Raw genomic sequence first — 115,343 nt, 5'->3', positions numbered from 1 at the left:
ATTTTCTTCATGAAATCAGTACATTTTATGAATATTGTAAAAGTATGTAATAGTCTCATTGAATGTGGACAATACGTACATTTTCAAAATCAATTTTTTTACGATAGAAGAAGGAACCCACACTGATAGGTTCCAACCGCTAAATATCCTCTTTAAAACCAACGACACGAATCCTTTTATAATCTGCTATCCAATGTTCCTCTTGATATAACGTTTCTTTCAAGTTTTTTTCGACACCAACAATCATTTTCTCTTTCACATTTTCAGATTGGCCTTCAAACAAACTACTAGCGAACATTTCAATCCAATTTCTTAAACCTGAATTCGCATCTAATGCTGTTGGTCGATCAAAGTGTTGTGCAAACGTCACTCTAAATCCCACTTCTTCCATAATCGTTGTATATTCAGCTATACTCGGAAAATACCACGGAAAACGACTTACTTCTATTTCCAGTCCTAACTCCCTATATTGATTGAAAATTTCATTGGTTATTTGTTGTACATTCCCCTTACCACCAAATTCCGCAACAAATCTCCCTCCTGTTTTTAAGCTTTTGTATATACAATTTAAAGCCTGTTTCGGAGTTTTCACCCAATGAAGTGTCGCGTTAGAAAAAATAGCATCAAATTCGCTCGTGTATTTCAGATCAACTGCATCCTTAACTAGAAAGGTTATCTGTGGGTATTTATTCTTTGCTTGTTGCACCATATTTTCGGATTTATCAATCCCAATTACTTTTACTTGCTGCTCTTGTAATTCATTCGCCAAATCGCCTGTTCCACAACCAATGTCAAGAATTTGTTCTCCTTGTTTCGGTGCTAGCATGTCCAATAAGTCATTACCCAACATAGAAACAAACGAGTGTTTTCCATCATATAAATTTGCATCCCACATATCTTTCATTCTCGCCCTCCATTCCCCTTCCACTAACTATAAGGAAGATATTTACTATATTACTGCTTTTAGGCATTAAACTCTATAAATATATCTGGCTTCTATTAAAGTATTCTACCGCTTTATATAGATTTATTTCGCAACCACTGATAAAATATTACAAGGAATGTTCTCAAAATTTTACGAATATATCTTTTTCTCTCCTTACTTCTGTAATAATCGTATTGATTAGCAGTTAGATAGAGTTACGCATGTCTCTGAAAACAGGCTATGTAAGAACAATATTTCAGAAAAACTTGGCTTATCGCCAAGTCCTCATGGCGAAAGCCTTACTTTATCTTATACTTTAATCCTTTAGCTAAGTTAAACATTCTTAAAGTAAAAAAATATTTACAACATAGAAAAAGGTGAAAAAACATGGTTTATAAAATAGTTGTTTTTACAATGTACTGGATCACGCATTTACGTTTTCGTTTGAAAGTTCAAGGAGTCAAAAATATACCAGAAGGTGGCGTCATTATCGCCATGAACCATCGTAGTAACTGGGATTCCCTAGTAGTTGGCACGCACACACCTAGAAAATTGTACATAATGGCTAAAGAAAGTCTCTTCCAAAAAAGATGGTTAGCGTGGTTAATAACTGAAATGGGTGCCTTCCCAGTTAATCGAGAAAAAGCCGATATAAAGTCGTTAAGACATTCCTTGAAACTTTTAAAAGACGGTCAAATCTTTTCGATATTTATTGAAGGCAGCCGAAGTCAGACCGACGATATGCAAGAACCAAAAAAAGGGATTGGTTTTATTGTCTCTAAAAGTGGTGCTCCTGTCATCCCTGCATACATTGATGGAACAACAAATAAGAAGTGGTTTAGTAAGGCGACTGTCACATTCGGAAAACCGATCTATTTTGATGGGGAAAAAGACTACGAACTGATTAGTCAAACGATTGCAGACAAATTAAGTGCTTTGAAAAAGTAAATATTATCAATCAAAACGGAGTATGAAGCCACTTGTCTTTAAGTGCTTTCATACTCCGTTTATATATATGCTTCTTCTTATTTATTTTGAAACGGAAGCAAGAGAACCGTCCCTGCGCTTCCTTTTGCTTGTTTTCCGACTTGCGGTTGGCTTCGTTCCAGTGTCATATTCACGTTTATTTAGCCATAAGCAAAAGATAGTAACAATCACAAGCAAAACAAAACCAATGCTGTATGCTCCGGTTTGGTCTTTAATAATCCCCAACATAATCGGTGGAAAAAAACCACCAAGACCTCCTGCAGCTCCAACAATTCCTGTCACAGCTCCAGTAGATTTTGGAAACATACTTGGGACCATCTTAAAAACTGTTCCACAGCCTACACCTGTTACAATCGCCAACAGTAAACAAGCTAGAGTCATTATTATGAGATTTTCTATTGCCACTGATAGCAACAGGCCACAAGCAATAATTCCGATAAACACAACAGTTAACATCTTCCCAGGATCAAACCTATCCGCGATATAACCACCGACTGGCCTGGCGAGTGTTGCCAGAACAACAAAGCCTGCCGCTCTCATGCCTGCGTCAACTGCGGATAATTCGAATAAATTTATCAGTAACGTTGGTAAGTAAATCCCTAGAGCAACAAAGATACCGAACGTTACAAAATAAAACAAAGAAAGAATCCAAGTATCTTTAAATCTCAATATAGTTAATTCTTCTCTTACCGTACGGTTCGCTTTCGATTTTGGTGTTTCAGGCGTGTAAAACCAGATGACAGCTGCCATGATCACGACCGGTATAATTAAGCTCCAAAAAACCCATTCGACACCCCATAACAAAGCAATCGATGGAAGCGTAAATGTAGCCACCGCTGTTCCTACATTCCCTATCGCGTTTATTCCTAATGCCGTTCCCTGCTTTTCTTTCGGAGTCCATTTCGAAACAAATGTCATCGAGATGGCGAAAGCCGTCCCTGCCATCCCGAGAAATAACGCACACACCAAAAGCATCAAATACGATTGAGCAAAACCTGACGCTAATAATGGCAGAACTAGAAACAACATAAGAGCTGTATACATTTTCCGACCGCCATATTTTTCGGTTAATATTCCAAACGGAACCCTCATAATTGATCCTAATAAAACTGGAATAGCTACCAACATACTTTGTTGTGTTGCTGAAAGATGATACATTTCTCCAAAGTGATTAATTAACGGTGAAAAAGCAGCCCATGCTGTAAACGCAATAATCATTCCTATCGTAGTAATCGCTAAAAATCGTTTGTTAACTCTTTCTTGCCCCAATGTCTTTTACCCTCCATACATGCTCGTTTACAAGAACATACTAAGTGTTATCAATAGATATTTTCGTGAATACATCACTTTTTAACTCATCATTTTCACAAGTACACAAGTCATAGATTGCCACAAAATAGCTAATTTGTATGGAATATAGATAGATTATCTTACAATGTTTTGTATGTATATTTAGAGAAAACCCTTCTTAATCACCAGTCTGAAGAGGTATCTGGTCACCATATGTTACGTCTAACTCACGTACAAAAAAAGGAAACAGAAAAAAATCTGCTTCCTTTCATCATTGTTCCATTTTAAGTGCGACTTCTGTCTTTAGTCTTCTAAATCATCGATCTTATTAACTAACTTTTCTTCAAAAACATCAAACTATCCTTTTGTTTTTGATATTCTCTTCATCTCACACTCCCTCATTTCCAAATGGCACCCTATTCAGTTTATGAATTTTTCAATAATTATAAATTATACTTGGTTAGACACTATTGATTCTTCTAATAATAGAAATTAGAAAGCCTTAGTTTATTTTATACTTTAATCCTTTAGCGAAGTTAAACATTCTTAAAGTACAAAATAGGAGCTCTCACATTTTTTCATGAGAACTCCTTTAGGCTATGTGCAAGGCTATAGTTTCGAGAATTCGTCGACCAATTCTGCGAAGAGGCTGAGTGCATCTTCAATCGGTTCTGGACTCGTTAAATCGACCCCTGTTTTCTTCAATAATTCAATCGGATAATCCGAACTACCGCTCTTCAAAAATTCCTGGTAGTTTGCAAGTACTTCTTCATCACCATTCAATATCTTGTTAGCAATGGCGATGGCAGCGGCGAAACCTGTTGCATATTGATAGACGTAAAATGGCCGATAAAAATGGGGAATTCTTGCCCAACCATATTTCGTTTGTTCCTCTAACACGAGTGAATCTCCGTTATACTCTTGAAATAACGCTTCATACAATTCGCTGAAAGATTCTGCATTTAAAGACTCTTGCTTTTCAGCACGTTCATGCGTCTTCTTTTCAAACTCTGCAAACATCACTTGTGTAAAAAATGTTCCCTTAAATTGATCAATAAAGTGATTTAATAAATACTTTCGATATTCTTCATTTTTCGCATTTTTCAATAAGAAGTTAATTAACAACACTTCATTTACCGTAGACGCCACTTCTGCAACAAAAATCGTATATCCGGCTGTAATTTGTGGCTGGTGTGTATTTGAATAGTGACTATGCATCGCGTGCCCCATTTCATGCGCCAACGTAAATAAGCTATTCAAGTCATCCTGATGATTCAATAATACAAACGGATGAATCCCATAAAGCCCTAAGTTATAAGCACCTGAACTTTTTCCTGGAGTTTCACGGACATCAATATACCTCTCACTTTTCATTTCTTGCAATACATTAATATAGTCACTTCCAAGAGGAGATAATGCATCTAACATCATTTGGTAAGCATCATCGAAAGAAATGTCTTCTTTCACTCCATTTACCAAAGGAACAGCTAAATCATATTGTCTTAATTCGTTTACACCTAACGTCTTTTTTCGTAATTCGGTATAGCGATACATCGATTGAAGGTTATCTTTTGTCGTTTGAATCAAATTTTCATAAACCTCTTTTGGAACCTTATTAGCAAATAAAGATTTTTCTAGTGCAGAAGGATAACTTCTTACTTTCGACAGTGTCACATTATTTTTTATCGCAGCGGACAATGTTGAAGCAATTGAATTCTTCAGCTGTACATAAGGTTTGTAATAAGCGTTGTAAGCTTCTTCACGCTTCGAACGATCATCCTCTTCCATTAATTTCGAGTACATTCCTCGAGTAAGCTCCACTTTGTTTCCATCATCATCGGTTACTTCGCCAAATTTGATGTCGGCATTGTTTATCATTCCGAAGGTCCTACTTGGTGAAGAAAGGGATTCCCCTAATTGAGATAATAGTTCTTCTTTTTCTTTACTTAATACGTGCTTTTTATATCGATAAGCATCGTACAAATCGTCTTTAAAATAATCTAAGCGAGAATCTTCCTCGATATATTTATCTAATGTGCTTTTTTCTAACCCTAAAAGAAAAGGCGTAAAGAAGGACGTAGCCGAATTCAGCTTCACACCAAGTTGACTCGCCTTTTCTAATAACGATTGAGGTAGTGTTTCTCTTGTATCAAGATCACCACTTAGCTTTGCGTATACAAAGACGTTCTTAAACAATGTTTCAACGAGTTCTTCTTTATGCAAAAAGTTATAAAGCGTTTTGCCATCATTAATTTTCCCATCAAAAGTTTGCAGTTCAGCTACATTTTTTTCTATTTTTTGATAATCCCTTTCCCACTCCTCGAGTGACACATAGATATCATTTAAATCCCACTTTTCTGTTTCTGGAACCTCTTCTCTCGACTTATAGGTTTTCATACAAAAACTCCTCTCGACTGATATATATTTACCATACCAAAAAACAATGATAATTATAAACTTTTACGCTAAAATAAGACGATCAACGTTATATTACTAACACTGACCCACTAATTATGTACCAAAGATTATTTTGTCTGAATCTCTCTATCGGAACGTTCCACTTTTAATATTGATATTCAAACCGGAAACTGAAATTCTTGTTTCATTGAAGTATTTGCTTGTTGTACTAATATTGATATAATAAAAATAGTTGTAGAAATTTTGTTACTAAGGGGGAGTTCAGTTGAAAAATGTAGTTAAACCAAATACACCATTAGTAAATCATATTTATACTGCAGACCCATCTGCTCATGTTTTTGAAGGTAAAATTTATATATATCCTTCTCACGACCTTGATCATGATGGACCTTCTAATGATAATGGTGATCAATATGCTATGGAAGATTATCATGTTTTATCGATGAATGATTTTAATTCTGAATGTGTAGACCATGGAGAAGTTCTTCACGCAAAAGATATTCCATGGGTAAAGAAACAACTATGGGCTCCAGATGCTGCTTTTAAAAACAATACGTACTATTTATTTTTTCCTGCAAAAGATAAAGATGATATTTTTCGAATCGGCGTCGCAACAAGCTCCTCTCCTGCTGGTCCATTCACGCCTCAAGCAAACTACATTCAAGGTAGTTTCAGTATTGATCCGGCCGTATTTGTGGATGACGACAACAAGGCATACCTGTATGCTGGAGGTCTTTGGGGAGGCCAATTAGAAAAATGGCAAACTGGTTCGTTTAATCTCAACGCGGATGACCCTGATAAAGGTGGACCTGCATTAGGACCTGTTATAGCCGAATTAAGCGAAGATATGACCAGCTTTAAAGAAGCTCCTAAGGAAATATCCATTATTGATGAAAATGGCAATCCTATTCTTGCAGGCGATGAAGATAAACGTTTCTTCGAGGGAGCATGGGTACATAAATACAATGACAATTATTATTTATCCTATTCTACGGGCACAACTCATTATATCGTTTATGCAATGAGCAAAAATCCATACGGACCTTTTGTTTACAAAGGTAGAATACTTGAGCCTGTTGAAGGATGGACTACCCACCATTCGATTGTAGAGTTTGAGGAAAAATGGTATCTATTTTATCATGATTGCTCTTTATCAGGAGGAGTAGACCATAAACGCAGTGTAAAGTATAGCGAACTAAAATATAATGATGATGGTACCATTCAAACCATTGATCCAACTAAATAACAGTTATTATCCGTCAAACAAAAACAACGTCTACATCTTGTATCGAGATGTGGACGCTGTTTATTTACAAGTAAGTAAAATAGGTTTTATAAATGGTTAAATGGTATGATATTTACATTACTTTATTTAAACGATCAATATCTTGATCTCGAATCGTTGAATATTCGATATTATGAGCGTCTGCTACTTCTTTAAATGTCACTCTGCCATTCATAACGTTGACACCTTTCAGTAACGCTTCATCCTCAGTACATGCTCTTTCAAAACCTTTGTTAGCTATCTGTAACGCATATGGCATCGTCACATTTGTTAAAGCGATCGTTGATGTTCGAGGTACAGCACCAGGCATGTTACCGACTGCATAATGCACGACTCCGTGCTTTACATAGGTTGGATTATCATGGGTTGTCACTCGATCAACAGTTTCTACAATACCGCCTTGATCTATTGCAACGTCAACGATGACACTTCCTTCACTCATATTGGATACCATTTCCTCCGTAACAAGTTGAGGTGCTTTAGCTCCAGGAATTAATACAGCACCAATGAGCAAGTCTGATTCAGCCGACGCCTCACTAATGTTCAGCGGGTTAGAAATTAATGTATTAATCGAGTTGGAAAAAATATCATCTAACTGACGAAGTCGTTCTGGATTTAAGTCAATAATTGTTACTTCAGCTCCTAACCCTATGGCAATTTTTGCGGCATTTGTACCAACAATTCCACCTCCAATTATCGTTACCTTTCCACGTTTCACACCAGGAACCCCTCCTAATAGAATTCCTTTTCCTCCTTCTGTTTTCTCAAGATAATGAGCTCCCATTTGCGTTGCCATCCGTCCAGCTACTTCACTCATCGGTGTTAATAAAGGAAGACTGTTATCTGGCAATTGAACGGTTTCATAAGAAATAGCTACAACATTTTTTTGGGCAAGCGCTTCAGTTAAAGGTTTGTCTGCTGCTAGATGGAGATAAGTGAACAATATTAATCCATCATAAAAATACGAATATTCTTCTGCTATCGGTTCTTTTACCTTCATCACCATTTCTTGAGCCCATGCATCTGCTGCTGATGCAACAATAGTAGCTCCTACTTGTTTATAATCGTCGTTTATAAAACCAGAATTTACACCTGCATTGTTTTCTATAAAAACTTTATGATTCGCTTGAATCAGGTTTAATACCCCAGCAGGTGTAATCGCAACGCGGTTTTCATTGTTTTTTATTTCTTTTGGTACACCAATTCGCATGACAAAACCTCCTTATTTCACTTAAGACAAAGCTGATTTCGTAGAGAAATTCTTTTGAAAACTACTTTATATTCTCTAATCCCTTTACTAATGTATCCACTATTAGTAAAAGATCCTCTTCTGCAATATTTAATGGTGGTGAGAGAGTTAATACATTGTTATATCCTTCGACAGTGACACCGTTTTTGCCAATGATTACTCCCTGTTGTTTACAATAAAAAATAACAGCATCTACTTTTTTTACGTCTAATGGTTCTTTTGTTTGCTTATCTTTTACTAGCTCAATACCAATAAGCAATCCTTTTCCCCGAACATCTCCAACATAAGGATGGTCTTGAAGATTATTTTTTAATTGGAAACGTGTTTGCTCTCCTAATTCTCTCGAACGATCAAACAACTTTTCATTTTCGATTATTTCTAAATTCTTTAATGCTACCGCACACGCTGCTGGATTTCCGCCGAAAGTATTAATATGACGAAAAAACTGATACCCATCATCTCCTTTAAACTCCTCATATATCTCCCTTTTAACAGCTGTTGCTGAGAGTGGTAAATAAGCACTTGTCAATCCTTTCGCCATTGTAATAATGTCTGGTTTCACATCATAGTTCATGAATCCAAAAGCTTTTCCCGTTCGTCCAAAACCACAAATCACTTCATCTGCAATAAGTAAAGCACCATGGCGCTCGCACGCCGCTTTTGCTTCGACCATGTATTTATCAGGAGGAACTAGGATACCGCCACCCGTAATAATCGGTTCCATAATTACCCCAGCTATGGTGTCGCTAAATTCCCATGTCATCACGTCATCAAGATTTTTAGCTCCCCAGCGATCATTCTCTCCGTGATCATTTCGATAATTATCAGGCGGAGAAACGTGCAAAAATCCTGGACTGAGTGGTTCATATTTAAATTTACGTTGCGCCTGCCCAGTCGCTGCTAGTGCAGCTGCTGTGTTACCATGATACGATCGATACCTTGAAATGAACTTATACCTGTGGTAATCGTCCTTTTGCTGATGATATTGCCTGGCAATTTTGAACGCTACCTCATTTGCCTCTGAACCGCTATTTGAAAAGAAAATCACATAGTCATCATCAAGCATACTATTAATTTTTTCCGCTAGGTGAATTGCGGGAAGATGACTTTGTACTAAAGGAGTATATGCGAGCTCTTTCATTTGCTGATAAGCTGCTTCTGCCAACTCAATTCTGCCGTAACCAACATTAACACACCATAAACCTGCCATTGCATCTAAATATCTTTTTCCATTTATATCTGTTACCCACGATCCCTCTGCTTTTTTTGCAATCATTGTAGCTTCTGGATTGTACGGCTTCATAGAATGCCATAGATACTTCTCATCTTTTGCAAGCATCTCTTCTCTCTTATCTGCTTTTATCATATGAAACCCTCCATCCTAGTAATCTACTTTAGATGTAATCATTTTCTTACGAGTATAAAAATTAACACCGTCGGATCCATTTGCATGGAGGTCTCCATAAAATGATTCTTTCCACCCTGAGAAAGGAAAAAAGGCCATTGGTGCTGGAACTCCAACATTAACGCCTAACATCCCAGCATCTGCTTCCTCTCGAAACTTTCGAATCGCTTGGGCATTATTGGAATAAATCGTCGCTCCGTTACCAAATTTAGATTTCCTTATATGTTCCAATCCTTCTTCCAAATTCCCCGCTCGAAATACACTCAATACTGGAGCAAACATCTCTTCCTTAGCAATCGTCATTTCAGGCGTAACAAAGTCAAAGATTGTTGGACCAATGAAATTGCCTTCAGTGAATTTATCCATTTCATTCCGTCCATCTCTCACTAGTTGTGCGCCTTCTTCTATTCCCTTCTTAACATATTCCAACGTTTTCGTCAGTTGTGTTTCTTTGATAATCGGAGTTAATAAAACGTCCTCATCTAAACCTGAACCCATGTTGATGTTATCTGATTTCTCTTGCAAAAGTTTCATAAACTCCTCACCACCGCCTACTAAAACAACAGCGCTACACGCCATACATCTTTGCCCAGCACTTCCGAATGTCGACATAATAATCTGGTTTACTGCCATGTCATTGTCAGCATCTGGCATAACGAGATGGTGGTTTTTTGCACCTGCTAAAGCTTGAACTCGTTTACCGTTTGCCGCTGCTGTTTCATAAACATATTTTGCTACTGGTTGGGAACCAACAAATGAAATTGCCTTTACCTCTTGATGTTCTAACAATCTATTCACAACATCATGTGCGCCATGAACGACATTTAAGACACCGTTTGGTAAACCTGCTTCTGTAAATAATTCAGCTAACTTATTCGATAATAGCGGTGTTTGTTCAGAAGGCTTTAATACGAACGTATTGCCGCACGCAATCGCTAATGGGAACATCCATAGTGGGACCATAGCTGGAAAGTTAAAAGGAGTTATTCCTGCAACAACGCCAAGGGGATACCTGAACATCTCAGAATCGATGCCATCAGCAATCGTCGATAATGATTCCCCTTTCATCCATGAAGGTGCACCCGTTGCAAATTCAACACATTCAATCCCTCGCAAAACTTCGCCAAACGCTTCTTTATAACTTTTCCCATTTTCTTCAACGATTAATTTGGCCAATTCAACTTGGTTAGCCATTAATAGCGAATGATATTTAAATAGAATTCTTGCTCGTTTTGGAACAGGAACCTTACTCCATGTTGCGAATGTCGTTTCCGCATTTTTTACAGCATGATCGACATCGGTTTTATTCGAAAGCGGGACTGTCGCAATGACTTTGTTTGTCGCTGGATTTGTGACATTTAAATATTGCTTGCTGTTAGAGTAAAGCTTTTCACCATTCACGTAATTATAGATAGCTTCTACTTCCGTTTGTATTTTTGTCATTATGGTTTCCCACCCTTTTTATTGTATTTTTCTGAAAGTTTAGATTACTTGTTGTAATTATCTCTTATTCACTGATTCAATTCATTAGACATATTGTAAAAAATCCTTGAATGAAAACTCATCGATTGTAAAAAGAATGCTAGTGTGAGGATCAGAGATTGATAAAGATAACTATTAGAAAAACTTGACTTGTCGCCAAGTCTTTCATGGCGAAAGCCTTAGTTTATCTTATACTTTAATCCTTTAGCGAAGTTACACATTCTTAAAGTACTAAAAGGGATCGAACTTGAAAAAATCAAGTTCGATCCCTTAATATTTTCTTCATTGATTTACAGACGCTAAATACTCCCTAGCTAACATACAAAATTCTAAAACTTGTCGTTTTTCAGAGGTCATAAAATCATCCCCTAAAATATTTTCTAACTTCTCGATGCGATGATATAATGTTTGCCTAACAACAAAGATCCTTGTCGCCGTTTCCTTTTTAGAACCGTTGCACTCAAGATAAACTTTTAGCGTTTCCATTAAGTTTGTATTGTATTTCAGATCATAATTTACCAGCGGCTCAAGGTATTCATTTACAAATCCATTTAAATCACTATGTTTATCAACTAAAGAAATAAGTCTATACATATGAAGGTCGTCATAGAAATATTTTCTATTTTCAACTAGCATTTTCCCTTGGAGATGCAATGTTTCTTTTGCTGCTGAATAACTATTATTAATGTCACTTAATTTATTGACATATTGGCCAACAGCTAAGTCAATTTTTGAAATATTGGGGAAATCATTACTGAGTAATTTTGCAACCCCATCTCCCACTCTACTTTTCCACTCTTCCGTATTTTCCTTATTAATTAGGATACATATAATATGATTTCTTTTTTCAATAGTTAATGCAAAGAAATTTTTTTCATCAAAAATAGTTTGAATCATGATCTTTAAGAATGTGAAATCCGAAGTGATATAGTTATTTACATCATCACTACTAAGCTTGAAAATACATACGACTGCGCCATTTAAGTTTTTTGTATTTTTGTAATAAGAGAGATGTTCTTTCACCACCTCATCACTATGTACGCCTTGCAACCATTCTTGTATCCACTCTGTTTCATTGGCTTTTCTTTTTTCCTCTGTATATAATACTCGAAGCAAATGTTGCGCTAATGCCGTTGCGGTTCTGTCGAGAATTAGTGATTCAAATTCACCTAAGACCCTATCCTTGGCAACGAGGAAAATTTCAGCATAGTCATTTTCTAATATAGGTACTTTTTTACTTGAAACATGCGGATCATCTTTAGCGTGATAGTTATTTAACTTATCAAGTAACCCAATTTTCTGATTTTCGTTGATTTCTGGAATGCATTGGAATTCGTTGTTATGTGTTAAGTAAATAACTTGTAAATTTAAATACCTCTGAAGAAATAATAATATTTCATATTCATTATTTATCGAGAGAACTTTTTTATTTAGACTATCAGAATACCTTTCAAGGTTCGAAATCATTTCATATTGTTGATTAATTAAATAGGAATGGATGTCCTGGGTAATCTCAACAAACGGAACTTCCGTCTGAAAAAGCATAATTGGAAAACTGTGATAATCTGCTAAGTCTTTTGCTTTATCTGGAATCCCTTTCACATACTTTCCTAACTCTATGCACAACCCCGCTGCCTTGCAGTTGATTAGTTCTACTAATAACGAATACAATATTTCTTCGTTTTCTACCCAACCAAATCCAGTAGAAAGAATTAATTCATCCCCATTTAAAAGATCGCCTACTTCCGTTACTTCAAACACATGAACCCACTTCACGTTTCTTGCTAATCCATTTTTACCAGCTGCTAAGTGACAATTTTCAAAGTGCTTTCGAGTTAAAATGTCTGCTACTGTTAACGGGAAGTGATTTTTCAAATAATCCACCTCTTAATTTTTGTAATATTTGTTCTATTCAGTATTATACTACTATATATTCATTATATAATCTAGCAATTACTAACAGTGACGTCAGTGATTGTGCGTAACAATTTTCAGTATTTTGTACGTTTCGTTTATGGTGTGGATTTGCTCCTGCTTCTGGACACTTGGTCCAGTTCCAATCAATAAAAGACTCTCTCCCCACGGAGAAAGTCTTCATTAATTATATCCCTTGTTTCTGTTGATCAATTATAATCATTGAGAAGTACTTCCGTGCATCCGCATTTAAAATTTGTAATGTTTCTATTTGATTTTTTTGTGGATCCGTCCCACGGTATTCAAATTCTAAAAACGCACCACTTAAATTCTCTGTTACACCTTTAATTATATAATCTTGCTCGACTAAGAAATCTATTTTTTCTCTCTCTGCAACATAATTAACATACGTTGACATTATATTATCCCCCTTGCTATATATCTCTTAAATGTCATTTTTCCCAATCGCGGTCAATCATTACCTAACAAATCCCAAACATCACTAGTCTATTATTCTCCTGCAGCTACAGTTCCACCTTTCGCCTTTCTAATTAGTGCTTTTTCTTCATATTCATCTCCTATAATCCAATCTCTTCCAACCGTAATCCCTAAGTACTTCTCATCATCAGGATCTTTTATTTCTGCTTGTTGGAAGGATTTGAAATACCAACTTTTAGCAAGGAAGTAATAAAGCACACCACCTACGATAAATCCGACAAAGAAAGAGTATGTTGGGAAGAAAATAGCGATACCTCCGCCAATAGCCCATGCAATAATACCTGCTAGATTAACCCCTTTATGATACTTATATTGACCTTCATTTTCATAAAGGTCATTCACGTTCAATCTTCTTTTTCTTAATACATAGTAATCAGCAACGACGATACCAGCAATCGCTGATAATACAGCTCCAATAACTGTTAAGAAAGTAAGTAGTGCCTCAAAGAGATTCCAAGGTTGGAATAACGTTCCGATAATTCCTGCTGCAAAGACGCCTAACCAAAATGGCATTTTTGGACCACCAGCATTTGAAAAAATCGTTGCAGCTGGAACAATGTTTGCAGATATATTCGTAGACCACTGGGAAAGAACAATCATTAAAAGTAAAACACCTAAAACGATACCTGAAGCCGCTTCTTGAAGAGCAACAACGGGGTCATAGTTAAACACAGCAATATATGAAACGGCACCTAATACAATTATAAATGTTTGTGTAATCGGAAGGGCAATGACGCTACCAACCAACGTTCCTTTATTACGCTTAAACCAGTTACGTTCGAATTTCGGTGCTTTTACGAACCTTGAAATTGACGATATATCGCACGCTAGGGTTGACCAAAATCCCATCGTACCTGCGATAACGAGCATAAATGCAGTGAATGCTGCCATTCCAGTAACTGGACTTTCCACCCAAGTCCAAAGATGCCGTCCTTCGGCTAGTGCCTGGTCTGATAAAGTGAAAAACATCCAAACACCGATCAGAATAATGATTGGTGCCGCAAGATCTGCAAAACGTTCCACAGCTTTGATTCCTAAAGCAGTATTAAAGAGTTGAATAAAAGCAAAGATAATATAACAGACGAACCAATTATCAAATCCAACTAAGACATTAAGAATCGCATTCATGGCAGTCGATCCAAAAAATGTATTAATACCAAACCACATCGACGCAGTTACGCCTCGTAATATAGAAGGTAAATGCGTTCCAATTGTCCCAAAAGGTGCCCTCATATAAACGGGGAAGGATACTCCGTGTTCTACTCCTATATCGCCATTCACTGTAATTATTAATCCGATTAGCAAGTTTCCGATTAGTGATGCAAGGATAACCATTGGTAGTGAAAGGGATTCAATTCCAGCACCACCAATAGCAAAAGCAGCTAAAACTACTGCCATCCCTACCCAAAGAACAGCAAAACCTAATGTGCTTATTTTTTTCTTGTTATGCGGAATAGGTAATAAATCTGGCGACCTTAAGTGATTTGAGTTACTCATACATGATACCCCCTATACTTTTTTTGGAGGTACTGAAAAAGAATGATGTCCGTACAAAACACCTTCCGCTTTCACGACACGAACATCAGCTTAGCGCATTGGTGGCGCTGTTGTTTTCTTCGATATAGGCAACTTTTTGGGTTTTGCACGGACGTTTCTGTACAAATCTTTTTCAGTTCCCTCTTATTTCTTACTATCTGCCAGATTCGATCCCTAGTTGTCACTTTTTTCTTCTATTCTACTAATGCCGCTTCATCCGTATCTGAGGTTAATTTCCCGTAGCGAGCACGTTTCAAATACTCACCACTGCCAACCTCTCCAACAAACTGTTTATCTTTAATGACAAATTCTCCGCGTGATAGAACAGAGATTGGCTCACCTGTAACTTTCATTCCTTCAAACGCGTTGTAATCAACTGCCATATGGTGCGTCTCAACAGAAATTGTTCTTTCAACATTTGGGTCAAAGATGACGATATCGGCATCGGTCCCAACGGAGATAGTGCCTTTTTTAGGATATAAACCAAACAATTTAGCTGAACGAGTGGAGGTCATATCAACAAATTGATTAAGTGTAATTCTTCCCTTTTTCACACCTTCAGAAAAGAGGATACTTACTCGGTCTTCAATCATCGGACCACCATTCGGAATTTTAGTGAAATCACCTTTCCCTAAATCCTTTTGCCCCTCGAAATCAAACGAACATTGATCGGAACCGATTGTTTGAAGTTCTCCAGTTTTTAATGCGTTCCACAGTTTTTCTTGGTTCCACTTCTCTCTAAGAGGTGGAGACCAAACATATTTAGCTCCTTCAAAGTTTGGTTGATCCATATAGCTTTGATCTAACGCTAAATATTGTGGACATGTCTCTCCCCAAACGTCATATCCTTTTTTTCTAGCTTCAGCAATTTTGTTTGCTGATTCCTCACAGGAAACATGGACAACGTACAATTGTGAATCTGCTAACCCCGTTAATTGCGCTGCACGTCCGGTTGCTTCGCCTTCTGCCTCAGGTGGACGAGTTAACGCATGATAAATAGGATCTGTATTTCCTTTCGCTAATGCTTTATTAACTAAATGATCAATCACGTCACCATTTTCGGCATGAACCATTACTAATCCACCGAGTTCTTTCGCTGTTTCAAGCGTTTTAAACAATGTTCCATCATCTGCTTGGAAGACATTTTTGTAGGCCATAAATACTTTAAACGATGTGATTCCTTCTTGATCCATCACTTTTGGAAGTTCATTTAAGACATCTTCATTCATTTCACTTATCATTAAGTGAAAACCATAATCGATAACTGCTTTATCTTTTGATTTCGCATGCCATTGATCAATCGAGTTTTGCAGTGGTTTCCCTTTATTCGTTATACAAAAATCAATGACAGTTGTAGTCCCGCCAAACGCAGCAGCTTTTGTCCCCGTTTCGAAATCATCTTTACTCACGGTACCGCCAAATGGCATTTCTAAGTGAGTATGAGGATCTACCCCTCCTGGAAAAACATACTTTCCTTCCGCATCTACCACTTCCGCAGAGCTATCAGTGATGTTTTTACTGATCGTAGCAATAACTCCGTTTTCTACTAAAATATCAGCTTTGTACGTATCAGAAGCAGTAACAATCGTTCCATTTTTAATTATTTTTTTCATAATTAGCACCCTCCTAAAGTCATTTCTCTATTTCACTAAATCAACATCACAGGAAGCTACCGAACCAATCGCTGCTTGTCTTTCATTCCATGTCATTGGCGGTTTGCCATTTTTGAATTCGATCATATCAATCGCTCCATCAACAGGACAGACAATTGAACAAAGATTACAGCCGACACAGTCTTCTTCACGTACTCGTAAAATATCATTTCCGTGATTATCTTTTAACATGTCAATGCATTGGTGGGAAGCGTCCTCACAGGCAATGTGACACTTATTACAGTTAATACAGATATCGTTATTAATTTGTGCAACGACTTGATGATTCAGGTCTAAGTTGCCCCATTCAGAGAAACTACTAACAGATTTCCCAACAAGCTCGGATACAGATGCAATCTGTTTATCATCAAGATAATTATTTAACCCATCAATCATATCTTCGACGATACTAAAACCATGATGCATAACCGCTGTACAAACTTGCACGCCTGTTGCACCCATTAACATAAATTCAACTGCATCTTGCCAGTTGGAGATACCTCCTATTCCAGATATCGGAACATTGATCCGGTCATTTTTGGCACATTCTGCAACCATATTTAACGCAATTGGTTTCACTGCCGGTCCACAATAACCTCCATGTGCCCCCTTCCCAGCTACATTCGGGATAGTTTGCCACGTATCAATGTCAACTCCTGCTAAACTATTAATTGTATTAATCATACTGACACTGTCTGCACCGCCCCTTACTGCTGCTTCAGCTGTATGAGTGATATCCGTGATATTTGGGGTTAACTTGACAATGACAGGGGTTGTTGCTACTTCCTTGGCCCATCTCGTTTGTTTTTCAACAAGTTCAGGAACTTGCCCTGATGCTGATCCCATTCCTCGCTCTGCCATCCCGTGTGGACAACCAAAATTTAACTCCAAGCCATCAACACCAACAGCTTCTACTTTTTGAACAATTTCATGCCATTTTTCTTGCGTAGGTTCAACCATAAGTGAAGCAATAATTACATGATCCGGATAGAGTTGCTTTGTTTCATAAATTTCTTTTAAATTTTCTTCCAATGGTCTATCAGTAATCAACTCAATGTTGTTAAATCCAGCAACTTTTTTACCATTAAAGTCTACGGCCGCAAAACGAGACGTCGTGTTAATGATAGGTTCTCCTAATGTCTTCCAAACAGCACCGCCCCATCCAGCTTTGAATGCTCGCTGTACTTGATATCCTGTATTCGTCGGAGGAGCAGAAGCAAGCCAAAAAGGATTCGGTGATATAATTCCTGCAAAATTAATACTTAAATCAGCCATGATGTTTCCCCCTCTAAAATTTGTCTCCCTACGCTGTTGCAGCTGTTTTGGAAACGAGTTGATGAATGGCAAAAGCAGCTTCTTTTCCTTGCTGTGCTGCTGTCACAACCATGGCCTCTCCTTGACCATTACCAAACGTCACATCTCCAATTGCAAAAACGTTAGGATTGGATGTTTGACGAGTTTCAGGGTCTATTTTTACAACTCCACCATCATGCTCTAATCTGAATTTTTCAATAATATCAACATACCGTGTTTGACCGATCGCTTTAATCACTGCATCTACTTCCATCGTAAACTCTGAACCTTCTATCGGCACGGGTTTACGTCTGCCATCCTCACTTTCTTCAGCTAACTCCATACGAACGCATTGTAAATGAGTAACCATCCCATGTTTATCACCAATGATTTTAATAGGTTGTGTTAACCAATTAAATTCAACCCTTTCTTGCTTTGCAAACTCATATTCAAAATCATAAGCTGTCATTTCATTTTCCGTTCGACGGTAAACAATTTTCACACTTTCTGCCCCCTTACGAATCGAGCATGTTGCACCATCAATTGCTGTATTACCTGCACCGATAACAACAACTTTTTTCCCAGCTAATTCATCTGTGATTTCACCTGATTTTGTACTCTTTACAAACTCTATCGCGTCATGGACACCAATTAACTCTTCCCCTTCTATTCCGACGTTCGGTACACTGCCCATCCCAATCGCAAAAACAATGAAGTCGAAATTTTTCGATAATTCATCTTGTGAAATATCTTCGCCTACTTTGGTATTCGTTTTAATTTCTACACCTAGCTTTTCAACTTGCTCCACTTCCCATAACGAAATATTTTGCGGTAAACGGAACGAAACAATCCCATACGTATTAAGGCCACCCGCTTTCTTTTCTGCTTCATAAATCGTAACGTCAAAGCCGAAACGAGCGAGTTCTCGGGCGGCAGATAATCCTGCTGGGCCACCACCAACAATGGCAACTGACTTGCCATTTTTCTCGCCTGCTTTAAAGAGAAGTTGTTCATTTTTCATTGCCCAATCTGTCGCATAACGCTGTAAATCACCAATCATAATTGGTTTCGTCGAATGATTTAACACACAGGCTCCTTCACACAGTTCTTCCGTAGGACATACTCGAGCACAACTAGCTCCAACTGGGTTCGCATCCATAATTGTAGTTGCTGAACCTTTTAAATTTCCAGAAGCGATCTTTTTTATAAATTTTGGGATGTCAATGTCTGTTGGACAGGCCGTAATACAGGGAGCATCATAACAATAAAGGCAACGATTAGCTTCTTCTGCCACTTCCTGATTCGTTAAACCTGGATGTGTTTCTGCGAAATTTCCCGCTAAGTTTTCCAGTGAAATCCCTTTACTAATTAAGCTCACTATCATTAACCTCCTTCAAAAAATGGATTAAAGTTTTACGATTTTTTCAAAAAACTAAACATAGAGTAAAGTCATATTAGCTTTACTCTATTCTCGCCTAGCGAATAAATGGTCCATTATAATTGTTCAGACATATCGTTATAAGTCTCAGGTCTTCTATCTCGATAAAACTGCCAAGTATCACGTACTTCTCGAATCAATTTTTTATCCATTTCTCCGATAATCACTTCATCTTTATCACGACTACCCATCGATACAAAATTACCTCTAGGGTCTGCGAGATAAGATTGACCATAGAATTCTCCCATTTTCCAAGGTGCTTCTATCCCGACACGGTTAATTGCGCCAACGTAATATCCATTTGCGACCGCATGAGCTGGTTGTTCTAGTTTCCATAAGTATTCGGAAAGACCAGCAACTGTTGCTGATGGATTAAATACAATCTCCGCACCATTTAGCCCAAGCAATCTTGCACCTTCTGGGAAGTGACGGTCATAACAAATATATACGCCTACTTTCGCATATGCGGTATCAAAAACAGGGTATCCTCCGTTACCAGGTTTAAAATAAAACTTCTCCCAAAATCCATATCCTTCTTCTCCAACTCCGACATGTGGAATATGGTGTTTTCGATACTTTCCTAAGTAAGTTCCATCAGCATCTATCACCGCTGCTGTATTATAATAAGTTGCAATGCCTTCTTTTTCATAGATTGGTAGAACAATTACAACTTGTAATTCTTTCGCTAAGTCTTGAAACCTCTTCGTCGTTGGACCATTTGGAATTTCTTCTGCTGCTTCATACCACTTTGTTTTTTGCTCAGAACAAAAATATGGTCCATAAAAGATTTCTTGTAAACAAATGATTTGTGCGCCTTTCTCAGCTGCTTCTTTTACTAATTTAATATGTTTTTCAATTGCCACTTCCTTATGAATAGATACTGACTCATCACCATCAACATCGTTCGTTGCTTGAATCAGGCCGATTTTTACGTTATCTGACATGTCCATTCCCCCTATTAGCTTTTCTATTTATTTCATACGTTGATTATAGCTAAAGTATGTCATTACCTTCCTATATATGGAGGGAAATCTTACACACTTTCTATTATTGTAGAAAATCTAACTGTTTGAAATGTGATGTGTTTTTCTTCACCTCCAATAAAAAGAATAATGAAAATTCTGAATTTATTCGGTAAATGATGATTTTTATATTACAACCTTCGCTAAAGACTTTCATTATACATTTTGTAAAATGAACGGAACATGAACTTTTCATAATGTTAATTCATGCTTGGAGTGGTGCTATTTTTTTCGATATTATAGAAGCGATATCATCATTTCTAAGCTCCTCATTTTTTCTATTTCACATCAGTCAAAGACTGTTATCATAGGATTTCACTTATACTAATGAAACTTAATTCATTTGTCTCATTTTCCGTACAAACAGAAAAAAACTCTGAGTAGAGTTTTTGGTATTTATGGGTTAAGTTTTCTTACACAAAACTTTTTGGGAGTATCGATCCGTTTTCTTTTGTTTCCTTTTCGCAAATTAGAATAACTTGGCTTATTGCCAAATTCATCATGGCGAAAGCTTTAGTTTAGTTTATACTTTAAATCTTTAGCGACGTTAAACATTCTTAATGTATAAAAATAGCAATGCCTAAAGTACTTAAGTACTTAGGCATTGCTATTAAAAAGATTGTCGTTTACTCTACTACTAACATTGCTTCCATCTCATCATGGCCTTCACCACATGGAATGCTACAATAGATTCTATATTCGCCAGGTTCTAAATCAGCAGTTGCAGATCCTTCGCCATCAATGACAACATCTGTACCTTCTATCTCAATTCCGTGGTGTCCTTCTTCATTATTAAGATTTATTGTCACTTCACCAGCTTCAGCTGTATAAGTATCTTGATCAAAATCCCAGTTTGAAGCATTCAATTCAACAACACTACTAGAAGCTTCTTCTTCTTCTTCTCCATTTTCATTTTCAGTTTCCTCTGCTACATTTTCATTTCCCGCACTTTCATTTTCTGTTACATCATTATTTCCCCCACAAGCTGCTAATACCAATACAAGTGCAAGAAGCATAAACCCTATTATCTTATTCTTCACAAAAACATTCCTCCATTTATTATATTTATCTCGTTAATTTAGTAATTATTGAGATTATTAAGCTCAGAAGATATATGATCTTCTAGAGATAATTATATTAATATATTAATTTAAATGCAAGGAAAGGTACTCGCTATTCACCGAATCTTCAGCAAGATTGGAGTATGACGTTCGTTATTTCTCAGTTAAATCGACCAGAAAAGGAAGCAGAAGAACCGTCCCTTCGCTTCCTTAATTCCCTTCTAGTAATTCTCTTGTTTGGTTTAATATTTCTTCATCTTTTAAACGGAACTTAAACTCTACGCGTCGTGAATCCTCGGCACTATAGTTTCCTGCATCATCCATACGTTCATCCATATTAGATTTACCGTTTACAGTTAATTTTTCTTGAAAGGGTTGTTGGATGTGTTTTTCTGGGAATCTTTCACTAAGAATATGCTCAGCGACGCTAAATGCTCTTTCTTGGGAAAGCTCTAAATTGTACAAATATCCTCCAGACCTATCTGCATGCCCTTCTATGATAATTTCGGAAATATAGTCTTCATAACCACCTTCTAATAGCACTTCTAAATAGGTCGGGACAAACTCATCCAAAAACGCAAACCCCTCTGGTTTTAAGTCAGCTTCATCGAATTCATACAAAATATCGGTGTTAAAAATTAATGCTCCCGTATCTTCATCTACTTTAATCCCTAAGGTAGAATCACTGAACTCTTCTTGTAATTCCTCTACTAGATTGACTCTAACTCCCATTATTTGATCGATCGTTCGTTTCATCTCTTCAATTTGAAACGATTTGATCACCATCATGATAATAAAAATTAACACAAAACACAGTAAGATAACTGTTAACAAATCAGTGAATGACGGCCAAAAATGACTTTCCTCCTGCTCACCTTTAAAAAGTCGTTGGTATTTATTAATCATTTGTGCCAACCCTTATACGATTGCTTTGCCTCTCTGCCTCTTGGGTGAAAGCGTAAAGTTGACGGTTAAAATTTTGAAATTCTTGCGTCAGATCAGTGATCGTTTGCTGCGTTATTCGAATATTTTTTTGTTGATTCTCTTCTGATATTTCACTTATTTGCTTGAATTCTTTTTTTATAGCACCATTCATTTCAACTAGATAGTCATTGAGGTTTCGACTAACCTTATCTAGTTTGTCACCGAGTGTTCCATCTAAATTCGCAACATATCTAGAAAGTGTGTCTTTGAGAACTCCTACGCTAGAATCGATCTGATTCTCTCGTTGAATAAACGAATCAGTCATTTGGTTAAGAGTCCGGTTCATTTCATTAATTAATTGATAATTTTTCGATCCAATTTGTTCATAAGATTTTGTTGCTTCATGTAGATGGTTTTCAAACGCGACCGATTCCTTAGAATGAGTTTTCAAATGTTGATTGAATTCTTGATTAAATTCCTTCAACTCGTCAAACCTGTCCATTAGTAGGTGTTTGTATTCAGCTTGTGTGATTTTTATTGTTTCTAACGCATCGGGCAATTGTACAATCGAGTGTCCAAGTTTATCAAATCCTCTCGTTAGCTCACTTAAGGAAGAATGGATACCAGAAAGTTTCGAGCTAACATTTTCTCCAAAGACAGCTTTAAACTGTTTATTGTTTTCCTTCATTAATTTAACTAAATCATCACTTTGTGCATTGACCTTCTCAAATGCTGCCTGGGACGATTCTTGTCTTTCTGCCATGGAGGAGATAAACTCTTTCCAATCGACAACCGAATCTTCAAATGTGTTCAATGACTTTATCTGCGAATTAGATAATTCCTCTATTTTTTGGTATGTATATTGAAACGCTTGAGACATACGCTCATTTCGTTTATCCATCTTCGTAAAATAAGAAAATAATTGCTCAAAATTGTTATTGAGCTTCGTCACCGATTTATCAAAACCATTAGTTACCTTTTTCATACTATCAAAAAGAACATGGAAATCGTCTAAATTATCCGATAATCCGTCGTTAAATTTGCTTAAATCTTCTGCTGCTTTCTGCAATCCCACGGTATACTCTTGAAAACCATTAAATGATTTTTCGATATTTTGTAATGATTGTTGATTTGTTTCGCGAAGATCAATAATCGAAGAATTGATTGATTCCGACACTTCAATCAATCGAGCCATCGTATTTTCTTCGTTACCATCTAAATGTGTTTCCATTTTTAACATAATATCTGTCATCAAATATTCCGTATTTGCGATTCGGATGATTACTGTCATAATCAGGGATAATCCCATTCCTGCAATACTCGTATAAAACGCGACATCAATTCCAGCAAGGACACTAGCAACATTATCGACCAGTTGATCTCCAGTTGAATCAATACTTCCGAGTGACATCGTTAGTCCGATAAATGTTCCTAATACCCCTACTAATATAAATAGAGAAACGGTCATCTGAATCATTTTAATCAGACTAACCACTGGAACATTTAACACGCGCCAACTTGAAAACTTCCCCTGAACAAACGTATCTACTTTCACAGATTCTTTTTTTTGTTTCGTATCATATTCTGCTTTAAATGATCGTAACGGCTCAACATCCATTGAATCTGTTACTTGTAAATGATGACGGATTTTCTTTAATTTAAAATACAAGATAAAGTGAACGAGAAAAGCGATCACAAATGTAACAAATAACGTCATGAAAATAAATTCGATTGCTTGATTAGATAGAATCGATTGCGCTTGCTGCTCACTGGTGAAGAGCCCTAGAATAGTTTCAATCATTGCTTTCCCCTCCCACTCTTTAGTAAATGATATTCAGTGCTTGGACAAAACATGATTAATTTAAGGACAGGCATCTTTTCTACGAAATTAAAGCATAACAGTAACTAATGTCATAAATCTAATAACCTTGCCTCCGGTGGACGGTAAATTAGGTACTATTTTTAAACCCGAATTATACATAAAACACTAAAAAGTACAGCGAGGCATTCGGACCGTTCGAGGAATAAAGATTGGAAAACGTTCCGAATCAGCGAAGCATTCGGAGCGTTCGAGGTATCGAGTTTGCAAAACGTTCCGAAACAACGAAGGATTCAGAACGTTCGAGGTATCGAGTTTGGAAAACAGTCCGAATCAGCGAAGCATTCGGACCGTTTGAGGTATCGAGTTTGGAAAACGTTCCGAAACAACGAAGGATTCGGAGCGTTCGAGGTATCGAGTTTGCAAAACGGTCCGAATCAGCGAAGCATTTGGAGCGTTTGAGGTATCGAGTTTGGAAAACAGTCCGAATCAGTGAGGGATTCGGAACGTTCGAGGTATCGAGTTTGCAAAACGGTCCGAATCACCTAGGCATTCGGAACGTTCGAGGTATCGAGTTTGCAAAACAGTCCGAATCAGTGAGGCATTCGGAACGTTCGAGGAACCGAGATTGGAAAACGGTCCGAATCACCTAGGCATTCGGACCGTTCGAGGATCGGAAATTGAAAAACGGTCCGAATCAGCGAAGAATTCGGAACGTTCGAGGAACCGAGTTTGAAAAACGTTCCGAAACAACGAAGGATTCGGAACGTTCGAGGTATCGAGTTTGCAAAACGGTCCGAATCAACGAAGGATTCAGAACGTTCGAGGAATAAAGATTGGAAAACGGTCCGAATCAGTGAAGCATTCGGAACGTTCGAGGAACCGAGATTGGAAAACGGTCCGAATCACCTAGGCATTCGGACCGTTCGAGGATCGGAAATTGAAAAACGGTCCGAATCAGCGAAGAATTCGGAACGTTCGAGGAACCGAGTTTGAAAAACGTTCCGAAACAACGAAGGATTCGGAACGTTCGAGGTATCGAGTTTGCAAAACGGTCCGAATCAACGAAGCATTCAGAACGTTCGAGGAATAAAGATTGGAAAACGGTCCGAATCAGTGAGGCATTCGGAACGTTCGAGGTATCGAGTTTGGAAAACGGTCCGAATCAGCGAAGCATTCGGAACGTTTGAGGTATCGAGTTTGGAAAACAGTCCGAATCAGTGAGGCATTCGGAGCGTTCGAGGTATCGAGTTTGCAAAACGGTCCGAATCAGCGAAGCATTCGGAGCGTTTGAGGTATCGAGTTTGGAAAACAGTCCGAATCAGTGAGGCATTCGGAACGTTCGAGGTATCGAGTTTGCAAAACGGTCCGAATCAGCGAAGCATTCGGAGCGTTTGAGGTATCGAGTTTGGAAAACAGTCCGAATCAGTGAGGGATTTGGAACGTTCGAGGTATCGAGTTTGGAAAACAGTCCGAATCAGTGAGGCATTCGGAACGTTCGAGGAACCGAGTTTGGAAAACAGTCCGAATCAGTGAGGCATTCGGAACGTTCGAGGAACCGAGTTTGAAAAACGTTCCGAAACAAGGAAGGATTCAGAACGTTCGAGGAATAAAGATTGGAAAACGGTCCGAATCAGCGAAGAATTCGGAACGTTCGTAGAATCAAAATTGAGAAACAGTCTACACTGCGAAAGTGTCTTTAATACTTTTATTGAATTTCGATTTTTTTGCTCCACTTTTCATGATGATGGAGATACTTCTTCTATCATTTTTCACTTATAAGATGAGAACGTTATAAGCTAGTACGACCATATGATACAACAGACTGATCAATTCTTAACTGATATAAGAATAATCCAGATTTAAGAATTATTACAGAAATACAAATCCATATTTTGTCATAATATGTTAATATTACATTACAGATAATATAGGTATATAAGTTTTTGTTAAAAAGGTGGTGAGTAATGATTATGCCAAGGTGGAAATCATTTATTATTGTTGCTTCTTTGTATTTTTTAATTTTTTTGTTTTTTTTAATTTATGGATTGGTAACAGAGTTCAAGAGTGGAGTACAAATTAATTTAGTATTATGCGCGATATTATCAATAGTAATGTTTACAGTAGTAATCGTTTTAAAAAAGAAACATCCTAATTGAATTATTCTTTTCGACACAACTAAGAGTAATTTATTTTTTATAACACAACTCGAACATTTAAATGGAATCTAATTAAGTTTTTTAGTGGTAGGGCGATAGACACATGTTTATTTCAATTACTAGGTTGCATTTAAAAGGTAAACGAAAGTTACCTATCTTTTTATTCCATACCATTAAATCAATTATGCAAGTGAAAAAAGCAGCAGGATTAAAATTTTCTTCTTTTAACAAAGAAGGATGGGTCATACTGGACTCTAACAGTATGGGAAAGTAAGGAACAAATGATTAATTATAGAAATAATGATAATCATTTAAAAGTCATGAAAATATCGAGAAATATTGCAAAATAGATTAATTGGGATTCAAAAATTATTCCTTCTTGGGGTGAGTGTAAAAAGCGCCTACATAAGAAGTACGGAAGATTTGCTTGAGATTCAATTTTTTTCTAAGAGAATTTAATTCGAAAAATTAGCACCTGAAAAACAAACAGGTGTTTTTTATTGTCTTAATATATTGTGATCTTATTTTAATGGCTGTGATGAGACTATCCTTGATCTTGCCGAAAAACAGCTCCTATAATTAATCCTATTTTACCTTTTTTCTTCACCCTAGAACAGTCCTCTGCTTTTTCTTTACCTAATTGAAAATACGTCTTAAGTCTTAGTAAAGTTAATTCTTGGGAACGTTTTACAATTAGAGTTTTTCAGATAATATAAAACTAGGATAGTCAGGAAAATAATCCCAAAAAGAGAGTAGGAGAATGTTTATGAATGCACTAAAATTTATTATTCAGAGGAAGATTTTAATCGGTTTAATGGTTGTGTTAGTTTTATGTATTGGTAGTTATTCGATGATACAACTGGATAAGGAGCTTTTACCATCCTTAAGTTTTGACGGGGCATATGTTGAAGTAGATGCAGGAGATATGGCTGCAATTGAAGTAGAAAGAAGTATTACGACATCACTAGAAACTAGCATTTTAGCGATTGACGGGGTAGAAAGTGTTAACTCTACTTCATCGATTGGTAGAAGTTCCATACAAGTTTTTCTAGAAGAAGGAGGTGGCGATGACCTATATAAAGAAGTACAGTCTGTTGTGAACTCATCTATCCCCAATTTGAATGGTGTTACCGACCACCTGATAGGTCAAATCGGTACAGATCAAGATTATGAATTTTTCATGGATATTTCTGATGGAAATATGAATGAGATGAGTGAATTTGGAACAGATGTGTTAGTTCCTAGATTAGAAGGGCTACGTGAAGTGAAAGAAGTCGCACTTGGTGGTATTCAAGAGCATGAAGTGTCGATTGCCTTTCAACGTGATGAAATCACGGAAAGGAATATTGATGTTTCACAAGTGATTGACACGATACAACATGCAAATAGTGAAGCGACGGTTGGAGAATTAACAGAAGAACAGGATTCACCCACTCTTCGCTGGGATGCAAAAATAGAAGGTATTGAAAGTATAGAAAGCCTTAAGATACCTACTCAAGATGGCTGGATAGACTTAGAAGATATTGCAACTGTTTCGGTATCATCCGTGCAAAATGCTTCGAACGTGTGGAAAAATGGTTCAAAAGATTTTATATTTGTTCAAATTGGTCGGAACCCAGACGTGACTCAAATTGACATGGCAAATGCGATACGATCTGAACTTGATGATATTCATGAAGAAGGATTGGTCGAAAATTTCCAACTAAATGAAATGGTTGCTCAAGCTGATTATGTGCAAGAATCGATTGATGGCGTATCGAGTAATATTATGATCGGAGGAGCAATTGCCGTAGTCATATTACTTCTATTCTTACAAAACATTCGCGCTACAATCATTGTAGCCGTGTCTATTCCAACGTCAATCATGCTGACATTTGCTTCGATGTGGGTGTTAGATTATAGTGTAAATATTTTAACACTTATCGGTTTAGGGTTAGGTATTGGAATGATGGTCGATGCATCGATAGTCATTCTAGAATCAATTTACCGTAAAAAAGAACAAGGTTTCTCAAATATTACCGCCGTCTTAGAAGGCACAAAAGAAGTAGCAACTGCCGTTATTGCTTCCATGTTAACGACAATTGTTGTGTTTTTACCAATTGGCTTAATTGGCGGAGAGTTCGGTAGCTTTGTAATGATTTTATCAATGATCGTCGTGATCACTCTGCTAAGCTCGGTGATTGTTTCGTTCACATTAATTCCTTCCCTTGCTGAGAATTTCTTAAAACTTCGTAAAGGGAAAGAGAAACGTAAAGAAGGCAAACTAATTCATGGATACAGTCAGCTCATTTCATGGGTTGTAAGAAAAAAACGTCACAGTTTAGCAATCATCATGTTATTTGCGATAATCTTCGCCAGTTCCATGTTCTTTATTACTAAAATACCAATGTCAATTATGCCTGACATCTTTAACCGGTATGCTGAGTTAGGTGTTGAACTGGACACTGGAGTACCGATCGAAGAAAAAGAAGAGTTGTTTAGTAAAATAGATGATACTTTATCAGATATTCAAGATGTGGAAACAAATTATATTATGGATAATGGGACTTTCTCTTATCTCATCATTAATATGACGACAGATGATGAAATTACGAGAGATCAAAAAGATGTTAATGAAGATATATTACGTCAAATACGTTCGTTGGAGGATGACTATCCAATAAATAATGTGTTTAACGCAATGGATGGTGGTGGTGCCTCATCCCCTGTTCAAGTCAACATATTTGGCGAAGATTTTGTAGAACTAGAAGCAATTTCAGAAGAACTTATTAGTGATCTTCAAAGCATTGAAGGCTTGACAGGGATGAAACATTCCAGTGAACGCACTTCTTTAGAAGAAATGATTGTTTTAAATGAAGATGCGGTGGAAGATGCAGGTTTATCCGACCAACAGTTACAACAATCAATTGAATTGGCATTTTTGGAAACTCCCATAGGAGAGGTTATCAATGATGACGTAAACGTCCCTCTATTTGTGAGGTGGGATGATAATATATCTAGTAAAGCAGATCTGCTTGATGTATCAATCATGACTGCTGAAGGAGAGGAAGCACTTTCTACATTTATCGATTTTAAAACAGTTTCTACACCTAATGAAATTAGGCATAATGATGGGGAACGTTTCTTGACAATATCTGCTGACATCGAAGGACGTGATTTAGGTTCGATTAATCGTGATGTGCAAAATGCTGTTGAAAGTTTTGACGTGAGTGATGGTTATCATGTTTCTGTTGCTGGTGATCTAGAGCAACAACAAGAGTTAATCAACGAAATGATCCTTGTTTTAGCGGCAGCTATCTTTCTAGTATATTTAGTTATGGCAGTCCAGTTTAATAATTTAGCTCACCCTATAGTCGTGATGTCAGTTATTCCAATGACATTTGTCGGTGTTATTCTAGGATTATTCATTACACAAATGGAACTAAGTTTACTGGCAGGAATGGGAATTGTGATGTTGATTGGCATTGTCTTAAATAACGCGATTTTATTAATCGACCGGATCAATAAGCTTCGACTCCAAGGATATACAGTCCAAAATTCAATTGTAGAAGCTGGTAAAAATCGCATTCGTCCAATCTTTATGACCACTTTGACGACATCAGGTGGAATGTTGCCATTAGCTCTAGCATCTGGTGCATCGGGGAATTATCAAGCACCAGTCGCAACAGTTCTCATATCAGGATTATTATTCGGGACTTTAATTACACTGCTCCTGATTCCATCTGTTTATAGAATATTTCATGCGATTGGAAACGGATTTAGTCGCATTGGTAAAAGAAAAAAGAAAAAAACAATCGAAAGTAAACTAGAACAAACAGAAGAAGTGTGAACTAAGGAAGATTCACAGGGACTTTTATAAGAGCAATTCTCGTAGTGCTTCCATTTAAAAAATAGCCAATGACTCTTGTATCATCAAGGGTCATTGGCTATTTTAATAGATCGCACTTTTTTCTTTTGAAAGGAAGCAGTAGAACCGTCCCTCCGCTTCCTATTGATCTTTCATCGAATCCCATAACCGTTGGAATTCAGCCAATAATTCTTCTCTGTCGGATTCATAAGATACATACTTTTGCAGAGCAGAACCTAGCTGTGGCGCTAAGCCAGTCGGAAACTTGTTCCACTCTAGCGCTAAGCTTGGCTTTTCATTTGCATATTGTTGAACATCATTAGCAAGTGGGCCAATAAGCTCTGAATCTGCTTCCATCGTTGTAAAAGGTGGAATATGTTTAAATTCTTCTGTAATGTATCTTTCACCTGCTTCCGACATAGATAACCACGTTAAAAATTCCTTCGCTTCTTCTTTCACTTCTGATTCATTATGGATCCCCCAATAGAAAGGCACATTACTAAATAACCGATCATTTAGATGCTCATCGTCATTTAGCGGCATTGGCATCATCCCTAAGTTAAGATCTGGATTTATTTCGTCCAATAGTGATTGGAGCGAGTTGGTGCTTAACGTAATCGCACCTTGTTCCGTCGCAAAATCGGTTACTTGCTCTGAATAGCCAATCGACATCGGATCTTTGTGGGCATTATCAATTTCTAAATCAATCAGATCAAGCCACTGATTAAATATTTCATTATCAGTGAAACTCGCTGTCCCCTCACTTAATCCTTCCATAAATGCCGATGGGTCTTCTTGTTTGGCAAAAGCATTATTCGTCGCAAAAAATCCAGGATTAAATGTTTCCGCAAAAGAACTAACAAAAGGAGAAATTCCTGCCTCATTAAGTTTGGCAACTGCTTCTTCCATTTCAGTAAACGTTGTAGGCACTTCTGTAATACCCGCTTCGTCAAACAAATCTTTATTGTAAATATACCCCAGTCCTTCTATCCCTAAGGGCATTCCATAAATTTTATCATCAAATGTTGCAGCAGGCTTGGTACTTTCAATCATGTTATCCACCCAAGGCTGATCAGATAAATCTTCTAAATATTCTACCCATGTTTCTAGACCACTATGTCCTAACACTCTAAAAATATCAGGGCTTTCTCCAGCAGAAAATTTAGTCGTTAATTGTGATGGATAATCATCCGCACTAAGTGATTCAATTTCAATTCTAACGTGAGAATTTTCAGATTGATATTCTCTCGCTAAATCAAGCAATTCATCGTGGATTTCTACTTTATTATTAAATAGTTGAATCGTTACTGTTTCTTCCTCTTCTGTTGCATTATTGTTTGTTATCTCGCTATTTGTGTTTTCATTACTATTGTTACTTGCATCACTATCATTACTTGCACAGCCTGCAAATAATATAAGTGAAGATAAACTTACAATCGATACGAGCAAATCTTTTCTCATAAATAAAAACTCCTAATATATTATTTTGGCTATAGTTTTATGGCTAATATGTCTATAAGAATGATAACACATCTTATGAGGTTGAACAGGCCCAACAGATTTAACCTTTAACCGCACCACTTGATACACCAGCAATGATATACCGTTGTAAGAATAAAAATACGATCACCGCCGGTAAGGTCCCCATCATTAATGCTGGGAGAGCTAATTCCCATCTCATCACGTGTTCACCAAATAACGAATTGATAGCTAATTGAATCGTATGCAACTCTGAACTGTGTAATAAGACTAGTTGCACCTGAAAATCATTCCAAAACCAAAACGTATTTAAAATTAACACAGTACTAATAATTGGTGTAAGCATTGGAAAGATAATCCTCCAGAAAACGGCCAAACGACTACAACCATCAATCATCGCCGCCTCTTCTATCTCTTCTGGTATTGAGCGGATAAACCCATGAAATAAAAATGTTGAAAAGGAACAAGCCAAACCTATATAGGTCACGATTAATCCCAGATGCGTGTTCATTAAACCAATCTCTCTCATCACTTGCACAATCGGGATCATAATTGATTGAAACGGAATCACCATCGAAGACACGAATAATATAAAAATGATGGAAGTAAATTTGCTAGGTTTCCTTACCAACCAATAAGCAGCCATCGATGAAATAATAATCACACCGATATTACTAAATAACGTGATAATGATTGTGTTCATGATCACTCTCAGAAAATCTAACTGACCCCATACGATAATAAAGTTTTCAAATGTTATATATTGTGGCAAAGCTGCCGTGTTCGTTAATACTTCATCTAATCCTTTAAATGAGTTAACAATCACAAAGTAAAACGGAACAAAAAATAAAATAGCACAGATAAATAATATAACTTCAATTGAAATTAACTTCAACCTACTGATTTTTCCAAACATTACATCCTCACTTCTTTCTTCTTCGTGACGTATACTTGAATGCTTGTAATAAAAGCAACGATCAAAAAGAAAACGAAAGCCTTTGCTGATCCAATGCCATAATTATTATTTTGAAAAGCTTCAAAATAAATATTTAATGCGACTGTTTCAGACGAATTGTAAGGACCTCCACCTGTCAGCGAATAATTCAAATCAAATATTTTATATGTCATATTAATTGTCCAAAACAAACAAACTGTAATCGCAGGCATAAGTAGAGGGAAAATAATCCGAAACAACATATAAAATCCTCCTGCACCATCAACTCTAGCTGATTCTATATATTCTTTTGGAATACTTATTAATCCTGCGATAAAAATGATCATCACATATCCAACACCTTGCCAGACACTTACGATAATAATTCCCCAAAAAGCAGTGTTCGGAGTCGCAAGCCAAGACAATTGGAAAATAGCAAGATCGGTTACCTCTCCTAATGTAGAAAAACCTTGACGAAACACAAATTGCCAAATGAAACCAAGTAGCAACCCACCAAGGACGTTTGGAAGGAAAAATATCGTTCTCCATACGTTTCTCAACTTCAAAGGTTGTACTAATAAATAGGCAAAGGTAAATCCAATCACGTTTGTAAGCACAACGACAATAAAGGCCACTTTGGTGGAAAACCAAAAAGACGCAATAAATTGAGGATCTTCCGTAAAAATCCTCATAAAATTGTCAAAGCCAACAAAATTTATATGCTGCGTAATTCCATTCCAATCAGTCATGGAATAATAGAGGCTTAGAAAAAATGGAATCAAAATGATAAGTATGTAAACAGAAATGGCTGGTCCGATAAAAATTAGTTGTTCCGTCCACCCAGCTATTCTTTTTTTCATTTGGCTATCCTCCCATACGAAAAACACTGTATTTTGCTCTTATCCTCAATGTAAAGGAGTTTAACGTCTCTTTTATGACACTAACACTTGTTAACAGTTTTTCAAAGGAATTATTCATCATTTGCTTTAAGTCTTTCCATATTTTCGTGCGAAAAAAAAGGGATAACTAACCCATTAACATTTTAACGCATTATAGAAAATTTTGTCGATAAAACTTTTTAAATCCACTTCTTCTCGAAAAATCGCAGTAACGACAAAAATCACTTTCACCATAAATGGTGAAAGTGACCAATAATCTATTTTGAGATTCACCTAATACCTTTAGGGAAATTCAAGGACATATTATGTCACACTATTTCTATCCTAAAGAAATTGGTATAATTACCTTGATGATCCCCCACAAAATTGTTGGATGAAGGAGAATTTTATGAAAAAAGTAGTTTTACTCAGTTTATTCTATTCACAATTACTATTTTTATTGTTTTCACCAATTTGGATTCAATTGATAAATTACTTACATCCAATAGTAATAGTGATTCTGTGGTTTTGTTTTTCTAGCTTTGTTTTATTTATTGTTTGTTGGGTCAAAAATGAACTTTTCATTATTTCAAAACACTCGCTCCAATTAACAATCCTTTTCTATGGTATCGGTTTACTGATCTTATTATATTTCAGACCACAAGAACAAAATTACGGCACTGTAAATCTTGTCCCTTTTGAAACAATCTGGTTTTATTTATCTGGGCAAGTCAATTATTTAATTTCCTTTTACAATATAGGTGCAAATATCGGTTTATTTGTTCCGTTTGGATTGTATTATCGATATGTAAAGAAGAATCCCACTATTAGGCAACTGATTGGGATCAGCCTTTGTTCGATTGTTGCAATTGAAAGTTTTCAGTACTTAACTACAAGAGGCAGTTTAGATATTGATGATCTCATACTAAATGTTTTAGGTGTGTATTTGGGTTATCTCTTCCAACCACTTGTCAAAAAAGTTCTGCTAATTAAAAATACAGAGCGTAAAATTTAACTAAAAGAAGCATTTTGCAATAGCAGTAGTTAGATATTTATCAGCTGATCAAATGCTTCATATTTTAAATTCGCACATGCAATTCAATAATAATATCTATGCTTCCTTGCGTATATCCTGATAATCTGTCTGTTCTAGAATGCTAGACTTTGGTTTTGTTTCGGAAATTGTATACCAGTATGCCCCGCCAACAAAAACAATTCCACCGATCATATTGCCTATGGATACTGGGATAAGGTTAGCTGCCATTCCAGCGAGAGAAACTGTTTCTGGATGAGGAACCATTAAGGCAATCGATAATAGCGTCATATTTGCAATGCTATGCTCAAATCCTGATGTGATAAATGCGAATAAACACCAGAAGATAACAATTAACTTAGCCGTTTCATTTTTTAGTTTAAATGAACACCAAATTGCTAGACAGACTAAAATGTTACAAAGGATCCCACGCACAAGTAATTCCATAAATGGCGCGTTCATTTTCGCACTTGATGTTGTCGTAATGAATTCAGCAATCGCCCCTTGCCAGAGACCTGAGAAATAGTAAAGCGCAGCTACAACAACTGCACCCGCGAAATTGGCAACGAAACCAAATCCCCAAATTCTCCATGTATCTTTCCACGTCGTTCGCTTTTCTAATGTACCAATCGTCATAATCATGTTATTTCCCGTAAATAAATCGGCTCCAGCCATAAGCACCAAACTTAGGGCAATCCCGAACGAAACTCCCATCACAATTCGTGTCGCAGCTAAACTAATCGGTGACAATAATCCCCCGATTGTAAAAATTAAAATAATTCCTAACCCTACGAAAAAGCCAGCCATCATCCCTGATACGAAAAATTTACTCTTACTCGTATTCATTTGAGTGACTTTTAAAGCAGCAGTATCTGCAAATGCATGTATGACTTCTTTCATCTTTAACGTCCCCTTATTTTCTCTTATGATAACTCTGGTTTAGATATTCTGACCAGGTTTATGATGAAATGAAGAGTCACAAATATCTACGAATACTTCCGCTACTCTCCATCTCCCTCACTTTCCCCAAAACGACCGATCCACCGATTATCTTTGAGTATTCTTCCATTTCCCTAACCCTAATTCTTGTTGTACTTCTTCATTAACTATCTGAAAGCCTTTCTTCTCGGCGTACTCTTTTACCCGCTCACCAATGTACGCAAAAGAGAGTTGACTCAACTGCTCAATACCATAGTTTTCTAACGTTTTTACGAACCAATCTACCGACGACTTGCTTGGAAAAATCACCGTTTCCCATGTCTCTTCATGAAGCATACGTTGATCTATCTCCGTGAACCTTGCATCATATTTTAAGCTGTGTGTTAGCAATAGGTTCGTTTCATCTTCTATCGATTCCTGCTTCGTCTCGTATCCTACTTGGATCATATCCTCCGTGATTCTGGTAATCTTTTCAGAGAGAATCCCTTTATTCAACAACACTCTTTTCGTTTTTTCAGATAGACAATAAATTTCACGCGGTAGATCGCGAAGATCGTATCCTTCAGAACAAAACGCTTCAAATAAAATAGCAACACTTTCCGGAGCCCTAAACAACAAGTTATCCGCTGCTCTAATCCGTGCCAACCAATCAATCGATATCGGTTTCTTAGCTATTTTCAATGTTGGGAAAGCATAAGCCTCTGCCCCCTGATCTAGAAAATAACGTTCTAAACCACTTTCTTCCGCGGAAGATTTAGCAATCAAGATTCGTTTGCCAAACATACTTTTCTTCTCAAACCATTTTAGTTGATCTCTCAGACCAACGACATCTCCTATGATCGTCATCGCTGGATTTTTAATCTGTTGCTTTATCACTTCGTTGGAAATTGTTGGCAGTGTCCCTTCTGCCGTTCGTTGTTTTCCCGTCGTCGCCCATTCAATCACGGCTACTTTTGTCTCAGGTGAGAACCCTTGACGCATTAATACTTGACAATGATGGTCGAGATTTTTGACACCCATATAATAAGCGATCGTATCACCATGCTCATACCGGGTGATGTTTTCCTCATTTGTTTCTTCCGAAGAATGTCCCGTCCTCAGTGTAATACTCGCACTGTGGTCGCGATGAGTAACAGGAATACCTGCATAACTTGCTGCGGCAATACTAGAGGTGATGCCTGGCACGATATCATAACCAATCCCCTCCATCTGACAGGCTCCTGCTTCCTCACCTACACGTCCAAACACTGCCGGGTCTCCGCCTTTAAGCCGGACAACTTTTTTTCCGATTCTTGCTTTTTCTATGATTGTTTCATTAATTTTATCTTGACGCATCATATGTCGATCTGGAAGCTTTCCACAATAAATTAACTGACAATCAGCTTTTATTACACGAAGCAGTCGCGGATTCGCTAATCGGTCATACAAAACAACATCCGCTTCTCGCAAACAGCGAATTCCTTTTTCCGTCACTAACCCAAGATCACCGGGTCCTGCTCCTACAAATGATACATACCCTAACATGTCCTTCACCCCATCTAGATTGCAACGAAGATCTCTCCGTTTTTCAATTCAACTTCAAAGGTAGATACATGCCCCTCATCTGGAGCCTGTACTTCCCCTGTTGTTAATGATACTTTCCAATCTTGCAGGGGGCAATAGACAAATTCTCCAGAAACAATCCCTTCTGCTAATGGACCGTTTGTATAAGGACATCGACTGCCAATTGCGCGGACTTCCCCATTGCTCAAACGAAATAAAGCAATTGACTCTCCATGTACTTCAACTTCCTTACCGATTAAAACTGGTAGATCGTTTAAATTCATCACATATACTAGCTCTTTCGTTGTATCCATATAGTTCACCAACCTATCTTTTTTGTAAAAATCACGTTATTTTCTTGTCACTTCATACATTTTCTTTTGTTCACTTTTGGCAAGCGTCGCATGCCACGCTTCATGATACGTATCTCTTGCTTCGCTAAAACGTTCAACATAGTAAGAGCGTTGGTCGTTATCTAAAATCACAGTTTTAACCGTATCAATACCAAGTCTGTCAACCCACGGAGCCGTTCTCTCCCCATAAATGCCCGTTTCTCGGTAATATTGCATGTAAGCTTTCGCATACGTAATAACTTCTTCTTCTGTAGCAACAATGGCTACGAAATCACATTCGCGTACTTCCGTTCCACCATTTCCTCCAACATACAGTTGATATCCATTTTCAACACAAACGACACCAAAGTCTTTAGTTAATACTTCCGAACAGTTTCTCGGACACCCTGCCACACCCATCTTCATTTTATGTGGCGTATCTATCATTTCTAATTCTTTCTCTAACTTAATTCCTAATCCTAACGAATCTTGCGTACCAAATCGACAAAACTGTGAGCCAACACACGATTTCACATTTCGTAGAGATTTTGAATAAGCATATCCTGAACGCATTCCTAACTCTTCCCACACTTGAGGAAGATCCTCTTTTTTGACTCCGTAAAGACCGATACGGCTTGCCCCTGTTACTTTTACTAACGGAATATCGTATTTTTTCGCAACTTCACCCATACGGACTAATTCATCTGCTGTCGTCGTTCCTCCGTACATTCGTGGAATAACTGAAAACGTGCCATCTTTTTGGATATTGCCTTCCATCCGCTCATTAACAAATCGCGAAGATTTATCATCTTCATACTCCGTCGGGCGAATCATTCTCATATAATAATTTAGAGCAGGACGGCATTTCGAACATCCTTCAGGATTTTTAAACTCCAGCACGTAACGTACTTCCATAGGAGATTGAAACCCCTTGTCTTTAATCTCAGCAACGACTTCATCTCGTGACAAGTCTGTACATTCACACATGCCAGTTTTTTGCGCAGTCGCATCAAAACTATCTCCTAGTGTGAGAGAAAGGATTCCCTCTACCATAGGGCGACACTTTCCACAAGATCCCCCAGCTTTCGTACACGTTTTAACTTCTTCAAAAGATGATAGATTCTCCTCTAGGATTGATTGTACGATTTTCCCTTTTGTCACTCCATTACATCCGCACACTGTTTCTTCCGCAGGCATTTCTGCTAGAAGAGCAGTATTATCATCTTCGCCCGCCTTTTGTAAAACTGCGGCTGTAGTAAAATCTGAAATATCCGTACCCTTTTTCAACATCGAAAAGAGACGATTTCCATCACTAGCATCACCGTAAAGAACGATTCCTACCACTTTATGATTCGTAATTAGTATTTTTTTGTAGACACCGGCGACAGCATCTTGAACGACTATAGCTTCTGTTTCATCATCTTCGTGAATCTTTCCACCGGAAAATAAATCACATCCTGCAACCTTTAATTGCGTAGATAGTATGCTACCTTGATACCCTTCCCCTTTAATACCAGTTAATTGGTCAGCCAATGCTCTCCCTTGTTCATATAAAGGAGCGACTAAACCATAAGCTGTTCCTTTGTGTTCGGCACATTCACCAACCGCATAAATAGCAGGATCAGACGTACGCATATGATCATCAACGATAATTGCTCGGTTTACTTCTAAGCCACTTTCTTTTGCAAGAAATACATTTGGACGAATTCCAACAGCCATAACAACTAAATCACAAGCTAGTTCTTCACCATCGTTAAAGCGGATTGCCTTGACACTCTTATCCCCACAAATTTCAGCCGTTTGTTTTTCCATTTTAAATTTCATACCCTGTTTTTCTAAATCTTTTTTTAACATACGAGCTGCCGGTGCATCTAATTGTTGTTCCATTAAAGTTGGTAAAAGATGCACAACATGTACGTCCATGCCTCGATCGATAAGACCGCGAGCCGCTTCTAATCCTAATAATCCCCCACCAATAACGACAGCTTTCTTTTTCGTTTCGGCAATTTTAATCATTTTTTCCGTGTCTTCTATTGTTCTAAACCCGATAACTCCTTCCAAGTCTTTCCCAGGAAGCGGTAAGATAAATGAACTTGATCCTGTAGCAATAATTAATTCGTCATAAGATACGCATCTTTTTTGATCTGTCGTAATTGTTTTGTTTGAGCGATCGATCTTAACAACTTTTTCACTAGTTATGAGTCTCACATTATTTTCTTCATACCAAGACCAATCATTAATGCTAATTTCGTCAAGCGATGTTTTCCCCTGAAGAACGTTGGATAACATGATTCGGTTATAGTTCGGATATGGTTCCTCTCCGATAATCGTTATTTCAAATTTTGTATTATCTCTTGTAAGTATTTCTTCTATTGTTCTAACCCCAGCCATACCATTGCCAATCATTACGAGCTTTTTCATACTATATTCCTCCCTATATACTTGTTCATTAATTCACATGATTTATTGAAAAAATAGCGATACATTTTGTGTCTTTTTGTTTATTAACTATAATCAAAGTATACACGATAACTAACTGAGTATATTTGTAAAATTTCAACAAATTATTGAACATTTAGAAGTATCCTGATTGATATAATATCTGTGTTGCTCTATTTTCCATAAGCCTATACAATATTTCGCTTAAAAAGCTTCACTATATACATAATGATAACTACACTTAAACCTATGACAAACCCTTTCTCAATCCCATAAATAATCGAACTAAAAAATGTTATTAGCAAGGTTATTCCTGCTGTTCTATTCTCATAAAAAGCTTCTTTCATATATTTAAAGTCAATTAAACTTGAAATGGCTACGACAATAATCGATGCTAAAGCTGCTTTGGGTAAATAATAAAATAGAGGGGAGAGAAATAATACGATCAGCAAAACTAAACTTGCCGTGATAAACGAGGATATTCTAGAGTTTGCTCCTGCTTGATGATTTACCGCGGACCTTGAAACACCACCTGCCACTGGGTAACCTGAAAAAAATGCACTTGAAAGATTCGCTGCCCCAAGTGCAACTAATTCTTCATTTGGATTAATCTTGTACCCTACTTTTTTAGCTATTAATTTAGCCATCGCAATCGATTCCACGTAACCAATAATTGCTATCGTTAAAGCAATCGGCAAGAGTGCTTTTGCTGCTTCAACGTTTAATACAGGTATCGTTATACTAGGGAAACCTCTAGGGATTTCTCCAACAATTGAAACCCCTGCGCCAACTAAATTGAAAGAAAAAACTGCGCCGATACTTCCAATGATAACGAATAACTGTGCTGGAAAACGAGGGAAATTATTTTTACAGAAAATTAATAGTGTCATGGAACATAAGCTAATGATTAACGTAGGTAAATTAACATCCTCAATCTTTTTAGTCAGCTCTATAAAATTATTAAATAAATTACTTCCATTTGTTGTTTGAACATCTAATAGATAAGGAAATTGACTGAAACCGATGATCAATGCAGCAGCAGAAATAAAGCCACTAATGATAGAGTGAGGTATGCTCATAAATAAATACCCTAAATTCAACCACCCCATCAATACTTGAATAACTCCTGTCATAAAAGCAAGCAATAGAACGAGGGCGAAATATTCGACTGTCCCTGGCGTTTCTACCGCAGACACTCCTGATAACACTAATATAGAAACAATCGCTACTGGGCCAACAGAGACATGACGCGAAGACGCAAAGAAGGCATAAATCATCATTGGAATTGTTGCACTATATAAGCCGATGATCGGTGGTAATCCAGCAATCATTGCATAGCCCATACTTTGCGGGATAATCATAATTGCCACAATAACCCCAGCGTTAATATCACCCTTTAAATCCTTAAGAGTATCGTTACCTTTTGGTTCATTCATATCATTTTCTCTATACTTTTTCATGTGATAACCACCTGTGGATTTAGAAATGCAAGATAGTATCACCATATTTTTAATAATCGTATTATATGTCCATCTTTACTACCCTATCAAATAAAAACTGATAGGTTCGTTACAATCCTGATGAAAAATCCATGTTCAGAAGCAGTATTTCATAAGGAAATAGTGGCACCTGAGGCGTTTTTTGAAATTTACGTGCTTCGTTTAAAAAGTCTTGATAGATTATCTTTGCATAATTCTTAAATCCTTGATTTAGTAACTTCGTTGTATCATCATAACTTTTTTGGTTTGTTGGTGCGTTTAACGTTACAGCAATTAACTCAGCACCATTTCGTTCGGCTGAGGTAACCAATGTGAAACCCGCCTTTGATACGTACCCATTTTTAATACCTGTAACTCCTTCTAAATGACCAAGAAGACGGTGATGATTATAAAGAGTCGTTTCCCACCCTTCACCGCTCCACTCTAACTCTCTCGTACCTACTATCTCTTTGAATAAGTCATTTCCCATCGCATACTGTGCAATTTTAGCCATATCGTATGCCGTTGTATAGTGATTCTCATCAAATAATCCATGAGGGTTAGTAAAGTTGGAGTCGTATACACCTATTTTTGATTCAACAAAGTTATTCATTTCTGCAGAGAAAATTCGTTGACTTCCTGAAATATGCTCTGCAATCGCTGCCCCGGCATCGTTACCTGAATTTATTAGAAGTCCTTTCACCAAACGCTCCAAAGTTACTTCTTCATCCTCCAATAAATATACACTCGTTCCGATTACTTCCGTCGCTTTTTTGCTTACTGAAACAATATCTGATAAATTACCTTTTTCAATCGCAACCAATCCTGTAATCATTTTCGTTATACTAGCAGGATACATTTGTCTTGAAGCGTTTTTCTCGAAAAGAATCTGACCTGATTTTCCATCGATTAGAATTGCTGCTTCGCTAGTTATATTCGGCTTTTCATCCGGATGAGCATAGGGTGTTGCATAGGATGAGAAAAACAATGCAATAAATAGAAGGATACCGATACTTTTGAATTTCATGAAGTATACCTGCCTTTGTAAGATATCTGGTTATTAATAGATTACTATTTTTCTGTCATATTTGAAACTTAAATTTTCGAAATCGAGTAAGACTAGTTTACCAAGTAAATATGAAGAACGTAAGAAATTTTGATATTTGACCAATTAATGATACATAATGGCTCGTTTTTGAAAAACAAACCCTTTCTAATAGCTATTAAAGTACCCACATTCCTGATGTTAAAGTTATATAATATGTTGTTGTTCATCGATGATAAAAATATATAACGAAGATACTTTTAACATATTGATGTATTATTAGAAACTTTTTCTTAACCATAAAAAAACCTTTGAAGCATTGTGATGTGTTAATTCATCACGTGTCAGAGGTTTTTTATGTTTATCCCATACTGATGTCTAGTTATTTATCTAACGAATCTATCGAGAATTTTACACATATTTGCCGTGATCAGGAATAGCGATTTGCTCAAAATCTTCCGCAAGCTTCTTTAAATTACTCGCAAGTAACTCCCTCGCCATCGGCAAGCCATGACCCGTTATCGCAAAAGAAGGTTTTAATGCTTCTAGTTTTTTTACAGAAGTCCAAGAAGTTTGCCAATCAGGGGTTAAGTACCTCGGTGGTCCACTGATCTCTTGTTCTTGTGTTAAGACAGCATACAAAGACTCTTGTTTGACGGTAACAAACGCATCTCCTACAATTAATGCGCGATCCTCTTCCCTGAAAAGAGAAATATGACCCGGAGTATGCCCTGGAGTATGATGCCACTTAAAATCTGGCAATTCCGGAACATTTCCGTTAGAAGGTAACGATTCAACGATCGCCCCTAAATTTATCGGCTCATTTGGAAACAGGGCAGACATTTTTGCTACCACCCCACCTTCTACAGTTGGGTCAGGATCTGGATAACTCTTTTGCCCAGTTAGGAAAGGAATCTCCAACTCATGTGCATAAACAGGGACACCCCACTTTTCCACTAATTCAAGGATGGCACCAACGTGGTCAAAATGCCCGTGGGTTAAGATAATCGCTTTTGGCTTGGCATTTGTGCCGAACCTTTCCTCAATAGTTGAAATGATATTTTCCGCTGATCCTGGCATACCAGCATCAATCAATACAAACTCGCTACTATCAGGTGTCCCTACTAAAACAATATTGACAATTTGAACATTATAACAAAACAAATCAGTTAATACTTCTACTCCAATTCCACTTGTTAGTGATGTTATTGGCAACGTTTTGTAATCACTTCCATATGTCATTTGATTATTTTCCATTTGATGAGCTCCCTTCTTTTTCGGAATTAGTCACGATTTATATAGCGTCTGCTTTCTCCCAACTTTTATTCGTAGCGCCTTATTCTAATGATATCTTCGCTGTTTTTACCTGATCAAACATCACGTCCGTCAACTCTAATTATATTTACCTCCCACCACGATATTTTTGGTATGATTAAACAAAAAAGGATGATAAACATGAAATCAAACATTCGTTGGGGCATCATTGGTTGCGGAGATGTGACAGAAGTCAAGAGCGGACCAGCTTTTCAAAAAATTCCACAATCAGAACTTCAAGCGGTTATGAGAAGAAATGGTGAACTAGCTAAAGATTATGCGATTCGGCATCATGTCCCTGCATGGTATAGCGATGCAGAGAAATTAGTTTCCGATGACGAAGTGGATGCGATTTATATCGCTACTCCGCCTGCTTTTCATAAAGAGTACACATTACTTGCTGCGAAATACAGAAAACCTGTCTATGTAGAAAAACCAATGGCAACAGATTATCAACAATGTTTGGATATGGTCGATGCATGCAAAAAAGCAAATACACCGTTATTTGTTGCTTATTATCGTAGAGCATTACCAAAATTTTTAAAAATAAAAGAATTACTCGACAAAGGAGAAATTGGTGATCCTCGCTTTGTCAAAACAACTCAATTTCAAAAATCATTAAATGTCGCTGATAAAGATACACCGTGGCGCGTAGATCCTGCCATTGCTGGAGGTGGATTGTTTTTTGATGTAGCAAGTCATACGTTAGATATTTTAGATTTTCTGCTTGGCTCTATGAAAGAAGTGAAAGGATTCGCAACAAATCAACTTCATGCATACGAAGCAGAAGATATAGTTACAGGAACGTACCTGTTTGAATCTGGCGTGCATGGAACAGGTACATGGTGCTTCTCTTCATATGAAAACGAAGATATAAATGAAATCGTCGGATCAAAGGGGAAACTCGTGTTTTCGACATTTGGTCACGAGCCTGTTCAATTAATTACCGAATCAAGTAAACAAGAATGGACATTTGATCGACCCCCACACATCCAACAACCACTCATCACGACGATTGTTGAGGAATTGCTCGGAAAAGGAAGATCACCAAGTACTGGAGAGACCGCCGCAAGAACAAATTGGGTGATGGAAGAAATGACTAAAGGTTATTACTAAGGAGCAGTTTATGCTCCTTTTTTAAATCGAGCAAGTCATAATATGAACGAACCAACACTAAAAGGAGGTAGAACGTGGACTCAAAAAATAAATGGAATCGGAAGCACTCATCTCGCTTAGAACAATATAAAGAGACCGGACCGAATACTCGCTTAAAGAACCTTACCGCTTATTTAGACGGAGGTGTAGCAGTTGATTTTGCCAGCGGACTAGGTGAGAATAGTTTGTTCCTTGCTAAATTAAACTATGATGTGAGAGCATTTGATATTTCTGAAATTGCCGTGGCACACTTAAATGAACAGGCTTCTCAGCAACAACTAACCCTACAAGCACGTACTTGTGATCTTACACAGTCGAGCAATCTTGATTTGCCTGAGAACTCAATTGACCTAGTCATTATCACTTACTTCTTAAACCGAGAGATTTTTCCGCTTGCAAAGTCGATCATAAAGGAAAATGGCTATATTTTCATGGAAACGTTCTATCTTTCTCACGTCAATCACCAAGAAAATGTGTCCAATCAGTACAAGCTTCGTCCTCAAGAATTACTTGCTGTATTCGACGGATGGGAGATTCTCTACTATGAAGAAAATCAACAAGAAGGTCGACAAACCCTGTTCGCTAGAAAAATCGCTCTTTAGGATAAAATTAATAGACGAGGATAATCTCACATCTGAGCCAATCCTCGTCCATTACATAGTAACTATATTTAATTCCAGAAACAGAAAATTTTGTTTTTCGAAAAGGAAGCACCCTTCTTTGCTACTTACTTTTTCATTTGTTGTCTTAAATTCCGAACTTTTTCTTGGATAAGCAATAATTCATTTTCTGACAACTGACTATCGCCATATTTCGCTTTTTCAAAAAGGATGACGACCTCTCTTAAATCGGATTCTAATAATCTACTCTGCCCCACCCATTGAGTCATCGTTTCCTGCAGCGTTTCATGTTCTAATCGTTTATACCCTTGTTTACCCCCGTAATGAAGGAATTGTTCTACTTCAAAAACAATTTTATGATTCACCGACTTTGCACTTCGTCCCTTCCAAAAATACCGCCAAAATCGATTTTTCCGTTTTAACAACAGCACCAATATCACAGTAAGAGCTGCAACACCAACGACGATTAGTATATATTGTAAAATCGTTCCTAGCGCCAGTGACCTTTCATTATCTATACCAGAAACATCTCCTTCAACTTCGTCTATTTCGATCAAAGGATCTGTGTCATCTTGCACTTCTAATGTCGGTGCTGAAAAAGTTGGTGTTGGTTCAAAAGGAATCCAACCATATCCTTCAAAATAAACTTCAACCCAAGAATGAGCATTTGAATTTCGAACATGATATTCACCAGGACCAAACGGATCATCGACTCCTTGATAGTAGTACTGATCCATTTCATCATTTCTCGATCCTTGCGTAAATCCTTTTACCCATCTAGCAGGGATATCAAGCGACCTCGTCAAGACTACCATCGCAGTCGAAAAATAATCGCAATATCCTTCCTGAACTTCAAATAAAAATTGATCAACAAAATCATTACTGTCTCCACGAGTTTCATCGGGTTCATTCGTATAGTCAAATGTCTCCTTCAAGTACGCTTCAATCGCTTTCACTTGATCATATGGATTCGTTTGATTAACAACTATCTCCTCTGAAAGCTCAGATACCCTCTCCGGCAAATCATTCGGTAATTGTAAAAATCTCTCCCAAACATCTTTTTCTCCGTCAATCGAAGGCGCATCTCTTAACCCATCCTCATCAATTAACGGCACCTCTGAAGTCACTGTATATTCTTTAGGAAACATCCCAGTCTCATCCAAATAATGTAACTCTTCGACATTTTCTAACCACAGAATCGGTGTTTGAACATACGCATCTTCATGATAATCAAGTTCATAGTCAAAGTCGATTCCGCTTTCTCGATCTTCTAACTCGACAATTTCAATCGATTCCATGCCATATGCTCCAAATAACACATGACCCTTATAAGCTGTATTTTCAGAAAAATTGATCGTTTGAGATATCTCTTTTGTTTCTAATAACGTTCGGTCAATATAAGAATTGTCAACATCATTAGAAAGCTTTTGCTCTCCTTCACTTGGGAGGACCCTAAACCCAGCAAAATGTTCATTTACATTTCCAACTTCCCATCCTGTCCCATTGTAAAAATCACGCGTCTCCCCGCGATAATAGGATGGATTTGACGTTTCTACAGTCATAATTAGAGAATAATCATAAACAAACCCTCCCCCTAACAGACTATCATCACGACTATAGCCAGATATCGTTTTTCTTCTATCTGCAAGGTCACGATCCCCAGGATCCGTATACCTCGATATCATCGCTTCTTCTCCCTTATATTTTTTCCAAGCAGTGTAAGGATCTGTAAGCAATGGCTGCACATTTGGCGTCGTAATACTTACAATGAATACTACTAGGAAAAAAATAATTATAGGGACAATAACTGTTTCAGGATAATCCTTCAAATGATTCCATCCTTCAGGACTTTTCTTTCTGAGAACTTTAAAGTGGTGAACGACAAGAAGTAAAAGAACTGCACTAATCATAAAGAGGATATCAATCCATAAATTTAATGACGTGAATGTATCAATTACGGTTAAGGTAATCGCGCCAATTAAAATCGTAGCTAATGCTCTGCTTTTCGATTCAAACCACCTTATCATCACCAAATAGATGAGCCACGTCCCTAGAACAAAACCAATAAATGGAAATGCCACTTCAAGTTGATACACATTCTGCCACAAGTTTGCTATGATAGCTTCACTCGAATTTTCTTGGGGAAGAATAATCCGCCAATCAAGGACAATAAGTAATAAAAGAAAACTAAGTAGTAACGTAAACATCCAGCGTATTCCTTTTTTAAACGGAACAAACATTTCAACGATACAAGTTATAATCAATACCCAAATAACGATTAATTTTGTGTCTGATTGCCAGTATTCTGAAAGCCAAGTTAATAAAGAGTACAGGAAAACACCAGTTAATAAAATGACACTTCGTTGGAGTCTATCCACTACTTTCATGGTTGCTCCCCCTCAATGCCACTGGCAATTCTTCTAAAGATCTTATTTTATAAGAACTAATTTGCTCGACTTGTAATCGATGTTTCCACTTCTCGTTCTCTCTGCTCGCTTGTGAGGAAAGTAAAATGTGACATGGTTGAAGTTTCATCTTTTTCAGCCAGCGTAACCGATGAAATATATGATCGTCAGCAACAGGCGTAATCACGACAACAAGGCTTCCTTGTAATCGTTGTAATCTTTGGTTAAGCAGTGCTTCTTGGATGGGTATATCTCCATCAGAGCTTACATACAATAAATGATCTTCTAACCTATGGCGGTTTGCCCCTCCATGTTTCGGTTTAAAGTAACGAACCTTTTTACCAGGAGAGAATAACCCAACAGGTATTTGCTGTTTACTAATATAATTAATCATCGAAGCTGTCGCTGATACAGCCAATTCAAATTGCTTATCATCATCATAAGCGTCATAGAATTGATCGATTATAAGTAGGATTTTTGGTATAGATTCTCTTATAAATTCCTTTGATTTCAATTCTCCTGTTTTAGCAGACGCATTCCAGTGAATTCTAGACAGACGATCCCCATGGACATACTCTCTTACCCCATCTATTTGGTTCGTCTCCTTTTGATACCTAGAAGCTGATGCATTACGAAATATCGACTTTTTTAACAAGGATACGTCTGGCCACTCTCTTATACGTATCGTTTTAGGGTACACATTAAATTGACTAGGAAGGTTAAGAAAACTTTTATGTTCAAACAAATTTAAAAGATCACCTGTCGAACATTCTGTTTGGCCAAATTTATAACTTCCACGCATTAAGTCTGGGACTGTAAATTCAATATATCCATTTCGATCAAAATCGGGAACAAAAGATGATTGATAGATTTTAGTACCTAACTGATGGTGAATCAATTGATCTCTTATAAAAATATACGGAATAGGCCAAAATCCAGGAATCGAAAAAATTGTTTTCAAATGAATCGAATCTCCCGTCTCCAAACGATGTTTTTCATTCAGATTATTAGAAATTCTTTTTCCTACAATATCATTTATTCCACTCCATCTAGCTAATAAAAGAAGATAAGCAGTTAAAATTGTCGTAATAAAGAACATAAGGGCTCCCAGTTTACCACCAGAAAACAAAAGAAATAGAAGGCTGCTCATCCACACAATCAATACTCCCCAGAATAATAGTTGTTGCCCCTTAGGCATCCATTGCTTGAATTCCTGCAACATCACATCACTGCTCCAATCTTACCGGCACATCGACATTATCCATGATAGATTGCATCGTTGTTTCCACCGTAACCTCGCTCATTAGTGCCTCAGTCTCAAGAATGATTCGGTGATGAAGCACATAAGGGACAAGAAATTTAACGTCGTCTGGAGTGACAAAATCACGTTTATTAATATAAGCAAATGCCTTGACCGCACGCATGAGCGCTAAGGTTCCTCTTGGACTCACTCCTAAAAAAATCGTTGAATGATTTCTCGTCTGTTCAACAATCGTTAATATGTAGTCCACGATACTTTCAGAAATGTGTACACTTCGTACATGTTCTTGGATTTTTTCAATCGACACCAGATCAGTGATGATTTTTAAGTCATCTAATGGGCCCTTTGCTGTTTGAGCAAACACAAGTTCTTTTTCTGTTTTCTTATCTGGATAGCCAAGGGTAAACTTCATCATAAATCGGTCTAATTGAGCCTCAGGCAATAGGTAAGTGCCTTCAAACTCAATCGGATTTTGTGTCGCCATGACAAAGAAAGGCTGTGGTAACAGATGTATCTCTCCATCTACTGTTACTTGCTTTTCTTCCATTGCTTCAAGGAGTGCTGATTGTGTTTTTGTGGATGCTCGATTAATCTCATCAACTAATAGAAAATTTGTCATTACTGGCCCTGGTCTGAAGACAAACTTCTCATCTTTAGGATGATAGATAGAAAAACCTGTGATATCTGTTGGAAGTAAATCAGGATTGCATTGAACCCGCTTAAACTGAGCTTGAATCGTTTTAGATAATGCCTTTATCAGCATTGTTTTACCTGTACCCGGAACACCTTCAATAAGTATATGACCGCTGGATAAAAGTGCTGTCATAATAAGCTTCACTTCATCCGTTTTACCAAGAATACAATGAGAGATATTTGCCTCGATCTCTTCCAGCACTTTTATGTAATCGCTTTCTTTTTGAGTCATCACCATTCCTCCTACAGAACCTTTATTCATTTTGTTCAACCTTCGTTATGAAGAATTCCCCCAAAAATAAACCTTTTCTAATTACTTCTCTAAAAGTTTAATAAATCCTTCATAAGCATAAACGAACTGTTTGCGTTGAAAAATAATCATTACTAAATAAATAATATGAGGAGCCTGATCGATTCGAACAAATCCATTTTCGAATTAGACGAGTATTCAGCGGCAAGTTTGCATTTAGAACTTATAACATCATATTGCTTTAAAAAAGAAGTGGAATTCAACGAATCCGAAGAGATAGTATTATCGTATTATTTGAGGAAATTTTGGGGGATTTTTGTAGGCTCCCCCCTTTTTCGGTCACTCCAAACCTGTCATACGTTGGACTCTTTCGGGATAATCAGTAATAATCCCATCGATGTCATATTTCAGTACTGCGCTGATGTTTCTCGGGATATTGACGGTCCACACCCATACTTCGCGATCTTGCTCCTTCGCATTCTCAATAAATCTCTCTGTAAGCATCGTTTGCCTGATGGTATAGAAATCTACATCTAAACTTTCTAAATTCCCTGCTGATAAAAAAAGTATTTGACCAATTTTGATATTGCTATTTCCGCTTCGTATTTTCTTTAATATTTCGTTATCAAACGCTTGAACGTAGGCAGTATCCTCCATATCATGTTCTTCAATGCTATCAACAACTCCTACTGCCATTTCACTCCTTCTGTCTATATCATTCAATTTGATATCGATGATGACATTTACGTTCTCTTCACTCATCATTTCCAGTGTCTCGTTCAAAGTCGGGATAGTTTCTCCGATAAACTCATTTGAATAAAGTCGCCCAATATCGACCTCCGCTACTTCCTCGTACGTCATATCTTCCAATCGGTCAGGAACACCTGCTAGCCGTTGGAGTGTTTCATCATGATGCAACACAATCACACCATCAGTTGTTATCATCACATCGATTTCAACCGCATCGACTCCTTGTTCAACAGCAGCTTCAATGCTGCTTAATGAATTTTCCGGTGCACTATGTAAATCCCCCCTATGGGCAGCAACTTGCACATTCCACTTTAAATAGACAAGCTGATCATTTACTGAATAGTTAATTGCAAATACAGATGTTACATAGATGATGACCACAGCTACCAACGTATATTTTCTTTTTGTAAAAAAATGAGTCAGTTTATGTTCAAATTTCGCTAAACTATTTACTTCATGAACGATTAATTGATTTTTTATAAATTCACCTCGGCGCTTCTTAAAGCGGAAAAATAACCTCGTAGTGATAATGATATTAATAGGTAGAAATAACAATGAAATGATAACTGCCGTAAAACTAGAGAATGTTAGCAAATAATCGTCAATGAGGTGCCTAAGCATTGTGATTTCTGTCAGATTAGGTATGAAGGAAATTAAGGTAACGACAAGAAAACCAGATACATAAAACAGGACATTGAGCATTAAAATAGTCACGATAATATTCCGTTTGTTATATTTCGTGATCTTCCAACTCTGTTTCATTGCTTTCCACACCGAATTTCTCTCAATAAAAATATAGTGAAGTGTAAAAATCAATCGCGTGAAAAAGAAAATACCCAATAAGAAAACTACAATAAATAGCAACATGACGATTGTAGACATTCCATAGATTTGATCTGTTAGAATAATCGAGGCATTAAAATCTAACAGTGCTGGGAAAACAGGTGAATCAATAAACGGTATGATCATAAAGAAAATAAACATTAATGGAATGATCCCCAATCCTATTAGAGCAGGTAATTTCCTTAATGTCGTAACAAATGCCTCTGAAATAAGTATGTATTTTTTAAAATATGTTTGTTGTGCAATGATTATCATGACACCAAACTCAATGAAAAGTATCACGACAATTAAGAAGCTTATTAAAAGCATCCCAGCCAAACCAATAGAGCTTAACCCGATCCGATAAACTTCCGCATTTAGAAGAGAACCGGTTCCAATCGCCTTTAAAACCCTATTAAACAAAAAAGAAATGAATGGCACAAAAATAATACTTGTTACCAACATATAAAGTAAAGCAAAAGCGAGATATTTTTTATAAGAAAGATAGAAATCTTGTAAACTATTTTTTAGGACTGCTAACATCTTATCACCTGACAGTTTCGTATAATTTATTTCTAATTATTCTATATTAACTTTCATGAAACCTTTTTTGTCGCGGTTTCATTTTTGAGAAGTTATGATCCAATTATAAACTTTGATTATAATTGATAGTTACCCGAAAAAGCTAAAATCTATTCAAAGAAGATACTTGTTGATGCAAAAATTATTTAGGAAGCAAAAGAACCGTCCCTTCTGCTTCCATCTAAAAAAAGCCCCAAAAAATAGGACTTTTTAGCGATAAAATTAATTCAATTCTTCAAAAAGTTCAATTCTTTCTCGATCAGGACCGTAAAAGAAAATATTTTTAGAGCCATTTGACATCGTATTAACATTTTCATTGACAAACGAAACATTCAAGTCTTTAAGCCTTTCAACTTCTGCTTCGATATCTGCGACTCCGAAAGCAAGATGATGAACGCGCCCCTCTTCTGCGAAGTTAGCACCTTTAACCTCAACTAATTCTACTGTCGTTTCTTTTGCATTAGGAAAACCTAAAAATGCCAGCGGAGGTACATTTTCTAAGTTCAAACGCTTAAAAAGTTCCAATCCGATAACTTCACGATAAAAAGTGATCGATGCCTCCATATCAGACACCATTACACCTATATGGTGTATTTTCTGAATTGCCATATGTTACACATCCTTCTAATATTATAGTAATCGCTTTCAATAGTTTTTAATTCGATAGAAAAGCGCTCCTCCTTTTTGTAATTATACAGGAATTACAGAAGAATTTCTTCTATCTATATTGAGTTATCTTCTATAAAAATTTAGTAGGTGATACCTTATAATATTTTTTGAAAGCTTTAGAGAATGTGTACAGATCTGGATACCCAAGTAACTCTGCAATTTCATTTACAGCATACCTTCGCTGATATAAATAATCACGTGCCTTGTTCATTTTTAATTGATTCATGTATTTACCTGGTGTCATCCCTACACTTTTTTTGAAAAATGTAATGAAATACTTTTCAGAAACTCCAGCAATTCTAGCCAGTTGACAGATTTTCAGCGATTTGTGAATATTCTCATGAATATAGTTAAAAACAGGATTTAATAAATATAAATTTTTAGTCTGCTCTCGTTCATGCGGAAGTCCGTCTAGGAATTCTCCTTTGTATTCGCCATCACCGTATTTTTCAATAATCTTTGTGACTAATAGTGTAAAACAACTTTTCAGACGAAGTTGTGACATGCTTGTATTTCTATCATATTGTTCAAACGATCGTTGGAACAGAACGGATTCATCATAAACAATTTTCCCAGGAATAATTCCTGAGAGCTTAAAGTCATTAAGAATACGGAAATGATTTCCGATGCCAAAATCAAAGTGAACAAAAATAAATTTACACCCTTCTTGAGTGGTAGATGCTGTGTATGGCGCTTGAGGATAAAAAAATACTAAATCTCCCTTTTTACCTGTGGCTATCGTGTTTCCAGTTTTTAATGTAATTTGACCTGATTCAATGAGCCATAAATCATAATCGTTATGTACTTTAGTTTCTGCCCAATCACCATTATGGTGATTCCTTTGGCAAGAATGGATTTGAAGGCTTACATGTTCTGACAGATCGTTAAATATATCTACGCTTCCCATTTCATCCAAACCCCTTACTTTTAGACAAATCTTTTTTTGAATATTGTATGGCATGATTATCTTAAATAATTGTATCGTACTTTTTGACATCTTTGTAGAACTATAGTATATTTCAATTTATTTTCTTTGAAATATACTATAGTTAATATATTTTGTTGGAGGCGATTACATGAACAATAAATCTATAAGTAAACCGAAAGTCGTCATTATTGGTGCAGGCAGTCTTTTTTTTGGAAGACAGGCGATATGGCAAATGGTACATTCTATTCATCTTAATCAAGGAACACTTAGCTTAGTTGATACGAATGAAGAACGACTCTCGAAATTAATTACTTTAGCAAAAATGGTTGTTAAGGAAAATAACATTAAGCTTGTGGTTGAGGGGTCAACAGATCGAAGAGACGTTTTAAAAGAGGCAGATTTTGTCGTTTTAAGCTTTGCTGATAATACTGTCAAATATAGAGGAATTGATTGTGATGTATCCGAAAAATACGGCATACGAATGTGCTCAGGAGATACGATAGGTCCCGGAGGAATTTTTAGAACGATGCGTGAATTACCTGAGATTATGGCATGTGTCAAAGATATTGAGGGTCTCTGTCCAGACGCTTGGGTGATTAATTATATCAATCCATCCTCGGTTAACGGAATCGCTATTAGCAAATATGCTCCTCGTCTCAAAAGCATTGCTCTTTGTGATAGTCTGCATATGCCACACATAAAACATAATTACGCAGTTCGCGCGGGAATTATTAATAATATACATGAGTATGATCATAACATCGATCGCAAGTTTGATTTTAAAATTGCGGGTGTAAATCATTTTACTTGGTTATTAAAAGCAGAGTACGATGGAAAAGATGTGATGCCTCACATAGCTGAATCCTTGAAACATGATGCTGAAACAGCCACAAATGGAGGTGATAAAGGCGCGAAAGCTATCCATAATGATGCAATTGGCTATGAATTGTATAAAATTTATGGTTACGTCTCCACATGTGTTGCTCATACAAAGGAATACGTCAGCTTTTGGCAAGGTCTAGGGAAAAGCAAAGAATCAATCCCTCCGTTATCCATATGGGAAACGGATGAACGGTATAAGCGTCATGATGAGATGTGGAATCAAATTGATGATTTTATAAGCGGTAAAATACCAATTGCTGACTACATGAATACTTTCGGGCCAGATCATGCAACAGACATCATTGAAAATATGGTAGGTGGATTAGGGAAAGCCTTCTACATCAACACGTTAAACAAAGGTGCTGTCACGAATATGAATGATGATGCTTTTCTTGAATTGCTTTGCGATATTTCCATGGACGGAGTCAAACCATATTCAATTGGAGAAATGCCAAGAGGTCTTCGTGGAATGCAGGAAATCATCCTAGATACGCATGAACTAACTGCAGAAGCTATCGTTGAACAAAGTTTTGAAAAGCTTAGAAGAGCGATGCTTACAGATCCTCTCGTCCACTCTATAGCTGATGCAGATCAAATAGTTAAAGAGCTACTGGAGAAAGAAAAAGAAATATTGCCTTCATTTTGGTACGAATAACTTAGAAACACTAGCACTAAACAATTTTATTAAAACAGGGCACTCGAATTTACTACAGGACGTCGCTTTCCTCATTCGAGTCCCCCCTTATCGGTTGCCTCGTTCTTCTACAGGTAGATGAACAGGGACATCAAACCACCATAATACAAATAATGCCACAACCCCTGATATCATGTATGTTAGTAAAGGATGTTTTTCATGCAACTTTAATAGAGGAAACATCACAAATAGAAATCCAATCGACCACCCTAATGTCCAACCATATTGATAGTCAATATGTCCAGTTAACCTGAATACATACTCCCAAACAGCATAAATTGTAATCCACTTTAGTATATGTAAAATCTGTTTTATAACCACGTTAGGATAATTCCCTAAAAATAATATACCAGTAGCAGGAAAGACAATTAAAGTATAGAGCATTTCTGTAAAAATATGACGTGGTACGAAACTCGGGTCCATTCGCCATAGAAAGTAATTTGCTGTGTAAAAGTTATAAATTAAATTTCCTAACGCAAAAAACAATAATGTCGCATGATACTTTTTCCAATTCCTCCAATCGCCCCAACCATAAACCGCAATGACACTTATTATCGCTGTGAAAATATGCATATTTTTCCACCTAATTTATTCCTATAAAATTTTGTTTTTATCACTATATCTTCAAACTCATATTTAAAAGCAGAGCTAACTAGGTTTAGTAGTATGCATTTCATTCTAGAATTATTATTTAATTTTATAAAAGTAGTTCCTCATTCTTCTCGCCCCTATCTGCTCTCATCGTTTAAGACGTTCTTTATATTTGCCACTTGCTTTTAATAATCTCCTACAAATTCTTTTGTTATATAGACTACATTTAGGTTTGCTCCGCTCGCTTGTAATATCGCTCCAATCGCTGTAATTGGTTGACCTTGAACCGCTTTTTCATTTAATTCGTAAAGTGCACCAATCGCTTCTAATCCAGCACCTAACGCTTGCAATACATTCGCTTTAAAATATATAGGTTCTCCTTCGTTGTAATTGCTAAGAGCACTAAGTGATGCTCCCATCGATTGAAATAAATTTCCTAAGACTTCTAGACGAATACCACCCTCTCCTGTTTCTTCAGATGTATCTTGCAAATAAGTTGCAAATGAACTCGTACCCGCACCTATACCATCTATCCAATTACCAGCAAATTCTAAAGAAGATTCCGTAGCAACCGTCCCTATTAACATAGCTCCTACAGCCTGCATCCCCTCCCCAATTGTTGCAATTCGATTATTAATATCATTCAAACCAACTAATTCCCTCGTCGCTCCAAAAGCAGAAATGAGTGTTCCAATTGCAACAATCCAAGCTCCGGACACTTGGTTATATTCCACAGTCAAAGTCAACTCCACCTCCTGACTCATCCTCTACTACTTTATATTCGTCCTATTTTGTTAGGTGACGTCAGATGACCAATTACGATGAAATTGCTGGAAATACTCAGAGATCGGTTATCAAATTAACAAAAAGCCGTTGTATCGAGGATACCCCCAATGCAACGGCTATAGATATGTCTGGTGTCAGTAAGATATTTAAACACCCGACGTATTATAAGTAAACAAAACGGAAAATTTGCCTCCTCTTTTAGAATTAGCAATCTTCTGATAATTTTAAATCTAAATACTCTTCAATGACATTTGTAACTTCATATGCTGTATGGTCAAGCTTGTAGTTTTCAAAAGCATGTTCACATTTGTTTTGGTAAGCAATATCTTCATCGTAGTGACTGAGGTGAAGATTAATAATTTCTGAGTCATCGCCTCTTTCCTTTTGTCTCGATAAGACAGTATCGCGGTCCGCATATATAAATAATCGAATTACCTTGTCCCCATATAAATCTTTTACGATATCTGATCCCTCGCGATTTAGAACAAGGTAAATACAGCCTTTTTCTGCAAATGTTTTTCTAACATCGTTTTCTTTAATACCATATGAATTGCCATTAATATGGACACTCTCTAGAAATTCTCCGCTATTACTTGCGGTTTCAAACTCCGCCTCAGATATAAAGTAATAATCCTGATCAGCAATCTCATATGGCCTGCGGACACGGGTTGTGTAAGAAATAACCCCTTTCATTTGTAAAGTGGTCTGTGCAACAAGCTTTGCTATCGTCTTCCTTCCAGACCCATCAGGTCCTGTAAATACAAATATCCGTTCCTTGTCTTTTAAATCATACATTTTAATTTCCCCCTTAAATTAAATATGTTTTAAAATCACAATTCAAGTCATTGTCTTCTCTATTCGATTGTTATTGTCGATATTCCTGCTCTATGCAAGATAAATTATCACCTATGTTGATTCGTGCACCTACAATCCTATTCAAATTAAATTAAGTTACTACTTCACTAATAAATACTCTTAACTGTTCTAACATCATTTCTTTGCACATTCTTAACTAATAAACTTAAGTTCAATTTAAATAATTCCTAAAATATAATACAAAAAACCTCTGAAGTATCTTTGAAACTGCAGAGGTTTTTTCCATTTTATTATATATGAGCCATCTTTATAAACAATCACTTAAACTATGTTGTACAGAATCTGCTTGTTTCTATTTACGAACTTCCTTAATTTACAACTCTTACTTGCACCGATCTTCGTCCGAATGACATTGCATCAACGTTTTCAGACATAAAAATATCGATCTTCTTTCCATTGATTGCACCACCAGTGTCAGCCGCTAAATATGTTCCATAGCCTTTCACTTCTACACGGGAGCCAAGCGGGATTACACTTGGGTCAACCGCAATGACTTTAGCATTCGGGTCAGCTCGTAAATCAATTCCCGTCCTTGTTACTCCAGAACATCCTGTGCAATACGCAGTATATGCTGTTGCGGAGAAGGTTTCCCAACTGCCTTCTTCTGAGTTAGGTGAAGAATCTCCAGAATTTTCTGTAGTTCCTCTACTAGGCTTACTATCTAAGCTACTTGGTGATGGTGAGCTATTCTGATTTGTTTGACTTTCTTCTTCTTTTTCAGCTTGCGCTTGTTTCTCATTTTCTGCCTCTCGAGCTAATGCTCTTTCAGCTTGAGCCTTCTTCTCAGCTTCGCGCGCTTTCTGCTCTTCCGCCTCACGCGCTGCTTCTTCAGCTAAACGAGCTTCTTCTTGTCGTCGAACTTCTTCCTCAATACTTTCACGAATAGCGACTTCTTGAGAAGCAAGATCTTTATCTTCTTCCACTAATTCTGTAATGAGGGACTCTTGTTCCTTCTCGTTGTCTTTCACTTCATCTTTTACTCGTTTCGTCGCTTCACGTTGGTCATCGATATTTGCATGCAACTCCTCAAGCTCAATGACCTGTTCTTCAAGCTCAAGGAGATTTTCTTCGTATTTTGTTTGCGCATTTTCTAAATCCTGCTGATTAATTTCTAACTGCTCAATGAAGTCGTTATCTGCTTGGGCAATCTTCGAAATTGTCATCACCCGACTCACAAAGTCACCAAAACTATCTGCACCTAAAATAACTTCAATGTATGAATCACTTCTAGCGCCATTCTTTTGGTAAGAACTTGCTCGGTCCTTCAACAATTCAAAACGCTGATCAATATCGTTTTGAAGTCGTTCAATATCCAATTCTAATTCCTCAACCTCTGCCTCGTTTTCTGCAATTATTTCTTCTGTTTGAACAATTTTCTTTTGATTTTCCTCAATCGCATCATTTAGAGTTGAGAGGTTACTATTTAATTCCTGAAGTTCTCGAACCAATTCGACAAGTGAAACCTCTGCATCAGAAATATCTGACTGAACTGCTTCACGATCTTGCTGAATTTGTTCCTGTTCATTTTCAAGTTCATCTGTAGCAAGAACTCCACTGACCATAAAAGAAAATGCCAAGCCAAAGAAAATCGTTATTAACGTGTATTTTTTCAGCACACTGTCTTCCCCCTAAGAGTTCATAGTGTCCATCGATGTCAACTACATCTGGGCTCATTTTATTATTATCCATTCCAAACACTAACAGACGAACATAACAGTTATGTAATAGAAATATTGCAATCGTGTTTCAATTAGTTCTACATGAAGATATATTGAGTCATTCTTTGCTTTAACTTATCATTCTTATCATTTTGGTTTTTTTATGACTAGTAAATTTCCACTATCCAATCTACCTATTTAATCGATAAAATATAACATAATTCGTATTTTATGACGTTCACTATTGAGAAAATTCTGATAATATGTTATTATTTTACTAATACCTTATTCGTATGAGTGTGCTTCAAATTACATTATTACGAAACGGCAAAGCTCTCGAAAGATTGCGACGCAAAACTATAGGGACTACGTTCGATATTAAGTCGGATAAGTCAGCCAGTTACCGAAAATAACTCCTGAAATACCAATTTAAAAGGGGGGACTGTGGTTTGAAATTGTCCAAAGAACACTCTTTAAAAATGATCAGTGAGGACATCTATATTATTCGAGACCTTATGTATAAAGTGAAAGATCGCGCAGGCCGTATCGATGATCCACTTGTAATTGAAATTAGCCAGTTTTTAGATATGAAATTAAATCAACAAGGTAAATTAGAACAATCCGATAAATAATACCATCTTACGAGTAATACTTTTAACAGCACCCCATCTTTAAAGGGAGTGCTGTTTTTTAGAATAATATATTGACTAGATATTACAAAGAAATACACTACTCCAAAGAAGCTCTTCTCAAATAAAAATTGCTTTCTTCTTCTATAAACGCAGTACCTGGGATTTCTTCATTCAAGTTACGTAAATCAATCATTTTATTTATTATATCTGCCAGTTTACTTTCATCGAGCTTACTTATATCAAACTTCGCCCCATAATAAATCGTCGAATCTTGCACCTCATTTTTCCAGATTAACGTCCCCTCTATTTCAAACGCTACATCCAGTAAAGTGAAATAGAACATAAATTTAATAGGAGAGTTAATAGGTAACAGTAATGTTGATAAAAGTTTCATCCCACCCAAACTAATATCTTTTATCAAAATAAGCGACGATGCTAAATTCACTTGTTTCTTGTTTACTTCCGTGATCTCCAATTTCCCCTGTAGACAATGAAGAAATTCAAATCGATAAAACTTTCTCCCTTCCTGTTTAGGAACTTCTTTTTGATTTTCTTTTATTGGTATTAAATAACCTGTTTTCATAATTTGTTCGAATGCTTTTGTTGGAACTGGTTTCGAAAACAAATATCCCTGAATCAAATCACAGTCTTTTTGTTTTAAAAATTCAAGTTGTTCTATTTTTTCCACACCTTCAGCGACAATTTTCATATTTAACCCTTTCGCTAAATGTAAAATAGACGAAACGATAGCTGCATCTTTTTTATTATCACTCTCAATGTTTTTAATAAAAACTTGATCAATTTTTAAAATATCAGCATCGAATTCTCGTAAATAATTTAATGATGCATAACCTGTACCAAAATCATCAATCGAAACTTTTACACCTAGTTCTCTTATCGCTGCTAATGTGGAGAGGACATTTTTTTCTAGCTTTAAAAGAGATCGTTCCGTGATTTCAAACTCTAAGTATTTAGCCGGTATACGATTAATTTCAAGTTGCTTCCTAACTAAGTCAAATAAACCTTTTCTAAAAAAACGAATAGGAGATATATTGATCGAAATAGGATGTATTGTGTAACCATTTATTTTCCATACACGTAATTGTGAGCAAACCTTTGTAATGACCCAATCTGTCATTTGGTGGATTAAATGATTATCTTCTGCTAATGGGATAAACTCTCCAGGAGATACGATTCCCCAATCTTTATGATTCCAACGAATTAATGCTTCTGCACTTTGAAGTAACCCATTATGTACATCAACTTGTGGCTGATAATACATTTCAAACTCTTCATTGATTATTGCTTTTCGCATATCTTTTTCAAGTACTAATTGTTTATAGGAAGATATCCCTCCAGCAAACGTATACAGTTTGTAGTTGTTTTTCCCTTGTTGCTTTGCTTGGTACAACGCATAGTGAGCATTTTCCAGCAACGTTAATTTATTATCACCATCTTCAGGAAAAAAACTAATTCCGATACTTGTTGTGATATGTAAATCATATTGCATAATGTGGAACGGTTGCTCAATTTGCTTTATGATTTTTCCTGCTAAATTCACTATATTTTCTTTAGTAGTGTAATTTTGAACAATAATGATAAAGTCATTGCTACTCAATCGTGCTACATAAGTGTTTTCTGGAATAATTGATACTATCTGTTTTGCAACATGCTTTAAAACTTCATCTCCCACTTGGTATCCCAATGAGTCATTAATAATATTAAACCGATCTAAATCCAAATATAAAATAGAAAACTTATTTTCTTCAGAGCCACAAATAATATCTAATTTTTCATAAAGACTTCGTTGGTTTGGCAATGATGTCAACGGGTCATGAGAAACGATATAGTTTAACCTGTTTTCCATTTCCACTTCCGCTGTAATATCTACGATGACACCAAAAAGGTCTTTAAGCTCTCCTTTTTCATTTAACCAAGGTACAGTTTGATCTAATATCCATTTTGTCGTCCCATCACCGGTGATGATTCGATACTTATGCTTAATTGACTCTCCAACAACCAACAATTGTTGCTGCTTTTCAACTTCGTTACGGTCCTCGGGATGTATCATCCCCTCCCACACAGCAGGTTCTTCATATATTTTGTCTAAAGAAATTTGAAGAATTTCTTCCAGTCCTTTGGATAGAAACTTAACCTTCCCCGAGTTAAATTCTTTCATCCAAGTACCGGCACTTAGGTTATCAGTAATATGTCGTAAGTTATTATTTGCATTTGTTAATTCGTCTTCCAACTGTTTTTTTTCCGTATCGTCTTTAACAATTCCTACTAATTTATAAGGTATATTTTCTTTGAGAACTGACTCAGCCTCTACTTTTATGTAGCGTAGCTTGTTAGTGTTCCCATGATAAATTCGGAATTCAGATTGATAACTAGTTCCTCTATTGATCGCTTCATTAACATCCGAACGTAATCTTTCATAATCATCTGGATGTATATATTCAAAGGGTTTTTCCATTGAATCATCATCAAATTTATTATAACCAAAGATCGTATAAAATTGATCCGAGCAATATAAACTGTCTTTCTCAATAAAATACTCCCAACTTCCTATATCTGCAATCTCTTGCGCAAATGTTAAATGACTTTGTTTGACTTCTAATTGTTGTGTTAATTTTAATAACTCCGTATAATCCTCAATTATTATGTGTACTTCATCATCAAAGTTACTAGTATTTCTAATAGGAAGGGTGGTTACTAATACATTCATGGTACTTTTGTCTTTTTTACTTACTGTTATCTCAAGTCTTTCTGTACTTCCTTTCAAAGCATTTTTAAAAGCATTAGAAAGCGCCATATATGATTTATTTGAAATTAGCTGTTTATAATTTAATTCCTGGTGAGATGTATAACCCAAAAATGTTTTTAATTTATTTTCATTATCAGGTGAAATAAATTCACCATTTTCTGTAAACGTTAAAATTAAATAAGGATGATTAAAAACTATCGATGTTTCGGTCTCTGATAGGGTTCTTATTTTTTTATCAGCCATAATACACCCTCTTTTTCTAGAATAAATACTACTATCAGTATAATGGAAATAACAATGAAAGGATAGGGACGTTTCAGGGCCAAGTAAAAAAAGCTTACATACGGACTCCTCGTGGAATCAATTCTTTCTATAAAGGACTTCTTCACTAGTCACACGCAGTCCTCTTGCATCCGTATTTGAATATTTTAATGCAAAAAAGCAGATATGTTTACTAAAATTATGTATAATCAAACGCAAGAGGTTTATACTTTTTGAATAGTGTAAATAGTAGTTTGATTTCGAAATATAAGAGGAGGAAATATTTTGTTAACAAATCATTTAGATTTCAGACTAGAACCTAAACTAATTGAAATGTACGAAGAACATAAGGTAAGAGCTGCAAAAATAGACTGGGGATACCACGAATTTTTACCGTGGGACAAGGCAAAAAGCTTTAAGAGGGTACCTTGGGACGAAAGTCAGGTCACGTTACCAAGAAACATTATTACTGCTGTAGAAACAGCGCTGTTAACTGAAGTTAACCTCCCATGGTTCACATCACACTTAGACCAAACCTTCAAAGGCTCTCTAACTGTGATTAGAGATTTTGTTCATACCTGGACGGCAGAAGAAGATCAGCATTCCAATTTATTAGAAAACTATCTGTTAATTACACGAAACGTAGAACCAATGCGCTTACACCAGCTACATAAACAAACGGTGGAAAGCGGATTTGATCCTGACTTCGAAACCCCATTTGAAACAATGGTGTATACTACGTTACAAGAATTGGCTACAATGGTTTTCTATACGAACGTAGCAAAGCTAGCTAATTCACATGACAAAGATTTAGCTACGATGCTTCGGCGCTTAGCGAAAGATGAAACATTACATTATGCTTTCTATCGCGATGTCATTAAACACCATCTCCAACTAGAACCTAATTATTGCTACTACTTAGGACATGTTATCAAGAATTTCCAGATGCCTGGTGCAGTTATGCCTGATTTCGATGATCGAATGTCGATCATCGCAAAGGAAGCAAATTATGGTCCATTAGAATACTTTGATCAAGTGTTAGATGTGATTGTTGATTATTGGGAATTAGAAAAACTTCGCCCTAAAAATGGTGAAGCAGAAGCCGCAAGATTAGATATTTTACGTTATCACGCAAGATTGAAAAAAGTAAGAGATCGTTTCTACAGAAATAAAGGCTAAACCGATGGGAAGCAAAGGACATTGTTCTTTTGCTTCCTTTATATTTGACTACTAAGTCCTGTTTCAACTCCTCTAACGGTTAGTACTTATAAATCTTTTCAGGTGTATTAATGAATACGCTAAAATTGGATAAACTAAGAACTGGAGGGTGGTATGAGTGACTAATTCCTATCTTTGTCCAAGTTGCAAAACTAATCGGTCTCGGTTTAATTTAATTGAACAAGTAGTAACGTCGGTCAAGCTAGATCCCAAATCTGGAGAAATTCTAAATGAATATACAAAAGGTGATTTGGATGCTTTCCATATAGCTTACAACGGCGATGATTACAGAGTTCAATGTGGTGCATGCGGTCTTATTGAAGACGAAATCGCATTCATTAAATTTGGTAAACTTAACGGAAATAAACCCTAATGACATACTAAGTCATTAGGGTTTATTAATGATTATCTTCCCCAATTCAAGCAATTAGAATTTTACTAGTAATCTAACCGTAATTATTCATAAAGCACTAAGAAGTGCTATACATCCAGGATAAACAAATCAATTTCTCACACCACTTTTACAAGGGACACTCGTTCTACTATAGGCGAAACCTTTCCGTACCCGATGCTTGTACGGAACAGAGACGATTGCTTGTCGCGAAAAAAAGTCCAAATTAACGAGGTAAGTCGGACTTTTTGTGGCATTCAAATTGTGAAACAGTCCGAATCCGTTAGGGATTCGGACTGGTGCGGTCTAGGATCTAATTTTCTCAACCTTCCTTCCACTCTTCCTTCTGTTTAAACTGCCTGTTTGTTTTCATTTTTATTAAGGACACATTCTAGAGAATTCTCCATTTTTAGCTTCCATCATCCAAGAAATTTTAATTATAAAATTCACGAATTTAAAGTCTTTCCAATTTGTACAATCACCTTTGAATAAACTCACATAATTTAACTATGTAAATCAACATTTAGTTTTTTATACATTAAATTAGGTTAGTGATTGGTGGTGTAATAAAATCGAAACTATATTTAAATGCATTGTTACTGTTATAGGAGCTGTCGCGACTTTTATGTATGGAACATGGTCATCCCTTTTAACCATTCTAGTAGCAGTCGTTGTGCTCGATTATCTCACCGGTATAATCTCTGCATGGATCAACGAATCATTAAATAGTCAGTATGGATTAAAAGGAATTGCAACAAAAGTTTTAATTTTTTCACTCGTATCTGTTGGTCACTTTGTTGATATGCTTTTGGGCAATGGTCCTTTCATAAGGGAAGTAGTCATCATATTCTATATTACAAATGAACTAATAAGTATTATTGAAAACGCTGGAAAAGCAGGTCTTCCATTACCTAGAAAATTAAGTAAGGCTGTGAAAGTATTGAAAGAGAAAAAACCTCGATTGAAGTGAGAAAAATGATACGTTCTCTGTAACTCGTATCATTAAATGGATTGTAAATCTAACAGAAAATAGAGATTAATAAGAAGTGAAGGAAGGGTTTGAAATGAAAGAAAATTTACAGACTAAATTAGTAAATAAAACAGCACATGTCGGTGTGATAGGGCTTGGGTATGTCGGGTTACCGTTGGCATTAGCCTTCTGTCAAAAGGGGTACACCGTATTTGGAATTGATATCAATGAAGAAAAACTTGAACGTTTACAGAATGGGGATTCGTATATTGCTGGGATTCGAGGGGAAGACATTAAGACATTCATTGATAATAACACACTTATCATAACCAATGATTTTTCTGTCATAAGCGACTTGGATTCGATAAGTATCTGCGTTCCTACCCCACTTACGAAATATCAGCACCCTGATGTCACATATATAGAAGCTGTTGTAAATCAAATAAAAACATATATGAGGAAAGAAACATTACTCATCTTGGAAAGCACCTCTTATCCAGGAACTACAGAAGAATTAATCGAAATAGAATTACAGCAAAACGGTTGGATCGTTGGTAAAGATTATTTTCTTTGTTTTTCACCAGAGCGGGTAGATCCAGGAAATGCAACTTTCAACACAAAAAACACTCCTAAAGTCATTGGCGGAACGACAAAATTATGTACACAATTAGGGATTTGCTTATATAAAGGTGCTGTTGAAACACTCGTTCCCGTTTCTTCCCCTAAAATTGCTGAGATGAGTAAATTACTAGAAAATTCTTTTCGTAGTGTAAACATTGGCTTTATTAATGAAATGGCTATGTTATCTGACAGACTAGGGTTGGATATTTGGGAAACTATCGATGCAGCAAGTTCTAAACCGTTTGGATTTATGCCTTTCTCACCAGGACCAGGCATTGGTGGACATTGCATACCTCTCGATCCTATGTATCTCTCATGGAAAGGCAGAGGATTAAATTTTTATAGTCGATATCTTGATTTGGCTCAAGAAATTAATAAGAAGATGCCAAATGTCGTTTTGAATAAAATAAGTGACGTGCTAAACGAAATAGGTGCTCCTATAAAAGGATCTAAAATTTTATTATTAGGTATGTCTTATAAACCTAATATAGGTGACCTTCGAGAATCTCCAAGTCTAGAAGTATATGAATCTTTACAGAAAAAAGGTGCTGACGTGTATTATAACGATCCACACGTACCACAATTTAAGGATTATACAGGCAAAACCGTCACATCAATCGATTTACGGTACGACAAACTCAATATATTTGATTGTGTATTATTACTAACCAGTCATGATAGTTATCATTATCAATTGATTGCTGACAATGCCGAAAGAATTGTTGATACACGAAATGCATTCAAAAATATAAAAAATTCGAAAATTATCACCATCTGGGGGGCCCCTTCTGATCATAATAGTTAAAGAAAGGTTTGAATTACGCGATGGAAAAATCAGCTTTATTTACGGTTATCATCCCTGCTTTTAATTGTAAAAAACCGTTCGTTAGAACCCTGAAAAGTGTCTTACGACAAACATATGAACATTGGCAAGTCTTCATTCTAAATGATGCTTTACCTGACGCAATGAAACGTAATTTAGCAGACAAAAGAATCAGCTTAATCACGACAAAAAAAAATAAATCTTTTTCAGAATCTATGAATACAGCACTTTCTAAAATCAATACACCTTATTTTATGCAACTTGACCCGTATGATTGGTTAGAAAAAAATGCATTGAGTAACTTAGCAAAAGCGATTGACCATTCTCCTAAAGATACAGCATTATTTTATGGAAACAGTAAACTATCCCAAATTAGAAAAAGAAAAACGACCGTTCTTCGAAATATGAAACATGATCAATATAAAAATAAATACGATTTCTTAAAAAATGGAACATCTCCTTTTATTCCTCGGTGTTTTAAAACAGAAGCCGTTCGTGCCATAAAAGGATGGGGAATTAATCAAACTGGAGAGGAAAAGATCGTTGAAGATCGTTTCATGTGCTGCAAACTAATTGATAAATATCGATTTCAATGGGTTGACCAATACCTTTATAACTATCACAAGCCGAGAAATTACGTGAAAAAAAAGAATGCTATTGCACAAAGTAATAGTAGAAGTGAAGAATGTATTTATCATTTTTTGAAAAAATGGAGCAATGTTTATTCCCCAATTTTCACTCATGATAAAGATGGCTATATAAAGATTGAACGATATAAAAAAGTAAAAAAACTACCGTTACACATGAAAGATCTCATAAGAAATCGCTCCGAAAGACAAAAAAAAATTAAAATCCTTTATTCAACCGTTGTGCAAAAAAATTATATAAAAGAAAATCGTGAATATTTTAAAAAAGAACTTTCTAAAAGAGATGACGTTCATGTTCATTACATTTCTGATGGTGGAAACATCAAGGATATATTAGCCAAATTAAATTTCACCCCTGATTTTATATATTTAGATGACGTAAAAAAAACAAAACCTATTACAGGGTTGGGTGATGTCAATATTCCAAAAGGGTTTTTATATACTGACTTACATGGAAATCACGATGTGTTTCGACAGCTCGTGAAAGAAAATAAAATTGATTTGATCTTTAGTTTATACCGTGATGGATTCGCAAAATTCCACCCTAACTATATGAATAAATTCGTCTGGCTTCCACATCATGTATTTACACCTGTTTTCAAAGATTATCGGCTAATAAAAGAAATCGATTATCTTTTAATGGGTGTTTTAAGTCAACGTACGTATCCTTTCCGAACTAAGATTGCTCGAGAAATGAAGGGAGTTAAAGGATTCGTGCGGCACAGACACCCAGGGTATCGTTTTTTTACAGAGAAAGAAAAAGCAAAGACGTTTATTGGGGAAAAATACGCACGAGAAATTAACAAAGCAAAGATGTTCTTTACTGATGATTCCATCTATAAGTACCCTATTGCAAAATATTATGAAGTCGCCGCATGTAATACATTATTATTAGGTTCGGGATCCAAGGAATTGAAAGATTTAGGTTTTATTGATGGTGATACATTTGTAGAAATAAACGAACGGAATTTTTATCAAAAGGCTAGATTTTATTTAAAACATGAAAAGTTACGAAATAAAATTACTGAACAAGGCTATAACATGGTGAGAAATAATCATACAACCGCAATTCGAGTCGAACAATTTGTCGATTGTATTAGAAGATTTATTGGCAAAGAAAGCAAACTTAGAAACGATTTAACTAAACAGAAGTGGGTGAAGCTAAATGGTGAATCACATACTAGTTTATGATGTTGATTGGTGGATTTTAGGATATAAAGCCCGTATTATTGAAAAACATCACCCTTATTTAAAAATAATATCAGAAAAAGACATGAAACAATTGATAAAGAACCGAGGTGCGAAAACGATAAATAGAAAGTACGATGTCATATCAACATTAAGTATTGGAACAGCTTCTAACTTGCTGAGAAAGAAGATTAGAGTAGATTCTTCACAAGTAGGTGGCTTCAATTATTTCACGAATAATATTGATACTTTCAAAGAATGGAAGGGAAAAATAGAGCCGAACCAAGCTTTTATCTCTAACGTATTAAAAAAAATCGATAGACTAGGAGCGATCTCTCCAAATTTAACAGATACGTTGCATACCTATGCGCCACAAACAAAGTATATTCGACATTTTGTTGATAGTAACCTCTTTAAACCGGAAGAAAAAAAATCCAATAACAATAAATTTGTGATTGGATGGGTTGGCAATAAACGGCGAATCGGTAAAAACTACAACACTCTTTATCAACCTATTGTTCAATCTTTTAAAAACAATCCAAACATCATCTTTAAAGAGTCCACAAAAGAGAATATTAAATCCATCGATGATATGCCCGCATTTTATAACTCTTTGGATTTACTCTTGATTACTTCAGCAAACGAAGGTGGACCAGCTCCTGCAATGGAAGCCTATTCCTGTGGAGTACCCGTTTTGTCCACGAATGTTGGATACGTCAAAAAATCCGCTTCGACTGAGGCAAAACAGCTAATTTTAGATAGTGACAAACCCAATGATTTCATAGCTAAAATAAATAGTCTGAATGATAATCACAGCCTTCTCAAAGACATTGGTAAAAGCTCTAGAGAAAATATCAAAAAGTATTGGACAATTGAAAAAACAATAAATGATTGGATGAAAGTACTGTTTGATATTTAGGCTCTTTTTAAAGTTTGTTATCGATTTTAAAAGAGTGCCCTACATTCCCGTGTACTAAGAACTCTCTTGCCTCGAGTGAGGTCGCTCTCTCGAGAATTGTCTCCGCAGGTATGTTTTAGTCATTAACGCTAGTAGGGTATATCACCACATCTGTAGAATTTATAGGTTTATAAAAGACTCTTACCTCCGTTGCATCTTTTCTCTATATTCATATGATATTACTAAGAACAAGCTTCATTAATATATTCCGGAGGTGTTTTAATGAATCGATTTGGAAGACTAGAAGAATTATATCAACGAAAAGGTTTACGTCCTGACAGGGTTATCTCAATTATAAATCGTGCTATTGTAAATAAAAAGCCATTGGCATTAATCCGTGTTGGGGATGTCCCTACGACATTTTTGTGTAAAAGATCGCGAACGCGCTGGAAAAGCAAAAAGAAGAAATATGACTTTTTTGGAGTGTCATACCCGCCACCAGCTAGCCTTGTTACTGACTTGCATGACGCTTTAAAAAACGCTGACATCGTCGGTCTTCGTACCAACGGAAAAGGAACAATCATCAAACAACAAGACTATCTAAAAGAGCACAACATAACTCCCCGATATATTACCGATGCCTTTATCAGTGACGATCTCTATAAGAGACGGTATTATCACCGTCTATTAAAATCTTCACGTGTCGCGTTAATAGGGCGGGAAGCTTCTAATGCTGTTAAACAATTACAAAAGAAAAAAATTATCGTAAAGCATGCCTATAATCTCGATCACTATGATGACATTTCTCACGTTTACAACCAACTTAAAAAAACTGCAGCTGATTGGGACATTTTATTATGCGGTGCAGGGATGTCTGGATTTATTCTTTGTCCAATGGTAGCTCGAAAACTGAACAAAGTCGCTTTAGATATTGGACATGTAATGGACGGTTTTGCTTACCCAGATATTTGGAAAATGAAAAACAAACGAAAAATGTTTCGAGATATTTATAGTAATAATAAACTAAATAATCAATCGAAAGGAACACATATCAATGAAAGGTAAACTAATTGATCCAAAAACATTGTACTTCGGTCAACAGCATGTCGGCACAGTAAACTTATTTGGAGAAAATTATCATACCGTACCTCTAACAGAAACTCCCCATTATCAACTGCTATTAGGAAAAGAAGACATATATGAAGACTACTTAAAACAATCTTGGAGAATAAAACGTCCAAAAAGTAATACAGTAACCAAAAGATTAAAGAAAATAAACTCCTTTAAATCGTTATTAAATGATATTAAATTTGATGGTTTAAAGAAGCCCATTCAAATCTGTCGGAGAATGGATGGAAAACAGATTATTTTAGATGGCAATCACCGGGCATCCATTTGTTTATATTTAGAGAAAAGCGTCCGTGCCACTGAAGTCTCAATGAAACAACATATTAAAAAGATAATCAAAATACCGGATGAACGTTGGGGAACTGCCAGGAATAATAAACCTTATCAAAGCATTATCATTGATAATAAAGAGATTGTTAATGGAAGGAGAGACTTGAAAGATTTACTCTCAAGATTCTCACTTATCAATCCTAAAGATATAGAAAATAAAAATATCTTGGATGTTGGCTGTAATTACGGGGGAAATTGCTTTTTAACTGCTGAAAAAGGGGCAAAAAAAGTCGTAGGCATTGACTTCAGCAAGAATTTAATAACAAGAGCAATTCGTATTAATACAATGTTAGCTCAAAATTGCTTTTTCAAAAATGCCGATTTTTCAAAACCGAATCAACTAGGTGATTTTGATACACTCTTCGTTTTTTCAGTAGACAGACACATAAACAATAACAAAGCACTCGCTGATAATATTTTGTTAAATACGAGCAAGATTGTTTATTTTGAAACCCACAGCAACCGTTTCATTCCTAATGAAGTAAAGGAGATATTTTCGAAAGTTACTTTTTTAGGAAAAACCGGGAATAGTAAACGAAAATTTTATCGATGTGAAATATCAGACACTGTTTACAGAGAAAAAATCGTAAAGATTGGAGGTTAGCATGAAAAAAAAAGTACTTTATCTTGGTTGGGTTGGATTCGGAAACTTAGGAGATGACGTCTGTCGCGATATTTTTGTAGAACAAACAAACGCTCTTTCAGCAACAAAAGAACTCAATATTGAAGTGAACTCTAAATATGCTGGAACCTTTTCCAACGAAGACTTATTAGCATACAAACCTGATTTGGTTGTTCTTGGCGGTGGCTCTCTTTTAACATATCGAAATGCGAAACGTCTTTTGTTCGCTCAAAAAAACGGTATTCCTACAATAATTTGGGGATCTGGCAAAGACGGTATGAATGATGACATATGGACAGGGGAGGCACATCACCGCCTCCCTAAAAGTGCAAAATTGATTCTGAAAGCAGTGGAAAAAAGTGTACTTGTCGGACTTAGAGGTCCGCATACTTCACAATTTCTTAAAGCTTGCGGCTACAAAAGTAGCAGTACCCAAATATGCGGAGACCCAGGCTTATTGTTAACATCATCAATTAAATCCACACCTATAAAGAGTAAAGCCATTAAGTCTATTATTGATAAGAAAAATATCATTGGAATCAATTTAGGAACTACACATAATCGATTATATGGTGGTAATGAGCAGTATATAAGTGAAGAAATGGTTAACGTAACTAACAAACTAACCGAAAATTATACAGTGGTATTGTTTTCCATGTGGCATAAAGATATCCCCGCTATCAAAAAGCTCGCTAATCAAATCTCTAACAAAAAGAATCTTATTGTTCTTGACTCTGTATATCCCATAGCACAATTATCCAATATCTTGGAGCAGTGTACATTTACTGTGAATTTCAAATTACACGCTAATGTCTTCTCTGCTGCCGTTGGTACGCCATTTATTTCTCTAGGTTATAGAGCGAAGTGTAATGACTTTGCAACATCTCTCGGCCTAGAAAATTTCGTCGTTCGGACAGATACAACCAACTTTGGTGCATCAGTCCTTGAAAAAAGTGATGTATTAATGAACGATAGAATAACGTATTTGAAAACAATGAATAGTGCAAAAAGGAAATATGAAATGCGTTTAAGCTCTCTAACAGAAAAGATAATTAATTTAATTGATTAATAGGCTACGTAATTTTATTTAAATATATGGTCCTATTAGAACCTATTTACTACTTTCCCTAATCTAAATTTCCTCAATTCGAGAAAACGAACTAAAGTATTTCTTTCTTTACTTGAAACACACCACTCCTTAGGAATTGCATTCACGATGAATGCAATTTCTGATTTTGGTAATGCTTCTATTCTACGTAAAGATTTCTTAACTGCCGCTTTGCTATTTATAAAATTTCTAAAGTACTTTTGGTTTCTCCCCCATCTATATTCTAATTTGTTTTCAGACATATTCTTTATTAGGTTTTCACCTTTCCAGTCCCGATGATTGAAAACTTTATCGTGATCGATTAATATCAGCTGATAATCTTGCTTCTTTTTTCTTACTAGAATATTTGTAAGGTTTCGATCTCGATTATTAATCCAAATATCAAAAAGCAACATATCAGCAATTTTATCAACGTTTCTACATCTAAAGATCGATTTCTTCGTAGGTAAAATAGTATCGATATAATAAAAGCTACCAAAATGATTTCCTGGGACAATATTTTTAGGAAAACGAGAGGAGTTTTGAATGAGATTATCGGATACATGCACAATACTCGTTTTTGGAACAGGTAGATCGAGTCTTTCCGCTAATCGATAAGCAACAAATTCGTTCACTAACGGCCGAATCGATTTATTATCTATCATGAGTCGTACGGCATACTTTTGTCCATCATTACACGTAAATAGATGAGGACGTGGTCTGCTTGACCCTTTCCCCAACCGGTGTATATAAGATACTGCTTCAAGAACCACCTCATTACTACCTCCTTTTGCCATTTACAAAGTCGAACAATTCCTTAAATCTTCCATGAATTGTTGGGCAGAATGATACTGCTTTTCAGGTGTTGATTTAATAGCTTTCATGAGTACAGACATTAATTGCTTATTTTTCAATTCTAATCCTGTTATTTTCTTAATACTTCTACCTTTTATCATGACGATACACAACAGTGCAGTATCGTGGAGATCTTGTCTGATAGACTGTCGATTTTTTATTTTTTTCCCCCAATTAAAATCGATAACTTTTACCGTCTTAAATGAGTTCCCTTTCAGCATAATGTTTTTAGGTTTAATATCATTATGAGTAAATCCTGATTGATGAAGGTGGCTCAGACCCTTTAATATATTGATTGTTATTTGCACACTTTGTTTTTGCGTCCGTTTATTCGTCGGAGTATGAAAACCAAGTTGTTTCCCCTCTATATATTCCATGACTAAATAAGCTCTTTGATCTAAAAGAAATAACTCGTAATGTACAGGTAAATAAGGACAAACGCCATAGTGCTTCATAATATTTGCTTCTTTTTTGGCTTCTGTAATATTTCCCATTCTTTTTATCGCAACAAATCTGTCTTCGAGTCGATCATAGGCATGATAAACCTTTCCGGATAAGCCTTTTCCGATTGGAATAGGGTTTACTTGATACTGTCTCCAGTTCATCGCTTCGCTCCTCCCCCTCGATTTAAGTTTCACTATCTTTAATCATTTTTTTATTAAAAATAACGTTTGTAACCAATCGTCTATTCTCTCTTCAACAGACCAATTGGTAATGATGTTTTTCCTCGTTTCTTTTTTTAGTTTCTTTAATAACTCTTGATCTTTTTTTAATTCATTTATTTTTTTTATAAAATCTTCAGGTTGTATACTATTTAGTATGAACTGTTTCCCTAATGGGCTGGCAACTTCTTTTACATACCCAACATTTGTTGAAAGAACCGGGATGCCACAAGCATATGCCTCTAAAGCAGGAGCCGGTCCCCCCTCATTAGAAGATGTAATAAGGAGCAAATCCAAAGAGTTATAAAACGCCGGCATTTCTTTGAGCGATCGTCTCTTTTTTTGCACAGCCTCAACAAATTGAACATTGGGATCTCGCAAGAAGGATGCCTGTATTTTTTTATATAGTGATGCATAATTCTTCATCGGCTTTTCTGGGTCGCCACACCAACCTATCGTAAATGCTTGGTTGACCTTACTTTCTAACAACAACGGTGTGAAATGCGCACAGTCGACAAAATGTCTCATATACGATACTTTGCTAACTGGAGACAGCTTTTCTACTGTTTGAGCTAAGTGTCGATTAATTCCACCTAGTCTATCAATCCGTTGAATTACATTTTTAATAAAAAGATGATTCGGTTCGATAGAATCACACCACTCACGATATGTTTTTGCATTCTTAGAGAATCGCTGATACGATGCAATTTGCGAAGAATCAACTCTTACTTTTGCATGCATTACTTGTTGAGCAATACCTAAACTGAGCGTCGAAATGGTTTCATAGGAATCATTTATTTTCTTCGATCCGTTTGAATTCACTCTTCGTTTTAATTGATTGATCGACATAATATCTAAATTAGGGTGATATTGCTGAATCGTACGAGCTTTACTTCCTAAAATCCACCAGCTAACATCATAAATTAGCAAATCTTTCTTCTTCATCTCGCCCTCCTTTACAAAACGATTACTTTCGTTAACTATATCTATTTTTTATAATTTTCTTCATTTTTTCGATATTTCCGTCTACTTCATTATATTTTCCATATCGTTCGTTATTGTTTCCATTTCGCTTTATTGGATGCCATAAATGATAGAGTTTATGATTCAACCGCTTATAAGGTCCACATAGCGTATTCATCGCGGTAGCAAAAGCATTGTCCTCATACCCCCATCCTATAAATCTCTCATCAAATCCACCGATGTATTCGAATTGTTTTCGCGATACAACATTTAGGCCACCAACACATGGTCTACCCTTGGAAGCTTGAATTAGTCTCCCTTGATTGCGGTGCCGCACTGGCCAACTTGGTTCGGATAACAAAATCTTGTTTGTTCTCTCTTTTGCTAAGTAAAAAACCTTATTATATGGAATCACCCATGTGTGGTCATCTAGAATTTCAATCGATTTTTTTATAATACTGGGATCATAAATCACATCTGCGTCGCTTATAACAAAAATATCATTTGTTGCTTGTTTAGCAGCATGATTAATTGCTTGCGATCGTGAAAAAAGAGTTGTACGACTTTCGCCAATACAAATTTCTACACCTGTCATCATTTCACGGTAAAATTTTTTTATCCAATTAAAGTTATTTGCTCGAGGTCCGTTATCTGATTTGAATGGAACAAGAATAGAAACATTTTTGTACACACCCTCTACCTCCTATTTGAAAACATTTTCAAGTAAAATCTAAAGTTAACCTACCTATTCTATAAATCGTATGTACAATAAATTGAAAGGTAACGGCAATTTCATTAGGTGGTCTTTTTAAGTCTCACAAAATTTGCTTGTTTTGCATATGTTGAATAATTAAAGGAGGTCTTGTTCGTTATGACAAAATACCTTGTAACAGGTGGATCAGGTTTTATTGGGTCAAATCTTGTTCAATCTTTGTTAAATAAAGGGGAAAGTGTCAAAGTTCTTGATAATAATAGCACTGGAAATAAGGGAAATGTACAAGACTATATTGATGATATCGAATGGATCGAAGGTGACATGACTGATTATGAAACGATAAAAAAAGCAGTAAATGGTGTCGATGTTGTATTCCACCAAGGTGCCATTCCATCAGTTCCTAAATCAGTGAAAAATCCTTTAGCGACAAATCACGCTAATGTGACCGGAACACTGCAGCTATTGTACGCTTCTGTTGAAGAAAATGTAAGTAGAGTTATTTATGCTGCTTCCTCTTCTGCATATGGAGATACAGAAACTTTATCTAAAAAAGAGGATATGCCCGGAAAGCCACTGTCACCCTATGCCGTTAGTAAGTATATTGGAGAACATTATTGTAAAGTTTTCTATGAAATATATGGCTTAGAAACAATTTCCTTACGTTATTTTAATGTATTCGGTCCAAAACAAGACCCCCATTCTGAGTACGCAGCAGTTATCCCAAAATTTATTCACTCCATCCTTCACGATGAACCGCCAACCATTTATGGAGATGGCAAGCAATCACGCGATTTCACCTATGTCGAGAATGCGATTTTAGCTAATCTGTTAGCGGCATCCGCTCCAAAAGTATCTGGGGAAGTCATCAATGTTGGAACGGGAAATAGCATTAATTTAAATAGCCTCGTCAACAATATTAATACTCTCGTCGGAAAAAATATTCCCCCTATTCATTTAGATGAACGCATAGGTGACGTGAAACATTCGCTTGCTAATATTGAAAAAGCCTACAATCTCATTGGCTACAAGCCTAAGGTTTCCTTTGACGACGGATTAAAGCAAACGGTCAACTGGTTTCAAAAAATCTATACTTCATGATATCTTTAAGATGAAAAAAAGTAAGACGAGTGACCAATTTAATAGTCTCTCATCTTACTTTAAATGTTATCGCTAGTGTAATATTCTAAGAAATGATATATTCTGAAATTCACCATCAAAGTCCAAGCTCACTTCTATTTTACTTCCAATAAGATTATTGCACGTATCAATTATCAATTCAGGGGTCGTAATTGCACCTAAACTTTCTAAATCATTCAAAAGAATATTGACCCCTCCTTCTCTATCAATCCAATGATATTTTTGAAGTCTCCGTTCCGAACCTTGAATATATAGATCCCAACATAGTGGTCGTCTTCCATCAGAAACGGTCACCAAATTCACATCGACAATCTCCACAGTGTAAGTGCCATTTTCAAGTCTCCAATTTCCCTCTAAACTTTTAAGCATATCATCTCGATCTGTCCCTGTTATCGGCATTTTATCCCCCTCCTTTTAGGCAATACGCCTCTAGTAGTCATACTCTATAAATTTATTCAAGCAATATAGAGATATGCAAAAGAAACCTGGGGACGGTTCGGGACTGCTGAAAAAGTCAATTTCACAAAAAACAGATGGATGATTATTCTATTCGACTCATGCCAAAGGAAGTTGATAAGACCGGAGCAAGCGAGACTCCTGCGGAAAAGGAAGTCAGTCAAGACCCTGCAAGGGAAAGCCTGAAGCGGCTTGACGACTTCTCCGCGGAAAGCGAGTTTGCGCAGGGCTCATCAACCCTTTTGTGCAGAATGCAAAATAATTACAGATGAAATCTGACTATATTTCACTTTTTCACTGGTCACGGACGGTTCTTTTGCTTCCTAAATTAAAAGAATGAAATGTTGCAATGTCACTATCACCATAAAATATTTAATTCTTTCTAAGCAACTGCCCTGAACCATGAGTAACATTAACGGTTAATACGTATTGGTAATAATTTTCCCATTTTATAATAATTAGCACGATTACCCATTACAAATCTTTAGGTATCACATAAACTATTAAGCACCATGGAAATTTTAATAAGTAACTTAACCAAAGGAGGTAAAAAAATGGCAAGAATTATTAAACTTAGTATTGAGGCAACGGCAAACACGACTGTTGAAACTCAACCTAATGTAGAACGCTTTTTCTATGAATTAACCGCAGATCAAACAGACATCATTTTAACAATTGATGTTACAGAATTTGAAGATGATGAAGGAAACTCCGCAGTAGAATTACCAGAATTGGCTGCGAATAACTCATACTTTAATGTTTATATCAATGGTGTATTACAAATGGGGGACTCGTCCTCATACACCGCAGGCGAAACAGGGACTGGGCAATTAGAAGTAACAATTCCTGAAGGAGAAACAATTTACGCAGAAACTCCTGTTATCCTTGAAGTTGTCAATTATAGTCCAGAAGCAGAATCAGATATTACTGTTAACACGTAGATCTTTTATTCATATATTATGGATAAGAAAAAGTATAAAAAGAGGTTGGACCAGGGGACGTTATCATGTCTTTTAGAACAGCCTCTGAATACTTTGGTTTTGAAATACGTCGACCGCTTTTAGTTAATCTAAAATCTTTCTATAAACTACATAGAACTGCACTTCACGAAGCAACATCTTCAATGAAGAGGGAAAAATTAGTATCTCTTTATAGAAATGCACATTATTTTTCAACAAAAACCAATGTGCAATTTTTTAAAAAAACGAGTAACCAATAGGCTACGGGAGGCTACTTATCATGGACAGAAAAATAGAAAATAACAACGACTGTTGTTATTTGTGTGATAAAAATGGCAACCGCCTTTCTCCCACAGATTTAAATGCCGTTAAAATAAAAATTGTCTCCATTACTGAAGCAAACGAAAACTTAAAACACATTGAATTAGCGATATCAGGATTTATTATTTCTGAAAGTTTAAAGCAAGAATATGACCATTGCCCTTCATCTCCAGTCCCTTTCTTAGTCCTAAAGTCATTCAGCCTTAAGCTACCGGAAAAAAATTTTATTTGTTTTCAAATCAAAAAGAATTCTTTTCAATGTACCCGTTTCACTAAATTTAACTGCCAAATCAACTTTATGCTTCTTACAGAAATATATACACCAATAATTATTTCCTTAGAAGGGTGTTATGTTTTCCCCCGCTCTAATAAAACAATTCTTCCTCTTGAGATAAAAGAACAAAGAAAGGATTCGCATTGCCTTCATGTTGATTGTTTGCATGATTCGTTTTTCCATCCTATTACCAGCGACGTTTCTTTAACACCACAAATAAACGACAAACTAGAAGCAGAAAGTTCCTTATACTACGCGAAAGGAAATGGTGAGAAGAGAGTTTTTACTAATGTCGATGAAATTTGCAATCCCAATACCGCAGGATTACTAAATCCAGAGCAAGTAACATTTTGTAATTTGTTCGTAAACGCCGTACTGCAAAATCCAAATTCCTATAACTTAGAGGAAGGAAAACTCACTTTTCTTACAAACGATATACCCGAGAAAAACGTGCCGATTATAACTCAATTCGTTACAGTATTTAGTCATAACGGTGAAGTATTAAAAGGAGAGATTGACTTTTTCCATACTTCCGCCAATGGAACCGCAATGGAATTTCCAACAAAAACACTGCCTACCTCTGATACAGTCACTTTTGTTGACTTATTCATTAATGGAGTATTACAGCCTCAAGAAAACTACAAAGTAACAAATGGCTCACTACTTTTAACGACAGAAATACCCCCGCGGAAAGGTGTACCTATTATCTTGCAATACGTAAAGATATCTAACTCGATTGGTGTAACGGTAAGAGGGGAATCATCGACTTTTTGTGTAGCATCTGATGGAATAAGTAAAATTTTTTCTGAAAAATATCATTGTCTACTCTGTTTCCCTGTTCCTTTTATAGATTGCCCGCACGTTTCATATAGAAATTTATTTATCAACGGTGTCCTGCAACCAAATGACTTATATAATTTTAGACATGGGAAACTACAATTAAAAACATCTGATGCCCCAATAAAAAAGGCACCAATTATCTTACAAGGGTTGTCTTTTTTTGATTGTGAATAGCTTTGGACACTTCGTAATATGATTTAGTCGGATAGAAATTTCTTTGAAATAAAAAAAGAGCCAAAGATATAGCTTAGTCAAGGCTCTGTCCACTTTTTCTATTTTGAATCTTTCCCTTATACGTCCTAGCTCAATTTATACAATACAGAGGCGTGAGGAGCTAGTGACACGTCAATTCCCGAACTTGTAGTTGGTAAATCATTTCGTTTCCATAGGTCTCTCACTTGACATTGTTCTCCTACATTTAAGCCTAGCTGTTCGAGCGAGACACTTACAGTTCGTTGTTCATCGCTAATATTAAATAGAGCAACATAACTATTTCCGTCGCTAGCTTGTGATGTCCAAACAATTTCGTCATCTTCTCGATACACTTGTCTTGCGTCTTCACTATTTTGCAAAACGTGAATGACCTCCGGATTCGTTAGCAATGATAACGTCCAATCATCGTTATCTCTTAGCTCTCCTCCGAACATTAGTGGTGAGCGGAAAATAGACCATAATGTCATCATTGTTACTTGTTCATCTTTCGTAAAACGTGTCCAACGATCTCCACCGCCACCATCAACAGATCGAAGCCCAATATGACCTAGAGGCAACATATCCGCATCTGGCCAGTGGCCCAGACCTACGTTTTTACTCCATTTATAACATCGTTCAAACATGCCATGTAAGAGGTGCCATAAATCCCAATAATCATCAGTCATTCGCCACATGTTAGCGTTCTCTTCGAATACACTTGCGTATTCTAAAGGCGCGGGTCCAGGAGAAAGGCTTAAAACCATTGGACGGCCACTATTATCAATTGCTTTTCGGATCATTTTAATCTCTTCCGTATGGGTGGAATACAATTTCGAATCAGCAATATCATCTACTTTGACAAAATCTACATTCCATTCTGCATATAGTTTAAATAATGAATCGTAATAAGCTTGTGATCCTTCTTTAGAAGGATCAACTCCATACATGTCCGTGTTCCATGGGCAAATAGAATTTGGATGAGCAATTTCTCTTGCTGATGAATCTGTTCCTAATATTTTTGTATTTTGATGTACTGCTTGACGTGGTATTCCACGCATAATATGAATACCAAATTTCAACCCTAAATTATGAACATAATCAGCTAAAGGCTTAAATCCTTTGCCTCCTTCTGCTGAAGGAAATCGATTGATTGAAGGTACTAATCGTGAATACTCATCCATGTCTAAAGGAGCAAACTGACGATACGCAGAAGATACTGCTTCAGGTTCAGACCACTGGATATCGACAATCACATATTCCCACCCATAATCTTTTAAATGTTTCGCCATGTATTCTGCGTTTCCTTTTACCTCATCTTCTCTGACTGTAGCGCCGTAACAATCCCAGCTGTTCCATCCCATTGGTGGTGTTAAAGCGTGTTGATAATGCTTCATTTGTTGGACCATCCTTTCAATATCATACTTAATAATCATATATTATGTATTTTATAACCATCGATTAATAAGTCTTTGAGTACACAATTTCTTGTTTCTATGAAATTAAATATTGGTTAACTTTCTTAACAATACACTAAAGTAACCCCTTCCATCAAACAAAACTATCAAGAGGCTAACCATAAGGTCAGCCTCTTTAAATCTAGTATTTAAAAATGGATCGCTTCCATTTTTAGACAAATACTACATTGCTTATATAATGGACCTTCAATAAATTCATGGTTACAGTTTTCTTGAATTTCATTTAAATTTTTTTTCAAATATACAAGAAGCAGTTTTGTTTGGTTCATTTCTTCAATGATTTCACGAGTTTTCGACTGGACTTCGAACTTACTCTGATCATTACTGATAGACATTGCTTCCACCTTTCTTAAATTCTTTTGATTTCTCTTGCATTCCCTTCTCTATTTCCTCTTTCGTAAAAAGCTCGTTATCCTTTGCATAATTACGAATATCTTGAGAGATTCTCATACTACAAAACTTTGGGCCACACATGGAACAGAAGTGTGCAGTCTTTGCACCTTCAGCAGGCAATGTTTCATCATGATACTCGATCGCGCGTTCTGGATCTAATGCGAGGTTAAATTGATCTCTCCAACGGAACTCAAAACGAGCTTTAGATAGAGCGTCATCCCGCTTTTGAGCTCCTGGATGCCCTTTAGCTAAATCAGCAGCATGAGCAGCAATTTTGTAGGTAATTACTCCTTCACGAACATCATCTTTATTAGGTAAACCTAAATGTTCTTTTGGCGTAACATAACAAAGCATTGCTGTTCCATACCAACCAATCATCGCCGCTCCGATCGCAGACGTTATATGGTCATATCCAGGAGCAATATCTGTCGTGAGTGGGCCAAGCGTATAAAACGGTGCTTCCTCACAAACCTCTAACTGTTTATCCATGTTCTCTTTTATTAGATGCATCGGAACATGACCAGGTCCTTCAACCATCACCTGAACATCATGCTTCCAAGCCACTTTTGTCAGTTCACCAAGCGTGTCTAATTCGGCAAATTGCGCTTCATCATTTGCGTCTGCAATTGATCCTGGTCGCAAACCATCTCCTAATGAAAAGGAAATATCATAAGTCTTCATAATTTCACAAATATCTTCAAAGTGTGTATACAAAAAGCTTTCTTTATGATGAAACAAGCACCACTGTGCCATAATCGAACCTCCACGGGAAACGATCCCTGTTAATCGATTCACCGTCAGCGGGATATATCGCAGTAACACACCTGCATGAATTGTGAAGTAATCGACACCTTGCTCAGCCTGCTCAATCAACGTATCACGGTATATTTCCCAAGTGAGGTCTTCGGCAACACCGTCGACTTTTTCTAGCGCTTGATAAATTGGTACAGTCCCAACAGGAACAGATGAATTACGAATAATCCATTCCCGTGTTTTATGAATATCTTTTCCGGTGGATAAATCCATGATATTATCTGCGCCCCAACGAGTAGCCCAGGTCATCTTTTCAACTTCTTTTTCGATTGACGATGAAACCGCAGAGTTTCCAATATTCGCATTGATTTTCACATGAAAATTACGTCCGATAATCATCGGTTCAATCTCCGGGTGATTAATATTCGCTGGAATAATTGCACGTCCTTTAGCAACTTCATCACGAACAAAATCCTCTGATACCCCTTCTCTTAAGGCGATAAATTCCATTTCAGGAGTGATCTTTCCTTGTTTAGCGTAATGAAGTTGTGAAACGTTGTTTCCTTTTTTCGCACGCAATACCTTTCTTTTCAGACCAGGGAAAACCATATGTTTCGTACGCGGGTCGGTTTCATCTTTGTAGCCATTATCTTCAGGTTTGATTTCGCGATCCTGGTATTCTTCCACATCTCCTCGCTCGTGTATCCAAGAGCTACGAATGGGAGGAATTCCTTTTGTAATATCGACTGAATACTCAGGATCCGTATATGGTCCGCTTGTATCATACACTCTAACCGGTAAATTTTCCTTTTCACCAAATGTTCCTGTTGTTGGACTTAATTCAATCTCGCGCATCGGAACGTTTAGATCAGACCTTGAACCTCGTACGTAAACTTTTTTACTATTTGTGAAGTTCGACATGATGGAAATGTTCTCGCTGTTAAATGATGCCGTTGACATAATAAATCTCTCCCTATTTTTTAATGATAGGACAAGATCGAGAACACACCAAACGGAGTAGCTTTAATAAGCACACAAAAATAGCCGGATCCACAAAATATGGAAGGACCCGGCTAATGGTATACATGCAGAAGTTATCTTACTCTAATGTTCATTCAACTTCCCTACGCTGGTATGATCCAGATCAGGTCCAAAGGGTCAGAAAACTTTATCGTGTTTCCTTCTCAGCCCAACTTATTGGACTCCCCTAGTTATTTCTATTCGATTAACTCTTAGTATATAGAAGGATTCAGAAAAGTCAAACTGTTATTTCATTCTATTTATGGAAATTAGCTCCGCAGACCCCTTGCATCCATGTTTTTACTCTATCTATTTTGAATTTCATTTTTATCACCACCATTTTATCCCATTCATATTTTGTTCCTCAGAGGAAAAAATGTAAACAAAGGGAGGATGATGTTGATGAGTAAGAGATCTAAATCAAAGAGAAATATGCAAGACAGTAAGGATGCGGTACAACCTAATAACAGCAAAGAACGAATGACAATCTCTAAAGCAGGTCCCGATGAACAAAGCCAGAGACAACGAGGGGGAAATTAATTTGAAAAAAAAAGACGAAAAAATTGTTGAAAATTCGCATGAAGGACGGGAGAAGTATTTTGTTGATGTCGATCGAATGATAAATGAGGGGCTTGGTGGAGGCACCGTTAATAATAAAGAAAATTCTGGTAAGATTGAACAGGCTAGAAACTTTAAATCTGAAGATCCACCTCATGAAGTGGATAAAGAGTAATTTTTCTCCGATTTCATCAAATTGACTTTCATTCTGAACATATGTGCTACCGCATGAAGTAGGCAGCAAAGAACCTCAGCTCCCTACTTCATCTGCGGGATAATTTTAACTTTAACAATGATCACATTGATTAGTAATAGAACGGAAGACACAATAAATAAACTACGAATACCAGCCACTGATGCAAGCCACCCACCTGCAATTGGGCCAAACATTGTTCCCAAATACATAAAGCTGTTCGAGAACCCGAATGTTCTGCTTTCCATACCTTCGGGAGATAATTGACGTAATAATGAGTTAATCGAAGGTAGCAGTCCGCCTATACATAATCCTAATAAAAACCGAAATATAATCAATTGCCAATAACTAGATACAAATGCTTGTGGAAAACTGATGATTGCTGCGAAAAACAGCGTAACTAATAATACAAATTGTGGCCCTTTTCGATCACTAAGTTTTCCTAGAAAAGGACTGACCAACATGTTTGCAAATCCCATGACAGACATTGCAAAACCAGCATAAAACGCTACATTTTGCCCTGTAGTTAGTTCTTGGACAAATAAAGAAAGAAGAGGATTCACCCCAATAAGGGCAAATTGTACAATAAAAAAGACGATAAATAACGATAAGACAGGTGACGTAGATGCAATTTTCTTGAAATCTTGCATCGTATTAGTCTTCACAGATTCTACTATTTTATCAAATTGTTCGTGAACAAAGAAAAGTACAACAAACGCTGCGATTAAAATCGTGACTCCTGTTACATAGAAAATCATCCTAAATCCCATTAAATCTGCCATGATTCCGCCAAACAGAGGTCCACAAATCCCTCCAGCAACCGCCCCAGCTTGTAACATTCCTAACGAATAGCCCATTTGCTTCTTCGGGGTACTCATCGACATCAGTGCAATTGCTGCCGGTATAAATCCAGAAATCATCCCATTTAGTAATCGAAGCAACAGTAATGACCATGGACCAACTGCAAATCCAGTCAAGGTTAATACAATTGCCATACCAAAACCTGAACGGAGTAGCATTGATTTCCGTCCATATCGGTCTGCAAGTTTTCCCCATAGTGGCGAAAATAGAAAAGCAGTTAAGAAATTTGCCCCAAAGATAACGCCAGCCCAGAGAGTAATTTCTCGAGGATCTGTCACTCCTAGTTCTTGGAGATAGAGAGGTAAAAAAGGAATTATCATCGTCATAGCAGCCATGACGAAGAATTGGCATACCATAAGTATATAGAGATTTCGTTTCCAATTTATTTTAGACACTTCGATTCACGTCCTTTGAGTTAAACTCATTATATATTTCGTTAGCCGAAGTTTTCAAGAATTTATTTAGAAAAGAGAAAATTTTGATGAATTGACTAAGAGTTTTCGTCTACTAAAGACAATTAAAAAAGCACTTGAAAAACAAGTGCTTCTTATGTATTAATTCTCTTGTTATTTCATCCTTATCTTTTAATCACTTTCTCGATTGCTGAAAGGAGAATTAGTCTTGTCACTGATCTTAATCAAAACGCTCTGTCTCAAGACCATCGATAATTTCTTCCATTTCTAACGTGAAATTCAATTGGAGTGGTTCAGGAAGTGATTGTTGAATGATTTTCACTTCGTTCATCTCCTCTAATTCTTCGACAGTCTTAGGAGGATGCTTAAGGCTTTTAAACCATCGCTTAAATTCACCGGAAAAACGATAAAAGTTCGTTTCAAATCGTTCTGCCGCTTCCTCTCCCTCATCTCCATCTGTCTTCTGCATCCTTTGCCAATCTTCTAAAATCGTTTTAAATGCATTGCTTACTTCCTCCATATTGGTTTCCTCCTTAATGATCAATCGATTGTTAGCAAAAACGAAGTTATTTCTCATTTTCAAAAAAAATTTTGTGACACATGTATAATTTCCAATTTTTGATGCAACCTACGTTATAAAAGGATGTGAAAATATTGGACATGATATTTAGAAATGTCTATACATTTATCTGCTACATCGATAAAAAAGGTTACCTATTCGACAAATATCTGAAATGGTATGTCTTTTTACATAGAAACCATTCTTTTTCAACATCTTTTCATTGTTTTAGTGCCTTTATTTATTTGGATTAATACAAAGCATAAGCTGTTGCATCAGATGACTATATTCTGTAAGATCATCTTCTCTAAATATTTCCATAACGTAAACGTGATTAATTAAGTGATTGACAAATGACTCCATTACTTCTCTGTTTGCCAAAACATTGCAAGCGTACCTTCTCCTGCATGAACAGCTAACGATGAACTCATTTCTCCGATGACAATTTCAATGTCTGGGATTTCTGTTTCTACCAGTTGCTTTAATTCCATTGCTTTGTCTAACACATTTCCGTGCATAATCCCGACTCTCTTTACTTTATCATCATCACACGATTGTTTTAGCAATGAGACGATTTTGTTTGTTGCTTTCTTTTCTGAGCGAACTCGTTCAAATAAACCTAATTCACCTTCGGGATTAATTGAAAGAATTGGCTTTATTTTCAGCACATTACCTAATAAAAATTGCGCACCAGACATTCTACCACCTTTATATAGTTGATCCAAATTTCCAAGTAAAATTAAATTTTTCGATCTTGTTACTTCTTCCCTCAGTTCAGACGCAATCTCTTCCATAGAAACTTCTTCCTTCGCTAAACTAAGTCCTTTATCGATTAACGCCGTAATACCGTATGAAAGTGACAGAGAATCAACCACTTCCACGTCAAAATCTGCAAGTTCCTTTCCTCCATTTGAGCTAGACACCGTTCCACTTAATTTATTGGAAACATGAATCGCTATAGCTTGATCATAGTCTTTTTTCAATGTATTATATAACTCTTCAAATGTCCCCACAGATGGCTGCGATGTTTTGGGAACTTCTTTATTGTTACGAATCATGTCATATAATTGCTCTGAAAATAAATTTACACCATCTTCGTACTCTTTTCCATCAGCAATAATTACAATAGGTGCAACATACACATCAGGGTGTTCACGCAACTCTTCTGATAAAAATGCTGTACTATCTGTCACAAATGCAATTCTCTTCTTTTCCATTTGTATATCCACTCCTTTAAAATAATCTGAATAGTTTAATTATACGTTGAATTGGAGATAATACCAAGTGCTGATATCAGGTACTAATTTATGATAGTGAAATTTTATCTAAGTACATTTTATCGTAATCCTATAACTAATGTTTAACATTGCCTAACGTAACTAAAGCCCACTTTATTATGTGGGCTTCCTTTTATCTTAGCTATAATTGTACGTAATATCAATATTGATAATATTCAGTAATCGCATCATAAAAATCTTCTTCTTCTTCAGTGCCTAACATCATTAACGGAGAAACTCCCTGATATGTTTCTTGATTTACGTCTGCTCCGTTTTCGTAAAGTAAAATAGCCATATCAAGCCAGCCAAACTCTAAAGCAATTGTTAAAGGCGTCCCATAAAGATCTTCGTGATTTGGGTTAGCTCCCAACTCTAACAATTTCTCTGCGACTTCCAAGTTATCCAAGTAAATAGCATAAATTAATGGAGTAGAATCTTCAATATCCATTACTTCGATATCTGCTCCCTCGGCAACTAAACGTTCAATTTCATCGATGTCACCATCGATTGTTGCAAGAATAAGAGGCGGATGCTCTCCTTCTGGTTCTTCAAGGATGTCATTCCCAAATGTATCATTTGTAAATAATGAGTTCTCTTCACTTACCGGACCCAAAGAATCAGTAAATGACTTTCCATACATCATCGCTCCACCGGTCATTACCAAAAGAACAAGAAGGTATATTACACCAGAGGATATAGAAAGAGCTATCACACCACCTATGATACGCCCTCGATTGACTTGAACATCTATTCCACTTATCGAACGTATCCGCTTTGGAAGAAATGGATGTGTAGAAAGTTTTTCACTTATCCAACTAAACGTTCCAAAATCTGTTGTTAACTGTTGGACATATGCTTCGATATTCACTTCTTTATAAAGCTTCTTGCCAATCATAAGAATTGTTAGTGCACGGACAGACGCCTCTTTGTCTTCGATTACTTCAGCGGCAATATTATCACAATTATATTCACACGCTCGACTATATGCCTGTCCTAACAAAGGGACTAATTTCGCTGGAAACAAAATCATTTGTTTAAGAACATGGTTTCTTTTCACGTGAACAAGTTCGTGAGCAAGGACAAATTCTAATTCCTTTTCCCCTTTTTCTCGTGCCAACTCAAAAACTTCAGAATAAATAACGACGATATGTTTGCCAGCAAAGCGTGATGCAAAGGCATTGAGAGCTCCTTCAGAATAGACAACATACACTTCTGGAACGTATTTCAACTTTAATTTTTCAGCCAAATCTGTGACTTGTTTATGTACATCCGGAAATTGATCTTCACTAACTTTCAAACTGTTTCCTCGAATCATACCTAAACTTATCACATTTATTAAAGTAAATACGCATGCAAAACCTATAATAATTGCTATACCTACAAGTGAAAAAATAGCAATAACATAAACTAGCACACTAACGATCACAGATAAAATAAAATAAAATCTTTCCTTCCGATTAATTGCTTCCATGTAAAATAATCCTCCTCAAATTACTATTTCCACTAATTAATATAGAATTATTTCCCATTTTATACAAGAGTTATTTTGTATATTTTTGAGCTTTCAATGAAAAAAACAATTTTCTTTTTAGCAAAAATTTATTTTATTTTAGCTATCTTGTTTGACAAGGTAGATGTTCTTCTGTAAGCTAGTTTGTATTACAAGGTAGGTGAGATTATGTCTAGACGAACACAATTATTAAAAGGAATTTTAGAAGGGTGTCTATTAGCGATCATTCATAAAGGCCCAACTTATGGATATGAAATCTCTCTGAAGCTGAAAAGTTTAGGGATCGACAACATTAGCGAAGGATCGATCTACCCTCTGTTATTGCGCCTACAAAAAGAACAATACATTTATGGGAAAATGGAGAAATCCCCACATGGTCCAAATCGGAAGTACTATTACCTCACTGAACATGGAGAAGGTGCTCTGACTGAGTTTAAGAAGCAATGGAACATCCTACAAGTTCCAATTAATCAATTATTAAACAAGGAGGATTACAAATGAACGTGAAAGCACTCATCGAATTAAATAATGAGAGCCGCGAGAAACTTACCGATGATAATAAGAAGTACTATGAAAAATTCCTTATATACATTCGCTTAAGTTCATCTAAGTCGGAGAAAGAAACGGAAGAAATTCTCTATGAAATACTTGAACATTTATTAGAAGCACAAGCCGATGGGAAAAAACCTGAAGACGTATTTGGAGATAACCCCAAGGAGTATGCAGATGAAATTATTGGAGAATTACCAAAAATGCTCAAGCAAAAACAATTTAATAATGGACTACTTATAATAAGTAATTTCTTAGGAGTATTTGCTCTTGCATTTGGGATAATTAATACACTTTTTTCTTTGTTTGGGGATTTCGACCCTATGTTCACATTTGGTTTGGGGTCTGGACTCTCCATTGTCATTATCGCTGTTCTTAATGCATTTCTCACAATAGTAGTCGTCATAAAATGGTTACGTTGGAGTGCATTCAAACAGCAAAAGAAATGGAAAGAGTTTTTGCAAACCTTCTCTATGGGAGTAGGAAGTGCCGCTATTTTTATACTGCCACGAATTTTCATCCCTAAATTCGGCATGGAAATTAGTATACCAATGTGGAGTTTGATTCCAATTGGATTAGTTTTCTTAGGAATTGGTCGATATGTTATAAAAAGAGATTAATATGAAGATTCTGCTTTAGCGTATCAAAATAGGAGAGCCACCGGCTCCCCTATTTTGTATCTTATTTATTTATAATTAAAAGTTCGGATGCTATTTATTTCCTTAACAATAACTACTTTTAAGTTTAGATGTTTTTAATAAAAATAACAAAAATTGCGATATTTTTTTACTCATTGCTTGATGGACTTTCTTCATCTATCGGTACTACATTCTCATCCGACTTTTCTAACTTTTCGCCATTCATAATGCTTTCGCCATGAAATCTGCCGTTTTCTTCGATAATAATCGTATCCATCTCTGCTCGTCCATTTAAAGAACCAGAATCATAAATATGAATCTTTCCTTCTACTTTGACATTTCCTTTGATGGAACCAGCGATGAAGAGATTTCGAGCTGTCAAGTCGTTTTCTACTTGTCCTGTTTTGCCAATTGTTACATCGCCTTGACAATTTACTTCACCGATGATTTGCCCATCAATGCGGATGCTGGAATTCACATCCAATACTCCCTTAAAAATTGTTTCTTCGCCAATAAGAGTAGACATCTCATTCAACTTTTTTTCATTATTATTTTTTGAAAACATGCGTCACCTCACGTTTAATTTTCATCTTCTTTTTTATGGAAAGTCATGTACTTATATGGATCAACCAATTCACCATTTCTTTGCACTTCGAAGTGCAAGTGAACACCGGTACTCCTCCCGGTTGTCCCCATGCCGCCAATGTATTCACCCTTTTCCACGATATCACCAACTGAAACATCGATGGAATTTAGATGAGCATATAATGTTTCATATGTTTCTCCATGTTTAATGACAACCGTATTTCCATAGCCACCATTACGTCCTGCCAGAGTAACTTCACCATCGGCCGCTGCATAAATCTCTGTTTCAATCGGAGCTGCAATATCTGTTCCTGAATGGAAACTTGTCTGTGAAGTAAACGGATCACTTCTGTTACCATATTCTGATGAAATTCGCCCTTTCTCAGCTGGGAAAAATGTAGGGATTAACCTCAGTTTCTCCTCATATTCAGCTATAGCTGAAACGGTTTCTTCGAAATTAGCAACCAAACCTGGTAATTCTTCTTGTATCATCTTAAGTTCACTATTTATGCCCGTATTGCTCGTCTGAAGATCAATCGATGAATCCTCAACGATTTCTACCCCACCGCTACCGTCATCATCACTTGCTTCTGTCAGATCGACTGGTAACTCCAATTGAATTTGACTTAATTTTTCTTCAAATTCTTTGAACTCTTTAACTGTCTCTTGAACTGCCGTTGCGTCTTGGGAAATTTCTTGATTTTCATCATACAATAAACCAATCTCTTCTTTTCGTTCATTCAATTCATCAGTTAATGTCGTCTGCTGTCCCTGCAGATGATCAATTGTATAAACGAGTCCGCCAATTAACCCTAGAAGCACTACTATAAAACCTAGACTTCCAAATGAAATGCAAAAAACCATCAATTTTCTCAATTGAAATTGTTTAACTGAGTCTTTTGGACCGGACGAAACCATCACTGTCCATTTGTTTTGTTTTGTCTTTTTCGTCAATTTCACACCACCATCCCTGTAATGGAGGGTCTACCTCACGTAAAATAGAATAGTACTATTTTTTACAGTAATATCACTAGGTTCATATTATAGGAGTGAGCAATAGATTGTAGATATTGTCGGAAATTGTTAACTAATTGTAATATTACAGTAATATTTTTATAACATAGTCGATTTAAATAGAAAATAGTGATAATTGTCGTTTTGTGAGAGTGTCACAGAAAATTAAGGAACTCACTATCTATTTGAATCAAATCTCGCGAGATCAATATTAAACGGACCTCAGCATGAGAGGAGTTACTGGTATTCCAACAGATAGAAGTGTAATTCCTACAAATAGAAAGCCTATTCCTACACATAGCATTATTCAACATAATTCGCAAAACTTGTTCCCCCCAGTTCTTATGATATTAGACGAAACGTGTACCCAATTGAACCACTGTGCTATTAATATACTATCGCACTGTTTATGCTTAACTTTTTTTGTTAAAATAAAAGCATATCTGTCATGAGGTGGTTGAAGTATGAATGACAAAGCAATCGAAGCATTATTTTCACATAAAAAACAGACGGTTTCACTAACCGATCTCGAAAAATTATTCGCTCATGAGAAATTGGATTACCCAACTTTTGCCGACCGAATATTAACTCTCGAAAATCTGAATTACTTAACGATGGTTAAATCGCAGGGAAGAAATCACAAAACCCCTGCACTCGCATTTACATATAAAATTCAAAAAGGAAAAATTAAGGAAATTCACGAAAAAGAAATTCACCACGTTCAGTTTGGACTGCGTTCACCGCAAATTTCACTTGATGCGTATTTCATGCTTCCCCCTAATCAATTTAAAGCAGATCTCCCTTATATCTTCATGATCGATGACTACATCACTACATTTGGGCTTCCATTTGAACCTGTGCCCGCTCCTGAACGAAGTGTCGAACTGACAGGGAATGAGAAGTGGATCACCGACGAAGGAGGCAAATCCATACTAGAGCGATTAAAAGTGTGGGAACTTTTATTAATTATGCCAGTATCAGAACCACTTATGTTTGCGATTAATCCGTCGCTCGTTTCAAAAGACACACCGCATTGGCATCTGATTGTTGAAAACAAAACGACCTATCAAGGACTTCTACACGTCCTACCAGAAACACTATTTTCTACATTAATATATGGATCAGGAAAAAAAGTCATCAGTGGTCTTGAACACTTTGAAGATCAGTTTCCAGTTATTACGAACGAGCACCACTTTTTCTATTTCGGAGATTTAGATTACGAAGGTATTTCGATCTGGGACTCATTAAACAAACGTGTCCCGATAGTTCCTGCGATTCCATTTTATGAACAGTGTCTCGCTAAAAATCCGTCACAAGGTAAAACGAATCATCGTAAGAATGAAGCAGCCTTAAATAATTTTTTCACGCATTTCGATGAACCATTTAAACAAACGTTGACGAAATTACTGGAAGATGGATTTTATTATCCACAGGAAGTACTTCGTTCAAAGGAATTACAGCAGATTTGGAGGAATGGTTTATGGAACGAATCAATTTAAATCAAGTTCTCAACGGCTATGCTGAAAGGATACGGCGACTCGCTTTATTTGAGCCATTGGAAGACCTCCAAAGAAAAAAATCTACAGACAAACACGGGAAATCGATCGACATGAAAGGTCTTGGCTTGCTAGCATTATTGTTTTTCTTTGAGCAGAAATTAATGCGTGCTCACAAAACAAGTATCCACGAGTTGTCGTATTTCCTTGCACAATCTACAGTAGAAACTTACGAATATAAAGACAAACAATTAAATGATTTAGCCAGGCAAATTTTGTATACCTTTCGACCTCAGTCGGGATTAAAACGAAGTGCCATGTTTTTTAACTGGGAGACGAAACGCGAAGAAACACTAACTTTTTCGTTTATTACAAATCATTCCTTTGATGTCAAAACAAATACGCAATATTATACATTAGATGATGATGGGCTTGAGCTTGTTTTTGCGACAAAGGAATTTTACAGTGAATTCCAGCTCTCTATTAACCAACTTGTCTTACGAAAACAACTGGAAAAGGGTGAATTTTCTGGAGCACTTAGACAGATCAATGAAATGCTTGTAGATGTGGAGACGCTGAGTGAACGAATGATTCGTGTCGAACATGAACTGAAGCGAAATATTATTTCCGAGGAAACATTTGAACGTTATAAAAAACTTCTCGATGATAGCTCGACTCGCTTAAAACATGAGAATGAAGAGTTCGATGAATTAGAGCAATTTGTCAAAGAAACAAAAGGGCGCCTCTATTACAAAGACATCGAAGATAAGGAACGAAAAACGTATGAACTCATACTGAAAATTGAACGAGAACTTGGCAATGTTCATCAGGACCATACGAAACTTTTAACACAGAGCTTTCATCTAAAACATACTGCTTTGAAGTCTGCGCAAGAATCTCTCTATTCCATGGGGCTCGAAATGTTCAATTTTGAACAAGAAATTGTTTCTCGTGTCGTGAGCTCTCCCCTCCCACCTGAAACAATGAAAGCCTTTGTCGCTCCATTTCTTCGTGGCGGTGAACAAAAACAATGGTCGCTCCTAACTATATTGGAGCCACAATCGATTTCAGAGGAACGCGATGATGTGACCCAAGCAGGTTTCCTCAGCAGTGACGACGATGACGAAAAAGATCGTCACCTTCAATACGTTCGCGAGAAGTTCCAGCAATACTTTTCGATCATGTTAACGGCGTTGGGAACAGATCGCGCTACGACATTATCGAAAGTAATCAGCAGTGTTCGAGAAAAAGAACCGTCATTTTTAGATGAGCGACTGTTTTATGATTTTTGGATCATCTTACATCAGCACAGTCCCTTGGTCGCGACAGGCACAGGTGACGATGAAGGGACAGCGATGCAAGAAGTGCAACAGATGCTCATCAGTGGAGTGCTACATATAGCTGAAATACCTGGAGATATCCTTCATACAAACGATCGATTTACGATTCAAAATCTAACCTTTACGTGGGAGGAAAATAAGCATGAACGTCAAGCATAAATCTGTGATCGAAGCCTTCGACATATATAACGATTTGTCACGAAAAGGTTATGTTGAGAGCGACAAGCTGCAGTTATACCTCGCTGATGACGAGATTCGTAATCTCCTTGAAGACTTTATTAATAAAGTTGAATGTGAAGCGGTTGTTGCTGGGGAGAAGTTATATATGATTCCACGTACGAAGCTATCCCCATTTCATGTCGATAACAATTATTTAAAGAAAACGTATCTTGGTACAAAAGCTACAAATGCAGACTTGTACTTGCTCTATTTTGCAACGATTATATTTATTGGTGAGTTTTACGACAGCTATCATTCTCAAGAAGCAACACGTAATTTTCTCCCTCTCGATGAATGGGTCGAAAAAGTTAATGAACGAATCAACACCTTTCGCGATCATCCCGAAGAAAAACTGAAACAGTGGGAGCAAGAATATGCTTTCCACTGGACAGCGATTATTAACAAGTGGGAAGCGATGGATGACTTGAAAGAAACCGCCAAAAAACAGGCAGGAAATACCATTAGTCGCCTTAGTTTCTTAGATACAGCCAAGCGTTTCTTGATCGACCAGGAGATTGTTGAAGAAATCGGTAATGGAGAATTGACATTAACCGAAAAAGCAAAAACGATTGTCCAACGATTCTTCATGGAAGCTGGATATAATCAAGACATTTTATCCTTTATTTATTCCGTCGACCTCACAGAAAAGGAGGAGTAACAATGCCAGCAATTTCAAAAATCAGGTTTACTAATGTCATCTATGAAGATGGACAAAAACGATACAATGACGAAATATTTTTATTTGACGGTCAAAATGGGGCAATCCTCCTTGAAAATGGTGGTGGGAAAACGGTTTTGATCCAGACTGCCTTGCAAGCGATCCTACCGCATACCGACCTGGCTAATCGGAAACTAAAAAACACATTAAAATTGGATGAAGGTCCTGCACACATTGCTATTGAATGGTTGTTAAACGATCGCCCAAGGCAATACGCGGTAACGGCAGTATCTCTTTATGTTAGTAATAATCGTTTAGAGTCATTAAAATTCACTTACGATTATGGTGAAGGCGATCCACATCGCTTAGAGAATCTGCCCTTCTCTCAACCTATCGAAAATGGCGGAAATCGCGGTGCATCTCGGTATGAAATCCAAGATCATTATCAATATATGACCCAGCAATATCCAACGAGGGCAACTACGTTTCAAACGATCAAAGACTTCCAATCTTATATTGAAGAGCAATACTACATCATCGCTTCGGAGTGGGAGAGCATTGCGAAAATTAACAGTAGCGAAGGTGGCGTCGAAGACTTCTTCGAACAATGCAAAACAACTCAAGCGTTGTTCGATCGACTGTTAATTCCAACAGTCGAGCGAGTCATTCGCAATGACTCCTTCGTGGAGACATTTGAAACGTACCGCGAAGGTTTCAAAGAATACAAACAGTTCAAAGAAACAATTATTGAAAAAGAAAAAATTCGTACAGAACTAGACTCGTTTGTACAATCATATACCCGCCTTCATGACAAACAGCTCTCCTACCAATCACAAAAAAGTTGGATGAAGGCACTGCTGGAGGACACCCAAAAAGCGATGGTTCAGACCGAAAATGAGCAGCGCGAACAAGAAATACAGCTTCAAAAGTGGCAGGAGTCTCAATTCGCTTTCGACAAGAAAAAAGCTTCATTTCATATTGCAAAAATGACAGAAAAACGCGGTACAATACAAGCTGATTTACTTGAAAAGCAGTCTGTTTCTGATAAAATATACGAGCGAAAACAAGAGTATAATCGTCTCTACTATTCATTAAAAATAGCCGAAATGAAGAAAAATTTGCATGAAGCAAACGCTCAGCATGAAACGGCGAAACGGAACTTGGCATCGTTCGAAGAGGACGAAAAGATTACCGATGTCTCAGAACAATTAGACGATGTCAAACAACAGTTAAAAAGAGTTTTTGAAGAAAAAGAACGTCACTTAGAAGAGGAAAAACAAGGTGAGGTCCGTGAACGTGAGACGTTGAAAACATCTTTAACAAAAGCCAAGCAAGAAACGACTGAGCTTGAAAAACAAAGACGAAAGCTTGAACAAGACAAAGGGCGTATTGAAGGTAGCAGTCAGTCTATTACAAAGCTAATAGAACAGCTTTCCAAGTCTTTATTTGTAAATAAAGATACCGAATCAATCGAAAACTTGCAATCTGAATGGTCCGCAGAGAGTCAACGCCGCGACGAGCAAGCAATCCAACTTGTTGAAGAAAACAAAACGATCGATTCCGAAGAAAGAATAATCCATGCAGACCAAGCCGAATTAAAGGAAAAGTTAACGAAACAAGAGCGTGAGAGTTCGACGATTCAAACGAAATTAGACCAATTAGAACAAGCTCACCAGCGTGTAATGGAGAATCTCGCTTTTACGCGAGATTCGTGGAGTAATCTTCGCTCTGTTTACGACAAAGCGACGTCAATTCAAAATCAACTGGACAGCGATGTAACCAAAGCACAGCGTGAAAAAGAGACTATGTTACTAAAAGAACGAAATGCTCGACGTATGTCTGATGATTATCAGGACCAAGACCTCTTTTATGCAGATCCCGTGATTGGTAGTCAAATTGACCAATGGAAGAACCAATTTCAGATGCTTGAAACCGGTTATCGTTATTTAAATCAAATCGATCATCCCGTATCTGACGCAACCACACTTTTCCCATTTTGGGCAATGACGCTGATCACGACTACGAAAGAACACGACAATTTAAAAAAGAAGGTTCAAAGTCTTTCTAAGCGATTATTTCCTGTGTTTGTCTTAACGATTGAAGAGGCAAAAGCTCTGCTTGTGGGTAATCTGCCTAACAGCGACATTGGTAACGTGACTCTCCCCACCCATTGGATCACCAATGGAGACAAGGAGACTTTCAATGATTGGAAATCTATGATTCGTACTGAAGCTGAAGATGCCGAACGCACACGTGCTGAGTCTGAGGATAAACTGTCCAAATGGACCAGTTTAAAACAATCTGTCATCGAGTTTTTTAACTCTTATTCACCTGAATACCGTTTAGATCTCCGTGATCGTGCAGTTGAGTTGACGACATCATTAAAACAAATGAGAAAAATCGAAAAGTACAATATTGAACGTCTAAAGCAATTAAATCGAAATCGATTAGTGAATAATGAGAAAATTTCGCAAAACAAAGATTATATGAACTATTTACAAAAACAAATGAAAGATGCCAATCTTTATCAAGAATATCTGAAAGAAAAGGCAACTTTGGATCTAGAAGCGGCAAATTTAGCCCAAAATATTCGTACTCTAGACCGGAACCAGCTATCCAATCATCGACAATTAGAATCATTAACGGAGGAGATCACTTACAAAACAGATGCTATTCAAGAATGGTCAAATCGGCTCCTCGTCGAAGTTTATGAAAATGAGATTTATAAACAAGTTAAAGACCTCCATTCGATCGCGACCAATTCATCGATCGCGAACCTGACAGTACAATTAAATGATTTAAAAGATCAGGAACGACATTTAACGAGGCATCTAGAAACGGTGCAACTAGCGTTTTCATCAGCTGAAAAAGAAGTTAGTCGTCTTGAACATGATATCAGCGAGCTTCGCCTCGAATTTGACGATTTCGATGAAGACTTAACCTTTCCATTTAATGGTGAGGAAAGAAAACGTCAGGCTCGAAAGGAAACGGCTGAACTTGAGACACGCTATCAACAGGAAAAAGAAGGTTTAGATCGTATGCAAAGAACTGCAGATAAACAAACATGGACATTGGAACAAGCATTAAAAACATTCAAAGATCAGTTTGCTGCCTCTGAACCACTCACCTTTTCTGATTCCTTTGCCGTCGTCGAACAAACTCTCGAAGCAGAAAGCAGCAAGTTAACTAAGAGAAAATTTGCGATTGAAGAGCAGCGAAAACGGATCGATAGCGATTGGCATTCGCTTGACAAAGTGTTTCGTGAGTTGGATGGCTACGATAAAAAATACAAATACTCTGATCCTGCTGTTGATGCCACTGTATTAACAGAAGAGAACAATATGACCATTTCATATCAACGATCCAGCCATGTTAACGACGGAATAAACTTGCTTGAACAGATGAATGATGAATTGGAACAAGAGCGACAAAACATTCAGCGAGCAAAAAATCAATTCAAGGATTTTTGTCGGACAGAAGTGAGCGATGTCCGCCTTAGCCAACGAGCGATTCAAGGTGTTGATTACAAAAACACGTATGACGAGGTCATCGAGTTCCAAACGAATATGGAAACAAATATTCGCCAAGCGATTAAATATGCAGAAGCCGCAGTTCAAAAACATGATGAAGCTTTCGAACAATTTATTACTCATATTCACATGCATTTAAAGAAACTTGCTAACGAACTTCGTTTTATTCCGAATAAGACTCGTGTTAAAATTGAGCAGCAATGGAAACATCTCTACACCTTCGTCATTCCTGAGTGGGACGATGAACAAGGGCACGATCGGATTCGCCAACATGTTGATTGGATGATCGATGAGCTTGAAAAAGATACCTTTAAAGACTCAGATGGAAATGATGACTTAGCAAAAATGAAGCAACAGCTCGAAGTCTGGCTTCATTCTAAGCAACTGCTTCGTCGAGTCATCAACGAAAAGTCACTGAAAGTAAATTGTCGAAAAGTTGGTAATAACAATGATATTTCTAGTCGTTCTTATACATGGGAACAATCAAACAATTGGTCCGGTGGCGAAAAATGGAGTAAAAACATGACGCTCTTTTTGGGATTACTGAATTATGTCGCTGAAAAACAGCAACACATCATTCCAAACATAACGAGACATAGATCCGTCATTTTAGACAACCCTTTTGGGAAAGCCTCCAGTGATCACGTTTTAAGCCCTGTATTTTTTATCGCTGAAAAATTAGGCTTTCAAATCATTGCATTAACCGCACATACGGAGGGGAAATTTCTGCAAGATTACTTCCCTGTCTTATATAGCTGTAGATTGCGTGATGCGAAAGGGTCATCGAAACAATTAATGAGCAAAGATAAATGGATTCATCAAGCCTATTTCCAGGATCACGATCCAATGGCACTCGAACGATTAGGTGAACATGAGCAAACGTCGTTATTTTAGATGTGAGTTAAGAGAATTTGGTAGGCACCCCCGTGAATTTTCGGAGGTGTCTTTTTTATTCCAGTTGTATTTTCCGATCCTTATAGCATAAGTTAAGATGATTTATAAGATATATTTAATCGATATAACCAATACTTTATAACTATTTGACCTATTTACTTTTAATCTAAAATTTAATATACTCCCTCTATAGAATTGAATTTTATACATTACACCGTTACTCATTATCATCAAAAACTAGGGGGAAAATAATGAACGCCATTGAACAATTAAAATTTGAAGATATAAGAAATAAAAATAAGTTGATTTTGATCGTTTTTCCAATCTCATTATTGTTGGGATTAGTACTAAGTTTGACTCAAGGTGAATTAGGAAAAAGTATGTTTTACGGAACCGAAATTGTATTTTTAGGACTCTTATTTTACATAGTTCAAATTATACTCAAAAAACATAGTTTATTTCCATATCTGCTAATTTTAACTATGTATTTATTTACTATCACATCGATTTTTTTATTCGGGGGTGGTTTACCTACTACGCTAATTCTATTTTTCCTAATGTTGATTTCAACCGTCCACTTTAACAAAAAAGTTTTTGGGATTGGATTCTTTTTAGGTGCTTTTGGCCTTTATATGAATACCTATCATTCGGTAATTGATGTCGAAATTTTACAGCAAAACTTCGCTTCCACTGCTGTCGTCTATTTTCTCTTTGGTCTACTTTGTATTGTGCTCATTCATTTGAACACGAAACAAGTAAAACAGATCGAAAAAATGCTTATTGAAAGTGAAAATGATGCTATTCAAAAAGAAAAACAGCGAAAAGATTTAGAAAGCAATGTCAGTAGTATTTCCGAACAAATTACTGAAGTGACGAAACGTGTACAGGAAAATATCTCGTCTCAATCAGAAATATCGACTGCTATTTCAGAAGTTGCCACAGGTAGTACTGTGCAAAGTGAAAAAATCGTCGGTATTTCGGAGAGATCTCATGATACACTCAATCAAATGACTGATATGTTGGACAATTCCAAAGTACTCAAGAACAACTTTGAAGAAGTTTCATCCATTTCCACCGCAGGAAGTGAGTTATCGGAAAACCTTACAATTAATATGAAAGAATTCCAACAGCATATCAATGATTTAAATACAGCTTTCAAATCACTATCAGAAAAAATCTCGGAAACAAACTCTTTTTCACAAGACATTATTAACGTTAGTGAACAAACGAACTTACTTGCGTTAAATGCATCCATCGAAGCTGCTAGAGCTGGTGAGGCTGGAAAAGGATTTGCCGTTGTGGCTGATGAAATTAGGAAACTTGCTGAGAGCTCAAACCAAGCTGCCGAAAAGATTACGAGCAACTTACGCGATGTCAACAACACGAATAAATCTGCTGTTGAAAAAATGAATCAAAGCAATACGATGGTCGAGGATAACCTAGGTAAAACAGATCAAGTCAATCAATCATTCAAAAAACTAACCAATTATTTAAAAAATATACATGACCGTTTTTCAAGTTTTGAAGCGCAAGCCGAATCAGTAAAAGGACATTCTACTGAAGTCGAATCCTCTACAAGTGAGTTAGCTGCGATTATCGAGGAAGCATCTGCTAGCCTAGAAGAAGTTAGTGCTGCGATTGAAAATCTGAATACACAAAACAAACAAATTGGTGACACGCTAGAAGAAACAGAAAATGTAGCAAAAAGCTTACTTTAACAAAATGCAAAAACGCTCAGACACTTGTTCTGAGCGTTTTCGCTTTTGTGGTTACTCCACAATCATCGTTGATGTAGAGACTATAATTTCTCTTTATCTAATTATTTTCCAAGATTTCAAGTTGATAATCAAACGGAATGCTAGATTCTCCATTTTCCACGTCTATTCCATCAGGTACTCGAATCCATAGAGTATGGGGACTTTCAATACTGTGTTCAGGAAATGACCACATCTGGTTTGATGCATCATTATCTCCAAATTGCGAGATCACAAATTCGCGAGTAAAATTTGTTATTATAACGTCCTGCTCCACACTGGAATAGCCCTGCCCTTGTCCTAAATCGGATTGTATTTCAAGTTGGTCATCTGCGAATGACAAAGAAATGTCTCGTTGATAGGTGGTCAAATCTATCCCACCGATCACAACTCTAGGATAAAGATAAATTACTTCCACTTCTGAAGTTAAATCCTCCGTTTCTTCTACATAAATGTTGAAAAACGTGTTGTGGTGATCAACAAAAGATCTCCAAGTTAACATCTCCCCTGACAGATCAAATACCTCTTTTTGTGAATAATAATTGTTTAGAATGTTTTCTTCATTACTAGCTTTAATAAGATCCTTTATTTCTTGATTGTATATCTCATTGTCAACATCCTTAACTTCGATTGTTTCTACTGTGTCTTTTTGCACAGATAAACCGATAGAAGCTGGAATCGCTAGTAATAATAACCCAATATAACTAAGGAATAGCCGATGGGTTATCTTAATGTTAAGCTTTTTTTCTGGCAAAAGAACAACTTTTCGTATGATCGAAGCAGCGATAAAAGCAAAAGTGAGGAAAATGAGAAAACTTACGATTCCAAATGCATTCATGATCTTACCTCCAATCTATCGGTAATTAAGATTGTAAGAATAAATAACATCCCTGTAGTGATGATAATTTTACTAGTAAACAACAAGAAAGAAGGTTCCATAATGTAAAATTGCACCAACGACTCTATTAATCCAACGTTTATTATTCCTCCTAAGAAGAAGAAAGAAAACACTAATATTACTAACGCTACGCGAAAATAGACATGAATTTGAAAAAGCATTCCGATAGTATATCCAACCGCTCCTAATAATATCAAGTACAAAAGTGTCACTGAAAATCCTACCAGCCAATCCATCACGCTATAAGAAGCAATGGTAATAAGTCCTTCTTCCGCACGGATAAGGTATATGACACGGATCACATGGCTAGATAACATTGCCGTTAATGCCCCAAAAAAACTTGCAAGCAATAAGATCAACCCGTTGGAAAAGTGACTCGTCTTTCTTGTCGTGACGAAAGTATAATCATCTCGTTGATACGCCTTCGTTGTCATAATGATCGACGATACTAATATCCACAGCATTGTGAGTACAATAATACTATTTGCATTGTACGAAGTGAAGCTGTAGCTAATAGACCCTATCGATCCCCCTCCACCACTAGGACCTGCCATAAGTGAACCCAACAGTTGCATAACCATCAGCGTCCATATCATTCCGGAATAAGAGCGAATCTTGAATGTAACTTGTTTCATAAGGATAGAAGTCAGTTTAGGTACGGCGGTAGACATCGTCAATCCCTCCATTCTCTTGTTTTGTTACGTACACGCATACCTCTCCTGGTGTTGCAAACGTGACATCTAATCCTCTTGTTATCCACTCTGCTTGTTCTTGTTCCGTTGAATCATTACGAATGATAATCGTCCGATGGTTTGGAATTGAACTTTCCTCGTGTAACACACTTTTTTCTTTCACAAGTTCGTCGATAACAGAAACATCGCCTGTCACTCTCAAAGCATATTGCTTCATCTCATCAATTGATTGATGGAGATGGACTTTTCCTTGATCAATCAGTAGTAAATTCTCCAATAAATCTTCAATTTCAGATAAATGGTGACTGGAAATTAATATCGTCCTCGGAACTTCCAAGTAATCTTTCAGCAATGCTTTGTAAAAATCACGTCTCGCAGATTCATCCATTCCTGTTGTTGGTTCGTCAAAAATCGTTAATGGACACCTAGAAGCTAAGCCAATAACCGCGTGAAACGTACTTATTTTTCCCTTTGATAAATCACCGTGACGATTCGTTAAATCAAAGCTGAAATAACTCAATAACCTTCTTGCAATCTCTTGATCCCAATTTGGATAAAATGATTCAGCAGTCTGAATAATTTCTGCTAAATTCATCACAGAAGGAAAGCACATGTTGTCATCAATAAAAATGCTGTTATATGATACAAACAGGTTATTAAACGGTTGTTCACCAAATACAGTCAACGTTCCTGATTTCGGTCTTTTTAATCCTGCTATCATTTGTAATAAGGTTGTTTTTCCTGCTGCATTTCTTCCAATCACACCGGTGATCGTATTCTCTTCTATATGTAATGACACATTTTCAACTGCTCTCTTGCCTCCGAATGTTTTCGTTAAATTGTCGCAACTAATCACAGTCATTTATCTCCATCCTCTCTTTGACTTTCTGCCGCTTTGATCATCCGAACTAACTCATCATGAGGCACGTCAAGAAACTTCGCTTCTCTCACTAGGTTATCTATCATACGGACGAGCGTTTGGGATTTCCGCTTCGATAGAATCTTTTTCTGAGCCCCTTCAGCGACAAACATTCCTAACCCTCTTTTTTTATATACTATTTCATCATCTAATAAAAGAGTAAGTCCTTTTGCTGCCGTGGCTGGATTGATGGTAAACATTTCAGCTAATTGATATTGCGAATAGACTTTATCGTCCTTTGTTAGATGTCCATTTAATATTTCCGTCTCTAACCACTCAGCAATTTGAACGTAAATCGGCTTTGTACCATCCGATTGAAGCAAGTACCTCACCCCCTTAACCAACATAGTACATTACTAATGTAATGCACTATTGATTTTAACTTACTAAGGAACATTTGACAAGAGTTAAATGAATGGAACAAAGCAAATTGCTTCATGAAATTGAACTTCTCCTGAGCACATGTTGCACTTTGCTTCTAATAAAATACTTACTTGTGTTAAGATGAGCATGATAAAGAAGAAATTAAATTAGAGAGAGCATTTCACTCTCTGAATATTCATTTAAACTATCATTTAATATTTATATATTTCGTGAGGGAGAATTCAATGAAGATATCATTATTATTAGTTTTGGCACTAACATTATTAGCTACTTGTTCTACCAAAGAAGCTATTGATAATAGTAAAACAAATCAAATTACGGAATATTATTCTACGAATCATGAAGAAATATCGAGATATTCTAGTCCAAATGACTATGAGTTTCATATGAAATATAACAAAATAATTGATGATGTAAAAAGAGAGCAAATGAAATATTCATACGAAAAAGTAAAGAGGATTGAACGAGGGTTACCATTTACAGCTGATGAGAATGATGAGGTTACACGCGAGGACGAGTCTTCTGAAAGCACTCCCACATTAGGTGCAATGTTAAGAGAATTTATCGACTTCTAAGTAAATGTTACCTCGGACGCTCATCTTTCGCTGAAAAATAAAATGAAACTAACGACCGAAAAAAGGCTTAGATAATCTTCTATCTAGGCCTTCTAATGCTGTTCCATCTACATTTGCTCTATTCGTGCGTTGCACTACCTATTGACTTAATTTTATTTGATTTCGCAATAAATTGCTAAATACACTCGTTTTTTCTTTCGCAAGTGTGCCAAATTCGCCTGTTTGGATGATTTCTCCTTCTTCAAGAACGATAACTTGATCTGAGTTTCGAATCGTCGATAACCGATGAGCGATAACAATAATCGTCATTTTTCCTTTTAATCTTTGAATCGCTTGCTGGATTTTCTCCTCATTTTCAGTATCGAGTGAACTAGTAGCTTCATCTAACACTAAAATAGATGGACTTCTTAAAAAGGCACGGGCCAAAACGATTCTTTGACGCTCTCCGCCAGATAATTTAATTCCACGGTCTCCAATGAGGGTGTCCAGTCCTTCTGTCATCTTACTTACAAATTCAACTGCAGATGAAAATTCGAGTGCTTCCCACATTTCCTCTTCGGTTGCATCCGGCTTTACAAGTTGCAAATTCTCACGGATACTCTCATTAAATAAAAACGGTTCTTGTGGGACGTAACTAATCGCCTGTCTTAGTGAAATAAGATTATCTTTTGAAAGAGGAGTACCATCAATTAGTAATTCACCTTTTTCAGGTTTATTTAATCCCATAATTAAGTCTATTAACGTACTCTTCCCAGCTCCAGACCTCCCTACAACAGCAGTCATTTGATTAGCAGGGATCGTAATATTGATATCTTTTAATGCATAGTCCGATTTATTATAACGAAAAAAGATATGATCATACACAATGTTTCTCTCCACTTTAAGCGGTTTAACATTCTGGTTGTCTACAGCTTCAAACTCGACTGAAGCTTTACTTTCTTCTTGCATGGCAATCACCTCTTTAAATGCCGGAAGCATTGATGCGATTTGTTCCATTGATGCTTGAATTCCAGCTACCCGTGGCCATAGCCTTGAAAATATAACGATAATAAGTAAAAGTTGAGTTGCCTGCCCCTGAAATAAATTTATTGCTATAAAGATAAAACCTGCAATTAATACTGATGAAGCAATCTTATAATAAAGCTGAGATTTCGTTTTTAATTTTGTATATTCTACTTGCTCATGTTCCATCCGTTTCGTTATCGAACGATACCAATCCAATCGAGAATCTTCCAATGTATTGCTTTTTATATCTTTAATTCCATTTATTTGATCAGTAATTCCACCAAGATACGATCTCCCTAATTCGAAATTTCTTCGACCAAGAGCGAGTGACCGTTTAAGAAAGGTTCTATTAAAAAAAATAAGAATAGAACCACTTAATAAAACGAATGTCGTTATAGCTGGGGCGAGCCAAAACGCAATCCCTATATGAACAAAAGTGAAAATAAGAGAGGCTGAAAATTGTAACACGGAGTGTGTTCCAGCACTAGCTCGAGCTATTTCAGCCGTTAATATATTGATAATATCTGTCTTTCTGTTTAATACGAAAAATCGCCAGTTTGCATGAAGCAATGAATCATATGTTTTTATACGTATATAACGAAAAAATCCATGTTGAATCTTTGCTTCGCGGATAGTAATGTTCCTTTGAAGTAAATTTTGTGCAACACTAATAATTACAAATATTAATAATATCATTGGCAAACCAATTGTAGCAGGGATCCCTTGTAAAAATTCAAACATGCCAGCAATAGGAGTTCCCCCGGCATCAATGTTAACAATACCTGTCATACTGATCATTGGTATTAAAAGCAGGATACCAATCCCATCGAGTAAACTAATTAAAATCGTTGCGATGAGATTAAAATAGAGAACTTTACCAGCGTAGGCATGTATTTGTTTCACGAAATAAAAAACAGGGCCTAACATATCTCTTTCCTCCTAAGGTAGTGCGTGTTTCCTCGCTTTCCTCCATCCCCAAAGAAATGGGCGTAATGGGAAGTAAAGAAAGTGGAGCTTTTTCGGTAATGGTAACGTTTCTGCATCTTCAGGATAAGGATATAAAAAGCTCAACATGAATATAATTCTTTGGTTTATTGACATTAACTGAAATAAATGGCGTTTATGATAGATTGATATATATCTTGGTACAGGGTCTGTATGAAGATTTACGATATCTTCAAAATAAAAAATTGCATCCTGGGCTAAGCGTCTAGATCGATTCCCCTGAAATATCCGTTTTAGCTTTTCATTTCTAGGTGAGTTTAGACAGACTGATGTAAGGATGATTGCCTGTCCACCAATAGATACACTCCTATTCTCTTTGAAGAATTTATACACAGTTACCCAATCAAGGTTCTGCTTTAATAGTTGGTTTATATCAACTAACCACCGTAGCCGTGACCAACCATGTCGGCTTCCGTGGGTTACGAGAAATACAAATAAGTCTTCTTTTCCTAGATAATAAACAGGTGAACTAGTTATCGACGTAAGGGTTTTTCTTGACCATAAATCATTGAAAGTAGGTTCTTTGCCTGGTCCTGGGTGCAACCGCCAGTGAATTTCCAACTTTAATCCTTTTTCTGGATGGATATACGTTACATGATGGTGTCTCCATCTCCAGTCACTAAGAACGGATTGAATATAATCATACTTTTCATAACCTAGTTCACTCAGGATTTTTTCAGCTGTGTCGAGTTCCTCTATCGGTATAAGAAAATCTAAGTCACTCGAGGTTCTGAGTGAAAGGTCACCATATAATTCATAAGCCAACACCGGACCTTTCAAGAAAAGAACACGTATTTGTTTCTCGTTAAATAACCTACTTACAATCTCCATTTCTCGTGTTAAATGAAGCATTTGAAATGTGTTTCTTTGATAAAGTTGCAATAAATTTTCCATAACATTACATGGAATAAAATCAGGAAATTGCTTTACTTTCGTATAAAGGATTGGATAAAGTCGGTGGTGTAAAGAAAGATCAATAAATAGCTCCCAATTAATATCTTCAAAAAATGCATAATCAATTGGTTTAGACATGTTGTCTTCTTCCTTGATTAATTCCAGTATTAGTTTTAATTCCTTTGGGATGGATTCTAAATCAAGAACGAAATGATTATCCATAGTTTTCTCCTTCAAGGTGCTTCAAAGAGTTCTTCTTTGCAAATTTACTTACAACAGTAAAATTCTCCATGCCGTCCGAGCCAGAAATATAGTATGGACCACTCCGTAACCAGGCATGTGCTGTGAAAGCCCCGTGGTCATCTTTTCCAGCACCTAAATATAATGTACTTTCAATTTCACGTTTCTCTAACATTTTCATTGCTGCAATTGCTTTTACGAGGCACTGGCTTTCCCAAAACGTGTATCTGCTCATCATATGAATTGCTTGAGATACGTTGTAGAGAGTTCTCTTATCGTTATCATTTGTATCATAAGTCGTTTCCATCATATGTTCTCCTAAGGAAGGAGCTATTTTTACAAAAGGCATTTTTTTAAGAATACGGGCCCAGCCTAAATAAAAATATGCTTCTATTAAGAAAAGCTTCATTGTTCTGTCTAATCCTAAATACGATTTGATTTTTTTAATCATCATCCATTATCCTTTCAGAGAATTTGGAAATTAGCTAGGTCTAGTTCTCTATCTTAATGAGGTCTTCTTTATGAAGCTTTTCTAAAAATGATAAAACATGTTCCTCACATTGCTGTTTCTCTATTTCATATTTCGATATCAGCGCGCTCACCAAATTTTCTATTGATATTGGTTCCTCTATGAGTTCCCAAATCTCTCCGCCAATATCACCCAGGTTATAATACTTTCCATTATTAATACTTAGCATGACTTTTTCACCATCCATATCACTTACAATGTTTCCTGATTTTTGACTAATGGTTTCTATTGTTGAATAATATTGACTTTTAATCATACTTTTACCTCCTTTTTTATCGTAGAAAGAATTAAATCGGCTAATTCATTTGCTGTAAAACGTGAATCTGGACGCTGTATCTGGAAAATATCTACCTTATTGACCATAGCCGCACAAGTATTAAAATGCCATTCCATTAGACCGGCTGGTTTCAGAAAAAAATTACGGTACGTATGATAAAACAATGTATGAAATCTCTGAAGGTTTATAATTGGTTGAAGTTCTACTTCTTCTCCTTCTGTTTTCACTAATTCAAAGATTCCAGCAAGTGGAAGAGTTTCATTCGTAAATTGTGATTGTACAGGAATCGCAAACTTAGTCTCTCGATCTACGATTGGATGAAGTTGACTAGATTCCATTCCAAATCGATCAATGCTTTCCTGCCAAAGCTTTTGTTGTGGATAAGCAGGTATCACCATCGGAACATTATCTGAAGTTAAGGTAACTGGTATAACATCATCACTAATAAGTTCGTAACCTCGTTTTAAAAAAGCCGATGCAGTGGTAGATTTCCCAGCACCAGAATCACCAACAATGGCGTAAGCTTTCCCGTCGATTGCTATGGCACTTCCATGTAAAGGGAGGATTTTTCGTTGCATGAGGATTGCGCCCATACAAGAGCCCAGAAGATAGAGTCTAATATGGTCGTCTTTAACTTTTAGTTTGTCTATTGGAGAAACAAAAATCCTCTTACCATCTTGAATTAAATATATAGCTACCTCAGGAATATGGAACATTATAGTATTCCTATTTATAGAAAAAAATTCATTTGTTTTATCAATTTCCTTCCATATTTCATTTAAATCTGCTAATTTAATCACAATATCAAACTTATCGTTTTTATTATTAATTTGATTAATTTCTGGAAGCAAGATATTACTTAATAGATTTAAGCCAAAAGCTTTATATTTCATATTGTTTTCTTCTAACATATATTAGCCTCCTTCAGGGATTCGATTTTTAATAATACCCTTTTACGTTGTAAAAGGGTATTATTAAAATTTATTCAGCTTTCCCCAGGTGGACAAAATTGTTCCTGTCCTGGAGGCATTTTATCACTATTATCAAAGCAATCCGGCATTTTTGCTCCTCTTCCTCCCATTGTCATGTCAATCTCAAGCATTTCTAACATTGGCTTTTTCCATTCTCTTTTCATCATCTCACCTCCCTTCAAATATGATTTTTAATAAATCGATAAATAACTAAACTACGAGTTAACATTCTAAAATCTTCATCAAAAATAATTTCAGGACACGGTTGATCAGAAAATTTTTGTAATATGTTTTTAATCATTTCTATGTTGAGTATTTCTGAAATCCTTGGATCTGCTGTGAGCTGTTTTAGTTCTTCAACAAACCTATTCCAAATTGATAACATTCGAAATATTACGTCAGCTGATTGTACCCCACGGCTATGATGATTCAACCTGACTTGATCTGGGATAAAATTAATTGTTGATCTTCTAATTAGTGAGCGTTCCAGACCTTTATTTGCATATTGTTCTTCAGGTATTCCTAAACAAAATTGAATTACACGAATATCATTAGTCGGATCACGGTCCCACAATGAGTGTTTCAAAGATAATTTTGTATTTGCTACACCTGATTTGTTCCAAGTATATAGTTTCTCAAAATGAGTCCTTCTAAATTCACTTTCGCTTTGAATAGATGAACCTGTAATATCTATACCATATTTTTTAATTTTTTCATTTACATTAAATTTTCTCGCCAATTTTGGATTTATTAAAGAAAGCGATTCATCGAATTTATTCTTAGAGAATATTTGTTCCAAAGAAGTAAATCCATTTTTTACTACTTGCGGAAGAATAACTGATTTTCCAGTAGCTTTATTTTTACAATATAAATTTAACTCCTGATTCAGACGAAACCATCTTAATCGTTTTAAGAGTGACAAATAATAGTCCATATTAAACTGATAAGAACCAAATGAAATAGAATGATTTCCCCTTGCTCCACCTAATAAAATTTTATTTCCTTGTTGTTGAGCTTTTTCATAAATTCCCTTTAACCAAAATGAATTTTCAAAAAATTTATAAGGCATTTCCATTATCTCAAGAAATTCATCTAAATCTGAAAATGGGTCTTTCCCCTTAAAATTCAAATATTGATCGTCAATATTTCCAACATAACTTACAGTTTCCTTTATAAATGGTCTTTCATCAGGTATATAGTAATTTGGTGTCCAATCTACAAAGCTATCTTCTGGTATGTAGCTATAAGTTTGTAGTTTTTTGTTCTGTTTTTTTAGAGCCCTTGCAGCAAAGCTAACGACAGACCCTGAATCCAAACCCCCACTTAATTGTGATCCAACTTTTCCGTAAGTTCGGGTTCTTGCAATAACTGCTTCATTAAAAACATATCTGAATGCTTCTTCACACTCTTCATTAGTTTTGAATTTTAATTTTTCTTTAACTAGAATTGTGCTATACCTTGAAAATGTCACTTTTTTATCAACGACAGTTATACTGTGTGATGGCGGTATTTGCATGATAGATTGATAGACTGTAGAAAACATATCGACGGCTTCAATCATATTTGGTATTGCAAGATATTCAGCCATCCACTCTTCATTTAATATTTTTATAAGCCCAGGTAATGTAAAAAGCGGAACTATTGTAGTAGAAAACGCAAAACGGTTGTTATCAAAGTGATAATAAAGCGTCCGAGCTCCAGAGAAATCTCTTGCCCCAAAAAGTTTTTGTTTCCTCTCATCCCATATCATAAACGCAAAATCGCCAATTAAGTGTTTGGGTGTTTCTTCTTGCCATTTAGCATACGCTAGTAAAATTAACTGACTATCAGGCATGATTTTCCTTTGCCCGTTATCAACTCTTAACTTATTGAGTAATTCTTCGCGATTATCAATAATCGCATCTGCAGTAATTACTAATTGTCTTTCATAGTCATAATAAGGGACAACTTCACCAATCGATTCTGGAGTAATCCACTGTGCGTGACAACCTAGAAAAACATTGTCTTTCTTCCATACATCAATAGCATCAGAAGGGTACTTTTCAAAGGAGCCCATCAAGTTGCTAATGTTTTCACTTTTTATTGGTTCTCTATTAAAATCGATAAGACCAGCAATAGCACTCATTTATTATCCTCCTCCGACACAAACTAACAATTAATAAAATTACCACCGTTCTATATAACGAATATATTAAATCGAATTTATCACCTTTTTAAAATTAAGTCAATAAAATTCTACTAAAAATATTTAATGATGTTCTTAATTAGGAACGACTTTAGAAGAATATTTTTTATAAAAAATCTAATTCGTACTTTTAAAAGATTAAATTTATTAACTCCTCAATAAATTTTTCTTTATTAATCAGACTTGGATTAGAGATGTCCCATAGATCTTTCCACGCATACAACTTTAATGAAATTATCCTTCATAATAATATTACTGTCCCCTTCTTAATATCTAAATTTATTGGGGTAAATCTCATTTCAACTCAAGATCATCAATCAATATAAAATTTTTTTAGAAATAGGTATCTTTTTTGAAACAATTGGGTTATACTATAGAAAGCTTATTGACGTTCGGATATGACTGAAAGATGAAAGACTTTAGCGAGTGTTTCTCCTGGAATGATTAAATGAAGAGCTCAAATAGTAATACTTAGTGGGCAAACCCCACACAGGAGGAATTTTTCATGACACAAGGTACAGTAAAATGGTTTAACGCAGAAAAAGGTTTCGGTTTCATCGAAGTTGAAGGACAAGACGACGTTTTTGTTCACTTCTCCGCTATTCAAGGTGAAGGTTTCAAATCACTTGAAGAAGGACAAACAGTAAACTTCGACATCGAGCAAGGACAACGCGGACCACAAGCAGCTAACGTACAGAAGTAATATACTTAAAGGCCCTTTTATTAGGGTCTTTTTTTATTTTGACTTATTAAAGCTTTCCACTATCTTCGCAGTTGGGCAGAATCTATAAACCTCTTGCTTTTACTTCACTTCATGCTATTTTAAATATCTTTACTCTCTTTATTTATCCACCTGTTACTACATAGTAGTTATTAAGTACTATCTCATTACATCTGCTCCATTATGTGCAAATAAAAATTCACTTCATTTAAAGCGTCGCAAAACTACCCTAATTCAATATTTTTTTCATTAATACATATTGTTTTCTTTTTTAACCATAATAGCTAATGTAGGTTGAAGATTAGCGCTGCAATGATTTGTGGTGTGATCATTTCTAACCTCATGTTTTTAATTTACAAACCATGTGGAGGTGAAATATTATGAGCAACCAAGACAGAAATAACCGTAACAACCGCAACCGTAACAACAATAATAATAACAATGATTTGGATGTCGAAAACACAAATACAGAGTTTTCTGAAGAAAATGATGCCCAAAACCTAAATAATAAAAATAACCGCAATAACCGTAACAACAATAATAATAACCGCTAAACATGGTTGGCTGTCTCAATAAAGGGTTGTGTCCCTCATTGAGGCAGCCTCTATTATTTTGTATAGCCTCGAATTTATCATTTGTAATTATTCTCCAAAAAGGTATACTCATTTTGTTTACTTGGAAGCGTACACTATACTCTTGTCGATAATAATTCGAAAATCTCAGTAGACTTAACTACACTATACTTATTTGACCAGAATGAGGAGGATTCATACGATGCTAAACCCACGTTTGCAAACATTTAATGATGATTATTTAGATGAACTTACTCTTGAAAAAGTCCATGAGTTTTTTAAACAAGGCACGTTATCAGTAAAAGACCTTGTATGGCTGTATATTGAGCGAATTGCTGCATTTGACCATGGCTCAAACGGTCTTCATGCAGTATTGGAAATTAATCCCGATGCGTTACAAATCGCTGATGCTTTAGAATACGAAAAAAACGATATAGGTTTACGAGGCCCATTGCACGGAATTCCTGTACTTATCAAAGATAATCTCGCTACTGCTGATAAAATGCATACGAGTGCTGGTTCGTTAGCAATGAAAGATTCTTATGCTCTTGAAGATGCCTTTCTAGTGAAACAACTTCGTGAAGCAGGTGCTGTTATTCTAGGCAAAACAAATATGACAGAATGGGCTAACTTCATGACAGATGGTATGCCAGCTGGCTTTAGCTCAAGAGGTGGTCAAGTAGTCAATCCTTATGGAAAAACATTCGATGTTGGTGGATCAAGCACTGGATCGGCTGCTGCAATAGCAGCAAATTTTGCAATGCTTTCGATCGGAACCGAAACATCTGGGTCGATATTAAGCCCAGCTAGCCAACACTCTTTAGTGGGGATAAAACCGACTGTTGGTCTCCTAAGCCGAACTGGGATTATTCCAATTTCTATCACTCAAGATACTGCCGGTCCAATCGCTCGCACCGTTAAAGATGCTGCTATATTCTTAAATACACTTGTTAGCATTGATGAATTTGACCCAATAACAAAAACAAATCCACTAGATGAACTTGATTTCACATCTTTTTTGGACATAAATGGCTTGGAAAACAAGCGAGTTGGTATTGTACGTGAAGGTATCTTTGATCAAATGTCATCTGAACAAGTGAATGTCATGGAAGAAGCCATCAATCATTTGAAAAAAATAGGTGCAGAAGTTATTGATCCAGTTGTCATACCAACACAGCAATCACCTTGGACAGTTGATGTGATGGTACATGAGTTCAAAGTAGCATTAAATACATATTTGAATGACTATACTGATAATTCTTCTCCAAATACTTTAAAAGATGTAATAAAAATTAATCAATTAGATCCACAAGCAAGACTCAAATATGGGCAAATGGTGTTAGAAAGAGCGGAGAAAACGAGTGGTACATTAACGGAACCTGAATATTTAGCTGCCCTTTCCTTTGATCATGTTCAGTCAAAAGAAATGGGGATAGACGCTGCTTTACAAAAACATCAATTAGATGCGCTTGTCTATCCGAATAATTTCGGCGCATTTATTCCTGCTAAAGCAGGTTACCCTTCCATCACAGTTCCTGCCGGCTACACATCTAAAGGAGAACCTGTTGGCATTACTTTCACGGGATCAGCA

Annotated in this window: 103 protein-coding genes and 2 riboswitches (1 of these 105 only partly in view); of the genes, 39 read left to right on the top strand and 64 right to left on the bottom strand. The window is 36.4% G+C overall.

Going from position 1 to position 115,343, the window contains the following annotated elements:
• Nucleotides 1-139: 139 nt before the first annotated feature.
• Nucleotides 140-904 carry a class I SAM-dependent methyltransferase gene (locus ACM26V_RS02780; RefSeq protein WP_416149943.1) on the bottom strand — a complete coding sequence of 255 codons (765 nt, stop codon included), beginning with the start codon at nucleotides 902-904 and terminating at the stop codon, nucleotides 140-142.
• Between the two features lie 408 nt (nucleotides 905-1,312).
• Between ACM26V_RS02780 and ACM26V_RS02775 the strand changes: the two genes are divergently transcribed.
• On the top strand, nucleotides 1,313-1,873 hold the full coding sequence (locus tag ACM26V_RS02775; RefSeq protein ID WP_416149942.1) for a lysophospholipid acyltransferase family protein: 561 nt from the start codon (nucleotides 1,313-1,315) through the stop codon (nucleotides 1,871-1,873).
• An 81-nt stretch (nucleotides 1,874-1,954) separates the two neighbouring features.
• Here ACM26V_RS02775 and ACM26V_RS02770 read toward each other — a convergent pair whose 3' ends face one another.
• Nucleotides 1,955-3,130: an MFS transporter gene (locus ACM26V_RS02770; protein ID WP_416151774.1), complete on the bottom strand. Its 1,176-nt coding sequence runs from the start codon at nucleotides 3,128-3,130 to the stop codon at nucleotides 1,955-1,957.
• A 681-nt stretch (nucleotides 3,131-3,811) separates the two neighbouring features.
• Nucleotides 3,812-5,599, bottom strand: coding sequence for an oligoendopeptidase F (gene pepF / locus ACM26V_RS02765; RefSeq protein ID WP_416149941.1), 1,788 nt, complete (start codon nucleotides 5,597-5,599; stop codon nucleotides 3,812-3,814).
• Nucleotides 5,600-5,885: 286 nt separating this feature from the next.
• On the opposite strand from pepF, the gene ACM26V_RS02760 reads away from it, so the two are divergent.
• Nucleotides 5,886-6,866, top strand: a complete 981-nt coding sequence (locus ACM26V_RS02760; RefSeq protein WP_416149940.1) for a glycoside hydrolase family 43 protein — start codon at nucleotides 5,886-5,888, stop codon at nucleotides 6,864-6,866.
• A 112-nt stretch (nucleotides 6,867-6,978) separates the two neighbouring features.
• Here the strand turns inward: ACM26V_RS02760 and ald are convergent, their stop codons facing one another.
• From ald to ACM26V_RS02690, 14 genes are all read right to left on the bottom strand, one after another.
• Complete coding sequence (gene ald, locus ACM26V_RS02755) at nucleotides 6,979-8,115, bottom strand: alanine dehydrogenase (RefSeq protein WP_416149939.1); 1,137 nt, start codon at nucleotides 8,113-8,115, stop codon at nucleotides 6,979-6,981.
• Between the two features lie 61 nt (nucleotides 8,116-8,176).
• On the bottom strand, nucleotides 8,177-9,520 hold the full coding sequence (locus ACM26V_RS02750) for an aspartate aminotransferase family protein (RefSeq protein ID WP_416149938.1): 1,344 nt from the start codon (nucleotides 9,518-9,520) through the stop codon (nucleotides 8,177-8,179).
• A gap of 15 nt (nucleotides 9,521-9,535) precedes the next feature.
• Entirely contained in the window at nucleotides 9,536-11,002 is a 1,467-nt protein-coding gene (locus ACM26V_RS02745) for a CoA-acylating methylmalonate-semialdehyde dehydrogenase (RefSeq protein WP_416149937.1), read from the bottom strand.
• Between the two features lie 321 nt (nucleotides 11,003-11,323).
• Nucleotides 11,324-12,916: a PucR family transcriptional regulator gene (locus ACM26V_RS02740; protein ID WP_416149936.1), complete on the bottom strand. Its 1,593-nt coding sequence runs from the start codon at nucleotides 12,914-12,916 to the stop codon at nucleotides 11,324-11,326.
• Nucleotides 12,917-12,959: 43 nt separating this feature from the next.
• Nucleotides 12,960-13,139, bottom strand: a complete 180-nt coding sequence (locus ACM26V_RS02735) for a hypothetical protein (RefSeq protein WP_416149935.1) — start codon at nucleotides 13,137-13,139, stop codon at nucleotides 12,960-12,962.
• Nucleotides 13,140-13,142: 3 nt separating this feature from the next.
• Nucleotides 13,143-13,373, bottom strand: coding sequence for a hypothetical protein (locus ACM26V_RS02730; protein WP_416149934.1), 231 nt, complete (start codon nucleotides 13,371-13,373; stop codon nucleotides 13,143-13,145).
• Between the two features lie 92 nt (nucleotides 13,374-13,465).
• The gene (locus tag ACM26V_RS02725; protein WP_416149933.1) at nucleotides 13,466-14,950 is read right to left on the bottom strand and encodes an NCS1 family transporter; all 1,485 of its coding nucleotides are present in this window, start codon (nucleotides 14,948-14,950) and stop codon (nucleotides 13,466-13,468) included.
• Nucleotides 14,951-15,183: 233 nt separating this feature from the next.
• Nucleotides 15,184-16,602 (bottom strand): dihydropyrimidinase, encoded by a 1,419-nt coding sequence (gene hydA / locus ACM26V_RS02720; RefSeq protein WP_416149932.1) that lies wholly within the window; start codon nucleotides 16,600-16,602, stop codon nucleotides 15,184-15,186.
• A gap of 27 nt (nucleotides 16,603-16,629) precedes the next feature.
• Nucleotides 16,630-17,916 (bottom strand): NAD-dependent dihydropyrimidine dehydrogenase subunit PreA, encoded by a 1,287-nt coding sequence (preA, locus tag ACM26V_RS02715; protein WP_416149931.1) that lies wholly within the window; start codon nucleotides 17,914-17,916, stop codon nucleotides 16,630-16,632.
• A 28-nt stretch (nucleotides 17,917-17,944) separates the two neighbouring features.
• Nucleotides 17,945-19,318: an NAD(P)-dependent oxidoreductase gene (locus ACM26V_RS02710; protein ID WP_416149930.1), complete on the bottom strand. Its 1,374-nt coding sequence runs from the start codon at nucleotides 19,316-19,318 to the stop codon at nucleotides 17,945-17,947.
• 110 nt (nucleotides 19,319-19,428) lie between these two features.
• Nucleotides 19,429-20,316, bottom strand: coding sequence for a nitrilase-related carbon-nitrogen hydrolase (locus ACM26V_RS02705; RefSeq protein ID WP_416149929.1), 888 nt, complete (start codon nucleotides 20,314-20,316; stop codon nucleotides 19,429-19,431).
• Nucleotides 20,317-21,020: 704 nt separating this feature from the next.
• On the bottom strand, nucleotides 21,021-21,434 hold the full coding sequence (locus ACM26V_RS02700) for a cytochrome C oxidase subunit II (RefSeq protein WP_416149928.1): 414 nt from the start codon (nucleotides 21,432-21,434) through the stop codon (nucleotides 21,021-21,023).
• Nucleotides 21,435-21,665: 231 nt separating this feature from the next.
• On the bottom strand, nucleotides 21,666-22,361 hold the full coding sequence (locus tag ACM26V_RS02695) for an OmpA family protein (protein ID WP_416149927.1): 696 nt from the start codon (nucleotides 22,359-22,361) through the stop codon (nucleotides 21,666-21,668).
• Nucleotides 22,354-24,180 carry a MotA/TolQ/ExbB proton channel family protein gene (locus ACM26V_RS02690; RefSeq protein WP_416149926.1) on the bottom strand — a complete coding sequence of 609 codons (1,827 nt, stop codon included), beginning with the start codon at nucleotides 24,178-24,180 and terminating at the stop codon, nucleotides 22,354-22,356. The genes ACM26V_RS02695 and ACM26V_RS02690 overlap by 8 nt, the downstream gene beginning before the upstream one ends.
• A gap of 230 nt (nucleotides 24,181-24,410) precedes the next feature.
• Here ACM26V_RS02690 and ACM26V_RS02685 point away from each other — a divergent pair, with 230 nt between their 5' ends.
• The 5 genes from ACM26V_RS02685 to ACM26V_RS02665 all read left to right on the top strand — a co-directional run bounded on the left by ACM26V_RS02685 (nucleotide 24,411) and on the right by ACM26V_RS02665 (nucleotide 30,186).
• Nucleotides 24,411-24,851, top strand: a complete 441-nt coding sequence (locus ACM26V_RS02685; RefSeq protein ID WP_416149925.1) for a hypothetical protein — start codon at nucleotides 24,411-24,413, stop codon at nucleotides 24,849-24,851.
• A gap of 79 nt (nucleotides 24,852-24,930) precedes the next feature.
• Entirely contained in the window at nucleotides 24,931-25,194 is a 264-nt protein-coding gene (locus tag ACM26V_RS02680) for a hypothetical protein (protein ID WP_416149924.1), read from the top strand.
• Nucleotides 25,191-25,388, top strand: a complete 198-nt coding sequence (locus ACM26V_RS02675; RefSeq protein WP_416149923.1) for a hypothetical protein — start codon at nucleotides 25,191-25,193, stop codon at nucleotides 25,386-25,388. The genes ACM26V_RS02680 and ACM26V_RS02675 overlap by 4 nt, the downstream gene beginning before the upstream one ends.
• Nucleotides 25,389-26,165: 777 nt before the next feature.
• On the top strand, nucleotides 26,166-26,357 hold the full coding sequence (locus ACM26V_RS02670) for a hypothetical protein (protein ID WP_416149922.1): 192 nt from the start codon (nucleotides 26,166-26,168) through the stop codon (nucleotides 26,355-26,357).
• A gap of 766 nt (nucleotides 26,358-27,123) precedes the next feature.
• Nucleotides 27,124-30,186: an efflux RND transporter permease subunit gene (locus tag ACM26V_RS02665; protein ID WP_416149921.1), complete on the top strand. Its 3,063-nt coding sequence runs from the start codon at nucleotides 27,124-27,126 to the stop codon at nucleotides 30,184-30,186.
• A 159-nt stretch (nucleotides 30,187-30,345) separates the two neighbouring features.
• Here the strand turns inward: ACM26V_RS02665 and ACM26V_RS02660 are convergent, their stop codons facing one another.
• The 3 genes from ACM26V_RS02660 to ACM26V_RS02650 all read right to left on the bottom strand — a co-directional run bounded on the left by ACM26V_RS02660 (nucleotide 30,346) and on the right by ACM26V_RS02650 (nucleotide 33,477).
• Nucleotides 30,346-31,665 (bottom strand): ABC transporter substrate-binding protein, encoded by a 1,320-nt coding sequence (locus tag ACM26V_RS02660; RefSeq protein WP_416149920.1) that lies wholly within the window; start codon nucleotides 31,663-31,665, stop codon nucleotides 30,346-30,348.
• A gap of 100 nt (nucleotides 31,666-31,765) precedes the next feature.
• Nucleotides 31,766-32,599 carry a carbohydrate ABC transporter permease gene (locus tag ACM26V_RS02655; protein WP_416149919.1) on the bottom strand — a complete coding sequence of 278 codons (834 nt, stop codon included), beginning with the start codon at nucleotides 32,597-32,599 and terminating at the stop codon, nucleotides 31,766-31,768.
• Nucleotides 32,599-33,477: a carbohydrate ABC transporter permease gene (locus ACM26V_RS02650; protein ID WP_416149918.1), complete on the bottom strand. Its 879-nt coding sequence runs from the start codon at nucleotides 33,475-33,477 to the stop codon at nucleotides 32,599-32,601. The genes ACM26V_RS02655 and ACM26V_RS02650 overlap by 1 nt, the downstream gene beginning before the upstream one ends.
• A 427-nt stretch (nucleotides 33,478-33,904) precedes the next feature.
• On the opposite strand from ACM26V_RS02650, the gene ACM26V_RS02645 reads away from it, so the two are divergent.
• Entirely contained in the window at nucleotides 33,905-34,510 is a 606-nt protein-coding gene (locus ACM26V_RS02645) for a VanZ family protein (RefSeq protein WP_416149917.1), read from the top strand.
• 96 nt (nucleotides 34,511-34,606) lie between these two features.
• Here ACM26V_RS02645 and ACM26V_RS02640 read toward each other — a convergent pair whose 3' ends face one another.
• The 7 genes from ACM26V_RS02640 to ACM26V_RS02610 all read right to left on the bottom strand — a co-directional run bounded on the left by ACM26V_RS02640 (nucleotide 34,607) and on the right by ACM26V_RS02610 (nucleotide 43,560).
• Entirely contained in the window at nucleotides 34,607-35,428 is an 822-nt protein-coding gene (locus tag ACM26V_RS02640) for a formate/nitrite transporter family protein (RefSeq protein WP_416149916.1), read from the bottom strand.
• 147 nt (nucleotides 35,429-35,575) lie between these two features.
• On the bottom strand, nucleotides 35,576-36,991 hold the full coding sequence (cobA, locus tag ACM26V_RS02635; protein ID WP_416149915.1) for a uroporphyrinogen-III C-methyltransferase: 1,416 nt from the start codon (nucleotides 36,989-36,991) through the stop codon (nucleotides 35,576-35,578).
• A 14-nt stretch (nucleotides 36,992-37,005) separates the two neighbouring features.
• The gene (locus tag ACM26V_RS02630) at nucleotides 37,006-37,323 is read right to left on the bottom strand and encodes a nitrite reductase (NAD(P)H) small subunit (RefSeq protein ID WP_416149914.1); all 318 of its coding nucleotides are present in this window, start codon (nucleotides 37,321-37,323) and stop codon (nucleotides 37,006-37,008) included.
• Nucleotides 37,324-37,359: 36 nt separating this feature from the next.
• Nucleotides 37,360-39,762 (bottom strand): nitrite reductase large subunit NirB, encoded by a 2,403-nt coding sequence (nirB, locus tag ACM26V_RS02625; protein WP_416149913.1) that lies wholly within the window; start codon nucleotides 39,760-39,762, stop codon nucleotides 37,360-37,362.
• Nucleotides 39,763-39,968: 206 nt separating this feature from the next.
• The gene (locus ACM26V_RS02620) at nucleotides 39,969-41,240 is read right to left on the bottom strand and encodes a SulP family inorganic anion transporter (RefSeq protein WP_416149912.1); all 1,272 of its coding nucleotides are present in this window, start codon (nucleotides 41,238-41,240) and stop codon (nucleotides 39,969-39,971) included.
• Nucleotides 41,241-41,349: 109 nt separating this feature from the next.
• A complete protein-coding gene (locus tag ACM26V_RS02615; RefSeq protein WP_416149911.1) occupies nucleotides 41,350-42,285 on the bottom strand; it encodes a D-alanyl-D-alanine carboxypeptidase family protein in 936 nt (311 codons plus the stop codon).
• A 429-nt stretch (nucleotides 42,286-42,714) separates the two neighbouring features.
• Nucleotides 42,715-43,560 carry an MBL fold metallo-hydrolase gene (locus ACM26V_RS02610; protein ID WP_416149910.1) on the bottom strand — a complete coding sequence of 282 codons (846 nt, stop codon included), beginning with the start codon at nucleotides 43,558-43,560 and terminating at the stop codon, nucleotides 42,715-42,717.
• Between the two features lie 198 nt (nucleotides 43,561-43,758).
• Between ACM26V_RS02610 and ACM26V_RS02605 the strand changes: the two genes are divergently transcribed.
• Together ACM26V_RS02605 and ACM26V_RS02600 are read left to right on the top strand one after the other, a co-directional pair.
• Nucleotides 43,759-44,733 (top strand): Gfo/Idh/MocA family protein, encoded by a 975-nt coding sequence (locus ACM26V_RS02605; RefSeq protein ID WP_416149909.1) that lies wholly within the window; start codon nucleotides 43,759-43,761, stop codon nucleotides 44,731-44,733.
• Between the two features lie 74 nt (nucleotides 44,734-44,807).
• A complete protein-coding gene (locus ACM26V_RS02600; protein ID WP_416149908.1) occupies nucleotides 44,808-45,374 on the top strand; it encodes a methyltransferase domain-containing protein in 567 nt (188 codons plus the stop codon).
• A gap of 125 nt (nucleotides 45,375-45,499) precedes the next feature.
• Here ACM26V_RS02600 and ACM26V_RS02595 read toward each other — a convergent pair whose 3' ends face one another.
• The 6 genes from ACM26V_RS02595 to ACM26V_RS02570 form a co-directional block, all read right to left on the bottom strand.
• A complete protein-coding gene (locus ACM26V_RS02595) occupies nucleotides 45,500-47,779 on the bottom strand; it encodes a transglutaminase-like domain-containing protein (RefSeq protein ID WP_416149907.1) in 2,280 nt (759 codons plus the stop codon).
• Nucleotides 47,763-49,019 (bottom strand): DUF58 domain-containing protein, encoded by a 1,257-nt coding sequence (locus ACM26V_RS02590; RefSeq protein WP_416149906.1) that lies wholly within the window; start codon nucleotides 49,017-49,019, stop codon nucleotides 47,763-47,765. The genes ACM26V_RS02595 and ACM26V_RS02590 overlap by 17 nt, the downstream gene beginning before the upstream one ends.
• A 4-nt stretch (nucleotides 49,020-49,023) precedes the next feature.
• Nucleotides 49,024-49,983 (bottom strand): AAA family ATPase, encoded by a 960-nt coding sequence (locus tag ACM26V_RS02585; protein ID WP_416149905.1) that lies wholly within the window; start codon nucleotides 49,981-49,983, stop codon nucleotides 49,024-49,026.
• Between the two features lie 357 nt (nucleotides 49,984-50,340).
• Entirely contained in the window at nucleotides 50,341-52,116 is a 1,776-nt protein-coding gene (locus ACM26V_RS02580; RefSeq protein WP_416149904.1) for a glycerophosphodiester phosphodiesterase family protein, read from the bottom strand.
• Nucleotides 52,117-52,377: 261 nt separating this feature from the next.
• Nucleotides 52,378-52,764 carry a VOC family protein gene (locus ACM26V_RS02575; protein WP_416149903.1) on the bottom strand — a complete coding sequence of 129 codons (387 nt, stop codon included), beginning with the start codon at nucleotides 52,762-52,764 and terminating at the stop codon, nucleotides 52,378-52,380.
• A gap of 130 nt (nucleotides 52,765-52,894) precedes the next feature.
• Nucleotides 52,895-53,731, bottom strand: coding sequence for a helix-turn-helix transcriptional regulator (locus tag ACM26V_RS02570; protein WP_416149902.1), 837 nt, complete (start codon nucleotides 53,729-53,731; stop codon nucleotides 52,895-52,897).
• Between the two features lie 169 nt (nucleotides 53,732-53,900).
• Here ACM26V_RS02570 and ACM26V_RS02565 point away from each other — a divergent pair, with 169 nt between their 5' ends.
• Nucleotides 53,901-55,289, top strand: coding sequence for a glycoside hydrolase family 4 (locus ACM26V_RS02565; RefSeq protein ID WP_416149901.1), 1,389 nt, complete (start codon nucleotides 53,901-53,903; stop codon nucleotides 55,287-55,289).
• An 87-nt stretch (nucleotides 55,290-55,376) separates the two neighbouring features.
• Here the strand turns inward: ACM26V_RS02565 and ACM26V_RS02560 are convergent, their stop codons facing one another.
• Both ACM26V_RS02560 and ACM26V_RS02555 read right to left on the bottom strand, forming a co-directional pair.
• On the bottom strand, nucleotides 55,377-55,901 hold the full coding sequence (locus ACM26V_RS02560; protein ID WP_416149900.1) for a CBO0543 family protein: 525 nt from the start codon (nucleotides 55,899-55,901) through the stop codon (nucleotides 55,377-55,379).
• Nucleotides 55,902-56,104: 203 nt separating this feature from the next.
• A complete protein-coding gene (locus ACM26V_RS02555) occupies nucleotides 56,105-56,653 on the bottom strand; it encodes a DUF6944 family repetitive protein (protein ID WP_416151773.1) in 549 nt (182 codons plus the stop codon).
• Between the two features lie 74 nt (nucleotides 56,654-56,727).
• On the opposite strand from ACM26V_RS02555, the gene ACM26V_RS02550 reads away from it, so the two are divergent.
• On the top strand, nucleotides 56,728-56,877 hold the full coding sequence (locus ACM26V_RS02550; RefSeq protein WP_416149899.1) for a hypothetical protein: 150 nt from the start codon (nucleotides 56,728-56,730) through the stop codon (nucleotides 56,875-56,877).
• Between the two features lie 32 nt (nucleotides 56,878-56,909).
• Here the strand turns inward: ACM26V_RS02550 and ACM26V_RS02545 are convergent, their stop codons facing one another.
• Both ACM26V_RS02545 and ACM26V_RS02540 read right to left on the bottom strand, forming a co-directional pair.
• A complete protein-coding gene (locus ACM26V_RS02545) occupies nucleotides 56,910-57,500 on the bottom strand; it encodes a guanylate kinase (RefSeq protein ID WP_416149898.1) in 591 nt (196 codons plus the stop codon).
• A 389-nt stretch (nucleotides 57,501-57,889) separates the two neighbouring features.
• A complete protein-coding gene (locus ACM26V_RS02540; protein WP_416149897.1) occupies nucleotides 57,890-59,197 on the bottom strand; it encodes a 3D domain-containing protein in 1,308 nt (435 codons plus the stop codon).
• 358 nt (nucleotides 59,198-59,555) lie between these two features.
• Nucleotides 59,556-59,647, top strand: a riboswitch (cyclic di-GMP riboswitch).
• Nucleotides 59,648-59,688: 41 nt separating this feature from the next.
• Here ACM26V_RS02540 and ACM26V_RS02535 point away from each other — a divergent pair.
• Complete coding sequence (locus tag ACM26V_RS02535) at nucleotides 59,689-59,871, top strand: hypothetical protein (RefSeq protein WP_416149896.1); 183 nt, start codon at nucleotides 59,689-59,691, stop codon at nucleotides 59,869-59,871.
• Between the two features lie 97 nt (nucleotides 59,872-59,968).
• Here the strand turns inward: ACM26V_RS02535 and ACM26V_RS02530 are convergent, their stop codons facing one another.
• Nucleotides 59,969-62,881, bottom strand: coding sequence for an EAL domain-containing protein (locus ACM26V_RS02530; RefSeq protein WP_416149895.1), 2,913 nt, complete (start codon nucleotides 62,879-62,881; stop codon nucleotides 59,969-59,971).
• A gap of 303 nt (nucleotides 62,882-63,184) precedes the next feature.
• Between ACM26V_RS02530 and ACM26V_RS02525 the strand changes: the two genes are divergently transcribed.
• The 9 genes from ACM26V_RS02525 to ACM26V_RS02485 all read left to right on the top strand — a co-directional run bounded on the left by ACM26V_RS02525 (nucleotide 63,185) and on the right by ACM26V_RS02485 (nucleotide 72,804).
• Entirely contained in the window at nucleotides 63,185-64,078 is an 894-nt protein-coding gene (locus ACM26V_RS02525) for an acyl-ACP desaturase (protein ID WP_416149894.1), read from the top strand.
• A 157-nt stretch (nucleotides 64,079-64,235) separates the two neighbouring features.
• Nucleotides 64,236-64,490, top strand: coding sequence for a DNA alkylation repair protein (locus tag ACM26V_RS02520; RefSeq protein ID WP_416149893.1), 255 nt, complete (start codon nucleotides 64,236-64,238; stop codon nucleotides 64,488-64,490).
• A 643-nt stretch (nucleotides 64,491-65,133) separates the two neighbouring features.
• Entirely contained in the window at nucleotides 65,134-65,478 is a 345-nt protein-coding gene (locus ACM26V_RS02515) for a holin family protein (protein ID WP_416149892.1), read from the top strand.
• 94 nt (nucleotides 65,479-65,572) lie between these two features.
• Entirely contained in the window at nucleotides 65,573-66,904 is a 1,332-nt protein-coding gene (locus ACM26V_RS02510) for a nucleotide sugar dehydrogenase (protein ID WP_416149891.1), read from the top strand.
• 8 nt (nucleotides 66,905-66,912) lie between these two features.
• Nucleotides 66,913-68,760, top strand: a complete 1,848-nt coding sequence (locus ACM26V_RS02505; protein WP_416149890.1) for a glycosyltransferase — start codon at nucleotides 66,913-66,915, stop codon at nucleotides 68,758-68,760.
• Nucleotides 68,735-69,676, top strand: coding sequence for a glycosyltransferase family 4 protein (locus tag ACM26V_RS02500; protein WP_416149889.1), 942 nt, complete (start codon nucleotides 68,735-68,737; stop codon nucleotides 69,674-69,676). Before ACM26V_RS02505 ends, ACM26V_RS02500 begins: the two co-directional genes overlap by 26 nt.
• Before the next feature lie 261 nt (nucleotides 69,677-69,937).
• Nucleotides 69,938-70,720: a GT-D fold domain-containing glycosyltransferase gene (locus tag ACM26V_RS02495; RefSeq protein WP_416149888.1), complete on the top strand. Its 783-nt coding sequence runs from the start codon at nucleotides 69,938-69,940 to the stop codon at nucleotides 70,718-70,720.
• Nucleotides 70,710-71,717, top strand: a complete 1,008-nt coding sequence (locus ACM26V_RS02490) for a methyltransferase domain-containing protein (RefSeq protein ID WP_416149887.1) — start codon at nucleotides 70,710-70,712, stop codon at nucleotides 71,715-71,717. Before ACM26V_RS02495 ends, ACM26V_RS02490 begins: the two co-directional genes overlap by 11 nt.
• A gap of 1 nt (nucleotide 71,718) precedes the next feature.
• A complete protein-coding gene (locus ACM26V_RS02485; RefSeq protein ID WP_416149886.1) occupies nucleotides 71,719-72,804 on the top strand; it encodes a polysaccharide pyruvyl transferase family protein in 1,086 nt (361 codons plus the stop codon).
• Nucleotides 72,805-72,839: 35 nt separating this feature from the next.
• Here ACM26V_RS02485 and ACM26V_RS02480 read toward each other — a convergent pair whose 3' ends face one another.
• Genes ACM26V_RS02480 through ACM26V_RS02465 form a run of 4 tightly spaced genes read right to left on the bottom strand, consistent with a single transcriptional unit; the run spans nucleotide 72,840 to nucleotide 75,993 of the window.
• On the bottom strand, nucleotides 72,840-73,619 hold the full coding sequence (locus ACM26V_RS02480; protein ID WP_416149885.1) for a HipA family kinase: 780 nt from the start codon (nucleotides 73,617-73,619) through the stop codon (nucleotides 72,840-72,842).
• Complete coding sequence (locus ACM26V_RS02475) at nucleotides 73,620-74,282, bottom strand: protein kinase domain-containing protein (RefSeq protein ID WP_416149884.1); 663 nt, start codon at nucleotides 74,280-74,282, stop codon at nucleotides 73,620-73,622.
• Nucleotides 74,283-74,324: 42 nt separating this feature from the next.
• Complete coding sequence (locus ACM26V_RS02470; RefSeq protein ID WP_416149883.1) at nucleotides 74,325-75,284, bottom strand: glycosyltransferase; 960 nt, start codon at nucleotides 75,282-75,284, stop codon at nucleotides 74,325-74,327.
• 31 nt (nucleotides 75,285-75,315) lie between these two features.
• Nucleotides 75,316-75,993, bottom strand: a complete 678-nt coding sequence (locus ACM26V_RS02465) for a galactosyltransferase-related protein (RefSeq protein WP_416149882.1) — start codon at nucleotides 75,991-75,993, stop codon at nucleotides 75,316-75,318.
• Nucleotides 75,994-76,173: 180 nt separating this feature from the next.
• Between ACM26V_RS02465 and ACM26V_RS02460 the strand changes: the two genes are divergently transcribed.
• On the top strand, nucleotides 76,174-77,115 hold the full coding sequence (locus ACM26V_RS02460; RefSeq protein ID WP_416149881.1) for an SDR family oxidoreductase: 942 nt from the start codon (nucleotides 76,174-76,176) through the stop codon (nucleotides 77,113-77,115).
• A 72-nt stretch (nucleotides 77,116-77,187) separates the two neighbouring features.
• Here the strand turns inward: ACM26V_RS02460 and ACM26V_RS02455 are convergent, their stop codons facing one another.
• Nucleotides 77,188-77,553: a hypothetical protein gene (locus ACM26V_RS02455; protein WP_416149880.1), complete on the bottom strand. Its 366-nt coding sequence runs from the start codon at nucleotides 77,551-77,553 to the stop codon at nucleotides 77,188-77,190.
• A gap of 611 nt (nucleotides 77,554-78,164) precedes the next feature.
• On the opposite strand from ACM26V_RS02455, the gene ACM26V_RS02450 reads away from it, so the two are divergent.
• The 3 genes from ACM26V_RS02450 (at nucleotide 78,165) to ACM26V_RS02440 (ending at nucleotide 80,178) form a co-directional block, all read left to right on the top strand.
• Complete coding sequence (locus ACM26V_RS02450; protein WP_416149879.1) at nucleotides 78,165-78,551, top strand: DUF4183 domain-containing protein; 387 nt, start codon at nucleotides 78,165-78,167, stop codon at nucleotides 78,549-78,551.
• Nucleotides 78,552-78,616: 65 nt separating this feature from the next.
• Entirely contained in the window at nucleotides 78,617-78,829 is a 213-nt protein-coding gene (locus ACM26V_RS02445) for a hypothetical protein (protein ID WP_416149878.1), read from the top strand.
• A 20-nt stretch (nucleotides 78,830-78,849) separates the two neighbouring features.
• On the top strand, nucleotides 78,850-80,178 hold the full coding sequence (locus ACM26V_RS02440; RefSeq protein ID WP_416149877.1) for a DUF4183 domain-containing protein: 1,329 nt from the start codon (nucleotides 78,850-78,852) through the stop codon (nucleotides 80,176-80,178).
• Between the two features lie 125 nt (nucleotides 80,179-80,303).
• Here ACM26V_RS02440 and ACM26V_RS02435 read toward each other — a convergent pair whose 3' ends face one another.
• From ACM26V_RS02435 to thiC, 3 genes are all read right to left on the bottom strand, one after another.
• Entirely contained in the window at nucleotides 80,304-81,590 is a 1,287-nt protein-coding gene (locus tag ACM26V_RS02435) for a glycoside hydrolase family 27 protein (protein WP_416151772.1), read from the bottom strand.
• A 209-nt stretch (nucleotides 81,591-81,799) separates the two neighbouring features.
• Nucleotides 81,800-82,006 carry a hypothetical protein gene (locus tag ACM26V_RS02430; RefSeq protein ID WP_416149876.1) on the bottom strand — a complete coding sequence of 69 codons (207 nt, stop codon included), beginning with the start codon at nucleotides 82,004-82,006 and terminating at the stop codon, nucleotides 81,800-81,802.
• On the bottom strand, nucleotides 81,993-83,777 hold the full coding sequence (gene thiC / locus ACM26V_RS02425; RefSeq protein WP_416149875.1) for a phosphomethylpyrimidine synthase ThiC: 1,785 nt from the start codon (nucleotides 83,775-83,777) through the stop codon (nucleotides 81,993-81,995). Before thiC ends, ACM26V_RS02430 begins: the two co-directional genes overlap by 14 nt.
• A gap of 144 nt (nucleotides 83,778-83,921) precedes the next feature.
• Nucleotides 83,922-84,036, bottom strand: a riboswitch (TPP riboswitch).
• A gap of 203 nt (nucleotides 84,037-84,239) precedes the next feature.
• Between thiC and ACM26V_RS02420 the strand changes: the two genes are divergently transcribed.
• Together ACM26V_RS02420 and ACM26V_RS02415 are read left to right on the top strand one after the other, a co-directional pair.
• The gene (locus ACM26V_RS02420) at nucleotides 84,240-84,377 is read left to right on the top strand and encodes a hypothetical protein (RefSeq protein WP_416149874.1); all 138 of its coding nucleotides are present in this window, start codon (nucleotides 84,240-84,242) and stop codon (nucleotides 84,375-84,377) included.
• Nucleotide 84,378: 1 nt separating this feature from the next.
• A complete protein-coding gene (locus tag ACM26V_RS02415) occupies nucleotides 84,379-84,570 on the top strand; it encodes a hypothetical protein (RefSeq protein WP_416149873.1) in 192 nt (63 codons plus the stop codon).
• 83 nt (nucleotides 84,571-84,653) lie between these two features.
• Here ACM26V_RS02415 and ACM26V_RS02410 read toward each other — a convergent pair whose 3' ends face one another.
• From ACM26V_RS02410 to ACM26V_RS02390, 5 genes are all read right to left on the bottom strand, one after another.
• Entirely contained in the window at nucleotides 84,654-85,844 is a 1,191-nt protein-coding gene (locus tag ACM26V_RS02410) for an MFS transporter (protein ID WP_416149872.1), read from the bottom strand.
• A gap of 238 nt (nucleotides 85,845-86,082) precedes the next feature.
• Nucleotides 86,083-86,382, bottom strand: coding sequence for a hypothetical protein (locus tag ACM26V_RS02405; protein WP_416149871.1), 300 nt, complete (start codon nucleotides 86,380-86,382; stop codon nucleotides 86,083-86,085).
• Between the two features lie 276 nt (nucleotides 86,383-86,658).
• Nucleotides 86,659-86,802, bottom strand: coding sequence for a hypothetical protein (locus ACM26V_RS02400; protein ID WP_416149870.1), 144 nt, complete (start codon nucleotides 86,800-86,802; stop codon nucleotides 86,659-86,661).
• Nucleotides 86,784-87,638 carry a DegV family protein gene (locus tag ACM26V_RS02395; RefSeq protein WP_416149869.1) on the bottom strand — a complete coding sequence of 285 codons (855 nt, stop codon included), beginning with the start codon at nucleotides 87,636-87,638 and terminating at the stop codon, nucleotides 86,784-86,786. The genes ACM26V_RS02400 and ACM26V_RS02395 overlap by 19 nt, the downstream gene beginning before the upstream one ends.
• 220 nt (nucleotides 87,639-87,858) lie before the next feature.
• Nucleotides 87,859-89,169, bottom strand: coding sequence for a M48 family metallopeptidase (locus tag ACM26V_RS02390; protein WP_416149868.1), 1,311 nt, complete (start codon nucleotides 89,167-89,169; stop codon nucleotides 87,859-87,861).
• A gap of 207 nt (nucleotides 89,170-89,376) precedes the next feature.
• Between ACM26V_RS02390 and ACM26V_RS02385 the strand changes: the two genes are divergently transcribed.
• Together ACM26V_RS02385 and ACM26V_RS02380 are read left to right on the top strand one after the other, a co-directional pair.
• A complete protein-coding gene (locus ACM26V_RS02385) occupies nucleotides 89,377-89,709 on the top strand; it encodes a PadR family transcriptional regulator (RefSeq protein ID WP_416149867.1) in 333 nt (110 codons plus the stop codon).
• Complete coding sequence (locus ACM26V_RS02380; RefSeq protein ID WP_416149866.1) at nucleotides 89,706-90,377, top strand: DUF1129 family protein; 672 nt, start codon at nucleotides 89,706-89,708, stop codon at nucleotides 90,375-90,377. Before ACM26V_RS02385 ends, ACM26V_RS02380 begins: the two co-directional genes overlap by 4 nt.
• A gap of 166 nt (nucleotides 90,378-90,543) precedes the next feature.
• Here the strand turns inward: ACM26V_RS02380 and ACM26V_RS02375 are convergent, their stop codons facing one another.
• Both ACM26V_RS02375 and ACM26V_RS02370 read right to left on the bottom strand, forming a co-directional pair.
• Nucleotides 90,544-90,960, bottom strand: a complete 417-nt coding sequence (locus ACM26V_RS02375) for a bactofilin family protein (protein ID WP_416149865.1) — start codon at nucleotides 90,958-90,960, stop codon at nucleotides 90,544-90,546.
• A 14-nt stretch (nucleotides 90,961-90,974) separates the two neighbouring features.
• Nucleotides 90,975-91,934 carry a peptidoglycan DD-metalloendopeptidase family protein gene (locus tag ACM26V_RS02370; RefSeq protein ID WP_416149864.1) on the bottom strand — a complete coding sequence of 320 codons (960 nt, stop codon included), beginning with the start codon at nucleotides 91,932-91,934 and terminating at the stop codon, nucleotides 90,975-90,977.
• A gap of 524 nt (nucleotides 91,935-92,458) precedes the next feature.
• Between ACM26V_RS02370 and ACM26V_RS02365 the strand changes: the two genes are divergently transcribed.
• From ACM26V_RS02365 to ACM26V_RS02345, 5 genes are all read left to right on the top strand, one after another.
• The gene (locus ACM26V_RS02365; protein ID WP_416149863.1) at nucleotides 92,459-93,493 is read left to right on the top strand and encodes a Wadjet anti-phage system protein JetD domain-containing protein; all 1,035 of its coding nucleotides are present in this window, start codon (nucleotides 92,459-92,461) and stop codon (nucleotides 93,491-93,493) included.
• Nucleotides 93,475-94,989: a replicative DNA helicase gene (locus tag ACM26V_RS02360; protein WP_416149862.1), complete on the top strand. Its 1,515-nt coding sequence runs from the start codon at nucleotides 93,475-93,477 to the stop codon at nucleotides 94,987-94,989. The genes ACM26V_RS02365 and ACM26V_RS02360 overlap by 19 nt, the downstream gene beginning before the upstream one ends.
• Nucleotides 94,973-95,707, top strand: a complete 735-nt coding sequence (locus ACM26V_RS02355; protein WP_416149861.1) for a DUF6063 family protein — start codon at nucleotides 94,973-94,975, stop codon at nucleotides 95,705-95,707. The genes ACM26V_RS02360 and ACM26V_RS02355 overlap by 17 nt, the downstream gene beginning before the upstream one ends.
• 2 nt (nucleotides 95,708-95,709) lie before the next feature.
• On the top strand, nucleotides 95,710-100,131 hold the full coding sequence (locus ACM26V_RS02350; protein WP_416149860.1) for a hypothetical protein: 4,422 nt from the start codon (nucleotides 95,710-95,712) through the stop codon (nucleotides 100,129-100,131).
• A gap of 251 nt (nucleotides 100,132-100,382) precedes the next feature.
• Entirely contained in the window at nucleotides 100,383-101,849 is a 1,467-nt protein-coding gene (locus tag ACM26V_RS02345; RefSeq protein WP_416149859.1) for a methyl-accepting chemotaxis protein, read from the top strand.
• A gap of 97 nt (nucleotides 101,850-101,946) precedes the next feature.
• Here ACM26V_RS02345 and ACM26V_RS02340 read toward each other — a convergent pair whose 3' ends face one another.
• Genes ACM26V_RS02340 through ACM26V_RS02325 form a run of 4 tightly spaced genes read right to left on the bottom strand, consistent with a single transcriptional unit; the run spans nucleotide 101,947 to nucleotide 104,741 of the window.
• Nucleotides 101,947-102,723 carry a hypothetical protein gene (locus ACM26V_RS02340; protein ID WP_416149858.1) on the bottom strand — a complete coding sequence of 259 codons (777 nt, stop codon included), beginning with the start codon at nucleotides 102,721-102,723 and terminating at the stop codon, nucleotides 101,947-101,949.
• Entirely contained in the window at nucleotides 102,720-103,454 is a 735-nt protein-coding gene (locus tag ACM26V_RS02335; protein WP_416149857.1) for a hypothetical protein, read from the bottom strand. The genes ACM26V_RS02340 and ACM26V_RS02335 overlap by 4 nt, the downstream gene beginning before the upstream one ends.
• Entirely contained in the window at nucleotides 103,435-104,337 is a 903-nt protein-coding gene (locus tag ACM26V_RS02330; protein WP_416149856.1) for an ATP-binding cassette domain-containing protein, read from the bottom strand. The genes ACM26V_RS02335 and ACM26V_RS02330 overlap by 20 nt, the downstream gene beginning before the upstream one ends.
• The gene (locus ACM26V_RS02325) at nucleotides 104,334-104,741 is read right to left on the bottom strand and encodes a GntR family transcriptional regulator (RefSeq protein WP_416149855.1); all 408 of its coding nucleotides are present in this window, start codon (nucleotides 104,739-104,741) and stop codon (nucleotides 104,334-104,336) included. The genes ACM26V_RS02330 and ACM26V_RS02325 overlap by 4 nt, the downstream gene beginning before the upstream one ends.
• A gap of 261 nt (nucleotides 104,742-105,002) precedes the next feature.
• Between ACM26V_RS02325 and ACM26V_RS02320 the strand changes: the two genes are divergently transcribed.
• Nucleotides 105,003-105,353 (top strand): hypothetical protein, encoded by a 351-nt coding sequence (locus ACM26V_RS02320; RefSeq protein ID WP_416149854.1) that lies wholly within the window; start codon nucleotides 105,003-105,005, stop codon nucleotides 105,351-105,353.
• A 138-nt stretch (nucleotides 105,354-105,491) separates the two neighbouring features.
• Here the strand turns inward: ACM26V_RS02320 and ACM26V_RS02315 are convergent, their stop codons facing one another.
• The 7 genes from ACM26V_RS02315 to ACM26V_RS02285 form a co-directional block, all read right to left on the bottom strand.
• On the bottom strand, nucleotides 105,492-107,285 hold the full coding sequence (locus ACM26V_RS02315) for an ABC transporter ATP-binding protein (protein WP_416149853.1): 1,794 nt from the start codon (nucleotides 107,283-107,285) through the stop codon (nucleotides 105,492-105,494).
• A 12-nt stretch (nucleotides 107,286-107,297) separates the two neighbouring features.
• On the bottom strand, nucleotides 107,298-108,479 hold the full coding sequence (locus tag ACM26V_RS02310) for a nucleotidyltransferase family protein (RefSeq protein ID WP_416149852.1): 1,182 nt from the start codon (nucleotides 108,477-108,479) through the stop codon (nucleotides 107,298-107,300).
• On the bottom strand, nucleotides 108,472-108,951 hold the full coding sequence (locus ACM26V_RS02305) for a lasso peptide biosynthesis B2 protein (RefSeq protein ID WP_416149851.1): 480 nt from the start codon (nucleotides 108,949-108,951) through the stop codon (nucleotides 108,472-108,474). Before ACM26V_RS02305 ends, ACM26V_RS02310 begins: the two co-directional genes overlap by 8 nt.
• A gap of 37 nt (nucleotides 108,952-108,988) precedes the next feature.
• Nucleotides 108,989-109,282, bottom strand: coding sequence for a lasso peptide biosynthesis PqqD family chaperone (locus ACM26V_RS02300; protein ID WP_416149850.1), 294 nt, complete (start codon nucleotides 109,280-109,282; stop codon nucleotides 108,989-108,991).
• The gene (locus ACM26V_RS02295; RefSeq protein WP_416149849.1) at nucleotides 109,279-110,214 is read right to left on the bottom strand and encodes an HPr kinase/phosphorylase; all 936 of its coding nucleotides are present in this window, start codon (nucleotides 110,212-110,214) and stop codon (nucleotides 109,279-109,281) included. The genes ACM26V_RS02300 and ACM26V_RS02295 overlap by 4 nt, the downstream gene beginning before the upstream one ends.
• Nucleotides 110,215-110,288: 74 nt before the next feature.
• A complete protein-coding gene (locus ACM26V_RS02290; protein ID WP_416149848.1) occupies nucleotides 110,289-110,441 on the bottom strand; it encodes a paeninodin family lasso peptide in 153 nt (50 codons plus the stop codon).
• Nucleotides 110,442-110,452: 11 nt separating this feature from the next.
• Nucleotides 110,453-112,399, bottom strand: coding sequence for an asparagine synthase-related protein (locus ACM26V_RS02285; protein ID WP_416149847.1), 1,947 nt, complete (start codon nucleotides 112,397-112,399; stop codon nucleotides 110,453-110,455).
• A gap of 565 nt (nucleotides 112,400-112,964) precedes the next feature.
• Between ACM26V_RS02285 and ACM26V_RS02280 the strand changes: the two genes are divergently transcribed.
• The 3 genes from ACM26V_RS02280 to ACM26V_RS02270 all read left to right on the top strand — a co-directional run.
• Nucleotides 112,965-113,162, top strand: a complete 198-nt coding sequence (locus ACM26V_RS02280) for a cold-shock protein (RefSeq protein ID WP_280768055.1) — start codon at nucleotides 112,965-112,967, stop codon at nucleotides 113,160-113,162.
• Between the two features lie 398 nt (nucleotides 113,163-113,560).
• Nucleotides 113,561-113,734, top strand: coding sequence for a hypothetical protein (locus tag ACM26V_RS02275; RefSeq protein ID WP_416149846.1), 174 nt, complete (start codon nucleotides 113,561-113,563; stop codon nucleotides 113,732-113,734).
• 220 nt (nucleotides 113,735-113,954) lie between these two features.
• On the top strand, nucleotides 113,955-115,343 hold the 5' portion of the coding sequence (locus ACM26V_RS02270; protein ID WP_416149845.1) for an amidase family protein. The gene runs 93 nt beyond the window's last position; 1,389 of the gene's 1,482 nt are visible here — the first part of the coding sequence; the start codon lies at nucleotides 113,955-113,957; its stop codon lies beyond the right edge, outside the window.

The sequence above is a fragment of the Salipaludibacillus sp. HK11 genome (assembly GCF_047795645.1).
Taxonomy (GTDB): Bacteria; Bacillota; Bacilli; order Bacillales; family Salisediminibacteriaceae; genus Salipaludibacillus.
The sequence above is the reverse complement of the archived record's forward strand: the minus strand, read 5'-3'. Positions and strand labels throughout refer to the sequence as shown.

Excerpts from the sequence above, each read along its gene's own strand:
- ACM26V_RS02780 (WP_416149943.1), bottom strand. The coding sequence starts at position 904 with ATGAAAGATATGTGGGATGCAAATTTATATGATGGAAAACACTCGTTT.
- ACM26V_RS02775 (WP_416149942.1), top strand. The coding sequence starts at position 1,313 with ATGGTTTATAAAATAGTTGTTTTTACAATGTACTGGATCACGCATTTA.
- ACM26V_RS02770 (WP_416151774.1), bottom strand. The coding sequence starts at position 3,130 with ATGATTATTGCGTTTACAGCATGGGCTGCTTTTTCACCGTTAATTAAT.
- pepF (WP_416149941.1), bottom strand. The coding sequence starts at position 5,599 with ATGAAAACCTATAAGTCGAGAGAAGAGGTTCCAGAAACAGAAAAGTGG.
- ald (WP_416149939.1), bottom strand. The coding sequence starts at position 8,115 with ATGCGAATTGGTGTACCAAAAGAAATAAAAAACAATGAAAACCGCGTT.
- ACM26V_RS02750 (WP_416149938.1), bottom strand. The coding sequence starts at position 9,520 with ATGATAAAAGCAGATAAGAGAGAAGAGATGCTTGCAAAAGATGAGAAG.
- ACM26V_RS02745 (WP_416149937.1), bottom strand. The coding sequence starts at position 11,002 with ATGACAAAAATACAAACGGAAGTAGAAGCTATCTATAATTACGTGAAT.
- ACM26V_RS02735 (WP_416149935.1), bottom strand. The coding sequence starts at position 13,139 with ATGAAGACTTTCTCCGTGGGGAGAGAGTCTTTTATTGATTGGAACTGG.
- ACM26V_RS02730 (WP_416149934.1), bottom strand. The coding sequence starts at position 13,373 with ATGTCAACGTATGTTAATTATGTTGCAGAGAGAGAAAAAATAGATTTC.
- ACM26V_RS02725 (WP_416149933.1), bottom strand. The coding sequence starts at position 14,950 with ATGAGTAACTCAAATCACTTAAGGTCGCCAGATTTATTACCTATTCCG.
- hydA (WP_416149932.1), bottom strand. The coding sequence starts at position 16,602 with ATGAAAAAAATAATTAAAAATGGAACGATTGTTACTGCTTCTGATACG.
- preA (WP_416149931.1), bottom strand. The coding sequence starts at position 17,916 with ATGGCTGATTTAAGTATTAATTTTGCAGGAATTATATCACCGAATCCT.
- ACM26V_RS02710 (WP_416149930.1), bottom strand. The coding sequence starts at position 19,318 with ATGATAGTGAGCTTAATTAGTAAAGGGATTTCACTGGAAAACTTAGCG.
- ACM26V_RS02705 (WP_416149929.1), bottom strand. The coding sequence starts at position 20,316 with ATGTCAGATAACGTAAAAATCGGCCTGATTCAAGCAACGAACGATGTT.
- ACM26V_RS02695 (WP_416149927.1), bottom strand. The coding sequence starts at position 22,361 with ATGATTAATAAATACCAACGACTTTTTAAAGGTGAGCAGGAGGAAAGT.
- ACM26V_RS02690 (WP_416149926.1), bottom strand. The coding sequence starts at position 24,180 with ATGATTGAAACTATTCTAGGGCTCTTCACCAGTGAGCAGCAAGCGCAA.
- ACM26V_RS02670 (WP_416149922.1), top strand. The coding sequence starts at position 26,166 with ATGATTATGCCAAGGTGGAAATCATTTATTATTGTTGCTTCTTTGTAT.
- ACM26V_RS02665 (WP_416149921.1), top strand. The coding sequence starts at position 27,124 with ATGAATGCACTAAAATTTATTATTCAGAGGAAGATTTTAATCGGTTTA.
- ACM26V_RS02660 (WP_416149920.1), bottom strand. The coding sequence starts at position 31,665 with ATGAGAAAAGATTTGCTCGTATCGATTGTAAGTTTATCTTCACTTATA.
- ACM26V_RS02655 (WP_416149919.1), bottom strand. The coding sequence starts at position 32,599 with ATGTTTGGAAAAATCAGTAGGTTGAAGTTAATTTCAATTGAAGTTATA.
- ACM26V_RS02650 (WP_416149918.1), bottom strand. The coding sequence starts at position 33,477 with ATGAAAAAAAGAATAGCTGGGTGGACGGAACAACTAATTTTTATCGGA.
- ACM26V_RS02645 (WP_416149917.1), top strand. The coding sequence starts at position 33,905 with ATGAAAAAAGTAGTTTTACTCAGTTTATTCTATTCACAATTACTATTT.
- ACM26V_RS02640 (WP_416149916.1), bottom strand. The coding sequence starts at position 35,428 with ATGAAAGAAGTCATACATGCATTTGCAGATACTGCTGCTTTAAAAGTC.
- cobA (WP_416149915.1), bottom strand. The coding sequence starts at position 36,991 with ATGTTAGGGTATGTATCATTTGTAGGAGCAGGACCCGGTGATCTTGGG.
- ACM26V_RS02630 (WP_416149914.1), bottom strand. The coding sequence starts at position 37,323 with ATGGATACAACGAAAGAGCTAGTATATGTGATGAATTTAAACGATCTA.
- nirB (WP_416149913.1), bottom strand. The coding sequence starts at position 39,762 with ATGAAAAAGCTCGTAATGATTGGCAATGGTATGGCTGGGGTTAGAACA.
- ACM26V_RS02620 (WP_416149912.1), bottom strand. The coding sequence starts at position 41,240 with ATGAAAAAGTATAGAGAAAATGATATGAATGAACCAAAAGGTAACGAT.
- ACM26V_RS02615 (WP_416149911.1), bottom strand. The coding sequence starts at position 42,285 with ATGAAATTCAAAAGTATCGGTATCCTTCTATTTATTGCATTGTTTTTC.
- ACM26V_RS02610 (WP_416149910.1), bottom strand. The coding sequence starts at position 43,560 with ATGGAAAATAATCAAATGACATATGGAAGTGATTACAAAACGTTGCCA.
- ACM26V_RS02605 (WP_416149909.1), top strand. The coding sequence starts at position 43,759 with ATGAAATCAAACATTCGTTGGGGCATCATTGGTTGCGGAGATGTGACA.
- ACM26V_RS02595 (WP_416149907.1), bottom strand. The coding sequence starts at position 47,779 with ATGAAAGTAGTGGATAGACTCCAACGAAGTGTCATTTTATTAACTGGT.
- ACM26V_RS02590 (WP_416149906.1), bottom strand. The coding sequence starts at position 49,019 with ATGTTGCAGGAATTCAAGCAATGGATGCCTAAGGGGCAACAACTATTA.
- ACM26V_RS02585 (WP_416149905.1), bottom strand. The coding sequence starts at position 49,983 with ATGACTCAAAAAGAAAGCGATTACATAAAAGTGCTGGAAGAGATCGAG.
- ACM26V_RS02580 (WP_416149904.1), bottom strand. The coding sequence starts at position 52,116 with ATGTTAGCAGTCCTAAAAAATAGTTTACAAGATTTCTATCTTTCTTAT.
- ACM26V_RS02575 (WP_416149903.1), bottom strand. The coding sequence starts at position 52,764 with ATGGCAATTCAGAAAATACACCATATAGGTGTAATGGTGTCTGATATG.
- ACM26V_RS02570 (WP_416149902.1), bottom strand. The coding sequence starts at position 53,731 with ATGGGAAGCGTAGATATATTTAACGATCTGTCAGAACATGTAAGCCTT.
- ACM26V_RS02565 (WP_416149901.1), top strand. The coding sequence starts at position 53,901 with ATGAACAATAAATCTATAAGTAAACCGAAAGTCGTCATTATTGGTGCA.
- ACM26V_RS02560 (WP_416149900.1), bottom strand. The coding sequence starts at position 55,901 with ATGCATATTTTCACAGCGATAATAAGTGTCATTGCGGTTTATGGTTGG.
- ACM26V_RS02550 (WP_416149899.1), top strand. The coding sequence starts at position 56,728 with ATGACCAATTACGATGAAATTGCTGGAAATACTCAGAGATCGGTTATC.
- ACM26V_RS02545 (WP_416149898.1), bottom strand. The coding sequence starts at position 57,500 with ATGTATGATTTAAAAGACAAGGAACGGATATTTGTATTTACAGGACCT.
- ACM26V_RS02530 (WP_416149895.1), bottom strand. The coding sequence starts at position 62,881 with ATGGCTGATAAAAAAATAAGAACCCTATCAGAGACCGAAACATCGATA.
- ACM26V_RS02515 (WP_416149892.1), top strand. The coding sequence starts at position 65,134 with ATGTATGGAACATGGTCATCCCTTTTAACCATTCTAGTAGCAGTCGTT.
- ACM26V_RS02510 (WP_416149891.1), top strand. The coding sequence starts at position 65,573 with ATGAAAGAAAATTTACAGACTAAATTAGTAAATAAAACAGCACATGTC.
- ACM26V_RS02500 (WP_416149889.1), top strand. The coding sequence starts at position 68,735 with ATGGTGAATCACATACTAGTTTATGATGTTGATTGGTGGATTTTAGGA.
- ACM26V_RS02495 (WP_416149888.1), top strand. The coding sequence starts at position 69,938 with ATGAATCGATTTGGAAGACTAGAAGAATTATATCAACGAAAAGGTTTA.
- ACM26V_RS02490 (WP_416149887.1), top strand. The coding sequence starts at position 70,710 with ATGAAAGGTAAACTAATTGATCCAAAAACATTGTACTTCGGTCAACAG.
- ACM26V_RS02485 (WP_416149886.1), top strand. The coding sequence starts at position 71,719 with ATGAAAAAAAAAGTACTTTATCTTGGTTGGGTTGGATTCGGAAACTTA.
- ACM26V_RS02480 (WP_416149885.1), bottom strand. The coding sequence starts at position 73,619 with ATGGCAAAAGGAGGTAGTAATGAGGTGGTTCTTGAAGCAGTATCTTAT.
- ACM26V_RS02475 (WP_416149884.1), bottom strand. The coding sequence starts at position 74,282 with ATGAACTGGAGACAGTATCAAGTAAACCCTATTCCAATCGGAAAAGGC.
- ACM26V_RS02470 (WP_416149883.1), bottom strand. The coding sequence starts at position 75,284 with ATGAAGAAGAAAGATTTGCTAATTTATGATGTTAGCTGGTGGATTTTA.
- ACM26V_RS02460 (WP_416149881.1), top strand. The coding sequence starts at position 76,174 with ATGACAAAATACCTTGTAACAGGTGGATCAGGTTTTATTGGGTCAAAT.
- ACM26V_RS02455 (WP_416149880.1), bottom strand. The coding sequence starts at position 77,553 with ATGCCGATAACAGGGACAGATCGAGATGATATGCTTAAAAGTTTAGAG.
- ACM26V_RS02450 (WP_416149879.1), top strand. The coding sequence starts at position 78,165 with ATGGCAAGAATTATTAAACTTAGTATTGAGGCAACGGCAAACACGACT.
- ACM26V_RS02445 (WP_416149878.1), top strand. The coding sequence starts at position 78,617 with ATGTCTTTTAGAACAGCCTCTGAATACTTTGGTTTTGAAATACGTCGA.
- ACM26V_RS02440 (WP_416149877.1), top strand. The coding sequence starts at position 78,850 with ATGGACAGAAAAATAGAAAATAACAACGACTGTTGTTATTTGTGTGAT.
- ACM26V_RS02435 (WP_416151772.1), bottom strand. The coding sequence starts at position 81,590 with ATGAAGCATTATCAACACGCTTTAACACCACCAATGGGATGGAACAGC.
- ACM26V_RS02430 (WP_416149876.1), bottom strand. The coding sequence starts at position 82,006 with ATGTCTATCAGTAATGATCAGAGTAAGTTCGAAGTCCAGTCGAAAACT.
- thiC (WP_416149875.1), bottom strand. The coding sequence starts at position 83,777 with ATGTCAACGGCATCATTTAACAGCGAGAACATTTCCATCATGTCGAAC.
- ACM26V_RS02420 (WP_416149874.1), top strand. The coding sequence starts at position 84,240 with ATGAGTAAGAGATCTAAATCAAAGAGAAATATGCAAGACAGTAAGGAT.
- ACM26V_RS02405 (WP_416149871.1), bottom strand. The coding sequence starts at position 86,382 with ATGGAGGAAGTAAGCAATGCATTTAAAACGATTTTAGAAGATTGGCAA.
- ACM26V_RS02395 (WP_416149869.1), bottom strand. The coding sequence starts at position 87,638 with ATGGAAAAGAAGAGAATTGCATTTGTGACAGATAGTACAGCATTTTTA.
- ACM26V_RS02390 (WP_416149868.1), bottom strand. The coding sequence starts at position 89,169 with ATGGAAGCAATTAATCGGAAGGAAAGATTTTATTTTATTTTATCTGTG.
- ACM26V_RS02385 (WP_416149867.1), top strand. The coding sequence starts at position 89,377 with ATGTCTAGACGAACACAATTATTAAAAGGAATTTTAGAAGGGTGTCTA.
- ACM26V_RS02380 (WP_416149866.1), top strand. The coding sequence starts at position 89,706 with ATGAACGTGAAAGCACTCATCGAATTAAATAATGAGAGCCGCGAGAAA.
- ACM26V_RS02375 (WP_416149865.1), bottom strand. The coding sequence starts at position 90,960 with ATGTTTTCAAAAAATAATAATGAAAAAAAGTTGAATGAGATGTCTACT.
- ACM26V_RS02365 (WP_416149863.1), top strand. The coding sequence starts at position 92,459 with ATGAATGACAAAGCAATCGAAGCATTATTTTCACATAAAAAACAGACG.
- ACM26V_RS02360 (WP_416149862.1), top strand. The coding sequence starts at position 93,475 with ATGGAACGAATCAATTTAAATCAAGTTCTCAACGGCTATGCTGAAAGG.
- ACM26V_RS02355 (WP_416149861.1), top strand. The coding sequence starts at position 94,973 with ATGAACGTCAAGCATAAATCTGTGATCGAAGCCTTCGACATATATAAC.
- ACM26V_RS02350 (WP_416149860.1), top strand. The coding sequence starts at position 95,710 with ATGCCAGCAATTTCAAAAATCAGGTTTACTAATGTCATCTATGAAGAT.
- ACM26V_RS02345 (WP_416149859.1), top strand. The coding sequence starts at position 100,383 with ATGAACGCCATTGAACAATTAAAATTTGAAGATATAAGAAATAAAAAT.
- ACM26V_RS02340 (WP_416149858.1), bottom strand. The coding sequence starts at position 102,723 with ATGAATGCATTTGGAATCGTAAGTTTTCTCATTTTCCTCACTTTTGCT.
- ACM26V_RS02335 (WP_416149857.1), bottom strand. The coding sequence starts at position 103,454 with ATGTCTACCGCCGTACCTAAACTGACTTCTATCCTTATGAAACAAGTT.
- ACM26V_RS02330 (WP_416149856.1), bottom strand. The coding sequence starts at position 104,337 with ATGACTGTGATTAGTTGCGACAATTTAACGAAAACATTCGGAGGCAAG.
- ACM26V_RS02325 (WP_416149855.1), bottom strand. The coding sequence starts at position 104,741 with ATGTTGGTTAAGGGGGTGAGGTACTTGCTTCAATCGGATGGTACAAAG.
- ACM26V_RS02320 (WP_416149854.1), top strand. The coding sequence starts at position 105,003 with ATGAAGATATCATTATTATTAGTTTTGGCACTAACATTATTAGCTACT.
- ACM26V_RS02315 (WP_416149853.1), bottom strand. The coding sequence starts at position 107,285 with ATGTTAGGCCCTGTTTTTTATTTCGTGAAACAAATACATGCCTACGCT.
- ACM26V_RS02310 (WP_416149852.1), bottom strand. The coding sequence starts at position 108,479 with ATGGATAATCATTTCGTTCTTGATTTAGAATCCATCCCAAAGGAATTA.
- ACM26V_RS02305 (WP_416149851.1), bottom strand. The coding sequence starts at position 108,951 with ATGATGATTAAAAAAATCAAATCGTATTTAGGATTAGACAGAACAATG.
- ACM26V_RS02300 (WP_416149850.1), bottom strand. The coding sequence starts at position 109,282 with ATGATTAAAAGTCAATATTATTCAACAATAGAAACCATTAGTCAAAAA.
- ACM26V_RS02295 (WP_416149849.1), bottom strand. The coding sequence starts at position 110,214 with ATGTTAGAAGAAAACAATATGAAATATAAAGCTTTTGGCTTAAATCTA.
- ACM26V_RS02290 (WP_416149848.1), bottom strand. The coding sequence starts at position 110,441 with ATGATGAAAAGAGAATGGAAAAAGCCAATGTTAGAAATGCTTGAGATT.
- ACM26V_RS02285 (WP_416149847.1), bottom strand. The coding sequence starts at position 112,399 with ATGAGTGCTATTGCTGGTCTTATCGATTTTAATAGAGAACCAATAAAA.
- ACM26V_RS02280 (WP_280768055.1), top strand. The coding sequence starts at position 112,965 with ATGACACAAGGTACAGTAAAATGGTTTAACGCAGAAAAAGGTTTCGGT.
- ACM26V_RS02275 (WP_416149846.1), top strand. The coding sequence starts at position 113,561 with ATGAGCAACCAAGACAGAAATAACCGTAACAACCGCAACCGTAACAAC.